107 protein-coding genes and 1 pseudogene are annotated in these 112,872 nt (G+C 60.5%); 52 read left to right on the forward strand and 56 right to left on the reverse strand.

Translation table 11 applies throughout. The features are described 5' to 3' along the window. A partial coding sequence (locus tag HB675_RS13525; protein ID WP_213878834.1) for an aminotransferase class III-fold pyridoxal phosphate-dependent enzyme occupies window positions 1-435 on the reverse strand: 435 nt, incomplete at its 3' end. Window positions 436-794: 359 nt separating this feature from the next. Here HB675_RS13525 and HB675_RS13530 point away from each other — a divergent pair. The 6 genes from HB675_RS13530 (at window position 795) to HB675_RS13555 (ending at window position 5,639) form a co-directional block, all read left to right on the forward strand. Then, the gene (locus HB675_RS13530) at window positions 795-1,637 is read left to right on the forward strand and encodes a phytanoyl-CoA dioxygenase family protein (protein ID WP_213878835.1); all 843 of its coding nucleotides are present in this window, start codon (window positions 795-797) and stop codon (window positions 1,635-1,637) included. Between the two features lie 62 nt (window positions 1,638-1,699). Beyond that, a complete protein-coding gene (gene ehuA, locus HB675_RS13535; RefSeq protein ID WP_275957927.1) occupies window positions 1,700-2,524 on the forward strand; it encodes an ectoine/hydroxyectoine ABC transporter ATP-binding protein EhuA in 825 nt (274 codons plus the stop codon). Between the two features lie 17 nt (window positions 2,525-2,541). Continuing rightward, the gene (ehuB, locus tag HB675_RS13540) at window positions 2,542-3,372 is read left to right on the forward strand and encodes an ectoine/hydroxyectoine ABC transporter substrate-binding protein EhuB (protein ID WP_213878837.1); all 831 of its coding nucleotides are present in this window, start codon (window positions 2,542-2,544) and stop codon (window positions 3,370-3,372) included. Window positions 3,373-3,393: 21 nt separating this feature from the next. Next, window positions 3,394-4,062 carry an ectoine/hydroxyectoine ABC transporter permease subunit EhuC gene (gene ehuC, locus HB675_RS13545; RefSeq protein ID WP_213878838.1) on the forward strand — a complete coding sequence of 223 codons (669 nt, stop codon included), beginning with the start codon at window positions 3,394-3,396 and terminating at the stop codon, window positions 4,060-4,062. Continuing rightward, window positions 4,059-4,823, forward strand: coding sequence for an ectoine/hydroxyectoine ABC transporter permease subunit EhuD (gene ehuD, locus HB675_RS13550; protein ID WP_213878839.1), 765 nt, complete (start codon window positions 4,059-4,061; stop codon window positions 4,821-4,823). Before ehuC ends, ehuD begins: the two co-directional genes overlap by 4 nt. Window positions 4,824-4,844: 21 nt before the next feature. After that, complete coding sequence (locus HB675_RS13555; protein WP_213878840.1) at window positions 4,845-5,639, forward strand: hypothetical protein; 795 nt, start codon at window positions 4,845-4,847, stop codon at window positions 5,637-5,639. Between the two features lie 37 nt (window positions 5,640-5,676). Here HB675_RS13555 and HB675_RS13560 read toward each other — a convergent pair whose 3' ends face one another. Beyond that, window positions 5,677-6,576: a LysR family transcriptional regulator gene (locus HB675_RS13560; protein WP_213878841.1), complete on the reverse strand. Its 900-nt coding sequence runs from the start codon at window positions 6,574-6,576 to the stop codon at window positions 5,677-5,679. Between the two features lie 231 nt (window positions 6,577-6,807). Between HB675_RS13560 and speB the strand changes: the two genes are divergently transcribed. From speB to HB675_RS13585, 5 genes are all read left to right on the forward strand, one after another. Beyond that, window positions 6,808-7,761 (forward strand): agmatinase, encoded by a 954-nt coding sequence (gene speB / locus HB675_RS13565; protein WP_213878842.1) that lies wholly within the window; start codon window positions 6,808-6,810, stop codon window positions 7,759-7,761. Between the two features lie 55 nt (window positions 7,762-7,816). Beyond that, complete coding sequence (locus tag HB675_RS13570) at window positions 7,817-8,515, forward strand: DUF2848 domain-containing protein (RefSeq protein WP_213878843.1); 699 nt, start codon at window positions 7,817-7,819, stop codon at window positions 8,513-8,515. A gap of 25 nt (window positions 8,516-8,540) precedes the next feature. Further along, window positions 8,541-9,494 (forward strand): glyoxylate/hydroxypyruvate reductase A, encoded by a 954-nt coding sequence (locus tag HB675_RS13575; RefSeq protein ID WP_213878844.1) that lies wholly within the window; start codon window positions 8,541-8,543, stop codon window positions 9,492-9,494. Window positions 9,495-9,555: 61 nt separating this feature from the next. Further along, entirely contained in the window at window positions 9,556-10,218 is a 663-nt protein-coding gene (locus HB675_RS13580; protein ID WP_213878845.1) for a glutathione S-transferase family protein, read from the forward strand. Window positions 10,219-10,341: 123 nt separating this feature from the next. Further along, window positions 10,342-10,950: a cysteine hydrolase gene (locus HB675_RS13585; protein ID WP_213878846.1), complete on the forward strand. Its 609-nt coding sequence runs from the start codon at window positions 10,342-10,344 to the stop codon at window positions 10,948-10,950. On the opposite strand, the gene HB675_RS25835 is transcribed toward HB675_RS13585, so the two are convergent. Together HB675_RS25835 and HB675_RS13590 are read right to left on the reverse strand one after the other, a co-directional pair. Then, window positions 10,934-11,056: a hypothetical protein gene (locus HB675_RS25835; RefSeq protein WP_256737536.1), complete on the reverse strand. Its 123-nt coding sequence runs from the start codon at window positions 11,054-11,056 to the stop codon at window positions 10,934-10,936. The two genes, HB675_RS13585 and HB675_RS25835, sit on opposite strands and share 17 nt — an antisense overlap. A 155-nt stretch (window positions 11,057-11,211) precedes the next feature. Next, window positions 11,212-11,736, reverse strand: coding sequence for a DUF2867 domain-containing protein (locus tag HB675_RS13590; RefSeq protein WP_213878847.1), 525 nt, complete (start codon window positions 11,734-11,736; stop codon window positions 11,212-11,214). 332 nt (window positions 11,737-12,068) lie between these two features. Here HB675_RS13590 and HB675_RS13595 point away from each other — a divergent pair, with 332 nt between their 5' ends. Both HB675_RS13595 and HB675_RS13600 read left to right on the forward strand, forming a co-directional pair. Further along, window positions 12,069-13,568: an ATPase domain-containing protein gene (locus HB675_RS13595; protein WP_213878848.1), complete on the forward strand. Its 1,500-nt coding sequence runs from the start codon at window positions 12,069-12,071 to the stop codon at window positions 13,566-13,568. Next, window positions 13,561-15,666: a response regulator gene (locus HB675_RS13600; protein WP_213878849.1), complete on the forward strand. Its 2,106-nt coding sequence runs from the start codon at window positions 13,561-13,563 to the stop codon at window positions 15,664-15,666. The genes HB675_RS13595 and HB675_RS13600 overlap by 8 nt, the downstream gene beginning before the upstream one ends. A 34-nt stretch (window positions 15,667-15,700) precedes the next feature. Here the strand turns inward: HB675_RS13600 and HB675_RS13605 are convergent, their stop codons facing one another. Continuing rightward, window positions 15,701-15,892: a hypothetical protein gene (locus HB675_RS13605; RefSeq protein ID WP_213878850.1), complete on the reverse strand. Its 192-nt coding sequence runs from the start codon at window positions 15,890-15,892 to the stop codon at window positions 15,701-15,703. A 187-nt stretch (window positions 15,893-16,079) separates the two neighbouring features. Further along, window positions 16,080-17,219, reverse strand: coding sequence for an ATP-binding protein (locus tag HB675_RS13610; protein ID WP_213878851.1), 1,140 nt, complete (start codon window positions 17,217-17,219; stop codon window positions 16,080-16,082). A 259-nt stretch (window positions 17,220-17,478) separates the two neighbouring features. On the opposite strand from HB675_RS13610, the gene HB675_RS13615 reads away from it, so the two are divergent. Together HB675_RS13615 and HB675_RS13620 are read left to right on the forward strand one after the other, a co-directional pair. Continuing rightward, window positions 17,479-18,171: a hypothetical protein gene (locus HB675_RS13615; protein ID WP_213878852.1), complete on the forward strand. Its 693-nt coding sequence runs from the start codon at window positions 17,479-17,481 to the stop codon at window positions 18,169-18,171. A gap of 117 nt (window positions 18,172-18,288) precedes the next feature. Beyond that, complete coding sequence (locus tag HB675_RS13620; protein ID WP_213879034.1) at window positions 18,289-19,305, forward strand: TIGR04086 family membrane protein; 1,017 nt, start codon at window positions 18,289-18,291, stop codon at window positions 19,303-19,305. Between the two features lie 139 nt (window positions 19,306-19,444). Here the strand turns inward: HB675_RS13620 and HB675_RS25840 are convergent. Continuing rightward, window positions 19,445-19,597 (reverse strand): annotated as a pseudogene (locus HB675_RS25840) (hypothetical protein); the annotation flags it as partial. Between the two features lie 138 nt (window positions 19,598-19,735). Here HB675_RS25840 and HB675_RS13625 point away from each other — a divergent pair. Next, window positions 19,736-20,545, forward strand: a complete 810-nt coding sequence (locus HB675_RS13625) for a sugar phosphate isomerase/epimerase family protein (protein ID WP_213878853.1) — start codon at window positions 19,736-19,738, stop codon at window positions 20,543-20,545. 57 nt (window positions 20,546-20,602) lie between these two features. Here the strand turns inward: HB675_RS13625 and HB675_RS13630 are convergent, their stop codons facing one another. From HB675_RS13630 to HB675_RS13650, 5 genes are all read right to left on the reverse strand, one after another. Further along, the gene (locus tag HB675_RS13630; protein WP_213878854.1) at window positions 20,603-21,064 is read right to left on the reverse strand and encodes a PA2169 family four-helix-bundle protein; all 462 of its coding nucleotides are present in this window, start codon (window positions 21,062-21,064) and stop codon (window positions 20,603-20,605) included. A gap of 116 nt (window positions 21,065-21,180) precedes the next feature. Further along, window positions 21,181-21,420 carry a hypothetical protein gene (locus tag HB675_RS13635; RefSeq protein ID WP_213878855.1) on the reverse strand — a complete coding sequence of 80 codons (240 nt, stop codon included), beginning with the start codon at window positions 21,418-21,420 and terminating at the stop codon, window positions 21,181-21,183. A gap of 87 nt (window positions 21,421-21,507) precedes the next feature. Beyond that, complete coding sequence (locus tag HB675_RS13640) at window positions 21,508-22,884, reverse strand: alcohol dehydrogenase catalytic domain-containing protein (protein ID WP_256737537.1); 1,377 nt, start codon at window positions 22,882-22,884, stop codon at window positions 21,508-21,510. Window positions 22,885-23,606: 722 nt separating this feature from the next. Then, the gene (locus tag HB675_RS13645) at window positions 23,607-24,113 is read right to left on the reverse strand and encodes a ferritin-like domain-containing protein (protein WP_213878856.1); all 507 of its coding nucleotides are present in this window, start codon (window positions 24,111-24,113) and stop codon (window positions 23,607-23,609) included. Between the two features lie 345 nt (window positions 24,114-24,458). Continuing rightward, the gene (locus tag HB675_RS13650) at window positions 24,459-25,337 is read right to left on the reverse strand and encodes a manganese catalase family protein (protein WP_213878857.1); all 879 of its coding nucleotides are present in this window, start codon (window positions 25,335-25,337) and stop codon (window positions 24,459-24,461) included. A gap of 849 nt (window positions 25,338-26,186) precedes the next feature. On the opposite strand from HB675_RS13650, the gene HB675_RS13655 reads away from it, so the two are divergent. Both HB675_RS13655 and HB675_RS13660 read left to right on the forward strand, forming a co-directional pair. Continuing rightward, window positions 26,187-26,645 (forward strand): Hsp20 family protein, encoded by a 459-nt coding sequence (locus HB675_RS13655; protein ID WP_213878858.1) that lies wholly within the window; start codon window positions 26,187-26,189, stop codon window positions 26,643-26,645. A 193-nt stretch (window positions 26,646-26,838) separates the two neighbouring features. Further along, window positions 26,839-27,549 (forward strand): lipopolysaccharide kinase InaA family protein, encoded by a 711-nt coding sequence (locus HB675_RS13660; RefSeq protein WP_213878859.1) that lies wholly within the window; start codon window positions 26,839-26,841, stop codon window positions 27,547-27,549. A 137-nt stretch (window positions 27,550-27,686) separates the two neighbouring features. On the opposite strand, the gene HB675_RS13665 is transcribed toward HB675_RS13660, so the two are convergent. Then, entirely contained in the window at window positions 27,687-28,298 is a 612-nt protein-coding gene (locus tag HB675_RS13665) for a TetR/AcrR family transcriptional regulator (RefSeq protein ID WP_213878860.1), read from the reverse strand. A gap of 85 nt (window positions 28,299-28,383) precedes the next feature. On the opposite strand from HB675_RS13665, the gene HB675_RS13670 reads away from it, so the two are divergent. Then, window positions 28,384-28,731 carry a darcynin family protein gene (locus HB675_RS13670; protein ID WP_026286721.1) on the forward strand — a complete coding sequence of 116 codons (348 nt, stop codon included), beginning with the start codon at window positions 28,384-28,386 and terminating at the stop codon, window positions 28,729-28,731. A 69-nt stretch (window positions 28,732-28,800) separates the two neighbouring features. Here HB675_RS13670 and HB675_RS26115 read toward each other — a convergent pair whose 3' ends face one another. From HB675_RS26115 to HB675_RS13725, 11 genes are all read right to left on the reverse strand, one after another. Beyond that, the gene (locus HB675_RS26115) at window positions 28,801-29,178 is read right to left on the reverse strand and encodes an SDR family oxidoreductase (protein ID WP_345945767.1); all 378 of its coding nucleotides are present in this window, start codon (window positions 29,176-29,178) and stop codon (window positions 28,801-28,803) included. A gap of 225 nt (window positions 29,179-29,403) precedes the next feature. After that, window positions 29,404-30,336, reverse strand: a complete 933-nt coding sequence (locus HB675_RS13680; protein WP_213878862.1) for a LysR family transcriptional regulator — start codon at window positions 30,334-30,336, stop codon at window positions 29,404-29,406. A gap of 94 nt (window positions 30,337-30,430) precedes the next feature. Then, complete coding sequence (locus HB675_RS13685; RefSeq protein WP_213878863.1) at window positions 30,431-32,353, reverse strand: NAD(P)/FAD-dependent oxidoreductase; 1,923 nt, start codon at window positions 32,351-32,353, stop codon at window positions 30,431-30,433. 53 nt (window positions 32,354-32,406) lie between these two features. Further along, complete coding sequence (locus HB675_RS13690; RefSeq protein ID WP_213878864.1) at window positions 32,407-33,339, reverse strand: alpha/beta hydrolase; 933 nt, start codon at window positions 33,337-33,339, stop codon at window positions 32,407-32,409. Beyond that, a complete protein-coding gene (locus tag HB675_RS13695) occupies window positions 33,336-33,701 on the reverse strand; it encodes a Rieske 2Fe-2S domain-containing protein (RefSeq protein WP_213878865.1) in 366 nt (121 codons plus the stop codon). Before HB675_RS13695 ends, HB675_RS13690 begins: the two co-directional genes overlap by 4 nt. 3 nt (window positions 33,702-33,704) lie before the next feature. Next, on the reverse strand, window positions 33,705-34,016 hold the full coding sequence (locus tag HB675_RS13700) for a YciI family protein (protein WP_213878866.1): 312 nt from the start codon (window positions 34,014-34,016) through the stop codon (window positions 33,705-33,707). After that, window positions 34,013-34,888 (reverse strand): dioxygenase, encoded by an 876-nt coding sequence (locus HB675_RS13705; protein WP_213878867.1) that lies wholly within the window; start codon window positions 34,886-34,888, stop codon window positions 34,013-34,015. The genes HB675_RS13700 and HB675_RS13705 overlap by 4 nt, the downstream gene beginning before the upstream one ends. Window positions 34,889-34,931: 43 nt before the next feature. Then, entirely contained in the window at window positions 34,932-35,999 is a 1,068-nt protein-coding gene (locus tag HB675_RS13710) for a maleylacetate reductase (RefSeq protein ID WP_213878868.1), read from the reverse strand. Window positions 36,000-36,008: 9 nt separating this feature from the next. Then, window positions 36,009-37,472, reverse strand: a complete 1,464-nt coding sequence (locus HB675_RS13715; protein ID WP_213878869.1) for an aldehyde dehydrogenase family protein — start codon at window positions 37,470-37,472, stop codon at window positions 36,009-36,011. A 91-nt stretch (window positions 37,473-37,563) separates the two neighbouring features. After that, window positions 37,564-38,589 (reverse strand): hydroxyquinol 1,2-dioxygenase, encoded by a 1,026-nt coding sequence (locus HB675_RS13720; RefSeq protein ID WP_213878870.1) that lies wholly within the window; start codon window positions 38,587-38,589, stop codon window positions 37,564-37,566. A gap of 47 nt (window positions 38,590-38,636) precedes the next feature. Beyond that, window positions 38,637-39,134 carry a hydroxyquinol 1,2-dioxygenase gene (locus tag HB675_RS13725; RefSeq protein WP_213879036.1) on the reverse strand — a complete coding sequence of 166 codons (498 nt, stop codon included), beginning with the start codon at window positions 39,132-39,134 and terminating at the stop codon, window positions 38,637-38,639. A gap of 362 nt (window positions 39,135-39,496) precedes the next feature. On the opposite strand from HB675_RS13725, the gene HB675_RS13730 reads away from it, so the two are divergent. Then, window positions 39,497-40,756: an outer membrane beta-barrel protein gene (locus tag HB675_RS13730; RefSeq protein WP_345945768.1), complete on the forward strand. Its 1,260-nt coding sequence runs from the start codon at window positions 39,497-39,499 to the stop codon at window positions 40,754-40,756. A gap of 51 nt (window positions 40,757-40,807) precedes the next feature. Here the strand turns inward: HB675_RS13730 and HB675_RS13735 are convergent, their stop codons facing one another. Then, window positions 40,808-41,704 (reverse strand): LysR substrate-binding domain-containing protein, encoded by an 897-nt coding sequence (locus HB675_RS13735; protein WP_213878872.1) that lies wholly within the window; start codon window positions 41,702-41,704, stop codon window positions 40,808-40,810. A gap of 232 nt (window positions 41,705-41,936) precedes the next feature. Between HB675_RS13735 and HB675_RS13740 the strand changes: the two genes are divergently transcribed. Further along, window positions 41,937-42,701 (forward strand): glucose 1-dehydrogenase, encoded by a 765-nt coding sequence (locus HB675_RS13740; RefSeq protein WP_213878873.1) that lies wholly within the window; start codon window positions 41,937-41,939, stop codon window positions 42,699-42,701. A gap of 103 nt (window positions 42,702-42,804) precedes the next feature. Continuing rightward, window positions 42,805-44,106, forward strand: a complete 1,302-nt coding sequence (locus HB675_RS13745; RefSeq protein WP_213878874.1) for an NAD(P)/FAD-dependent oxidoreductase — start codon at window positions 42,805-42,807, stop codon at window positions 44,104-44,106. An 88-nt stretch (window positions 44,107-44,194) separates the two neighbouring features. Here HB675_RS13745 and HB675_RS13750 read toward each other — a convergent pair whose 3' ends face one another. The 6 genes from HB675_RS13750 to HB675_RS13775 form a co-directional block, all read right to left on the reverse strand. Further along, window positions 44,195-45,184, reverse strand: a complete 990-nt coding sequence (locus HB675_RS13750) for a LysR family transcriptional regulator (RefSeq protein ID WP_213878875.1) — start codon at window positions 45,182-45,184, stop codon at window positions 44,195-44,197. A 42-nt stretch (window positions 45,185-45,226) separates the two neighbouring features. Beyond that, on the reverse strand, window positions 45,227-47,242 hold the full coding sequence (locus HB675_RS13755; RefSeq protein ID WP_213878876.1) for an FUSC family protein: 2,016 nt from the start codon (window positions 47,240-47,242) through the stop codon (window positions 45,227-45,229). Window positions 47,243-47,304: 62 nt separating this feature from the next. Beyond that, window positions 47,305-48,228 carry an efflux RND transporter periplasmic adaptor subunit gene (locus HB675_RS13760; protein WP_213878877.1) on the reverse strand — a complete coding sequence of 308 codons (924 nt, stop codon included), beginning with the start codon at window positions 48,226-48,228 and terminating at the stop codon, window positions 47,305-47,307. A gap of 10 nt (window positions 48,229-48,238) precedes the next feature. After that, window positions 48,239-48,439 (reverse strand): hypothetical protein, encoded by a 201-nt coding sequence (locus HB675_RS13765; protein WP_213878878.1) that lies wholly within the window; start codon window positions 48,437-48,439, stop codon window positions 48,239-48,241. A 325-nt stretch (window positions 48,440-48,764) separates the two neighbouring features. Beyond that, window positions 48,765-49,556, reverse strand: coding sequence for an IclR family transcriptional regulator (locus tag HB675_RS13770; RefSeq protein ID WP_213878879.1), 792 nt, complete (start codon window positions 49,554-49,556; stop codon window positions 48,765-48,767). Between the two features lie 34 nt (window positions 49,557-49,590). Next, the gene (locus HB675_RS13775) at window positions 49,591-50,181 is read right to left on the reverse strand and encodes a TetR family transcriptional regulator (protein WP_213878880.1); all 591 of its coding nucleotides are present in this window, start codon (window positions 50,179-50,181) and stop codon (window positions 49,591-49,593) included. 138 nt (window positions 50,182-50,319) lie between these two features. Between HB675_RS13775 and HB675_RS13780 the strand changes: the two genes are divergently transcribed. The 4 genes from HB675_RS13780 (at window position 50,320) to HB675_RS13795 (ending at window position 55,657) form a co-directional block, all read left to right on the forward strand. Beyond that, window positions 50,320-51,783 (forward strand): efflux transporter outer membrane subunit, encoded by a 1,464-nt coding sequence (locus HB675_RS13780; RefSeq protein ID WP_213878881.1) that lies wholly within the window; start codon window positions 50,320-50,322, stop codon window positions 51,781-51,783. 18 nt (window positions 51,784-51,801) lie between these two features. After that, window positions 51,802-52,551, forward strand: coding sequence for an SDR family oxidoreductase (locus HB675_RS13785; protein WP_213878882.1), 750 nt, complete (start codon window positions 51,802-51,804; stop codon window positions 52,549-52,551). 226 nt (window positions 52,552-52,777) lie between these two features. Next, window positions 52,778-53,086: a LysR family transcriptional regulator gene (locus tag HB675_RS13790; protein ID WP_213878883.1), complete on the forward strand. Its 309-nt coding sequence runs from the start codon at window positions 52,778-52,780 to the stop codon at window positions 53,084-53,086. Window positions 53,087-53,248: 162 nt separating this feature from the next. Then, on the forward strand, window positions 53,249-55,657 hold the full coding sequence (locus tag HB675_RS13795; RefSeq protein ID WP_213878884.1) for a glucose/quinate/shikimate family membrane-bound PQQ-dependent dehydrogenase: 2,409 nt from the start codon (window positions 53,249-53,251) through the stop codon (window positions 55,655-55,657). A 141-nt stretch (window positions 55,658-55,798) separates the two neighbouring features. Here HB675_RS13795 and HB675_RS13800 read toward each other — a convergent pair whose 3' ends face one another. Next, window positions 55,799-56,173, reverse strand: a complete 375-nt coding sequence (locus HB675_RS13800; RefSeq protein ID WP_213878885.1) for a cupin domain-containing protein — start codon at window positions 56,171-56,173, stop codon at window positions 55,799-55,801. A gap of 102 nt (window positions 56,174-56,275) precedes the next feature. Here HB675_RS13800 and HB675_RS13805 point away from each other — a divergent pair, with 102 nt between their 5' ends. Further along, on the forward strand, window positions 56,276-57,142 hold the full coding sequence (locus tag HB675_RS13805) for a LysR family transcriptional regulator (RefSeq protein WP_213878886.1): 867 nt from the start codon (window positions 56,276-56,278) through the stop codon (window positions 57,140-57,142). On the opposite strand, the gene HB675_RS13810 is transcribed toward HB675_RS13805, so the two are convergent. Together HB675_RS13810 and HB675_RS13815 are read right to left on the reverse strand one after the other, a co-directional pair. After that, window positions 57,115-58,071, reverse strand: coding sequence for a LysR family transcriptional regulator (locus HB675_RS13810; RefSeq protein ID WP_213878887.1), 957 nt, complete (start codon window positions 58,069-58,071; stop codon window positions 57,115-57,117). The genes HB675_RS13805 and HB675_RS13810 overlap by 28 nt on opposite strands. Window positions 58,072-58,244: 173 nt before the next feature. Beyond that, window positions 58,245-58,715, reverse strand: a complete 471-nt coding sequence (locus HB675_RS13815; protein ID WP_213878888.1) for a heme-binding protein — start codon at window positions 58,713-58,715, stop codon at window positions 58,245-58,247. A 337-nt stretch (window positions 58,716-59,052) separates the two neighbouring features. Here HB675_RS13815 and HB675_RS13820 point away from each other — a divergent pair, with 337 nt between their 5' ends. From HB675_RS13820 to HB675_RS13845, 6 genes are all read left to right on the forward strand, one after another. Further along, on the forward strand, window positions 59,053-59,955 hold the full coding sequence (locus HB675_RS13820; protein WP_213878889.1) for a phytanoyl-CoA dioxygenase family protein: 903 nt from the start codon (window positions 59,053-59,055) through the stop codon (window positions 59,953-59,955). A 36-nt stretch (window positions 59,956-59,991) separates the two neighbouring features. Further along, complete coding sequence (locus HB675_RS13825; protein WP_213878890.1) at window positions 59,992-61,950, forward strand: primary-amine oxidase; 1,959 nt, start codon at window positions 59,992-59,994, stop codon at window positions 61,948-61,950. Beyond that, entirely contained in the window at window positions 61,943-62,353 is a 411-nt protein-coding gene (locus HB675_RS13830; protein ID WP_213878891.1) for a hypothetical protein, read from the forward strand. Before HB675_RS13825 ends, HB675_RS13830 begins: the two co-directional genes overlap by 8 nt. Before the next feature lie 53 nt (window positions 62,354-62,406). Further along, window positions 62,407-63,285, forward strand: a complete 879-nt coding sequence (locus HB675_RS13835) for an NAD(P)-binding domain-containing protein (protein WP_213878892.1) — start codon at window positions 62,407-62,409, stop codon at window positions 63,283-63,285. After that, window positions 63,282-64,349: a hypothetical protein gene (locus HB675_RS13840; protein ID WP_213878893.1), complete on the forward strand. Its 1,068-nt coding sequence runs from the start codon at window positions 63,282-63,284 to the stop codon at window positions 64,347-64,349. Before HB675_RS13835 ends, HB675_RS13840 begins: the two co-directional genes overlap by 4 nt. A gap of 235 nt (window positions 64,350-64,584) precedes the next feature. Continuing rightward, a complete protein-coding gene (locus HB675_RS13845) occupies window positions 64,585-65,166 on the forward strand; it encodes a TetR/AcrR family transcriptional regulator (protein ID WP_213878894.1) in 582 nt (193 codons plus the stop codon). Here the strand turns inward: HB675_RS13845 and HB675_RS26080 are convergent. Continuing rightward, the gene (locus HB675_RS26080) at window positions 65,163-66,140 is read right to left on the reverse strand and encodes a helix-turn-helix domain-containing protein (protein ID WP_213878895.1); all 978 of its coding nucleotides are present in this window, start codon (window positions 66,138-66,140) and stop codon (window positions 65,163-65,165) included. The two genes, HB675_RS13845 and HB675_RS26080, sit on opposite strands and share 4 nt — an antisense overlap. 560 nt (window positions 66,141-66,700) lie before the next feature. On the opposite strand from HB675_RS26080, the gene HB675_RS13855 reads away from it, so the two are divergent. From HB675_RS13855 to HB675_RS13870, 4 genes are read left to right on the forward strand one after another with little or no spacing between them, the layout of a single operon-like run. Beyond that, the gene (locus HB675_RS13855) at window positions 66,701-68,236 is read left to right on the forward strand and encodes an amino acid permease (RefSeq protein WP_213878896.1); all 1,536 of its coding nucleotides are present in this window, start codon (window positions 66,701-66,703) and stop codon (window positions 68,234-68,236) included. A 31-nt stretch (window positions 68,237-68,267) separates the two neighbouring features. Beyond that, on the forward strand, window positions 68,268-70,232 hold the full coding sequence (locus tag HB675_RS13860; RefSeq protein ID WP_213878897.1) for a primary-amine oxidase: 1,965 nt from the start codon (window positions 68,268-68,270) through the stop codon (window positions 70,230-70,232). 15 nt (window positions 70,233-70,247) lie between these two features. Next, window positions 70,248-71,144, forward strand: a complete 897-nt coding sequence (locus HB675_RS13865; RefSeq protein WP_213878898.1) for an NAD(P)-binding domain-containing protein — start codon at window positions 70,248-70,250, stop codon at window positions 71,142-71,144. A 27-nt stretch (window positions 71,145-71,171) separates the two neighbouring features. Next, window positions 71,172-72,074, forward strand: coding sequence for a phytanoyl-CoA dioxygenase family protein (locus HB675_RS13870; protein WP_213878899.1), 903 nt, complete (start codon window positions 71,172-71,174; stop codon window positions 72,072-72,074). Window positions 72,075-72,189: 115 nt separating this feature from the next. Here HB675_RS13870 and HB675_RS13875 read toward each other — a convergent pair whose 3' ends face one another. From HB675_RS13875 to HB675_RS13915, 9 genes are all read right to left on the reverse strand, one after another. Next, window positions 72,190-72,894, reverse strand: a complete 705-nt coding sequence (locus HB675_RS13875; protein ID WP_213878900.1) for a TetR/AcrR family transcriptional regulator — start codon at window positions 72,892-72,894, stop codon at window positions 72,190-72,192. Between the two features lie 105 nt (window positions 72,895-72,999). After that, window positions 73,000-73,407 carry a nuclear transport factor 2 family protein gene (locus tag HB675_RS13880; RefSeq protein WP_213878901.1) on the reverse strand — a complete coding sequence of 136 codons (408 nt, stop codon included), beginning with the start codon at window positions 73,405-73,407 and terminating at the stop codon, window positions 73,000-73,002. A 72-nt stretch (window positions 73,408-73,479) separates the two neighbouring features. Continuing rightward, entirely contained in the window at window positions 73,480-74,952 is a 1,473-nt protein-coding gene (locus HB675_RS13885) for an APC family permease (protein WP_213878902.1), read from the reverse strand. A gap of 206 nt (window positions 74,953-75,158) precedes the next feature. Then, window positions 75,159-75,881 (reverse strand): TetR/AcrR family transcriptional regulator, encoded by a 723-nt coding sequence (locus tag HB675_RS13890; RefSeq protein ID WP_213878903.1) that lies wholly within the window; start codon window positions 75,879-75,881, stop codon window positions 75,159-75,161. A 98-nt stretch (window positions 75,882-75,979) separates the two neighbouring features. Next, window positions 75,980-76,375, reverse strand: coding sequence for a RidA family protein (locus tag HB675_RS13895; RefSeq protein WP_213878904.1), 396 nt, complete (start codon window positions 76,373-76,375; stop codon window positions 75,980-75,982). A gap of 25 nt (window positions 76,376-76,400) precedes the next feature. Continuing rightward, window positions 76,401-77,177, reverse strand: coding sequence for an acetoacetate decarboxylase family protein (locus HB675_RS13900; protein WP_213878905.1), 777 nt, complete (start codon window positions 77,175-77,177; stop codon window positions 76,401-76,403). A gap of 83 nt (window positions 77,178-77,260) precedes the next feature. Beyond that, window positions 77,261-79,069 carry a hydantoinase B/oxoprolinase family protein gene (locus HB675_RS13905; RefSeq protein ID WP_213878906.1) on the reverse strand — a complete coding sequence of 603 codons (1,809 nt, stop codon included), beginning with the start codon at window positions 79,067-79,069 and terminating at the stop codon, window positions 77,261-77,263. Window positions 79,070-79,071: 2 nt separating this feature from the next. Further along, window positions 79,072-81,144 (reverse strand): hydantoinase/oxoprolinase family protein, encoded by a 2,073-nt coding sequence (locus HB675_RS13910; RefSeq protein ID WP_213878907.1) that lies wholly within the window; start codon window positions 81,142-81,144, stop codon window positions 79,072-79,074. A gap of 59 nt (window positions 81,145-81,203) precedes the next feature. Continuing rightward, window positions 81,204-82,130 carry a phytanoyl-CoA dioxygenase family protein gene (locus tag HB675_RS13915; RefSeq protein ID WP_213878908.1) on the reverse strand — a complete coding sequence of 309 codons (927 nt, stop codon included), beginning with the start codon at window positions 82,128-82,130 and terminating at the stop codon, window positions 81,204-81,206. A gap of 220 nt (window positions 82,131-82,350) precedes the next feature. On the opposite strand from HB675_RS13915, the gene HB675_RS13920 reads away from it, so the two are divergent. Together HB675_RS13920 and HB675_RS13925 are read left to right on the forward strand one after the other, a co-directional pair. Then, a complete protein-coding gene (locus HB675_RS13920) occupies window positions 82,351-83,127 on the forward strand; it encodes a glucose 1-dehydrogenase (RefSeq protein ID WP_213878909.1) in 777 nt (258 codons plus the stop codon). Between the two features lie 180 nt (window positions 83,128-83,307). Continuing rightward, window positions 83,308-84,006 (forward strand): GntR family transcriptional regulator, encoded by a 699-nt coding sequence (locus tag HB675_RS13925; protein ID WP_213878910.1) that lies wholly within the window; start codon window positions 83,308-83,310, stop codon window positions 84,004-84,006. 9 nt (window positions 84,007-84,015) lie between these two features. Here the strand turns inward: HB675_RS13925 and HB675_RS13930 are convergent, their stop codons facing one another. Both HB675_RS13930 and HB675_RS13935 read right to left on the reverse strand, forming a co-directional pair. Next, entirely contained in the window at window positions 84,016-85,017 is a 1,002-nt protein-coding gene (locus HB675_RS13930; RefSeq protein WP_213878911.1) for a 4-hydroxyproline epimerase, read from the reverse strand. Between the two features lie 21 nt (window positions 85,018-85,038). Next, window positions 85,039-86,283 (reverse strand): FAD-dependent oxidoreductase, encoded by a 1,245-nt coding sequence (locus HB675_RS13935; protein WP_213878912.1) that lies wholly within the window; start codon window positions 86,281-86,283, stop codon window positions 85,039-85,041. A 374-nt stretch (window positions 86,284-86,657) separates the two neighbouring features. On the opposite strand from HB675_RS13935, the gene HB675_RS13940 reads away from it, so the two are divergent. The 4 genes from HB675_RS13940 to HB675_RS13955 all read left to right on the forward strand — a co-directional run bounded on the left by HB675_RS13940 (window position 86,658) and on the right by HB675_RS13955 (window position 89,595). Continuing rightward, on the forward strand, window positions 86,658-87,488 hold the full coding sequence (locus HB675_RS13940) for a transporter substrate-binding domain-containing protein (protein ID WP_213878913.1): 831 nt from the start codon (window positions 86,658-86,660) through the stop codon (window positions 87,486-87,488). A gap of 61 nt (window positions 87,489-87,549) precedes the next feature. Next, entirely contained in the window at window positions 87,550-88,212 is a 663-nt protein-coding gene (locus HB675_RS13945) for an amino acid ABC transporter permease (protein WP_213878914.1), read from the forward strand. Between the two features lie 5 nt (window positions 88,213-88,217). Beyond that, window positions 88,218-88,877, forward strand: a complete 660-nt coding sequence (locus HB675_RS13950) for an amino acid ABC transporter permease (RefSeq protein ID WP_213878915.1) — start codon at window positions 88,218-88,220, stop codon at window positions 88,875-88,877. Then, the gene (locus tag HB675_RS13955; RefSeq protein ID WP_213878916.1) at window positions 88,870-89,595 is read left to right on the forward strand and encodes an amino acid ABC transporter ATP-binding protein; all 726 of its coding nucleotides are present in this window, start codon (window positions 88,870-88,872) and stop codon (window positions 89,593-89,595) included. The genes HB675_RS13950 and HB675_RS13955 overlap by 8 nt, the downstream gene beginning before the upstream one ends. A gap of 99 nt (window positions 89,596-89,694) precedes the next feature. Here the strand turns inward: HB675_RS13955 and HB675_RS13960 are convergent, their stop codons facing one another. Then, the gene (locus HB675_RS13960; protein WP_256737539.1) at window positions 89,695-90,429 is read right to left on the reverse strand and encodes a GntR family transcriptional regulator; all 735 of its coding nucleotides are present in this window, start codon (window positions 90,427-90,429) and stop codon (window positions 89,695-89,697) included. Between the two features lie 84 nt (window positions 90,430-90,513). Here HB675_RS13960 and HB675_RS13965 point away from each other — a divergent pair, with 84 nt between their 5' ends. The 4 genes from HB675_RS13965 (at window position 90,514) to HB675_RS13980 (ending at window position 95,601) form a co-directional block, all read left to right on the forward strand. Next, window positions 90,514-91,806 (forward strand): MFS transporter, encoded by a 1,293-nt coding sequence (locus tag HB675_RS13965; RefSeq protein WP_213878917.1) that lies wholly within the window; start codon window positions 90,514-90,516, stop codon window positions 91,804-91,806. A 201-nt stretch (window positions 91,807-92,007) separates the two neighbouring features. Continuing rightward, entirely contained in the window at window positions 92,008-92,904 is an 897-nt protein-coding gene (locus tag HB675_RS13970; protein ID WP_213878918.1) for a dihydrodipicolinate synthase family protein, read from the forward strand. A gap of 84 nt (window positions 92,905-92,988) precedes the next feature. After that, window positions 92,989-94,563, forward strand: a complete 1,575-nt coding sequence (locus HB675_RS13975; RefSeq protein WP_213878919.1) for an aldehyde dehydrogenase (NADP(+)) — start codon at window positions 92,989-92,991, stop codon at window positions 94,561-94,563. A gap of 21 nt (window positions 94,564-94,584) precedes the next feature. Next, on the forward strand, window positions 94,585-95,601 hold the full coding sequence (locus tag HB675_RS13980) for an Ldh family oxidoreductase (protein WP_213878920.1): 1,017 nt from the start codon (window positions 94,585-94,587) through the stop codon (window positions 95,599-95,601). Between the two features lie 112 nt (window positions 95,602-95,713). Here the strand turns inward: HB675_RS13980 and HB675_RS13985 are convergent, their stop codons facing one another. Then, the gene (locus HB675_RS13985; protein WP_256737540.1) at window positions 95,714-97,057 is read right to left on the reverse strand and encodes an allantoin permease; all 1,344 of its coding nucleotides are present in this window, start codon (window positions 97,055-97,057) and stop codon (window positions 95,714-95,716) included. Between the two features lie 316 nt (window positions 97,058-97,373). Between HB675_RS13985 and HB675_RS13990 the strand changes: the two genes are divergently transcribed. Next, window positions 97,374-99,017 (forward strand): NAD(P)/FAD-dependent oxidoreductase, encoded by a 1,644-nt coding sequence (locus tag HB675_RS13990; protein WP_213878921.1) that lies wholly within the window; start codon window positions 97,374-97,376, stop codon window positions 99,015-99,017. Window positions 99,018-99,076: 59 nt separating this feature from the next. Continuing rightward, entirely contained in the window at window positions 99,077-100,123 is a 1,047-nt protein-coding gene (locus HB675_RS13995) for an alpha/beta fold hydrolase (protein ID WP_218626556.1), read from the forward strand. Between the two features lie 247 nt (window positions 100,124-100,370). Here HB675_RS13995 and HB675_RS14000 read toward each other — a convergent pair whose 3' ends face one another. From HB675_RS14000 to HB675_RS14020, 5 genes are all read right to left on the reverse strand, one after another. Continuing rightward, entirely contained in the window at window positions 100,371-101,264 is an 894-nt protein-coding gene (locus HB675_RS14000; protein ID WP_213878922.1) for a phytanoyl-CoA dioxygenase family protein, read from the reverse strand. Window positions 101,265-101,426: 162 nt separating this feature from the next. After that, the gene (locus HB675_RS14005) at window positions 101,427-102,731 is read right to left on the reverse strand and encodes an alginate export family protein (protein ID WP_213878923.1); all 1,305 of its coding nucleotides are present in this window, start codon (window positions 102,729-102,731) and stop codon (window positions 101,427-101,429) included. A 143-nt stretch (window positions 102,732-102,874) separates the two neighbouring features. Then, window positions 102,875-103,903: an AraC family transcriptional regulator gene (locus HB675_RS14010; RefSeq protein WP_213878924.1), complete on the reverse strand. Its 1,029-nt coding sequence runs from the start codon at window positions 103,901-103,903 to the stop codon at window positions 102,875-102,877. Between the two features lie 99 nt (window positions 103,904-104,002). Then, window positions 104,003-104,644 carry a TetR/AcrR family transcriptional regulator gene (locus tag HB675_RS14015; RefSeq protein ID WP_213878925.1) on the reverse strand — a complete coding sequence of 214 codons (642 nt, stop codon included), beginning with the start codon at window positions 104,642-104,644 and terminating at the stop codon, window positions 104,003-104,005. A gap of 190 nt (window positions 104,645-104,834) precedes the next feature. Further along, window positions 104,835-106,370: an APC family permease gene (locus HB675_RS14020; protein WP_213878926.1), complete on the reverse strand. Its 1,536-nt coding sequence runs from the start codon at window positions 106,368-106,370 to the stop codon at window positions 104,835-104,837. 393 nt (window positions 106,371-106,763) lie between these two features. Here HB675_RS14020 and HB675_RS14025 point away from each other — a divergent pair, with 393 nt between their 5' ends. Then, window positions 106,764-107,873, forward strand: a complete 1,110-nt coding sequence (locus HB675_RS14025) for an AraC family transcriptional regulator (RefSeq protein WP_213878927.1) — start codon at window positions 106,764-106,766, stop codon at window positions 107,871-107,873. 20 nt (window positions 107,874-107,893) lie between these two features. Here the strand turns inward: HB675_RS14025 and HB675_RS14030 are convergent, their stop codons facing one another. The 3 genes from HB675_RS14030 to HB675_RS14040 form a co-directional block, all read right to left on the reverse strand. Beyond that, complete coding sequence (locus HB675_RS14030; RefSeq protein ID WP_213878928.1) at window positions 107,894-109,369, reverse strand: cytosine permease; 1,476 nt, start codon at window positions 109,367-109,369, stop codon at window positions 107,894-107,896. Between the two features lie 98 nt (window positions 109,370-109,467). Then, window positions 109,468-109,668 carry a hypothetical protein gene (locus HB675_RS14035; protein ID WP_213878929.1) on the reverse strand — a complete coding sequence of 67 codons (201 nt, stop codon included), beginning with the start codon at window positions 109,666-109,668 and terminating at the stop codon, window positions 109,468-109,470. A gap of 133 nt (window positions 109,669-109,801) precedes the next feature. Further along, window positions 109,802-110,710: an NAD(P)-binding domain-containing protein gene (locus tag HB675_RS14040; protein ID WP_345945769.1), complete on the reverse strand. Its 909-nt coding sequence runs from the start codon at window positions 110,708-110,710 to the stop codon at window positions 109,802-109,804. Between the two features lie 229 nt (window positions 110,711-110,939). On the opposite strand from HB675_RS14040, the gene HB675_RS14045 reads away from it, so the two are divergent. Continuing rightward, window positions 110,940-111,926, forward strand: coding sequence for an aminotransferase class IV (locus HB675_RS14045; RefSeq protein ID WP_213878931.1), 987 nt, complete (start codon window positions 110,940-110,942; stop codon window positions 111,924-111,926). Window positions 111,927-111,983: 57 nt separating this feature from the next. Further along, window positions 111,984-112,871: an NAD(P)-binding domain-containing protein gene (locus HB675_RS14050; protein WP_213878932.1), complete on the forward strand. Its 888-nt coding sequence runs from the start codon at window positions 111,984-111,986 to the stop codon at window positions 112,869-112,871. Window position 112,872 lies beyond the last annotated feature (1 nt).

Below are 112,872 nucleotides of genomic sequence, written 5' to 3' on the forward strand. Positions count from 1 at the left end.
CAGGGTGCGGCCATGAAACCCGCCGCGAAATGCAATGACGCCGGACCTGCCCGTATATCCCCGAGCGACTTTGATCGCGTTTTCTACCGCTTCCGCACCCGTGGTCAGTAACACCGACTTGTAGTGCTTATCGCCGCCTACCAGTTTGCTCAGCCGTTGGGCCAGTGCAACGTAAGGCTCATACGTCGCCACCTGAAAGCAGATATGCGAAAAATAATCCAGCTGCTGGCGAATCGCGTTGGTTACATCCGGATGGTTGTGCCCCACGTTCAGCACGCCGATGCCGCCAACAAAATCCAGGTATTCGTTGCCGGCGTCATCCCATACATAGGCACCGGCTGCCCGGGCCACTATTAATGGATGGGCAGTGGCGATGCCGTTGGAAACGTATGCTTCGCGGGCTGCAAGAACGGGGTTGGAGTGAGGCGTTGGCATGACCAGGTTCCTTGGGTAAGAGAGGGCCGGATGCTATTGCCCGTCACCCTTCCCTGCTACCTATTTAAAGCAGCAGTGTTATCCACTTTTTTGGTATCAAAAGTAGAATTTGGTCGATCAGGAGTCGTCGTCGGCACGCTCGATATGCCGGCAAAGCCTTGCAGGTCCTGGATTACAGCGCTGACAGGGCAAAACGGTGAGGTCATGCCGGCTTACATTCAAAACGTCTCATGTAAGCATGAGGCCATAGAAATGCCATCTCTGCGGAGACTTACTTATAGTGGGGTTGCTCGCCGGTGTCCTCCTGTAGGCAGACCCAGTGGGCAGGCCGTCATCATTACGTAGGCAGCGGAGTCGTCATGAATCATGTTCTTACACCCCAGCAAGTCGAGGCATTCAACAGAGAGGGCTTTGTGGGGCAAATACGGGTGTTGGATGCCGATAAGCTCGCGGTTCTCAACCAACGCATTGCCGACTTCGAATCACAACGCCCCGCCGACGTGGCATGGGCATTCGATATCAAAGCGAATCTGCTTTTCGATTGGGTCTACGAACTGGGATGCCTGCCGACCATCGTCGGCGCTGTTCAGGACTTGATCGGAAACGATGTGTATATGACCAATGCAGTGTTCCGCATCAAAAAACCTGGCTCAAGTATCGATTATGGCTGGCACCAGGATTCAGCCCGCATCGAGATGACGCCTTCGTTCGTGATCGTATATATCTCGTTGTCCGATTCCACAGCCGAGAACGGCGGGCTGCGCGTCATTCCCGGCACGCACGACCGGGTCTATCCGTTCACCCTCCACGCCACCGCCGGCCAGCAAAAACGCAAGGTGGCCAGAACGACCGGGGTTGACGAGACCCTGGCAGTCGATTGCCTCCTGAAGGCAGGGGAAATGGTGATCTTCCACAGCAATGTCGTGCACGGTTCCGCGCCCAATTACAGCGACGGGCGGCGTGTAGCGATCCTCTATGACTTTGCCCCAGGCGCAGCTATCCAAAGCGCGGGCATGAGTTCGGGGCAGTTGGTGGCGGGGCAGGCCTCGGAAAATTTTGGCCTTGAGCCGGTCCCTGAAACCGGATTGACCGATGCCAATGTTCTGATGCGCCGTCATTATCTGACGACCTACCCGGAAAACCCCTTGATGGGGCCGTTGGATCCTGGCGAACGCCCTACGTTTCCTGACCGGCCCTATTGACGCTACGTCAGGCATGACGTGATGCACTGTTTGATTTTCGCCATTTAGACGAGAGCTGTCCCATGTGCGCCTCAGATCCGCTCCCGATGATTGAGTACAAGAACGTCATCAAGTCGTATGGACACCTTCAAGTCCTTAAAGATTTCTCGATGACCATCAACAAGGGCGAGCGCATCGCCTTGATCGGCCCTAGCGGGTCGGGCAAAACAACCGTACTGCGAACGCTCATGACCCTGGAGACGATTCAAGGCGGGGCGATATTCATGGAGGGTGAGCCACTCTGGCATGTCGAGAAACAGGGTCACCTCGTGCCGGCGCCGGAAGCGCATCTGCGTAAAATGCGTCGGAACGTGGGTATGGTGTTTCAGCACTTCAATCTTTTCCCTCATAAAACAGCCTTGGAGAATGTGGCAGAACCGCCGCATGTTGTTTTGGCCGTCAACAAGGAGGCCGCCGCCCTGCGCGCCCATGAATTGCTGCGTATGGTGGGCTTGGAAAGCAAGGTCAACCATCGTCCGGCGCAACTCTCTGGCGGCCAGCAGCAACGCGTTGCCATCGCGCGGGCATTGGCCATGCAACCGCAAATACTGCTGTTCGACGAGCCCACGTCTGCGCTGGATCCGGAGTTGGTGGAAGAAGTACTCACCGTACTGCGCGAGGTGGGAAAGAGCACGGACACCACCATGTTATTGGTGACTCATGAAATGGAGTTTGCCAGTGAGTTTGCCGACCGTGTTGTTTTCATGGACGCCGGACGCATTGTTGAACAGGCGCCGCCAGATCAATTATTTACCGCTCCACAAGAAGAGCGGACTCGATCGTTCCTGAAGAAAATCCTGGCTTCAGGACGAACCCTTAAAGCTCCCAACGCAACTGCCCATACCTGAATCCAAAGGATTTTAATATGTTCAATATAAAAGCGGCCGTTGCGCTCGTCGTGATGCTGTCTGGCGTTCTGCTGTCTCTCGATGGGTGGGCTGATGTTTCGGACTACCAAAAAAATGGAGTAAAGATGGGCATGGCCCAAGAAGCGCCATACGCATTGCTCTCACCCGATGGCCAGCTCACGGGGGCATCCGCTGACATCACGACGGCTGTGTTCAAGGAGATGGGCGTCAACAAGGTCATTCCTGTGGTCTCGGACTGGGGGGCGATCGTTCCGGCGCTGCAAGCCAAGCGCCTTGACCTGATTTCGACCGGGTTGCTGATCAATCCTCAACGCTGCAAGGCATTGGCATTCGCCGAGCCCGACCTCTGCACCTCCGAAGCATTTGCGGTGTTAAAAGGCAATCCTCACGCAGTCAACAGCTATCAAGACTTGAAGAAGGAGAAACTCAAGATTGGCGTCTGCGGTGGTTGCGCTGAAGAGAAGCGGGCCCTGGAAGTAGGTGTTTCTCGCGATGATCTGGTGACTGTCAGCGACGTCTTCAATGGTCTGGAAATGCTCAAGGCCAAACGCATCGATGTGCTGGCCTGGCCGGACTCGACGCTCAACGCTTCAATCACCTCCGCCAAAGAGACGACCGTGGAGGTGGTTGCCGCAGCAGGTGAGGAAACCAAGTGCTCGGCGGTGGCTTTCAATTCCGGCAATGCGGCGTTGCGCGACGCTTACGATGTGGCGTTTCTCAAGGTCAAGGCCAGCGGTGAGTTCGAAACAATTGCCAGGAAATACGGTTTCAATCCCGCTCTTAACTCGTCTGCCTCCCGCGAGTCGCTGTGTGCCACCACCCACTGATCCCGTATTCCCGAGGCCTGTATGGAACAGCTAAAGCTCTATGCCCCCTATCTGCTGGAGGGCTTGTGGACAACGGTGCAACTGACGGTGATGGCTTCCGTGCTTGCGTGCATCATTGCCCTCACGACCGGCATCGCCCGGTGCTCACCTCGCTGGTGGATCCGGGCAGTGCCTAGCTGTTTCGTGGAGGTATTCAGAGGAACACCCTGCTATGCGCAGCTTTTCTGGGTCTTTTTCGTACTCCCCATGTTCGGTCCATCCATCAGCCCTATGGTCGCGGCGACTGGGGTCATGGGTGCCTCTATTGGCAGTTACGGATCGGAACTCGTACGAGGAGCCATCAAAAATGTCGCCCTTGGGCAGTACGAGGCCTGTACCGCCTTGAACTACACGCGCTACCAAATGCTGGTCCGGATCATCATCCCGCAGGCCATGATTGCGATCATTCCTCCGGCCACCAACCTGTTGATCGATCTGTTGAAACTGACGCCGCTGGCGTCTTTGATCACGGTCGCGGAATTGACCCAGACCGCACTGACCATGAGGCAGCAAACAGGCAACACGGCTGCCGCATTGTTTATCATTTTGCTCGGATATTTCGTGTTGGCTTCTATGATCGCATGGGTATTCAAACGCATCGAATTCAAAACCGGTCGCTGGGCGACGGACAGCCCAGGAGGTGTTTCATGAATTGGGACTGGGCTTACACCTTGGAGATTTTACCGTCACTGCTGCAAGGCTTGAAATTGACGCTACTGGCGACCATGAGCGGATCCGCGTTGGCGGTAGTGCTGGGTTTCATTTTTTTTCTGGGACAACGATCGCCGTATCGGCTCATCCGGTTACCCACTTATTGGGTAAGCGAATTCCTGAGAAGAACGCCACTGCTGGTTCAAATCTACTTTCTGTACTACCTGTTGCCCGACGTCGACATTCTGTTGCCTGCCCTGGCTGCCGGGATCATCAGTCTGGGTCTGCAAGCCGGGGCCTATATGGCCGATGTTTATCGAGCGGGTATTCAGACGGTCCCCAAAGGCCAGTGGGAAGCGGCGAAAGCGCTTAACTACTCCGTCGTTGACACATGGCTCAGGCTCATCCTTCCACAGGCGATTCCCGCCATGATCCCAGCCATGGTCAATTACATGATCTTGATGCTAAAGGATTCGTCGTTGCTCGCCACGATTTCCGTGTCAGAGATGATGGCGGTGGGCAAGAACCTGGGGAACGATTCCTATCGATACCTTGAGCCCATTACCAGTTGTGCAGTCATTTACTTCGCGCTCAGTTGGATCGCCGCCTGGTCAGGCCGACGCGTTGAGCTTTACCTCGCGACCCGACACGCAGGCCAGAAAAAAAAGCAGGCACGTCGGCTTGCCGAGTATCAGGTAAGTGGGTACTCAAGGCTTCTCCCCTTTGGGGCTTTTGAAAAAGCTCGATCTGACAGGAAATAATCGGTTTCAGGAGTTAGCGATTTGACTCGTCAGCCATGTGCGACCGAACTGGTCGTACCGGATACCCTCGATTCGCCGACCCAGGTGCACAGCACTGTCGGACTGCTGAGCATGTCGATGGATCGTGTGGGATGTCAGGAGTTTATAGGATTTATCGGCAGTGCTCCGGGGCTCTCGTTGCTCCCCACGCGGCTTCCTATGTCTGACCGCGTGACGGTGGCCCATCTTGAACGGGTTCAGGCCTATCTCGCGGATGCAATCCGTCTTTTGGCGCCTGGGTCTGCGCTTGATGTTGTTTGCCTTGGCTGCAGCGCTGCGTCTGTGGCGATCGGTATCGGTAAAGTTCACGAAGCGATATGGTCAGTTCGTCCAGGCGTGCGGATTGTAACGCCCGTCGATGCGGCAATCACTGGGTTAAAAAGCCTGGGTACCCGTTCCATTGCTTTGATCATGCCCTATAAACCTCCCGTCGTGGAACGTGTGAGGGCACATATCGAGGAGCACGGTATCGCGGTGAAGTTTGCTGTCTCGTTCAATCTCGACGGCGATACCGAAGCCAATCGTGTGTCAGAAGTTTACCTGGAACGAAAGATTATCGAGGTGTTGAGCCGGCGTCCGCGAGTCGATGCCATCCTGATCGGCGCAGCTTCGCTACGAAGCTTTTCATTCCTGAGCCGGTTGGAACGGCAAATGGGAACGCTGATAATCAGCGATAACCAGGCCTTGGCCTGGAGGTGTTCAGGGTTGATAAACCCAGGCAGAGCCATCCAGGATCACGGACGTCTCTGCGAACAGCCACATCCGAATGGCCTATGATGGGTTTGCCGACCGCCTGAATTCAGTCGCCGCACCGTCATGAATAGACTGTTTTAAGGTCCGTCAAAAAGGCCTTGGCAATCTCGCTCAGCGTCGAGATGCGCTTATGGACCAGATGAAAGGTGACATCGTGCTTGAGCAGGTCAGGCGCGGCCGGGCGAAGAAATCCGTTTCTTACATAGGGCTCCGCGAAATGCTCTGGCAGGTAGCCCACGTAATGTCCCGACATGATCAGCAGCGCGGCCGCCTCCATGTTGTCCGCGATGGCGCCTTGCTGGTTCTCGTTTCGCCCATAGGTGGCTTCTGGCACGGGGTAGTGCCGGGTAACCCAGCGAAGCTGTGAAATGGCACTCTTGTCGGGGGACTGGGCGTCAGCTGAATAGAGTTCATGGCGCTTGCCACAGTAGGCATATTGCCGCTCAGTGAACAGCGAGGTGTAGTCGAGCCCAGGGGCCCGATGCCAAAAGTAGCCAATGGCTGCGTCCAGACGCCCACTCATGATGGACTCTTCGATTTCTCCCGGGGGTTTGACCTGGATGTCGAAGTTGACGGCCTGATCGCGTCTCATGAATAAATCGATGGCTTCACTGATCTTCACGTTCTGCGCAAACATCGTGTTGCCGATCATGCACAGTTTCAACGTGCCTACCAACTGCTTGTCCATATTGCGCGCCTCGATGCTGAAGGCATCGACGGCCTCAAGCATGCGCCTGGCCGAATCGACGAAGCGATCCCCCTTGCCCGTCAGTCGAAATCCGCCACGACCTCTTTCGCACAATCGAAAACCCAGTCGAGTCTCCAGCGTTGACAACTGAAGGCTGATGGCGGACTGGCTGACGTTCAACTTCGACTGAGCGGCGGTCAGGCCCTGTGCATCCACCACGGCCAGGAAAGTCCTCACCAGACGCAGGTCCAGATCCGAGAAATTGCCGAGCATTCACTTCTCCATAAACATATGTTTTTGCATATGTAAGCTTTAACTAATGAAGGTTTTTTCAAGCAATCTCTAGCGATATCTTGTTTTCCACAGGCCAGTAGCAAGCGTCTCGGCATCGTCTGATTATACGTTGAAGGCGGCGTTTTGAAAGGCTATCGGGTTTTTAAAAATCAATGAGCAATGACGTTATCGGCCTTCACTGTGCCCGTTATCAAGAGGATATGGAAACATATGAAAGACGCATTTTTTCAGCCTATGAGTGGCAACGAAATGCCTCGTTTTGGGGGCATTGCCACCATGATGCGTTTACCCGCGGCCACCTCCGCAGCCCATCTGGATGCCTGTTTCGTAGGCGTGCCACTGGATATCGGTACCGGGAATCGTTCTGGCACCCGATTCGGCCCACGGCAGATCCGTAGCGAAAGCGTATTGCTTCGGCCCTACAACATGGCGACTCGCGCGGCGCCGTTCGACTCGTTGCAGGTGGCGGATATCGGCGATGTCGCCACCAACCCCTATAACCTGTTGGATTCGATCAACCGAATCGAGCGGGCTTACGACGACATCGTGAAAGACGGTTGCAGGCCTGTCAGCCTGGGCGGCGATCACACAATAGTGTTGCCGATACTGCGAGCGATGAAACGGAAATACGGAAAAGTGGGCCTGGTGCATGTCGATGCACACGCAGACGTCAACGACACGATGTTCGGCGAGAAAATCGCTCACGGCACACCCATCCGCCGGGCGGTAGAAGAGGGGTTGCTGGACTGCAACCGAGTCGTCCAAATCGGTCTACGGGGTACCGGCTATGCCGCAGAAGACTTTGATTGGTGCCGTGATCAAGGGTTTCGGGTGGTTCAAGCCGAGGCGTGCTGGAATACCTCCCTGGTGCCGCTGATGGCGCAAGTTCGCGAGCTGATAGGCGATTACCCGGTTTATCTGACTTTCGATATCGACGGCCTAGATCCCTCTTACGCACCGGGCACCGGTACGCCTGAAATCGGCGGGCTGACGGTGCATCAAGGCCTGGAAATTATCCGTGGCATGCGCGGCTTGAATGTCGTCGGCGCGGATCTGGTGGAGGTTTCCCCCCCCTACGATCCTCAAGGTAATACCGCCTTGGTGGGCGCCAATCTAGCCTTCGAAATGCTCTGCATCCTGCCTGGTGTCGCCTATCGGGACTGATCCCCCGCCCTTGGCTCACCCGATGCCCGCTCGCCTGAGCTCCCGAGGATTCAACATGACCAGCAAAACGCTAAGCTTTGAAGTTGTTCGCAAAGAGACACAACCGACACCGACGACGATCACTTTCAAAAGGCTCATTATTGCCGGATGGACGGGTCGAGACAAACTGCTGCTGCAGCACCATATCGATGAAATGCGCGTGATGGGCGTCCAGGCGCCGGCGACAACGCCACTGTATTTTCGTGTGACAGCCCCCCGGCTGACTCACCAGCAAGCCATTGAATCTCCCGGCACTCAGTCCTCGGGAGAGGTAGAGTTTGTATTGGTCAAGCACGCCGGAGAGATTTTCGTGGGTGTGGGGTCGGACCATACGGACAACCTGTTTGAGTCGTCAGGCTCTACGATAGCCAAGCAGATGTGCGAAAAGCCCATGGCCCGGCAACTGTGGGCTTTGAGTGATGTGGAGGCGCATTGGGATGAGATCGAACTTCGCGCCTGGATCGAGGAAGCGGGCGTTCGCACGTTGTATCAGGAAGGCAAAGTCGTCGAGATGCTCCATCCTAGAGACCTCATCGACGGCCTGTTCGATGTCGACGAAACATTCGAAGATGGCACGGCTTTATATGGTGGAACCTTCAGCGCTATCGGTGGAATCCGTTTTGCCACCGCCTTCGAATTCGAGATAAACGATCCCGTGCTCAATCGGCGCATTGGCCATCGTTACACGATTGATCCCTTGCCCATCCGGGGCTGACAGAGTAAGAGCCAGGTACGCCAAAATGAATGCAGCCAGCCATGCCCGTCCGATTCATATCTATTTCAATAGCGACATCGACTCTGCCGAAGAATGGCGTGAGGCGCTGACGGTGCAACTTCCCAATCTGCGGTTCACCGTGGGCCCGGAATGTGAAGCGCCTGAAAGTGTGGATGTCGCGTTGGTCTGGAAGCTACCCGCCCGTGGCATGAGTGAGTTCACCCATCTCAAGGCAATTCTCTCGCTGGGGGCTGGAATCAATCAATTGAGTCCCGAACGGCTTCCTGAAGGGGTGCCCATTGCCCGTTTGGTGGATGATTCGCTGACCGCGACGATGATCGAATATGCCAAGGCCGCCACCTTCAGGTTTCATCGCCGATTCCATGAATACGAAAATCTTTCCCGCCTTGGGATATGGCAATTCACGCCTCCGGTGACCGCCCAGGAAACCACCGTGGGCGTATTGGGTCTTGGTGCTCTGGGGATGGCGATTGCCCAGTCGTTGGCGGATGAAGGATTTAACGTCTACGGCTGGAGTTCGTCGGCAAAGAGCTCTGCGGATATTCAGTGCCTCTCCGGCACTGAAGGTTTGTCGCAGCTGGCGGCGGTCTCCAACATCATCATCAACGTACTGCCGCTGACGCCTGACACCGCCGGGCTGCTCAATGCTTCATTCTTCGAAATGTGCAAGCAGATACCCTGCATCGTCAACATGGGCCGGGGTGATCATCTTGTGGAGGCGGACTTGCTAGAGGCGCTCAAGCGCAATCGGGTGGGCGCGGCGACGTTGGATGTCGCATCCGTCGAACCTCTTCCACAAGACAGCCTGCTATGGAACAACCATCAGATACTCCTGACGCCCCACGTTGCCGGTATCTCGACCCCGAAAACTGCAGTGATCAATGTTGCCGCTAATGTCTTGAGGGCGATGGCCGGTAATAAATTACTCAACGAGGTCGATCGGGCGAAAGGGTATTGAGGATTGACGCCCTGGCGAGCCGTTCAGCAGCGATCATAGTTGTCAAAAGGGGAAGGACCAGATGAAGTACATTTTGTATTACTCTCCCGGCGCGGCGAGCTTCGCGGTTCACTGGATGCTCGTCCATATCAACGAATCGATCGATGCAGTGCGGGTCGATCTTGATTCCGGTGCTCAGCACCGCGGTGAGTATCGGCACCTGAACCCAATGGGGCGGGTCCCTACTCTAATCATCGATGGAGCTCCGCGAGGCGAGTCAACAGCACTGTTGATGCTTCTGGCCGAGCGACATCCCGAAGCCGATCTGGCTCCGTCGCCGGGTTCAGCTGATCGAGCACAGTGGATGGAGCTCATGATCTACTTGGCCAATACGCTATTGCCTGCCATGCGTGACTGGTTTTACGCCGATGTAGACGGTGCAGGTATCGATGCTGATCACGTGAGGTCTTTGGCCCGCAAGCGGATAGAGGAAGTGTGGGTCCGGCTAGATAACAATCTGGCAAACGCCAATGGCTATCTGGTGGGAGAAAAGCTCAGTACAGTCGATTTCCTGGCTATCATGCTGATGCGTTGGTCGCGGGACATGCCCCGGCCAGCGACTGATTGGCCGCATGTTCTGGCCTACGTGACAAAGCTTCGTGCTTTATCTTCGTTTATTGAAGTCAATGAAAAAGAGGGCCTCAGGGGATGGAATAACTCAGTTGGAGTAGCCATCGATTGCTAAAGAAACCTAGTAGCATGATGGGGCGCCTTCGCGAGCAAGTCGAATCGTCGCAGCGCCGCCCCCACAGGTCCGGCGTAACACTCAAAGTTGTGTAGATACCTACCCACTGATCGGAGGTCCACGATGAACCCACACAGCACCGCCCTTGTCTTGATCGAGTTCCAGAACGACTTCACCACACCCGGCGGGGTGTTTCATGATGCGGTCAAAGACGTCATGGGTATTGGCGACATACTGGCCAACACTGCAACCACGGTGCAGCAGGCGCGCAAGCTGGGCGTGAAGATCATCCATTTGCCGATCCAGTTCGCCGAGGGTTACCCGGAGCTGACCACGCGCGACTATGGAATATTGAAGGGTGTGGCTGATGGCAGTGCTTTTCGCACCGGCAGTTGGGGGGCCGAGATCACCGAGGCTGTGGGCCGCGAGGCCGGCGATATCCTGGTGGAGGGCAAGCGTGGGCTGGATGGTTTTGCGACGACGGGGCTGGACCTGGTGCTGCGCAACAACGGCATCCAGAACCTGGTGGTGGCCGGTTTTCTGACCAATTGCTGCGTCGAAGGCACGGTGCGTTCAGGCTACGAGAAAGGCTACAACGTGGTCACCCTGTCTGACTGCACGGCAACCTTCACCAGCGAACAGCAGCAGGCCGCCGAGCAATTCACGCTGCCGATGTTTTCCCAGGTGCTGCAGCACACACAGTTTCTGGAAACCCTCAGCCGTCAAGGGTGATTCCCGAATAGACCGGCGCAGGCACCTTGTGCCGGCGCGGTTGCTGTTGCACCCAGGCGACGGCTACCAGGACTTTGTGCGCCCATTGCTCATCCTCGAGGCGCATGCTGGCTTACCCGTTGTACATGCTCACGGGTCAGACCGCGCCGAGCTCTTTGCAGAACGATCGTTACCCAAACGTCAAGCTGCAGGGTTTCGAAAGCTTTCTGCGAGCACGCATGGCTCGACACACCCCATGACGCTGTCGAGTCAAACGCGCACTCAGGCCTTCGACCAACGCGCGGCGCGTGCCAGATGCGAGCGGACCACCAATATGTGAAACGGACGGATCAGACCTATATAGGCCCGGCCCAAACCGTTATGGCAACGTACCGCCGTCGTGGCCATGAGTACATCCGGCCCGGAGGCGTTGCGTTGCAGTTTCAGCGACAAGCGAAAATTCAGATGCCGATCATCCTCGCCAAGGATCAACTCGTCCGTCGCCGAGTCGAGCAACGGAAAGAAATCCAGCCTGTGCTCATTGTCATGGGCAGCGCGCACCTGCGCGGTGGTCTTGACGCCAAAGGCGCCCATGATCACGTCGCGCAGGCCCAGCAGCAGCCGGAACCACCAGGGCGGTCGCTCCAGCATCCTGCGCGCCAACTCGCGTAGATCGGCATGTTTGAACTCCAGCGGTACCGCATAGGTATCCAGCAAGAAAGCCATCGGATACCAATCGGCGATCAGACTGTCGACGGGTGCGCCGACACGGCGTGGCAACAGTAGCGAGCCAAGAGCGATGGCCATGCAATCCTCGCAAAACTGGCTATGGATGTAAGCGAGCGACGCCCGCTGCGTTGGCTGCGCGGCCCGGAGGTAATCCGGCTTCAACCATGATTACTCAGCGGTCAACCGCTTGGCGGATATTACACATAAGGCAGCATTCCATGATCCAGTGGCCCTTGAGCGTGGGCCGCCAGGTCGTCCTCGGACAGGACATCAGTGCAGACGTTTCGGGAGTGATACGCTGGCCTTGAACGTGCTTACGATTCCAGAGTCGAATGGTGTGAACCATTCCATTGGATCACCTCACCGTCAAGGTCTGTAGCGATCCTAGCAGTCTATTTCGGAGCTATCGCTTGCCCACGTCTCTCAACGCCAACGTCTCTACAGGAAACCAGGGACTGGATCTCATAGTGAAGGGTGGACTGCCTTCGAACCGCTTGTATCTGATTGAAGGCACACCCGGGGCAGGCAAGACCACCCTGGCCCTGCAATTTCTGCTGGAGGCTGTGAAACGGGGCGAGCGTGCGCTGTACGTCACCCTCTCCGAGACGGCCGAGGAGCTGGAGTTCGTGGCCCAATCCCATGGATGGGACTTGACGGGGCTTGACCTGTTCGAGTTGTCCGCTGCCGATGCGTTACTGGGTGAAAACCGACAGCAATCGATTTTGCACCCGTGGGAAGCCGAACTCGGCGATACCATAGGTTTGATTCAAAAGCGCGTTGAGGCGTTGAAACCCTCCCGAATCGTGTTCGACAGTCTTTCGGAAATGCGACTGCTCGCTCAGGACTCGCTACGCTACCGCCGCCAGGTCTTGGCGCTGAAGCAGTATTTCGCCGGCCGTAATATCACCGTGCTTTTGGTGGACGACATGACCACCGTTGACGGCATGCGCGACAACCACCTGCACAGCCTTTGTCATGGTGTCGTGACGCTTGAGCGCATGACCATGGAATTCGGCGCTGCGCGCAGACGCCTGCAGGTGCAGAAATTGCGTGGCGTCAATTTCATCGCAGGGTTCCATGACTTCGTGATCGAGGAAGGTGGGCTTCGAGTCTATCCGCGATTGATTTCGGCCAATCACCGCCTGGAATTCGAAGATCATCAGGTTTCCAGCAACGTCCCAGGTCTCGACCAGCTGCTTCATGGCGGTCCAGTACGGGGGACCACTACCCTCATAACAGGGCCTGCGGGTACAGGTAAGACCACGATTGCTCTGCAATTCATGGCAGCGGCGTGCGAGCGTGGTGAAAAATGCACGATCTACCAGTTCGATGAGCGCGTGGGCACCTTGTTGCAGCGTGCCGAGAACATGGGCCTCAACCTGCGCAAGCATATTGACTCGGGATATCTCGTCATCCAGCAAGTCTCCCCCGCCGAGCTTTCACCAGGAGAATTCGCCTGGCGCGTGCGTAGCGAGGTAGAGGAGCGCGGCGCACGAATGATCGTGGTCGACAGCTTGACGGGCTACCTCGCCGCAATGCCGCAAGAACAGCAATTGATCCTGCAAATGCATGAGTTGCTGTCCTACTTGAGCCAGCTGGGTGTAGTCACCTTCCTGATCAACCCGCAGCAGGGTCTGGTGGGTACCATGACCACCAATCTCAATATTTCCTATATTGCCGATACGGTTCTGCTGATTCGCTTTTTCGAAGCGCAAGGGCGACTTCGCAAGGCCATTTCGGTACTCAAGCACCGAACCGGGGCGCACGAAGACGCTATCCGCGAGCTTCGAATTGACACACACGGTGTTCAAGTAGGGGACCCGCTGGTTGATTTCAGAGGCGTGCTGACCGGTACCCCCGAATATTTTGGTGCTGACTCCCCTTTGCTTGACGACAGAACTCGTGAGTAACGTAGCTTCCCAGGAAGGGAGACGGATCCTGATCAATGCACCTTATGGCTCGGACAATCTTGTCCTGGTCGAGCTGCTTGAGCGGGAGGGTTACCACGCCGTGGCGTGTGCCAACATGGCCGAACTCGCCATCGAGCTCGATACCGACACGGCGGCCGTGATTTTGACTGACGAATCTCTTGAGGACGATATGTCCCTGTTTTCGTCGGTCCTGGAGCAGCAGGCACCCTGGTCCGACATTCCCCTGCTGCTGCTTGCCAGCCGGCACTCGCACGGGAACCAGTCCCAACCTACGCGCTTGCGTCTACCTGTCTCAGCGACCAACACCGTAGTGCTCGAGAGGCCCTTGGGTTCGGCTTCGTTGCTCAGTGCAGTGAAATCAGCCACCAGATCCAGGCTCAAACAGTTTGAAATGCGCGATCGCCTCAATGATCTGGCTGAGGAGCGAGCCAAGCTCAAAGCATTGGTGGACAACCTGCCCGTGGGTGTCAGCTTTATGGACCTGGAAGGCCGCACCGTGGTCAGCAACCCGATCTATGATCAATTCGTCCCTGAGGGTGTTATCTCCTCCAAACTGCCGCCCCACGAGCGGCGCTGGAGTTCGAGCAATGAGGACGGCACCCCCCTTGATGTATCGCAATACCCGGCTTCCAGAGCCCTCAGGGGCGAGCCCGTGGTGGGGGGTGAATTCCGATTTACCCCGCAGACCGGCCCTCCTCGATGGGCCCGAGTCAGCGCAACGCCGCTGTATGACTCCCAAGGCGAAATCATGGGCGCCGCAGCGGCCATCATCGACATTGATGCAGAAAAGCGCAACGAGATGCTGCTGCGCCAATTCAACCAGGATCTGGAGGATCAGGTCAGGGCGCGTACGCAGGCATTGGAGGACGCACTCAAGCATCTAAAGGTTGAAAGCGAAGAGCGAGCTCGGGCGGAAGATCAATTGCGCCAGTCGTTGAAGATGGAGGCAGTAGGACAGCTGACCGGGGGCATCGCTCACGACTTCAACAATATGCTCACCGGTGTTCTTGGTTCCCTGGATCTCATGCGCTCGCGTATCGAAAAAGGGCGGTACCTGGAGTTGGGCCGATTCATGGACGCGGCACAGACCTCCGCTAAACGCGCGGCTTCACTGACGCAGCGGCTGCTCGCTTTTTCCCGACGTCAGTCGCTTGAGACAATCAACGTCGAAATCAACCCCCTGATCGAGGCCCTGCGCGACCTGCTGGAGCGCAGTATCACGGAGCAAATCGAGCTTGCGCTTGAGTTGCAAAACCCGCTTGCCTTGGCGCGCGTCGACGTCAATCAGCTCGAAAGCGCATTGTTGAACCTGGCAATCAACGCCAGGGATGCCATGCCCCACGGCGGTCGTCTTACTATTGCCACGCGTATGGCAGAAATAGATGCAGCTTCTGCTCGGCATGTCGGCTGCGTCGAAGGTCCTTATATTTCCATCGTGGTCAGTGATACGGGCGTCGGTATCGCTCCCGAGCAATTGCCCAAGGTCTTCGAGCCTTTTTACACTACAAAGCCTATTGGCCAAGGCACGGGCCTTGGCCTGTCAATGGTGTATGGATTTGCACAACAGAGCCAAGGCTTCGTGCAGCTGGCCAGCACGGTCGGTGAAGGCACTGCAGTCACCCTCTATCTACCCAGAGCCACAGAACCCGCCACAGAGAATCCCGAGTCAGGCCAACCACCCGTCGAAACCGGTAGTGGGCGAACCGTGTTGGTTGTAGAGGACGACGAGTCTGTACGTCTGTTGCTCGAGGTCGCGCTGGAGGAGCTAGGGTACAGGGTGCTCCTGGCTGACCAGGCGGATCAAGCCTTCGACGTCGTGAAGCAGACAGAGCATCTGGATCTGTTGGTAACGGATGTCGGCCTGCCCGGCATGAATGGGCGACAGCTGGCCGAAATCATGCGGCAGCATTTTCCAGATTTGCCGGTGGTGTTCGTGACCGGCTACACCAAAGCCGCTGCGGCCCGCGAAGAGTTTCTGGGGCCGCGTATGACGATGATTGACAAGCCATTTACGCTGGATCAGCTGGTGACTGCAGTTTCTCAGATGCTCCGACATTCCGAAGCCAAAGACCATTAGGCCCCCTCTGTTTTTCCCTCGACAAGCCGTTGAATCATTTCTTCGGCAATCGTTCCAAATCCGCCGGCCCAAGGTCCACTCGCCCCCCTTTTTCCTCCTTTTGATCTTCCCTTTGCGTGCGTTCGTCATCAGTCAGCCCTTCTCCGATGTCCTTATCCAATATTGATTTATCCACGCCTTTAACGTTGGAATCGTCATGGGGTGAGGTGGCGTTTGTGTTTTTCATTCAAGTATCCTTTGGAAAAATAATTGAAATAATTAGAGTTTATTGGCCCTGTTCTCAATCAAGTGCTTAACCTCTAAAAAATTAGAGACCAGTAAATAGGGTGAGTTCAACCGGTCATCTGATGCAGCAAAGAGATGGATAATCATCAATCATCATCGGATTTTTAATTAGCGCGGAGGTACTTTGCCTAATGGTTTTCTCCGTCAATTGTCAGAGGAATCTCCATCCTGAAACAGGTTCCCGTCTCAAGATTGGACGTGACGCCCAGGGTCCCGTCATGAGCCGCAACAATCTCCGAAGCGATAAACAACCCCAGTCCGAGGCTGGCATAGGGCCCATGCTCGTCTGACGCTTTGGTTGAGTAACGGCCCATTGGGTTGAAAATCTGAGGTATCAGGCGTTCAGGTATTGGCGAACCAGCGTTGTGCACCTGGAATAATAGTTTGCCGCCCGCACTGTCTAGTTCTACGGTAACGGGGCTGCTCCGCGATCCGTGCTGTACGGCGTTACCAATCAAATTGGCAAAGACCTGTTCGAGACGTGCGGTATCGAATTGACCCTGTATTTGGCTTGGCGAACTGAAGGTTATTTCAGCCTCAGGATAGACAGTCCGGGCTTCTTCCACGACTCGCAGGCACGCGGGCACAATGTCTACGTACGTACGTTTGGCCGGAATACCTGGCCCGATCTGGGAACGGGTGAAATCGAGTAGATCCCCCACAATCTTCGATGCGCGCTTCACACTGGAATAGATATGAGTGGCTACTTTCAACGTCCTGGCGTCTAACCCTTTCGTTCTAAGCAGTACATCGGCACCGAGCAAAATGGCATTCAGCGGGGTTCGTAAATCATGACCTAATATTCCGAGGAAGATATTTCGCGATTCTTGAACCGCTTTAGTATAACTGGCGATCGATTCCGCCAAGGCCTGATCAATCGCCTCGTTAAACCTAATCATGTCATCATATTTCACAAAATCAGCGACTACCACATCCTGCATCCATAAACGAATGACACTGGAGCGTAACGCGCGAAATTCAGCCGCGACCTGATCAATGGTAAATCCATCCACCAATCGGGCCAACGCATGGGAATGAGCGGCTGAAATATCTTCAGACTCACCATGTCCTTGAGATTTGTCTATCTGCTGCTGGACTGTCTGATCTGTCTCAAGGTCCACCGATATGGCGCACAACATCGCTTCGGCATGGTTTCGTAATCCTTCAGCATCCCGCTCCAGCCCGCCTGTGGCCATCGTTCCTGCAAAAATTTCCCACTCCTTGAGGATGGGCTCGAGATTGTCGACTATGAATGTTGACAGGCGCACGGCGTTCTCTCTTTGGTAGTAACCCCCCCGACGATGATCCCGCCATGGATGGAGTAAAGCATAGGTGGCTGTGGGGCATGCTCGACACTTTAATGGTAGCCAGCCTACCGCTGAGTAAATGAGTTGAACCGATCTTCGAAGCCGGCACTCAGCTAATCAGAAGGTCAGGGATCAGGCTGTCTGGTTTCATATGAACTATCCGGAATCACCGACCTTGCCGACGCCATAAAAAAACGACGCTTAAAGAGAGAAAATAATCATGACGCATACCTTAGTCGCTGCCTTTGATACCTTGGCTGACGCGCAAGCCGCGAAATCCGAGCTGCTTATTCAGCAAGTGCTTGAAAGCAACATTCACCTTTCTTTGTCAGCGGAACCCTCTGCTGAACACGCTGCGGCGGCGGGCGACGCCAGTGATGCGCCCGATGACTCCATCGGACGCAAGATCAGTCATTTTTTCAGCTCGCTCTTTGGCAACGACGAGGAGAACAAGCCCCACCGCTACGCCGTGGCGTATCCAGAAGCCTACCGTCGCGGTGCCACGGTACTGACTGTGACTGCCATCACGGATGAGCAGGCCGATCAGGTCGAGGACATTCTCGAGCGCAATGGCGCGATCGATATTGATGAGCGATTCGCTGCCTGGAGTGCCGAAGGTTCCGATGCCTCTGCCACCACCCACATAGCCGGCACCCATCTGGGTATTGATAGGTCAGCGCCGGTTGATCGCAACCTGGATACGCCCGCTGGCCAGGCTGCTTTCCCGGTCAGCGGGGAGGATTTGCTGGTGAGCAAGCCTGAACCTGAAGCAGGGCGTGGCCGGGTCGTCTCTCGGGTGCCCGAACGTTCGGTCGAGCGCCCTGCTGATCTGGACATCGAAGCTGACCCCTCCTCGACCGTCCACCAGGAAACCTTTGATCAGCCGCCCGTTGACCCTCCCAAAGATCGTTGAGCACCCGCTCCGATTGGCTCTGCTGCTGCGCTTTTTAACCGGCAGGGCCGCGTACTTGCTGCTCGGTATATCGGTCTTCTGCACTCAATGGCTATTCGGCCGCTTAAAGGAACATCCATGATAAAAGATGATCGGACGGGCTCGGTGGTTTATCCCGATGCACCCGTCACCACGGCACCACTGCTCGATCGTATCTCCTGGAGCGCCGTCTTCGCGGGGGTTGCGCTTGCGCTAGTGGTTTCTTTGATCCTCAATCTGATCGGCACGGCCATCGGCTCGGCGTCCATCGATCCGCTTCATGAAAGCAACCCTGTCGATGGCCTGGGCAAAGGCACAGCCATCTGGCTGGTCATCAGTGGGACCATCTCGTTATTCATAGGGGGATGGATCGCCGGGCGTCTGGCGCAGCGTGAAGGTGCCTTGCACGGTCTGCTTGTGTGGGCAACGACGTCGTTGGTCACGTTGTACCTGGTATCGAGCGCCGTCACCGGCCTCATTGGCAGCGGCCTCAATCTTGCGGGGAGTGGCTTATCGGCGGTTGGCAGCGGGATCGCCCAGGTGGCGCCCAAAGTTGGAGGCGCGGTGCAAGACCAGCTTCGTCAGCAGGGCATCGATTTCAACCTCAACGACGTTCAGGGGGAGCTGGAAACGGCCATGCGCCAGACCGGCAAACCGGAGCTCGACCCTGACAACATCAAGCAGGAGGCTCAGGCAACCGGTGATGATGCGAAAAATACCGCTCAGAACAGTGCCCAGAGCCCGCAGTCGGCGGATCAGCAACTGGGTGGTCTGCTCGACCGGATCAAAGCCAAGGGCGACAAGGCCTGGGATGCCGCCGATCGGCAGGCCATGGTCAATCTGATCAAGGCCCGCACCGGCAAAAACGATCAAGAGGCCAATCAGATAGTCGACCAGGCGCAGCAGGCCTATCAGCAAGCCTATGCCAAGTATCAGCAACTCAAGGCCGATGCCGAGCAGAAAGCCCGCCAGGCCGCTGATGTCGCGGCCAAACGGGTTTCTCAGGCGAGTTGGCTGTTGGTGATCACCCTGATCATTTCCGGGATTGTAGCGGCTGTAGCAGGGATGATGGGGCGTCGAACTCAGCCCCCCGCCAAGGTCGTCGCCACGGTGTAAACCGCCAGTCAAAAAAACGCCCGGTCCTGGGCGTTTTTTTTGCCTCGATTCAACAGCAGTCCTGCCGGGAGGCGGTGGCTTCAGCGTATGCGGGTCATAGCGGGTCTGTTTTGAGAACCTCGGCTTGCCGGTGCAGGCACCTTCTACGAGCGGCATAGGCACTGACCGTCGTGGCACCGTGGTTATTTCGCAGAAAGTCGATGAAGATCTTGCCCACCCGATTCTTGGGGCCCCGTACGGCCGAACATCGATCGGGAATGAGCTTGGCGATAGGCTGTGAGGTCGGCCTCGCCACAGATTTTCCAGGCCCGGAACGTGAGTATCAGACTGATAAAATAATTCGGATGGAACCGTCAGCCCCTGCCCCCCTCGAAAATAGACGCTCTATTCCGGGCGTCTTAGATGACTTGATTCGAAATAAGGAGGTTCAATGGGTATCAGTGTGGTCACGTGGACATTGGGCATGACTGACGCAGATCAGGTGACTGCAAAGGCAGTCGAGCTGGGTTTGGAGGGTATCCAATACGCTGGCGACCATCGCGACGTGGACCCGCGCGTGCTTCGAGAACGTGCGCAACGTGCAGGCCTGAAGATCATCGCCATCGACCCTATCAACGCTGCACCGGCAAACCCGTCCGATGCCAGTGAAGAAGGCGCCATTGATTACTACAAGAAGGTCGTGGACTTTGCGCTCGCCGCCGGATCGGTACCGGTGACGTTGCATGGCTTATCGTTATGGACCCGCAACTGTCCTGATCGAGCCTCAGCCCGAAAAAGATTGGTGGAGTGCTGCAGAACGGTCGATGAGTATGCCAGAGCCCATGGGGTGAAAACCTTGTATGAGGTCTGCAATCACTACGAGGTCCCGTTGATCCATACCGCTGCAGAGTGCAGGCAGCTGATGCGGGAAGTCGGTAGCGACAACCTCGGCATGATCCTGGACAGTTTCCACATGAACATTGATGAGCCAGACCCCCTTCAGGCCTTGCGGGAAAACATCGACTGCCTGGCCGTCTACCACATCTCGGACTCGGGACGAGGGGGCATAGGCACCGGCCATATCGACTTCAGAGCTCAGTATGACGTCTTGGCCGCCTCAGGTTTTGCAGGCGAGATCGCCGTTGAGCCCGTACTTGCTCATCTGACTCCAGGCACTGCGCCGAGCAGCGAAGCTGACTGTGTGTCGTTGGACCGGCAGATCATGAAAAGCTCGCAAACGTGGCGTGCGTTTCAGGTGTGAGGGGGATACGCCAGTTGGCAGGTTGCCCAGGCGAAAGCACACGCCTGGGCAAATCGATCATTTCTGTGCGCGAGCCTGATCGCGCAGTGCTTTGATCTGGTCGTGATTGCGGATCACGCCGTCATATTGCTTCTGGATCACTGCACGGATGTCAGGGGTCAGATCCTGATTTTCCAGTGCTTTGGTGTAGCTCTTTTTGGCTACGTCTTCACCACGTTCGGCTTCGTTGAGCAGGGCGGCATCGTCTTTCCCGGTGATCGCGGATTTCAAATCGACCCAACGGCGATGCAGGTCTGCACTCACGCTGGTCGTGGTTTCTGGGTCGCCACCCAGGCGGCGTACCAGTCCCTGGAGCTCTGCAGCTGCACCAGCCGTGTCGGCGGCACGGCTCGAAAATACCGAACGCAGCTCCGGATTTTTTGAATGCTCAGCCAAATCCTTGAAGCCGGCTTCACCGTCTTTCGACGTCTCAATGAGGTCGTTGAGTACCTTGATGGTTTCTTTGTGAATATCGGTCATTTCAAAATCTCCTTTGGTCGGCCTGGCTTGGGCCCGAGAGGCAGCCATGACGTGGCGCTCAATGCGCCGCCAATCTTAGGTAGCTTCAAACCGGGCAAGGTTCAGACTTTCTGGGGTCATGATTTCGGGATCTCGCCAGTCGCCTCGGCGATCGTTGCCAGCGTTTCTTCCATGCTTTCAATCTGGTCCTGCAATTTGGCAAACGAAAGATGAATGGCTTCCTGGGTGTCCGGCGTCTGATGACCTTTCAGCGTCCTGACCTGGTTTTCTTCACTGGCCGCGAGAGCACTCACCTTTTCACGGAGTAAACGTAGATGCTCGAAAACGGCCGCGATGGAAACTTCACCCATGCTCATGAGGCCCACCCCAGGGTGTTGATGATCTCCCGCCGGTAGAGTGTGTCGATTTGCGCAGTGACCTGTTGAATAACCATCACAACCCCTTCATGGCTTGAAGACTGCCCGCAGACAATGGTCGGACTTTTCCTTGAACCTGGCGTAGCCTTGGACGGCATCTTCCAGGTTCATGGGGTGGGTCAACAGGTAGGCGGTGTCCAGCTCGCCCTTCTCGATGTGCTCGAACAGGCGCTTGGCATAGCGCTGGCCTGGCTGCTGCCCGGAGCGCAGCGTGAGCGACTTGTTCACGATCGCGCCCATGGGGAATTTGTCCAGCAAGCCGCCGTACACCCCTACGATTGAAACCGTACCGCCCTTGCGGCAGGCACGAATGGCCTGGCGCAGCACGGTGCCCCGCTCCGTGTGCAACTTGAGCAATTGCCTGGTTTTGTCATACAGGTAATCGACTTCGGTGCCGTGCGCTTCCATGCCCACGCAGTCAATGCAGCGATCCGGGCCTCGGCCGCCGGTCATTTCCAACAGCGCTTCATGGACATTGGTGGTTTCGTAGTTGATCACCTCTGCCCGCCCCTTCTGGCGGGCCAGGCGCAGCCGTTCGGGGATTCGATCAATGGCGATGACCCGGCCGGCGCCGAGCAGCCAGGCGCTGCTGATGGCCATCAGGCCCACGGCGCCGCAGCCCCACACCGCCACGGTGTCTCCAGGCAGGATATCGGCCTGGTCGGCCGCGAAGTATCCTGTCGGGGCCGCATCCGACACGAATACTGCCTGCTCGTCAGTCACACTTTCCGGGACTTTGAACACGTTGACGTCGGCAAAGGGCACGCGGATGTAGGTGGCGTGACTGCCGGCGTAGCCGCCGAAGGCATGGCTGTAGCCGATAATGCCGCAGCAGGGTTGCCCATACGCCAGATCGGTGGCCGACGGATTGGGATTGGAATTGTCGCAGCAGGAGAAATCGCTGCGCTTGCAGTGCTCGCATTCGCCGCAGCCGATGATCGAGATCGTGATGACCCGATCGCCTTTGCTGAAGCCGGTGACGGCCGAGCCGGTCTCCACAACCTCCCCGAGAAACTCGTGCCCGATGATGTCGCCCGCTTGCATGCTCGGCACGTAGCTGCCCAGCAGATGCAGATCGGAGCCGCAGACCGAGGACAGGGTCACGCGGATGATCACGTCGCGGGGGTTCAGGATCGAGGGGTCATCAACGGTGTCACATTGCAGCGCCTGGTCCTGCTGGATCACGTTCTGCTTGATGGTCCAGCTCAGCTGCTTGTTCAGCGGGCCGGTGGCAGTCCAGCGGGAGCTGTGTTCATCAATGGCCTGAGCGCTCTGGACCCACGGCATCAGCGGAGCCAGATTTTCCGGGGAGAGAAAAAACGCAAAAACCTCCCCACGCGGACGATTGATGGTGACTGATCGGGAGACGGCCTTGCTGCTGCTCCAACCTGCATCTTTTTGCATGAAATGCTCGTACGCCGTCTGGTCAAGCTGATGGGTCAACTTGCAGACGCCGGTATAACCTCGCCAGGCAGCGCCCAGACCCACGGCCGCTTGCGCGATCCCGATGGGACCCTTGTGCCTCAATCCCTTGATGACCAAAGCCACACCAGCGGCAATCGAAAAGAGTCGTTGAGCAGGCCCCAGGTTGGGGTGATCGCGCGAGGGGGCAGCAGATCTGACGGCCGTCAAAGGCGGTTGGGTAGGCATGGTTTGCTCTGCGTTATCAGGGATGACTTAAAAGTGATTCATCCCCCCCGGATGGCGTTCATTCTGCCTTTGAGCCGCCACGAGGAAACCGCTCAACGGTGGCAGCAGGTGCTGCTTGATAGACTGGCACCGGTAAATGCAGGCCACGCTCAATTGGCTCCTGAAGAATCTGGTTCATGCCCGGGTCAGGTAGAACGCGCCATGGACGTTCACATCGATGGCGTTGCCGCAGAGCGATGAGACGCTAAGGGAGCTGACCAGCCTCATTGATCAGAATGGCAGCTGCGTTTGTGCTGCGGGCTGCGGGCTAGCCTTCGTCGCTTTCACAAGACGCTCGAATGGGCACAGGGCGCTTCGAGCTTCTCCGGTCAGCAAGGCAACCCGTCCTACTCACCGCATCGCAAGAGCTCCCGGTTGTCAGTCGGTCCGCAAAAAAGCGCTCACGGAGGAGCGCTCGTTGATCGGTAAAGGCCGGATTACTTTTTCTTCTTTTCCAAGGTCGCTGCTTGATTTCCACCCTGCTCGGCAATTGCCGAGAGTTTTTCATCAGCGCCTTTCTCTTCTGCCAAGGTCGCGGCCAGCAGTTCGGCCGCTTCGGTCAAGCCCAGGCTCTTGGCCATGGACACCAGGCTGCCGTAGCTTGCGATCTCATAGTGCTCGATCTTCTGGCAGGCTGCGATCAGACCCGCGTCAAGCACTTCGCCTTTCTCGATCTCCTCCAGGAGCTCCTTACCCTCCTCCACCAGGCCCTCAGTCGCAACACATTTCATGCGCTTGAGCTTCAGCCCGGTCAGTTCGACGATCTGGTCGATGCGCTCAATCTGGCCTTGGGTTTCTTCCAGGTGGGATTTGAACGCTTCGGCCAGCAAAGGATTGGTCGAGGCGCGGGCCATTCTGGGGAGCGCCTTGGTGATTTGCTTTTCAGCGCTGTAAATGTCCGAAAGCTCATGAATGAACAGGTCTTCCACGGTAGTACGGGCCATGCTGACACCTATAGGTTTTGGTTAGAGTGTCACCGCAGCACGTGCGGTGCAGATCCATTTGCCGCTTTCAGTAAATTGAGCCGGATACGCCGGGACGCACTGATCCGCGCTCCGCCAAGTGGTTGGGGAGCAGCGTACCCACGCCAAAGACGTTCACGGCCATTGCCACCTGGAACCCCCTGCAAGCTCTGATCGCATCGATCTCGAAGCCCTGCAGAGTGGATGAAAACAGACGAGCCAGCTGAGCAGGTTGGCGGGCAGCTGAGGTTTTCGAGGTGTTCACCTTGTTGATCTCCATGAATGCAAAGAGCGATGAACCGCGCAGCTTGCACTGCGCGGCAGGGTTTAAACGTCGTTGCCCAGGACATAGCCGGAGCCCAGGTCAGCGCCGGTCACCGGATTGGCGGTAGGGTCCGATGCTGTACGCAGCTTCATGGCCTCCAGCACATCGAAATCTGCACTGCTCAGCTCCACCGAGGCAGAGCCGTCGCCGCCGTCGACCGCCGGGGTCGGGGACTCAACGTATTCCCATTCACCCCCTTCATTCCAAGGGCCGCGCAGGCTCGGCTCCGACATCGAGAAGTACTTGTTGGTGAATTCCGGCATGCCCGGCAGCTTGCCTTGCGGGAAGTTCGGCTGAATCGAGTGCAGCGCTTTTTCAAACGACAGCTGGTGCGCGATCTCGCGGGTCATCAAGAAGCCCAGTGCTTCTTTGACCCCGGGGTCGTCGGTGACGTTCATCAAGCGCTCGTAAACGATCTTGGCGCGTGCTTCAGCAGCAATATTGGAGCGGAAATCGGCCGTGGGTTCACCGATGGTGTCGATGTACGCCGCCGTCCACGGCACACCGGCCGAGTTCACTAGCGGTGCGCCGGCGCCGTACAGCAGGCTGGTGATGTGGGAGTCGTTGCCCGCGCCATTGATCGCGCGATACAACTCGCCCTCTTCCTCTACACCCTCGGCCAGCTGACCTTTGGCGCCCTTGTTGAGCATGACGATAATGGAACCGACGATCTCAAGGTGGCTGAGTTCCTCGGTCGCGATATCCATCAACAGGTCCTTGCGACCTGGATCGTCTTCAGCCAGGGCTTGGGTAAAGTATCGTCCGGCAGCCGCCAACTCGCCCTGAGCGCCGCCAAACTGCTCAAGCAGCAAGTTGGCCAGGCCGGGATTGGGTGCAGCTACGCGGACGGTGTATTGGAGACGCTTGTTGTGGGTGAACATGTCGATTCCTCAGGCTTTTCTCTCTTTGGAAGCGTTTACCCATTTGGAGGGGCTCAATGCAACGCAGTCCTAAGATGAGAGAGAGCTGGAATGAAATGTTCTTCATCTATTTTGGGGTTGCTAGACGAGCGGCTAGCAGTCGTAAGTTCCATTAGATGTAGCGATCCCATAGATAAATACTGTGAATGGTCGCTAAACGGCCGTTTAAAGGCCTGAAGCACTTTTTCGGAGTTGATAGCGGAACGTATCCGCATCCCACACCGGCTTCACGCAGACACGAGGAAGGCAAGACACCAGGAAATCCATTCAAGCGGATGGGCGGGCAGTGTGGGCATCTGTTTCAACCGGACGGGGTACGAGCGCCCCCCGAAGGGCTCGTCCCAAGCCCCGCAGGCTTCTCGCCCGCGAGGTCGTTGGACAGCAGCGTTCCGCCGGCAGTGGCATTTACTGCCATCGCCACCTGAAGGCGCCGGCGAGCTTTGATCGCTTCGATTTCACAGCCCTGCAAGCTTATGGAAAACAGACAACTCAACGTGGGATGCCGAGCCGGTCGTGGCTGGGTGTGTATACCTTTCATCAATGAGGTCCTGGCACGCTTGTCTGCATGCTTTATCGAGATCACAAGGCACTCACAGCACGGGTGCTGCGCCGTTTTATGCTGGATGGATGTAAGGTAAATCGTGAGTATTTTCAAGAGGCTATGTTTCTGAAAAGCCGCCTGTACCGTTCGTCGGGATCAGAAAAAAACCGGCTTGAATTATTTTTCGAGCGAAATTATTTTTTTGTCACGCGATGCCGAAAGCGGGTCGCGGACCTGAATCACTTGGAGAAACCTCAGGAGATTTTAAAATGGCTACTTCCCTTTCGCTGGCCCCACTGTTTCGTCAATCCGTGGGCTTCGACCGCTTCAACGACCTGTTCGAGTCGTCGCTCCGTAGCGAGGCTCCTAACACTTATCCACCTCACAACATCGAAAAGCATGGCGACGACCAGTACCGTATTGTCGTTGCAGCTGCCGGGTTGGCTCAGGAGGATTTGGACATCCAGGTCGAAAGAGGTGTGCTGACCGTTTCCGGCGGTAAACGCGAAAACGAGAAGGAGGTTACGTACCTGCACCAAGGTATTGCTCAACGTGCGTTCCGGTTGTCCTTCCGGCTGGCCGACCACATTGAAATCCAAGGTGCATCGCTGACCAATGGGTTGCTGAGCATTGATCTCCTTCGGGTCATCCCTGAAGAAGCCAAGCCAAAACGCATTACCATCGGCGGGGGCAGCAAACCTGACCTGCGTCAGGTCAGCCTGCAGTAATCGGGCTGTAAAAAAAGGTGCTCTTCGGAGCGCCTTTTTTATTTGTGCCACCCGTGCCGCTGCGATGGACCAATGAATGCCCCTCGCTTCCGAAATTTACCACCCTGCTGCAATCTTTACCGCGAACAGGAGGTCTACAGGCCGGCAATCCCAAGCATGCGGATACGGACTTACGAACTCAGGATCGTTTTTTATGGCTGTGAATGGTGCGGTTGAAGGTGGACCATCGACAGATAAACGCTTTGATTATTTCTGGAACCAACGGGGTGAGTGGGTCGAAGAACCCAATCGGCGCCGGGGCGGCGAAAGTGGTGTGCAACGGATTCACGCCACCCATGGCGAGTTGTTGTATGCCAAACGCCAAACAGGTCATATCTACCGCAGCTGGATGCACCCTTTCGGGCGGCCGACTGTGTTGCGCGAGCGTGATGCACTAAACGGCTTACACGCCCTGAAGGTGCGTGTTCCACGCATGATCTTTTGCGGCGCTCAGCGCGATGCCCAGAATCAATGGCGCGCGTTGCTGGTCACCAAAGCGCTTGATGGATTCGACGAAATCGAAAACTGGTACGCGTCAGGTGGTCGAGCGCGCCATGGGGAACCGGTCCATGACCAGATTCTCGAAGACCTGGCCGAGAACCTGGCGCGCATGCATGCGGGTCGCTGGCAACACAGCTGCTTGTACATCAAGCATGTGTTTGTGCGGGTAACCGGCGAAGGCGAGCATGCTCGAGGCGAAGTCGCATTGCTGGACCTGGAGAAGTGCCGTCGGCGACTGACTGCGGACCAGGCCTCTCAGCACGACATCAAACAGCTGAGGCGTCACTCCTCATTCAGCGATGCTGACTGGGAGCGGTTCACAGGTTTGTACAAGGCCGCATTTGAAAAAGCCACAAAGGGCTGATTGCAGAAGCAGGAGATCATCTGCGATTGGATGTGTGACTGAGACCGATTTAACCGGGGAATCTTCCTGAGGTTGATCGCCAAGCTGTGGCCATCCGGTCTCGTCTTCGGCCGACAAGAGCCGGCACAGACAGCACATTACCCGCACAAAAATCCCACCAACGCTCGCATCACCCGTCTTTCCAAACTCACCGCATCCGTCTCTCCCCGCTCCCCCGCGGCATCGATCATGCCGTGGGCCATTGCCAGCAAGTCTTGCGCGGTCTCCAGTACATCGGCGCAGACCCACGGTGCTGACGGAAGGGTCAGCGCCGCTATCAGTTCGGTATGAATGACGTTGGCCACGCGTTCATGGCGCTCTTGCAGCGGTAAGCGGCGCTCTTCGAAGTCGATGACTCTGGCCAGTTCCGGGCGCCGCAGCTGGTGGGCGACGGAGGCCCGGACCAGTGCGCGGATTCGTCCGAGGGCGTCGTCGTGTTGATGGACGAGCTGGACGTCATTGAGCAACTGAGTCGTTTCGCGTTCGATCAAGGCGACGGTCAGGGCGTCGCGATTGGGGAAGTACTGGTACAACGAGCCGATGCTTACGCCGGCGCGCTGCGCCACGGCATTGGTAGAGCAGGCGGCGAGGCCGGCGGTTTCCAGAATGCGAGCCGCGGCTTCGAGAATGGCGTCAACGGTATTGGCCGAACGGCGCTGGGCCGGGAGTTTGCGGGGGTTCAAGGGCGGTATGTCGCGGTGTCTGGTCATGATCGGGATGCGAGTTTCAAATATGAGTGATGACTCGTATTGTGGATTGGCTTTTCCCACTCTTCAACTATCAGGAATCATAATCATGGCAACGACATCACTGAGTGTGTTCATGTTGGTCAAGACCACCCAGGAATGGCTGGGGTTTTCAGTCGAGCATCGCTTTGAGCTGATGCGCACGCAGATGGAGCCGATTTTGCAAAAGCATGCGGCGCAAGTCTCGATGCGGTTTTTCGACATCGAGTTCTATTCGGCGCGGGTCACCGATCTGTGGTTGTGGGAAACCGACAGTCATCATGCCTATGAACTGCTGGTGGAAGATCTGCGCGAGACGCCGTTCTGGGATCGGTATTTCACCATCGTCGAGATTTTGCCGGGGGTGGAGAATGCCTATGCCAAGAATTATGATCAGGCACCGTTGTTGAGTGCATAACGGGGTTTCGTGTAGCTGCCGGCAGGCGGTGTCCGGGTGCACTCTGCTCTAGGGGACAATGACCCAGGGTTAGAACGCCCTGCCTCCGTCTACCGGTAGACAGATCCCGGTTACATGCCTGGCGGCAGGCGATAACAGGAAAGCCACCGCCTGAGCAACATCCTCGGGTACTCCGGGGCCGCCCAGCGCTGACCGTCCGTTGGCCACACCTTGTTTCATCTGCTCCAGGCGTGGCGAGGCAATAGGTCCAGGGGCGACGGTGTTGATCCGCACACCATGGGTGCCGTAAGCGGTGGCCAGCCCACTCGCCAGCAGATTCAAGGCGGCGTTGGTGCAGGCACCGGGTAGATGTCGCGGGAGCGGTACGCTGCCTCCACGCCCACTTATCATGACGATACTGCCCCTATGGATTGCCTGCGGGCTGCAATTGGCAGGGATGGTTGCCATCTGGCGAATACGGTGCAGGGAACGCGTGATAGTGGCGACCCACCGGAGTCAGCGGTAGACGCGCACCGTCGAAGACACCCTCTTGCGAAAGAAAGATGCCCGTGCTCAGCGTATCGACCTTGCTCTTGGTGCCTGCCGGTGCGGGTGGCACGACCCTACCAAGGGGGCGCGATAGCCGCTTCATAGCACCGGCGACAGAGCATTCGAGCGGCCAGGTCAGGAAAGTCAATGAATGATGATCCCGCGATTGTGCAACGACTGGTCCCACTGTGGCATCTCGCCGATATGCTCGACCAGAAAGTCGATGAGTGTTCGCACCCGCAAGGCTCGACGTTGGGTTTCGGGGTAGACGGCCGCGAAGTCGAAAGAGGACAAGCGATAGCCGGTCAGAATCGGCACCAGCCGTCCGCTGATCAAGTCATCGCTGGCCACCAGGGTGGGCAGACAGGTAATACCGGCGCCACTCACCGCATAGTCCCGCAACAAGTGGATGGAACTTGAGCGCACATGGCCGTGCAATGTCAGCTCGATGCACTCCTCGCCCCGAACGAATTGCCAGCGATTGCGCGACGGATAACCACCGAACAAGGCCATGTGGTGATCCTTGAGATGCTGAGGATGCTCGGGTATACCGCGCGCCTCCAGATACTGGGGCGACGCGCAGAACACCCGGTGCACGCTGAACAGCTTGCGCACCACCAGACGCTCTGCCAGTGGTGGGAACATCTGGAAGGCAATGTCGAAGCCATCCTCGATCGGATCGACCACCCGATCGTTGACGACGACGTCGAATTCGATCTCGGGATACAAGCGGGTGAACTGCGCCAAAATCGGCCCCAGATGGTCGATGGCGAAGCCTTGCAACACCTGAACGCGAAGTTGACCGGTGAGATTGGAGCGCTGATGGCGCATCTTTTCGGTCAGGCCATGGAAGCCTGCGACCATGTCGGCGCACTCCTGGAAATACGCCTCTCCGATATCCGACAGACGCACATGACGAGTGCTGCGATGAAACAACGGAGAGTTGATGAAAGTCTCCAACTGCTGCACACGATGGGTAATGACTGAACGGGTGACGCCCAACTGCTCCGCCGCCTTGGCGAAGCTGCCAGTTTGCGCCACGCGCACGAATGCTTCGGTAATGAGCAGACGATCCATGATCCCTTCTCTTCTTGTCATTATTGGCCGGACATAACAGGCACCGCCTGAACAGGCATGATATGGCTGTGCCCATCATCCCGCCAGCGATCGATCAGCCAAGATGGTAGTCGGTCGACTCGACAGCCTGTGTGCGCTGCCAGAACTCCACGGCGGTGAAGGGGAAGTTCTGAGTGACCCGGCCCTTGCTGTTCTTGTACCAGCTGTTGACCTTGGAGAAGCCCCAGGCGCGCAAGGCGTTACCCTGATCGACGCGCTGGTTGTAGTTCTCGAATACCGGTTCCTTGATCTCCATGCTCTGGTGCCCCCCCTCCAGCAACAGGCGCACGGCATCGACGATGTAGCTCGCCGTCATCTCGGAAAACTGAATGATGGTGCTGTAAACCACCAGCCCGGTGTTGGGCCCGTACATGCAGAACATATTGGGGAACCGCGGCACGGTCATGCCCAGATACGCCCGCGCGTCATCGCCCTTCCAGACCTCATGCAAGGCCACGCCGTCACGGCCGGTAATGTTGATCGGCATAAGGAACTTGGACGCATGGAAACCCGTGCCATAGACGATCACATCGAACTCATGCTCGCTCCCGTCGACACAGCAGATGCCGTTGGGGGTAATGGCCTCGATCGGCTGACGGATCATGCTGACGTTGTCGCGCTTGAGCGTCGAAATCCACGTGCCGTTATCGCGCACTATACGTTTGCCCCCCACCGGCGAGTCAGGGATCAGGACATCCCGCAGGTCCGGACGGTCGGCGAACTGGGGCTCCATCCAGGCACTGATGGCCTGACGCAGTTGCTCGTTGCGCGCCGACACCGCCACTTCGGTCGGCGGGTAGTCCGGATCGACCATCACATCCTCAAGGAAACCGACACTCTGCGGCATCGCCATGGCTGCCCGGTACCACAAGCTGTAATGGGGCACATGAGCAAGCAGCCATTTGCAGCTGTCGGAGATTTTCTCGTGCAGATCGGGGGTTGGCAGCAGCCAGTTGGTAGTACGGGCGAAGACCTTCAGATCGGCCGCCGTTTGAGCCAACTGCGGGATGAACTGGGTGGCACTCGCGCCGGTCCCGATCACGCCCACGCGCTGGCCGCTCCAGTCGACACTATGGTCCCACTGCGCCGAGTGGAACGCTGGGCCTTTGAATGTATCGATACCCGGGATCGCCGGAATCATCGGCCGATTCAACTGGCCGACGGCAAATACCACGACATTGCTGTCGAGACGGGTCTGGCCGTCGCTGTCGCGGCACAGCAGCTGCCAACGCTGGTTCGCTTCATCCCAATGGGCGTCGGTCACCTCAGTGTTGAAGCGAATATGCTCGTACAGACCCTTCTCCCGGGCCACCGCCTGCATGTAGGCGAACACCTGCGGGGCGGGGGCGAAACAGTCGTCCCAGATGCCGCGGGCAAACGAGAAGCTGTACCAGAAGCTGTTGATATCGACTCGGCAGCCGGGGTAGGTATTCTCGCGCCAGGTGCCACCGACATCAGTACCTTTTTCATAGATCACGAAGGGCACGCCGGCCTGCTTGAAGCGCAAGGCCGCGATCATGCCGCTCTCACCCGCACCGATGATCACTACCTTGAAGTCGCGGCCACCGGCGACATGGTCCTTATGCCAGCGCGGGGTGCGCAAGTCTTCGTCGGCGGTGATAGCCTCCTCGGCGATCAAGGGCAGATACGGTTCGATCACCGGTCCCATCAGCCAGGTGCCAAGAGCGTGGAGCTGATCGCGGGTAGGGCGCCCCGGCACCGAGCGGCCGCCGTCGCGAAAAGCCAGTAACCGCTGCAGGCAAAACTCGCGTACCTGGGCCTCGGTTTCAGGGGCCATGCCACTGACCGCCACACCCATGGCAATCACGGGTTTCCAGGCAGGCTTGAGGACTTCGAGGTCGCCCGTCAGGTGCGCCACGGTCATCAGCAAGGTCGGAATATCGGCACCGAGCAGATGGCTGCGCAGGGTTTCATCGTCACAATCAAGGGAGGGCACGGTGGTATTGAAGGCGCTCATGATAAACCTCTTGTTGTTTTTGTAAGGGGGGCCCTGGATCGGTATTGCCAGGGTTAAACGGGTTGCAACCAGGGTTCGATCTGCTCGCCCAGCCACTCCAGTGCCTGGTCACTGGCGCGCAGCATTGGCAGGGTCACGAAGCCGTGCATCTGCCCGCTGAAACAGCGCTCGATCACCGTGATACCGGCTTGCGCCAGGCGGTCGGCGTAGGCCTGGCCTTCGTCACGTAGCACATCGAACTCGGCTGTCAGCACCACTGCCGGCGGAACTCCCTGCAGGTCCCTGGCGGCCAGCGGTGAAGCGTCGATCTGTTGGCGCTGGCCGGCATCGGCCAGGTAGTGCCCCCAGAACCAGCGCATGTCTTCGCGGCTCAGCAGTAACTGGCGTTGCGGGTCGAGGTAAGCCGGGCCATCGAGATCAGCCTGGGTGACGGGATAGATCAACACCTGCAAGGCCCAGTGCTGCTCGGCGTGCCGGGCCGCGCGCTGGGCGAACACCGCCGCCAGGTTGCCGCCGGCACTATCGCCAGCAATGAGCAGTGTGCCGTGGGCGCCGGCCAACTTGGCACGGCGCTCCACCAGCCACTGCGCAGCCCGCTCGACATCATCGAGCGCCGCCGGAAACGGAAACTCCGGGGCCAGGCGATAGTCGACCAACACCACAGTGCACTGGGTACGCTGCGCCAACCGGCGGGCGAAACAGTCGAAATCATCCAGCCCACCGACTACCCAGCCACCGCCATGCAGATACAGAATGGCGCCGCGCACCGAGGCATCGGGCTTCAGTACACGTAAGCGCGTCGGACCCAATTGCAGCTCTTCGACGTGCTGCATGGCCGGCCCTCCGGGCTCGGGGCGCAGGCCTGCGAGGAGTTCGCGCGCTTGCACGGGGTCCAGCAAGTGAAACGGCTTCGCACCGCTCTCGGCCAATTGTGCAAGTAACTGGGCAGACTCGACATCAAGCGCCATGGTTGCTTCTCCGCTCATGAATGCACCCGCTCGGGCGCGTTGTGAATCTCGGCCAACCATAGTTGGCCGTCCTGCTGATACACCGCGACGCTGTCCAGATGGGCGCCTTGGCAGGGACCATCGATGCAGTGGCCATCATCGAACCTGAATATCGCCGAATGGTGCGCACACATCAGCAGTTGCCCCTGATAGGTACTGAACGTGCCGGGCTGATAGTCCAGCGGGATGGAAAAATGCGGGCAGCGATTGCCATAGACCCACACTTGCGCACCTCGCCGCACGGCCACCAAGGCAGTAGGCTGCCCCTTCAACGTTGCCTGCAGCCCAAGCGCACCGCCATCGGGGACCTGATCGACAGCGCACAGCGCAATGGCAGTCATCGCTCAGGCTTCCATCTGTGGATTGCCCAGGCCCCAGCGCCAGGGGCGGATCTCGACGCGCTCGAACAACCCGGCTCGAACGTACGGATCATCGGCAAAAAAAGCCTCCGTCTCGCTCAGACTGCCAGCCTCGACCACCAGCAACGTGCCGTTCATCAAGCCTGCGCCGCTGGTCAGCGTCGGCCCGCCCAAGCGCACCACCACACGATGCGGATGAGGCTCACGCAGATACTGACGATGCTGCGGACGAATCTGGAGGCGAAGTGACTCCAGATCAGGCTTGTCGGTCGCGAAAATAGCGAAGAACTGACTCATGCCCGGCCCTCCAGAACGAAGTCGAAATGCGCGTGATGAAAGTCCATACCGATGTCGAACTGCCCCGCCAAGGGATGGGCACTGCTGCAGGGTTGATACGCCACCCGCAGCGAGTCCTTGACGCCGAACACCGCATCGGAATCGATATAGGGATCGTCATCATTGAACACATGCGTCACCAGGCGCCGATGGCCTGGCGCGTCGAGCATGAAATGCAAGTGCGCAGGCCGCCACGGATGCCGATCCGATGCCTGCAGCAGCGTACCCACGGGGCCGTCCGTGGGGATTGGATAGCTGACCGGCACCACGCTGCGAATCGCATAGCGGCCGTGTTGGTCGGCGCGATAGCGGCCTCGCAGGTTGCCGTGCGGCTGGGTAACATCCTGGCCCGAGTACTGGCCGTTTTCGGCGGTCTGCCAGACGTCCAGGGTGGCGCCTGGTAGCGGGTTGCCGTCAGGATCGCGAACAGAGCCGGTAATCAATGAAGCGCTGCCAGGAATCAGTGCCATGTTTTCGCCGTATTCACGATCGGGCATGCCGGCGATGTAGAACGGCCCGAAGACCGTGCTTTCGGTGGCCTGAACACCATTACGGTGCTCAATGGCGTCCACCAGCATCGACAGCCCCAGCACATCGGAAAGCAGGATAAATTCCTGACGAACCACGTCGTCACACTTTTGCCCGGTGGCGGTCAGGAACTGGATCGCCTTGGACCACTCAGCTTCACTCAGCTCGACCTCGGCGGCGAATTGGTGCAGATGTCCGACCAGCTTCTGCAGCAAGAAGCGCAAGCGCGCGTCGGGCGTATGGGCAAAGCTGTTGACGGCGCGGGCAGTAATTTCACGTTCGGAGGCAAGGTCTGGAGGGCTCATTTTTATAGTCTCATCTGGCATTCGTAGATCGGCGCAAGCCCGCTCAGGCCGGCGCTTGCCCTTGCAATGCATGGGTCAGCAAGGCCTCGATGGCATGCTGTTCGAACGGCCGCGGGTTGTAATAAGGGCTGGCGCAGGCAACGCGCGCAGCTTCAGCCGGGCCGTGTTCGGGAAAGCCGATCTCGGCCAGGGCCAAGGGAATGCCCAGCCGACGGTTCAAGGCGTACAGCAACGGCCCGACTTCATCGGCGTGCTCGCCGCCCAGGGCCCGCGCGGCGCGGCGCAACGGCTCGGCCGCAGCTTCGCGGTTGTAGTGCGCGGCGTGGGGCAAAACGATGGCGTGCGCCTGAGCATGAGGAAGGTTGAAGGTGCCGCCCAAGGTGTGGCAGAGCTTGTGATGGATGGCCATGCCCACCGAGCCCAGGCAGATACCGGCCAGCCACGCACCTTGCAACGCTTGTCCGCGTGCCTCGATGTTTTGCGGATCGTCGACGATTTTCGGTAGTGACTGCGCCAGCGCGCGAATCGACTCCTCAGCCATCAACGAGATCACCGGGTTGGCATCTTCGGCGTACAGCGCTTCGATTGCGTGGGCCATGGCGTTCATGCCAGAGCAGGCCGACATTCCCGCCGGCAGGGTCAGGGTCAACTGCGGATCGTAGATCACGGTCCTGGGCAATACGCGGGGGTCGCGCCCGGTTTTTTTCAGACGATTTTCAGTCAAGCCATAGATCGGCGTCATCTCCGAGCCGGCATAGGTGGTCGGCACTGCCAGGATCGGCAAACCGCTGTCCATCGCAATCGCCTTGCCTAGGCCAATGGTCGAGCCGCCACCCACCGCGACGCAGCAATCCGCTTCGCGGCGCACGGCCTCTTCACGGGCGGCCTGGGCGGTTTCCAGCGGCACGTGCATCACCGCCTCGGGATAGACGCCGGCGCTGCGCTCCCCCAACAAGCGGGCCACCTGCTCGCCCAGCTCTTGTTGCTCCGGGGTCGTCAATATCAACGCACGGCGAGCACCCAGGCGCTGAATTTCGTCGCTGAGACTGGCCAGCTTGCCGGGGCCAAAAATCACGCGCGTTGCCGTGCCCTGATAGATGAATGAATTCATGGGATCACCTCAGCGTGGGTAGTGGGGAAGGATCTTGGCGTCGACGTTGACCCACACCGAGCGCGCCTCGGTGTAATCGTGAATGGCGTCAAAGCCCATCTCGCGGCCGTAGCCCGATTGCCCCAGACCACCGAACGGGCTGCCGGGGCTGACGCGCTTGTAGCAGTTGATCCAGCACATGCCGACGTTGATCTGCTCCGCCACACGGTGGGCGCGCTGCAGGTCACGGGTCCATAGACCGCTGCCCAGCCCGTAATCGGTCCCGTTGGCGATTGCCAGGGCCTCCTCTTCGGTCTTGAAGCGCAATACCGTTACGAATGGACCGAAGACCTCCTCCTGAGCCACCCGATCACCCGGGCTCGCCTCGACCACGGTCGGTTCGACATAAAAGCCCGAAGCCAGTGCCGGGTCGCTTGGCGCCTTGCCGCCGGTGAGAATGCGGCCACCCTGCTGGCGAGCGATGTCGACGAACGACAACACACGATCGCGGTGCAGCGCCGACGTCAGTGGCCCCATTTCGGTCTTGGCATCCAGCGGATCGCCGAGGCGAATGGAGCGCGCCAGGGTAATGAAGCGCTCAAGGAACTCGTCGGCGATGCTTTCCTGCAACAGCAGGCGCGAGCCGGCGATACAGGCCTGGCCCTGGTTATGAAAGATCGCCCAAGCGGCGCCATTGACAGCCGCCTCGAGGTTGGCATCTTCGAAAACGATATTGGCGCCTTTGCCACCCAGCTCCAACTGCACGCGCTTGAGATTGCCTTGGGAGGCTTCGACGATGCGGCGCCCCGTGGCCGTGGAGCCTGTGAAGGCGATCTTGCCGACATCGGGGTGTTCGGCCAGACGTTGTCCGGCGGTATGCCCGTAACCGGGAACGATATTGACCACGCCGTCCGGGAAACCGACTTCTTTCATCAACTCGGCGATTCGCAGCGTGGACAAAGGCGTCAGCTCCGACGGTTTGAGCACAACGGTGTTACCGGCGGCCAGCGCCGGGCCCATCTTCCAGCTGGTGAACATCAACGGGAAATTCCATGGCACGATCTGCCCTACCACGCCGATAGGCTTGCGCTGCACGTAGTTGAGAAAGCCCGCGTCAACCGGGATCACCTTGCCCTCGATCTTGTCGGCGATACCGCCGAAATAACGGAAGCAAGCCGCGGTGCGCGGTACGTCGAGAACGCGCGAATCGCGCAATGGGTGTCCGGTGTCCAGCGACTCCAGGCGCGCCAGCTCGTCGCTACAGGCTTCGATCCGATCGGCGAGCTTGAGCAACAAGCGGCCGCGCTCTGCGCCTGGGGTCGCCGCCCAGGCCGGGAACGCGCGCTTCGCTGCAGCGACAGCGAGATCGACATCCTCGGCCTGCGCAGCGGCAATACGGGTGATCACCTCGCCATTGGCCGGGTTGAAGACGTCGATTTCGCCGCCTTCCAGGGCGCGGACGAACTGGCCATCGATGAACAATTGGTTTTGCATGAGCAAAGGCTCCCTGCAGCGCCAGTGACGGCGCTGTTGAATAGACGAATGTGGGGCGAACGGCCCAGCCTGGATTGCCGGGGCGTGCGAATCAGAACTCGACGGGGTACGGCTTCAACTCGCCGCTCTCATAGCGCTGGGGCAGGTTGGGCGTGGCGTTCTCCCAGACCAGCAGCATCGAGCGCTTGGTCGAGTAGCCTTGGTGACGAATATCGGCGGGCATCGCGCAGATGTCCCCGGCGCGCATGGTGATCCGCGCGCGGGGATTGCCATCGTCCTTGTCGCCGATATCCCAGACGATCTCGTCACTGAGCTGCAAAAACCACTCGATGCGGTCGTTGCCATGCACGATGGGCAGCACAAACTCTTCGGTGGTCGGGCAAAACAGGCTGGTGCGGCACACCGACGTCACCGACGGGTTCCAGCTGACGTCGGAGCGCGACAGGTATTTGTACAGACTGAACGCATGCAACTGGCCCTCGAAGCCCTCGGCGGCGTGCACTTCAGGCTCGTCCTGGGCAACATCGGCAAATTGACGGTTGACCGGAAGGTCGTCGCGCAAGGGCGAATCACCTTCGAGGCCCGGCATACGCCGAGTGGCCACACGGAAGCGCTCGATGGCTTCGATGTTATTGCCGTTTTTACGGCCAAACGCTGTCCCGGTTTCCGAGGGCGCGGCGAAGGGGTCGAACCCGGCGTTGGTCCAGTCGCGCAGGATCGCCTTGAAGGTCGCCATGATCAATGGCGTCTCGAATTGCTCGGTGTAATCGACACCCGCCGCCTTGAGCACGCCGTTGAAGGTGCCGGCGTACATATCGACCTTGCCATAGTGATTGCGGGTGCCGAACACGTGGTCGAAATTGACCCAACCGTAGAAAAAGCCCCAGGCCACATCACGCATGACCGAGCGCAGAAAGGCGTCCGCCGGGATCAAGTGCGAGCGCTGCTCGCCCTTGGCCGGCCATTCGATACGGGCGAAGTATTCGTCGCGGGAAAGCTTGAAGGCACCCAGCTCAAAGGCCTTGTAGCCCGTGACAGGGTGAGCGGCGCTGGCAGCCACTGAATCTTCGGCAAAGGACAGCGCATTTTCGGTTTCAACCGCTTCGAGCATAGCCATGGTTGGCTCCTTTTATTTTTGGAGTGATGTCGAGGTCAGAACACGGATCATTTCAAGCAGATGTCAGCCCACTTCTCGATGCTGAGCGGGCCCTGCACCGTCTGCTGCAACAGCACGCAAGCGTTGCTGGCTTCAAAGCGATAGGCGCAGCCCGCGGGCAGCAGCGCTTGATGTCCGCGCTTGAGCAGCACGTAGCCCATGGGGCGGCCTTTGGGGAGTTCACCGGCCAACTGGGTGCCGTCGCCGCTGGCTGGCGGCAGGTCCAGTTTGAGAAAATCGATGCGCAGGCTGCCATCGACCGAGATCACAAACTCGTCGTGGGAACAGGCGAACCAAGCGGAAGTACCTTCTGCGCGAATAGCTTCGATGACATAGCCGAGGTTGAGGCCCACGACGACTTTCTCGTAGGGCGCCGATTGTGCAGCGACTTCGAAGATATTGGAAAAGGCATAGTGGCTTTTCTTGCCGGTGACCAGTTCGATCGACCCTTTGGTGTAGTGCTCCAATGAACCGAAAACTGTCTTGAATGCAGGTTGAGTACTCATCGTCGTTGCCCTGTTATTTTTGTGTTTGAGTGGCTCCACGTTAAGGCGGGTCCCCTGAGCTAACAAGGCCAGTCTGGGCGAAATGACTGTTCGCGAAACGCGAACAACGCGGTTCAAGCCCCGCGCATCGGTTGACCCACGACACGGTTGTTCGCGTTTCATGAAAACTCTATTCGGCCATATTGGCCTTGTCGGACAGCCACGGTGAATTTACCGTCTGGGCACACAAGGGGCGCCCTGCCCAGTGGTCCATACAATAAAAACAAGGTCGACACTCCATGCGTAAGCCCCTCGCCTCCTTATGCGCGATGTTATCGTGCACGCTGTGTGCTGCCTCTCCCTCGCCACCCGGAGAAGGCGACTTGGCCGCAGGGTTGATTCCCGGACTGGAACGCGATACCGGTATAAAAATCCATGGCATCATTGACGCCGGATACTCGCGCAACACCACCTCCACCCGCACTGAACGCCGCGGCGGCCTGACCAACTTGCCGGTGGCAGGATATGCCGATGAGAAGTTTGAACTGGCGTTTTTCAATCTGTTTATCGAAAAGCCTCTCGACAGTCGTTACTTGCCCCGGGCCACACCGCTTCCAGGCCCGCAAGACCAGGATTATTCGTTCGGCTTTACCGTGGGCATGTTGTACGGTCGTGACGGCCAGTTCGCCCGAACCACAGGCTGGGATGAGCATTGGGGCATCAACGAGCCCGGTGCATCGGCGACCGCCAAGGCTCAGCGGCGCCGGCAGAACTTCTATGCCGTCCCGGACCTGTTTGCCACGGCCTATCTGCCGTATGGCACCGGCGTGAGTATCATGGCGGGGATTTTCGGGCCGGGGATTGGTTATGAAATTCCGCCCAATATCCGTCTGGCACGCAATGCCTTCGCGACCAAGACTTATGCCTTCGTGACCGAGCCCGGCACGGTGAGCGGCATTGTGCTCGGCACCCGCATGCTCGACAGCGGAACGAGCCTGTTGGGTGGCGAACTGGGCATTGTCCAGGGGCTGAACAATCTGCGCGATAACAACAACAGCAAATCGGTACTGGGTGCTTTACGCTGGCGCACCGCCGACATGCGGGGGTGGATCGATTATGAGTTCATCGTTGGTAACGCCCAGAACAATTCGTCGGACGATATACAGGCGCCGACTTACCGCCTGGTTTCATCCAGTGCACAATTCAGACAACAGCACTCGTTGAATGGCTGGTTTGCGTTGGATAACCATTGGTCCATCGGCGCCGAGGCCGTGGCTGGACGTCAAGATGGCGACGGCAAACCTGGCACTGTCGATATCGTCACCGGGCCGGGTTTTTCCGGCGCTCATTGGTGGGGCGTGAACAGCTCGCTGACGTATCAGTATCGCCAGGATTTAGCGTTTTCCGCCAGGGCAGAGCATTTCAGCGACCCTCAGGGTTTTGCACTGTTCCCGGTATCCGTAGCGCGGGGATCGTTCAACGGTATCACCCTGGGCCTGCGCTATGAGGCTACCCGTAACCTGTCGCTACGACCCGAGATCAGATACGACTGGTTTACCGGGAATGCCGATGACCGGCCCTTTGGCAATGACAGAAATCGCCAGCAAACGACCGCAACCGTGCAGGCGCTGTACTACTTTTGAACCCTTTGTTGAGGGTCGCCCTTTCGCCTTGGGTAAGGCGGTGGATAAACCTCAATCGTCCGCCGCCATCGCGCTTTGGACATTGAAGCTCGCCAGTATGGCCGCCAACGGCGCCGAGTCGTTGTCCGGCCGCCACACGAGCGCCTGCGCCACCGTCGGAATATCGCCTTGCAACGGCACGCCGACCACGTTTTTCGGGAAGGTACGGGTGGTGTATTCCGGCAAGAGACAAATCCCTTTGAGCGAGCTGACCAAGGAGTAGGCCATCATCATGCTTTCCGGCTCATAAGCGCCCCGCAGGTGCACACCGTTGCGCTGCCCATACGCCAGAGTCGCTTGATACAGCACGGGCGCCAGCTTGCTGCTGGCAAAGATCAGCGGTTCGTGGGCGAGGTCCGACACTGCAATCACGGACTTCTTCGCCAAGGGGTGCTCAACGGAAATGGCCGCGATGATGGGGTCGCGCTGCAGCACATGACAGGCCAGACCGCGTATGCCGTCACTGAGCAGCACAAATGCCGCGTCCAGTTGCCCTGAGCGGACCTGGCTGATCGATTGCGGCGAGGGCTGACTGCGCATGACCAGATCCATGCCCTGATGCGGCCCGCGCAGGGCCTCCATCAAGTGCGCCGTATGGCCGGCTTCAAGACCGTAATCGAACCCTACCAGCAAGCGCCCCCCCTGTTGCCGAGCGGCATCACGAGCGCGCGCCACGGCGCGCTCGGCAAGCGCCAGCACCAGCCGCGCCTCCTCCAGGAATACTTCACCGGCCGGTGTCAGCGCGTAGCGCCGACGATCGCGCAGGAACAGATCGGCGCCAATGTGCAGCTCAAGGTCACGTAATTGGCGTCCCAGCGAGGGCTGCGAGGTATGCAGCGCGGTGCTCGCGGCGGTGACCCCGCCGCACTCGACCACGGCGACGAAGTACTTCAGGTGGCGCAGTTCCATCAGGTCTACTCATGCTTTTAAAGCATTTTATCAGCCTTCGAATGTATTGGGTAATCTCTCCCCCCAGCGTTAGTATAAATCTCGTCAAACACAGCTTATCAAAGCTTTCGCGCGGTGGAGCAGCGATCTGATCCACCGATTTTTCATGCCTGCAATGCATTTTCAGGGCGCGTGGATCTCGCCTGTTTTACGCCCCTGCTGCCGGCCCCTTCAGACCACCCAAGGACATTTCATGGTTCTCAATCCTTTTGACTATGCCGGTAAAACGGTCGTGATCACCGGCGCCGCCACCGGCATTGGCCGCGCCACCGCTCTGGCGTTCGCCAACAACGGTGCGAACGTGGTAATCGGTGATGTAGACATCCGAGCCAACGACACGGTCAAAGCCATCGAAGACCAGGGCGGCAGCGCAATCTTCGTCCAGACCGATGTCAGTAACGCCGAGTCTGTCGAAGCCTTGGTGGCCACGGCGTTAGAGCGCTTCGGCAAGATCGACGCGGCGTTCAACAACGCCGGCATCCTGCCCCCCACAGCGCCTTTGGCCCAGCAAACCGAGGCCGATTTCGACAAGATCATCAGCGTCGATCTTAAAGGCGTCTTTTTGTGCATGAAGTTCCAGATCCAGGCGATGTTGAAGTCCGGTGGTGGCGCGATTGTCAACACCGCTTCGGTCGCCGGCGTGGTTGCCGACCCGAGCATGGCGCCCTACGTGGCGGCCAAACACGGGGTGGTAGGCCTCACCCGTGCCGCGGCGCTGGATTACGCCCGCGAGGGGATTCGCGTCAACGCCCTGGCTCCGGGCCTGGTGGCGTCGGCCATGACCGAGCGCTGGCTGAACGACCCAGCTACCCGGGAGGCTTTGATGAACAACAGCCCCATCGGCCGCCCGGCCGAGCCCGAGGAAATGAGCGGTATGGTGTTGTTCCTGTGCTCCCCCGCTGCCAGCTTCGTCACCGGCCAGGTGTACCTGGTGGACGGTGGCCAAACGGCACACTGACGGTTTCACCCACCCGCCAGGCTGGCAAACCGTCAGCGGCGCAGCCATCGGAACAGCCCAGTGGCTGGCGCCGCTTTTTTTATTCAGGCAGGAGACTCAACACATGCCAATCAACATCGTTGTCGTAGGAGGAGGCGCCGGCGGCCTCGAACTCGCTACAGGATTGGGGCAGCGCCTGGGGCGCAAAGGCAAGGCGCGCATCACACTGGTCGATGCCAACGCCACGCACATCTGGAAGCCGTTGTTGCATGAGGTGGCTGCGGGCTCCATGAGCACCTCGGACAACGAGGTCAACTACGTCGCCCAGGCGAAGTGGAACCATTTCGAATTTCAGGTGGGTCGGCTCAGTGCAATCGACCGAGAACAGCGGCTGATCCACCTGACGCCGCTGCTCGACGAGAATGGCCAAGTGGTCATTGCCGAACGCAGCCTGGCCTACGATCAACTGATCATCGCGGTGGGTAGCAAAACCAACGATTTTGGTACCCAGGGCGCCGCCGAGCATTGCCTGTTTCTCGACACCACCGAGCAGGCGGAGCGCTTCCACCGGCAATTGCTCAACCACTACTTGGGTGCGCACGCGAATGCCTACACCGGAGAACGTCAGAAGATCACCATCGGCATCGTCGGGGCGGGCGCGACCGGTGTGGAGCTGGCAGCCGAATTGAGGAATTCGGCACAGGAACTGTCGGCGTACGGATTGCACGGCATCAAACCCGAAGACATGCACATCACCGTGCTGGAGGCTGGCCCGAAGGTGCTCCCGGCCCTCCCTGACCGGATCGGCAACGCGGTCCACCGGGAGTTGATCAAACTCAAGGTGGATGTCTTGACCTCCTCGGCCGTTCAGGAAGTGACAGCGGAGGGTTTCAAGACCCGGGACGGCACGCTGATTCCGGCCACACTGAAAGTCTGGGCGGCGGGAATCTGCGCACCGGCGTTTCTGAAAGACCTCGCCGAGCTGGAAACCAATCGGATCAATCAGCTGGTGGTCCGACCGACGCTGCAAACCACTCGCGACGAGCGCATCTACGCCATCGGCGACTGTGCAGCATGCTCGCTGGGCGATGGCTTGGGCAATGTCCCACCCCGCGCCCAGTCGGCGCATCAGCAAGCATCACTGCTGGTCAATAGCTTCGCCGCGCAACTCAAGGGGCGCTCCCCTCTCACTTACCGCTACAAAGACTATGGGTCGTTGGTGTCACTTTCCCATTTCACCGCCGTCGGCAATTTGATGGGAACGGTCATGGGCAGCGTGAAGGTCGAAGGCTGGCTGGCCAAGTGTTTCTACGTCTCACTGTATCGCATGCATCAGGTGGCGCTTTTCGGCCTCATTCGAACCGGCTTGAGGGTGCTGGGAGACCGAATCGGTCGTAGCACCAAGACGCGACTGAAACTGCACTGATCCTTTTGCCGCGTCGACATCCCGTCAACCTGGAGTGACCGTGCCGATGTCGATTGCGGTGGCCGTCATTGTTTGCTTTTAAGCCGTTTCATGAATTGTAACCCGGTGACGAGGCTGTTTCATGAGCGGTTCCTGAGGAGTAGTGGACCAAGGGGCGGTCTGATCCATGGAAGGAGGCCTTATTGGCCGTACCCTCGGGCGCCGAGGGCGCAAATAACGCTTGCACCCAGTCAGTAAAGACCCGGACGGTCAAGGACGAGCGATTACCGTTGGGATAGACGACGGAAACGGGATCGCCGGCGCTCGCAAACTGCGGCAGCACGGCGACCAGACGGCCGCTGTCAAGATCACTCTGCACAAGGCAGGCGGGTATCCGCAGCAATCCCAGGCCGTCCAGGCCACAGCCGATATAAGCCGAGGTCTCATTGACCGCGATCGCGTAGCTCATCTCCACGCTCACCGGCTCATCGTTGCAGACAAAGCTCCATTCCTGATACTTGCCCGACTGTGGATGGCAGTAACCCACCGCCTGGTGCCGCGTAAGGTCGCGCAGTTGCACCGGCGTGCCGTGCTTTTGCAGGTATCTGGGGCTGGCACAGGTGATCCATTCGACCGATGCCAAGCGCCGGGCAATCAAGAAGTTCGAATCCTGGGGAATGCCGATGCGTATCGCACAATCAATATTTTCCTGGATCAGGCTGGCGATACGATCGTCCAGCCCGATGGTCAACTGAATCTGCGGGTACCGCTCAATGAACCCACTGACTGCCGGAAGGATCACCTGGCGGGCCAGGGCATGGGATATATCAACCCGCAGCTTGCCCCGCAGCGATTGAGTGGCACCCGGCAGCGTCTTCTCCGCGCGCTGCACGTCCGCCAGGATTCGCTTGCAGTAATCGTAGTAATGCAGCCCGTCCGGGGTCAGGCTCAAGCGCCGCGTGGTCCGATTGAGCAATACCACGCCCAGGTAGTTTTCCAGCTGCTGGATGTGCCGGGTGATTGTGGGGGTCCCCACCCCCATGGTGGCGGAAGCCTTGCTGAAGCTGACTTGCTCCACCACATGGGCGAACGCTTGCATGGCTTGAAACTTGTCCATATGACGACCTCGTCGTAAGCCTGATCAAGGGCTCGGAATAAACACACCGCGTGTCAACTGGTCCATGGCCTGCAAATAACCTTGGCCTGCAACATCAACCGAATCCCGTGCAGGCTGCCCATGGGCACGGGTAGCACTGGCGACCTCGCTCGCCAAGGCATGATCATCGCGGTCGGTGCCGTCCCTGTAGTTGGCCAGCAATTCGCCGCGCCAGTCGCCGAGCATCTTCTCCGTCGAGGGTGCGAGTGTGCTGGCTTCGATATAGGCACTGACCCTGCGCACCTGGCTCATCAGGAAGATCACCCGGGAGGCCTGCTCGATCAGTTCGGGCTTCTTCTCGGGCGCCTCGTAAATCGAGATGTAGACCATCTTGTCGATGACCAGGCCTACACCGTCGGCCAGTGCTGTGGACGAGGTGCGTTGCACCGAACTGTCGGTCAGAAACCGCTGGAGATCCGGCTCGAAGACCTCACTGACCCGAGCCGGGTTGCGCAATACCCGCTTCCTGGGAATCCACACATAAAGAAACGCCAGCAACGCCGTGACAAGGCCCACGCAAAATGTGCGCTCGATATCGAAGCCAATGTTGATTTCGTGGACGTTCTGCGGAAGCAGAAAGACCATGAAAGAGATATTGAAACCCAGGCTATAGGCGAAGCTCATCAAACTGGACAGGCCCATCAAACCGAAGAAAAGGCAGGGCGCGCCGACGATGAACAGCATCTCGAACGCACTGGGTGCTTCAGCCAGCAAGCTGTTGACGACCAACCCGAACGGAATCGCGAAAAAGTAACCGATGACGATGTTCTTCAAGATCATTTCCGGGTGAGGCAACTTGCCCAGCATGATGCTGAAGACAACCGGGACGACGCAGCCGAGGAAGCCGTATGTCCAACCGGATGCATACCAGAACGTGTAGGCCAGCAGAAACAAGGTGGCCGACCGCCCCCCAGTAATGAAGCAATTGGCCAACTGCTGGTGGCGACGGACGCTGACGCCCTTGACGCTAACCCGCTCCGCCCGCATCAAGCTCGCATAGAGCTGGGCGAAGGCCTTGAACTGCGTCGCCAGGTCCGCAACTTTGAGCAACAGCATGTTGAGTTCACCGTCCTCATGGACAAAGCGTGCGGCACGCTCGCGAACATCTTCGGCAAAACTTTCCAGGCGAAACAGATCGGCATCGGCAGGGATGGGTTGACTGGCGACCCCCTTGACCAACAGGTCCAGTTCATCGAGTTCGCACGCCAACTGCTGATACGGCACAGGACCTAACTGTTGGAGTACATAGGCCTGAGTACTGACCTCGATGGCCACCTTGTTCATTTCCCGGGCAATCTGCGCGCCCCTTCTGCCCCACGCCCCTTCAAAGTCGCAATGGTCGGCCAGATCGGCATATTCGATAATGCCGCCGTAAACGGCTGCAAGGCGCTTATGCAACGCTTCAGGTCCCGCAGGGAAACCGGAACTCAGTGCACACAGCGCCTTGAACAACCGACCGGAGGAAAGGCGCAGCAAGTCCGAACTGAATACCGGCCATAGGCAGGCGCTGATGAACGACGCCCAGACAATGCCAACGATGATCGTGCCGATGCGGTCCACAAAAATCTGATAGATCTCGTCACTGGTAGGCCCTAGCGTCACCGGCACCATCACCATGATGCATACCGTGACGGCAAAGATCGCGCACATGAACGTGAGGTTGGCATCGCGAGTATGGTAAGACAGCGATGAAGCCATGAAGATAATGGCAGCGACGGACAGCCCGGCCAACATCGGACTTTGCCCGACGACCGCCATGACGGCGACACCCAGGGTGCCGCCTACTACCGTACTGAAACACTGGAACAGGCACTTCTTCACCACCTGGGCATGATCCGGTGCAAAGAATGAAATCATCCCCGTGATCATCGCCCAGACCGGGTGTTCGAAATTGAACATCAAGGCAAAGAACAGTGCACCCCAGACTGAGATACTCATTTTGATGCCGGTCTTGACCGCCACCTTGTTGCCCAACAAATAGGAATCCAGCGCTGACGCCATGATTTTTGCCTCGACTTTACCAGCAGGTGCAGGGCATGGGCTGCAACTGTATTAATTGGGCCTTACAACACCGAACGCACGTCTTCCGCCAGCGCATGCGAAACCGAACGCTGGTCGCGCGCGTCCCCGACCGGAATATCGACCTTGAGGGTTGCCGACATCCCCGAGCTCAGTTGCAGGCCGTCAGGTACCTGGTCGATCTTGATGTTGACCGGTATACGCTGCGCCAGGCGCACCCAGGCGAATGTTGCCTCGACACTTGGCAGCATCTGGTTGCCCGGCGTGCTGTTGGTGTTGGAGATACCGCTGTCGACAGACTCGACATGACCTTCGAGCTTCTGCGTCCCGGCCATCAGCCAGATCTCGACCTTGTCGCCGATCTTGATCGCCGGAATCTTGGTCTCCTCGAAGTAGCCGGTGACGTAGTAGCTGTTGTCCCTGACCAGGGCCAGACGGTTCACACCCCGATTGACGAAGTCACCTTTTTCAAGTTCCAGGTTGATGATCTTGCCATCCACCGGTGACACGTACGTGGTCCGCGTCAAATCCAGCCTGGCCCCATTCAGGTTCGCCACAGACTGGTTGTAAGCCGCTTGCTTTTCCAGCATGTCCAGGCGCGAAGTATCCAGCTCCTCGCGGCTGACTGCGTCCGTGCTCATGGCCGCGCGGCGCTTGTAGACATTGCCAGCGCGGTCCCAGGCGACCTTGGCGCTGTCTGTCTGCGCCTGAGCCAGGTCGGCGGCTACTTGATAGCGCGCCCGGTCCACCGTGAACAAAACATCCCCGGCTTTTACCTGGCGGGCGTTCTCGGCATGCAACTCATCAATCCAGCCAGACACGTCCGGGGCGATATTGACCACGTCAGCCCTGACCCGACCATCGCGGGTCCAAGGCGTATACATGTAGCTGTCCCAGACATAAACCAGACATAAGCCTATGGCGCCAATCAGCACCAGCGTCATGGCAACGTTTGCTGCTTTTTTCATTTTTCGTCTCTCAAAAAGTAATTCGTACCAGCCCGGCAAGGATCAACATGAAGAGCAACATGCACAGCAGACTTTCGTTGCGCTGCATGGAGTACGGAATGATTCGATCAACCACCCGGGCGGTGACACTGGTCAGGGCAACGGCGATCAGCACCATCAGGAATAACGGGCTGAGCAGTAACCCCTGAAAACTCACTTCGTGCACGGACATGACACGTGGTCCTCTGGTTCAGGGCTGCGTACGCAGAACTCGGTTGCTTTTGCGACGGCTGCGATGACCGCGAAGACGGCCACCGGCGAGCCGATGAGAGGGCCTGGAAAGCCAATCACTCAACGTCCACATTACGATACAGGTTTCCGCCATGCGAGACAACGGACGTCTTTAGAAATAGGTTGCCTGCGGCAATCTGCCACCCCTCGAGCACACGAAAACCCCTCGAAAGGCTTCAGGAGGCCCAGAGGATCGACGGAGAAGACAGAGTGCGAGCGCCGGCACAAGCAGTGCCGGCCAAGCCAGGAAGACGCGAAGGGTATAATCAGCGAGCGGCAGCCATCGCTTTGGACATGCGACCGATTTTCTTCTCGATGTCGTACTTGCAGTCCATCAGCGCTTCTTTATAGGCGTCGCCATTGCGCGACGCGCGGATGCTGGGGGCGATGATGCTGATGGAGTAATTGCCCAGGTAAGTCTCCAATGCCACGGCAAAGGTGCAAACACCCTCCAGATGCTCCTGCTCATCCACTGCCACCGCCGAACTGCGCACTTCCTTCAATTGGGTCACCAACTGGGCGCGGCTCAATGTGTTTTCAGTGAGCACCGGCAATTTTTTAGGCAAGATCGCCTGCAATGCCTCATCGGAAAATGCCGACAACATGATCTTGCCTGCCGCCGTCGCGTACGCCGGCGCCTCGATGCCCACCGAAAACACCACCCGCAACTCGCGCTCGAAAATGATGCAGTCGACGACGTTGACCTTATCACCTGCCAGTGTCGCCAGGCACACCGACTCACGGACCTGAGTCGAGAGGTTATTCAAGTATTCGCGCACGCTGGAGATGATGTCGGCCTGGGTCTGATGAATCAGCTGACCGAAAGCGTGGCCCAGACGAAACCCGCCGGAGGGGCCGATGGACTCGACCAGGTGCTCTTCCTCCAATGCCACAATGATTCGATGCACGGTGGAACGCGGCAGTGTGACGATTTGGGCGATCGCCGAGAGGCTCAGACCGCCAGCGTTACTGCCCAGTGCGCGCAAGATAGCCGCGGCACGAGCGATAACCTGGATACCGGACTGCTTGTTCTCCGTCGGATCACTTGAGTCAGACATGAGTTCACTCCAGATAAAGGGATGTATTACAGCGTTAATACTGCGGGGCGGCAACTGTGGTCCGTTCCAGCAGGGTACAAACCAATCCGTGCGCCAGGGACTCAGCGCTCTGCTGACTGAACAACGACTCAAACAGCAGACCCGTGACCGCCAGCCGCATCACCTGGGCTTGGGCGTTGGTCTGCTTGCCTGATTGACTGTCAACCACTAGCAGCCGCTTGAACTGCTCTTGCAGGTTGTCCTGGACCAATTGCCAGCGCGCCACCACGGGGCACTGCCCGGACTCGGTATCCCCCTCTTTCAATAAAATGGTGAACAGATCGCGGTAACGGCCAACGCTCAAGGTTTCAACCAGTGCACGGCCCAGCTGTTCAAAGCCTTGGGCCAGCGCCGTGCCCGGCGCGATGAAATCCTCCAGAGGCAGCGACGATGCACCCAGGATCAGCTGCAACAACTCGCCTTTTCCTTTGAAATGCCAATACACCGCACCTCGGCTCAGCCCCGCGCATTGTGCGATGTCATCCAGGGTCGAGTAGGCGTACCCGTATCTGGCAAACATGCGCGCGCCGGACTCTATCAATTTGAGCCGCGTCTGTTCTGTTTCTTCTGCGGTCTTTCTGGCCATGCAAGGGTCCCTCGATACTTTGAGCAATGGCTGCACAGGCGTTAAATCCTGATGTTGCAGCTGGGCCACATCATGGTACACTTTCTCGCATTACGGTACACTCCGCATTTCCCGTTTTCATGTGATCAGGTAACAATCATGAAGTGGACAGCCCTTACATTCGCCACCTTGCTCGGCGTCAGCCTGCAAGGTTGCAGCTTGATTCCCGCCTACCATCGGCCTGAAGCGCCCGTGGATCAGGCCTGGCCACAAGGCCCCTCGTACAAGACCTCGTCCGTCGGTGCGGCCAACAGCGCCAAGTCGATTGCTGACCTGCACTGGCAGCAGTTCTTTCGTGACCCCGCCATGCGCCAGTTGATCGGGCTTTCCCTGACCAATAACCGCGACCTGCGCCAGGCGGCCCTGAACGTCAATGCGTACCGCGCGCTGTTCCGTATCCAGCGTTCGGAACTGCTGCCGACCGTGGGCGTCGATGGCGAGGGAGCCAAGCAACGCTTGGCCGGTGACCTTTCGATTCCGGGCAAGACCGGGACCTTTGGCAACTACGAGCTCAACGTCGGTATCACCTCATATGAACTGGACGTGTTCGGCCGTATTCGAAGCCTGAACGAGAGCGCGCTGCAGACCTACCTGGCCACCGAGGAAGCCCAGCACAGCGTTCAGGTCGGCCTGGTGGCCAGTGTGGCCAGCGCCTACCTGACCTGGCGCACCGACCAAGACTTGCTGAAGATCGCGCAGTCGACCTATGACACTTATGTTCATGGGCTGAACGTCATGGAATCGGCCCACAGTGCCGGCACCACGTCTGATTTGAGCGTGCGTCAGGCCCGCACCCTGGTTGACAGCGCCCGAGCGCAGACACTGGTCTACACCCATCAAGTGGCCCACGACGTGAATGCGCTGACGCTGCTGATCGGTACACGGATGCCAGCCAACCTGCCCGACTCGGGCGATTGGACCCAACGCATGCTGGCCTCCATCCCGGCAGGCCTGCCGGCCGACATCTTGCGCCAGCGGCCGGATGTGCGCGCCGCCGAGCGTGACTTGATCGCCGCCAACGCCAATATCGGCGCGGCGAGGGCTGCCTTTTATCCCTCGATCACACTGACCGCAAACGCGGGGGCAGCCAGCGAAAAACTCTCCCACCTGTTCGAGGGCGGCCAAGGCCAGTGGACGTTCATTCCACAAATCAACATCCCGATTTTCAACGGCGGGCGCCTGAAAGCGAACCTCAATTACGCTGAAATCCAGAAAGACATTCGCGTGGCGGCCTATGAGAAGAGCATCCAGACAGCCTTCAGCGAAGTCGCTGATGGCCTGGCCGCCGTCGGGGTCTTCGACGAACAGGTCCAGGCCCACGAGGACTTGGTGCATGACAACGAGGCTTACCTGGAACTGGCGCAGAACCGCTTCCAGCACGGTGTGGAAAACTTCCTGCCGGTCCTGGATGCCCAGCGCAACCTGTTCTCGGCCCGTGAGCAACTGGCAACCAACCGCCTGCAACAGCTGGAAAGTCAGGTCCAGCTGTATCGTGCCCTTGGCGGGGGTTGGGACGACACGCAACTGGCCAGCGCACACCCTGCCGATAGCCACCTGGAATAGCCGACCAAGGACCTTGCCATGAGTACGGGATACCTGATTTTTGAAGAAACCGTAGCGTTGATCACGGGGAGTGGCACGGCCCTGGGCCGTGCCACGGCCTTGGCATTCGCCAAGCGAGGCGTCTCGGTGGTGGTGGCGGATGTCTCCGAGCACGGTGCCGAAACAGTGGAAATGATCAACAGCTACGGTGGTCAGGGCCTGTTCATTGAAACCGATGTATCGGTTGCCGAAAACGTCGAGCGACTGATCGCCACCGTGGTGGACACCTATGGCGGGCTGCACCACGCGTTCAACAACGCGGCGAACGTACTGCCCATGCTGCCCTTGTCCAAAGCCGACGAATTCATTCACGGGCGCGTCATGACCGCGGCGGTGCGTGGTGCCACCCTGTGCCTGCAGCAACAGCTTCATTACATGGCCAAGGCCGGTGGCGGCAACATCGTCAATGCCGCGTCCCTGCCACAGGAGTTTGCCGAGGCCGACATGACGCCCTACCTGGCCGCCCGCCAGGCGGTGATCAGCATGACCAAGGCGGCGGCCACCGAAAATGCCCGGTTCGGCATTCGGGTCAATGCCCTTGCCCGTGGCCGTGTCGACCCCGGCAAACTTCACCGCGGCTCGGCGGATCAGCAAATACGGCAGATGGTGCTGGGTGGCCCACTGATCGATCATCCGCGCCATTCAAATGAGCTCGCGGCCACCGTCATTTACCTGTGTTCACCGATCTCCTCGTTTGCCAACGGGCAGGTTTTCACCATCAGCCATTGAGCCCCCGCTGCGCAGGCCGTGGTTGACCTGCCAGAGCGAGAAAAAAGTCATGACACGTGAATCAGCCGAAAAAAGCAGCAGTCAAGTCGTATCCGGAGCAGCCCGGATCCTGCGGTGCCTGGAATCTGAACCCAATGGTTGAGCCTCGGCACTATTGCTGCGCGTAGCCAGCTGCCCCGCTCCAACGGCCCGGCCGATTGACCCTCAGAGTTGAGCAGATAGCCCAATGCCCCAGACACTGCATACCCTCCCGCCGAGCAAAATCGACCTGCAGATATTTGCCGAGATCGACCTGAACTTGATGGTGGTTTTCATGGTGATCTACGAAGAGCGAAACGTCTCACGTGCGGCCCTTAAACTCGGTGTAGGTCAGCCTGCTGTCAGCGGATCGCTCGCGCGGTTGCGTAAACGCTTTGATGACCGGTTGTTCGAGCGTGTGGGCAACCGTATGCAGCCGACGGCCAAAGCTGACGAAATGGCAGTCGAACTTGCACCCGCCATCAGGGCGATCGAGTCAGTCCTGTCCAGGTGCTGACCGCAGCGCCTGCGGCCTGAAAAAGGGGGTAAATCTTAAATATCACCGTGTATAGGAGGAGCGAGCAATCAAGCCGAGAGTTCCATCTGATCCCCGCGTTCGAGGGTTGAACACCCTTCTACCGCGCACATTCCATGCTCTACCTCTCAAGGTGTAACATCGATGCACGATTTATCAAAAGCTTCAGGTCTGAGGCGCTTTACCTCAATCATCGCAGGCATTCTTGCCTTGCTTTTGCTGGCAGGCGGTATCTGGCTGGCCGCGCTGGGCGGTTCTTTATACTATGTGTTGACAGGCGTTGCGCTGCTGGTATTCGCCGTCCTGTTGTGGCGACGCTCCGCCGCATCGCTGTGGCTGTACGGCGCGTTGATGTTGATCACAGTGGTCTGGGGACTGTGGGAAGCCAGCTCGGACTTCTGGGCCCTGGTGCCACGTTTCGACATCATCGGGGTGCTGGGTCTGTGGTTGCTGATCCCGGCGGTCACGCGTGATATTGCGCAGCCCTTGAAGCCTGGCAAAACCTTCTTGTCCGCGACACTGGCATTGGCGATTGTGGTGATGGTCTATTCCATCTTCAACGACCCGCAGGAAATCAACGGCTCCATCGCGACGGCACAACCTGCGCAGCACCAGCCGGTGGAGGGCATCGCCAACGGCGACTGGCCTGCGTACGGCCGCACGCAGTCGGGCACGCGCTATTCGCCGCTGAGCCAGATCAACGAAAGCAATGTCAAAGACCTTCAGGTGGCCTGGACTTACCACAGCGGCGAATCGAAAACCGCCAATGACTCGGGCGAAACCACCAACGAGCTGACCCCGATCAAGGTCGGCGACAACATGTACATCTGCACCACGCACCAGAAACTGGTGGCGCTCGACCCGGCCACCGGTAAAGAGAAGTGGAGCTTCGATCCCAAGCTCAAATCCGACCCGTCGTATCAGCACTTGACCTGCCGCGGCGTCGCGTACTTCGATCAGGCTGACACCGCGCAGTTCGCGAAAAGTCTGGAAGGCACCCAGCCGGTCGCCACCAGCTGCCCGCGCAAGGTCTTCCTGCCGGTCAACGACGGTCGCCTGTTCGCCATCAACGCCGACAACGGCAAGCCTTGCGACGACTTCGCCAAAAACGGTGAGCTCGATCTTCTGCACTTGCAGCCCTATGCCTACCCGGGCGGTCTTGAACCGACCTCCCCGCCTATCGTGACCGGTACCACGGTGATCATCGGCGGTGCGGTGACGGACAACCAGTCGGTGCATGAGCCTTCCGGTGCGATCCGTGGCTACGACGTCAACACCGGCGCTCTGAAGTGGATCTTCGACACCGGCGCCGAGAACCCGAACGCGGTCCCGAGCGATGGCCATACCCTGGTCAACAACTCGCCGAACGCCTGGGCCCCGCTCGCCTACGACGCCAAGACCGATGTGGTCTACGTACCAACGGGCGTAGAGACACCCGACATCTGGGGCGGCAACCGTACGCCGCTGATGGAGCGTTACGCCAGCTCGATCGTCGCGATGAATGCCTCCACCGGCAAGCTGGTGTGGAGCTTCCAGACCACCCACCACGACTTGTGGGACATGGACGTACCTTCGCAGCCAACGCTGGCAGATGTGAAGACCAATACGGGTGACGCAGTCCCTGCCATCTATGTGCCGACCAAGGCCGGTAACCTGTTCGTACTGGACCGTCGAGACGGCAAACCGATCGTACCTCTTTACGAGATGCCAGTGCCGAGCGGTGATGCCGCGCCAGGCGATCATGTGAGCCCGACCCAGCCTCACTCGGACCTCAACCTGACGTCGATTCAAACGTTGTCGGACAAGGAAATGTGGGGCGCGACCATGTTGGACCAGATGGTCTGCCGGGTGATGTTCAAGCGCCTGTCCTATCGTGGCCAATACACTCCGCCGTCCGAGCAAGGAACACTGGTGTTCCCGGGTAACCTGGGGGTCTTTGAATGGGGCGGCATTTCGGTAAACGCCGACCGTCAGGTCGCGGTGATGAACCCGATGGCGCTGCCGTTCGTGTCCAAGCTGATACCCCGGGGCCCGAACAACCCTATGTGGCCTAAAGACGGTGCCGCAGCAGGTACCGGGACCGAAGCGGGCATTCAACCGCAGTACGGCGTGCCTTATGGCGTGGAAATCAACGCCTTCCTGTCGCCGCTGGGTTTTCCGTGCAAAGAGCCGGCCTGGGGCTATGTGGCGGGCGTCGACATGAAGACCCACAACGTGGTCTGGCGCAAACGCATCGGCACTATCCGCGACAGCCTGAAAGGCATCCAGCTGCCGCCGATGAAAATTGGTATTCCGATGCTGGGTGGGCCGATGTCCACGGCGGGTAACCTGATGTTCATCGCCGGCACACAGGACGACTACCTGCGCGCCTTCAACGTCACCAACGGCGACATGGTCTGGGAAGTACGCTTGCCAGCAGGCGGTCAGGCCACACCGATGACCTATGAAAGCAATGGCAAGCAGTACATTGTGATCATGGCGGGCGGGCATAGCTCGTTTGGCACGAAGATGGGTGACTCGCTGATTGCCTACGCCCTGCCGTCGAAGCAATAAGCGACTGAGCAGTAAAATAGAGTCTGATTGATCGGGCCAAGGCTGATGACAACCCCCGCTTTCGAGCGGGGGTTTGTCGTTTACAAGAATGCGAACGTTATATGAAAACCCGTTACCGACGTTTCCTTCCGGTCTGGTTTTTCACGCCAGCTGCCTCTCGACAGGTACTGTCCGAGCAGTGACTTCGTCCCCGGTATGCAGGGTTGTCACGGTTTCGATCAGCACGATGCCGCATTCCTCAGAGGCGACAGGGTTATGTCGGACACCCTTGGGAATCACGCAGAATTCACCGGGGTGCACGATGACGCCTCTGTCTTCCAGCTGAATGTCAAGGGTGCCATACACCACCATGAACATTTCATCTTCATCGGCATGGGCGTGCCAGATGAGCTCGCCTTTGAGCTTCGCCACTTTGATGTACTGGTTGTTGACCTGGCCAATGACCTGGGGCGACCAATGCTGGGTGACCTTGTCCAGGGCTGCTTGAATGTTTGTACTGTTCGCACTGAGGATCATGAAGACGGCTCCACCAAAAAGGAAACTACCTTACGTGGACAGCGTGACGCTCCGTATCGAATGTTTATAATAGGGCCATTAGTAACCCTGATGGCCACTGGCATGACCCACCCAAGAACCGTCGATCTTGTCCTCCTCCGTAGCTTCGTCGCCATTGCCCGATCAGGTAGCATAAGCGCCGCCGCGCGCCATCTGCATCTCACGCAAGGAGGCATCAGCCAGCAAGTGAAGCGGCTTGAGGCCTTTTTTGGATGTCAGCTTCTTGATCGAGACCCCGCAGGGACAAGGCTGACTGACCGTGGGAGAGATTTTCTGCCCAAGGCACGGCGGCTCCTTGATCTCAACGACAGCCTGTGTGGGGAAATGATCGGCCCGGCCCTCCCGGAAACGGTGAGGGTTGGCGTGCCTCATGATATGGGCGGATCACATTTTGCTCCTGTTCTGAAAGTCTTTGCCCAACAACATCCGGACGTAGAGGTCATCGTTGTATCCGGGTCGTCGGTCGACCTGATGAATGATTTCTCCAAGGGCCTGATCGACCTGACGATCAGTCAGTGCCCTGAGGACGAAGGGGTGGGAGAGCGCCTGTCTCTGGAACCGCTGGTCTGGATCGGTCACTCGCAACAGCTGTGTATCCAGAGGCCGTTGCCACTCTGTTTTATTACGCCAACCTGCACATTTCGCCGTACCGTGTTTTCACGACTCGGGGAGGTGGATATCAGCTGGCGCGTGATATTTGAAAATGCCTCGGTTGACACCACTCTTGCCACTGTAAAAAGCGGTCTTGCGCTCACGCCATGGCTTCGCTCGCTGGTGCCGGATGATTTTCAGATGCTGGGGACAGATTCTGGACTGCCACTTTTACCGGATTTCGCCATCGAGCTTCATGTCTCACCAACGGCTGCCCAAGGCGCCTTGGCAATGGCTGAGATCATCCGCAGTCACGGGTTGCCAAACACCAGCTCGTAGTCAACCTTTTCATTTCCACCAGGGGGCAACTTTGCCGCGAGCTGTCCACAGCGCTCCTGTAGAAAGCTGCGCAGTTGAGTGATCACCGGCGTCAATCTGGAGCGATGCGCACAGATAAGATGTAAAGGTGAAGGTTCACAATGACTGCTCGGGAATACCTCGACGAGATGCCCGGCCAGCAGATCGGGCATCAGATCCAGGCGAGATTTATAGATGAGCCCTTGCCCGGCAACCGCCCACCGGCGGACAGCGTCGGCATCGTCGCTGACGCGATCCCCGGTCACGCCCACGGTTCGCTCGCCCTCGGGCAGAGTGAAACGCCATCGTTCATGTATCTGTTCACTCCATACGAATCTGAGGCAGTTGTGCTGACTTAAATCGTCAACGCTCTGCGGCACACCCTTTCGCTCCAGATAGGCCGGCGAAGCACACAACGCGCGTCGGTTGTTCTCGATCAATGGTAAAGCGACCAGTGACGAATCCGCCAAGGCGCCATAGCGCAAAGCAGCGTCCAAGGGGTGGCGCAGCAGATCGGCGGCGCGGTCACTCATGCGCAGATGCAGTACAAGCTTGGGGTGCCTGCCTTGAAATTCATCCATCCAGCCGAGCAGAAGATTGCGCCCGAAATCGGAAGGCACCGAAAGTCTTAGAGGGCCTGACAGCTCGCACGAATCATGTGCCAGTGCAGCACGACCTTGTCGTTGCGCCTCTAATAACGCAATGGCATGGGGTAAATAACGCTCTCCATCCTCAGAGAGTTGCAAGCTACGCGTCGATCGAATGAAGAGCCGCACCTTCAATGCCTTCTCCAGCCGCTGTACAGCAGCGCTGGCAAGCCCTGGGGAGATATTCAGGTGACGGGCCGCTTCAGAAAAGCTGACCGCCTCGACTGAGCGAATGAATATTTCAACGTCATTGAGTCGGATCATTTTCTGAACACGACGGAAGGGTTATTAGAAAAGGCCATTTTTTCTCCGACTCAGGAAACACACACTATCCAGGCCGCCCCATTCCGCTGGCCCTGCACACACGGGACGAGAGCGCCCGGGTGGACGGGGCCATTGCCGGGTGGGTGGCGTTGCTCAAGGCGTGATGCAACTCCCTACGACGCAGGACCGCCGATTCCCGCCGCCGCCTGTTCGGAGATCTTGGTCTCGATGGCACCTGTCGCACCGCTGACGCCGACAGCGCCCACCACCTTGCCGGCTATTTGCACCGGCGTGCCGCCGCCCAGCGGGACCATGCCTGGCAACGTGGCGATGGCCGGTTCCTGGGCATTGGCGCGGTCCATGAAGCGCGCGGTCGAGGTTCGGTACAGCGCCGCAGCGCGGGCTTTGAGGATCGAGGCATCGACACAGCCAGGGGCCGCATCGTCCATCCGGCCGAAGGCCAGCAGCAGGCCGGACTGATCCACCACGGCAATGCAGACGTGGGCCTGCTGGGCCTGAGCGGCGGCTTTGCCAGCAGCGATCAGCCGGTCGCTGTCGGTCTGGGTCATCACGGTTTGCTGGGCCGAGGCCTGAGCCAGGACCGGCAACAACGAAAGGCTCAAGAGAGCAAGAAGAGCGCGCATGAATGTCACAACCTCAGGTGGCTGGAAGAGCCTGCAAGCATAACCTGCAAAGACAGCCGCCAAGCCGTCGAGTGGCCGCTGAACGAACGCATTTCATCTTGCGCACAGCGCCTTCATCGCGCGCCGAAATCGATCACTGCCCTCGTCGCGTGCGCTGCGATCAGGCGCGCCCGTACCGCCTCGATCTGACCGTCGAAAACCCTCGACTGAAGATAAATCGCGCGGGATCAATAGGATAAAAGCATTTCTGTTCATATGAACAAGACTGGCACACATGCTGCTCTATGACCATTGTTCACATGAACAACCGTCATTCGTAGAGGAAGCAAAGCATCCCATGAAGGCTCAACTGACGACCTTGCCCGTTACCGCGACGCCCGAAGCAGTCGCCGAAATCCTCCGGCGCGACGGCGGTGTGATCATCCGCGATATCGTTGACAGCGCCACCCTCGAAGGCCTGCGCGCCGACCTCGACCCGATCCTCGAAGTCACCCCACCGGGCATCGACCCTGATTTTGCCGGCACCGCCACCCGCCGCGCCGGGCGCCTGTTCGCCCGCTCGCCGCACATCCAGACCCTGGCCCTGAGCCCGCTGTACCTGGGGGTTTCGCAACTGATCCTGCAAAAGCCTGCGACTTACTGGCTCGGCGAAAAACGCCTGGACGTGGTCCCGGACCTGCGCATCGGCGTGACCATGGCGATCCGCATCTACCCAGGCCAGGGTGCCCAACCGTTGCACCGAGACGACTTCGTGTTTCTCTGGGAACACCCCACCTACGGCCGCGAAGCGCGGGTGCAGATCATGCTCGCGGTGAGCGACTTCACCCAAGCCAACGGCGCCACCCTGGTGATCCCCGGCAGCCACCGCTGGGACGACCAGCGTGCGCCGCGCCGCGAAGAAGCGGTGAGCGCAGAAATGAAAGCCGGCAGCGCGCTGATCTGGGTGGGGTCGATCTACCACGCCGGTGGCCAGAACACCTGCGACGCGCCGCGCACCGGCATCACCCTGTCCTATGACCTGGCCAACCTGCGCCAGGAAGAAAACCAGCTGCTCTCGGTGCCGCTGGAGACCGTGCGCGAAATGCCCGAACAGATGCAGCGCCTGCTTGGCTGGACCATGGGCGACAACTTCATGGGCTATGTGGAGCGTGATGGCCGCGCCATGGACCCGCGCCAGTTGCTGGACCTGCCGGAATACCGCATGGGCGAAGGCATCCTGGATTCACGCAACACCCAATAAGACCCCGACCGTGCCGATGATTTCGAGGAACCCCGCATGACCATTCAACAGATCGACACCAGCCAATCCCCGACGCCCCTGCTGGCCACGCTCCACGCCAGTGAAATCGACACCCTGCGCGACGTGCTTGCCAGCGCCGGCCAAGTCACTGCCACCGCACGGTTCGCCTACGTGGGCCTGCAAGAGCCGCACAAGCGCGACGTCCTCGCGTGGCAGGCCGGCAACGGCCCGCGCCCGCCGCGGGTGGCGCGCATCATCATGCTGGACATCGCCACGGGGCTGGGCACCGACTACCGCGTGGACGTGGAATCGGCCGTGCTGCTGTCCAGCACCGCCATCGACCCGGACAAGGGCCAGGCACCGATCATCGTCGAAGAATACGAGATCCCCGGCCAAGTGCTGGCCACCGAGCCGCAGTGGATCGAAGCGCTGGCCAAGCGCGGCCTGACCCCGGGGCAAGTGGTCGCCGTGCCGCTGTCCGCCGGCACCTACAACCTGCCCGGCGAAGAAGGCCGGCGCATGATCCGCGTGTTCGCCTTTCATCAGGAGCACCCGCTGGACCAGCCCCTCGCCCACCCGGTGGACGGGCTCTGCGCCTACGTGGACCTGACCACCCGCGAGATGACCGAGTTGATCGACCACCGCGTGTACCCGGTGCCGCAGGAGTCGGCCAACTACGACGACCCGCACCACAAGCGTCCCCCGCTCGAAGGCCTCAAACCCATCGAAATCATCCAGCCCGAAGGGCCAAGTTTCACTGTGCGTGGCGAACATGTGGAGTGGGCCAACTGGAGCCTGGACGTCGGCTACGACCTGCGCGAAGGGCTGCTGTTGCGTCAGTTGAGCTACAACGACCAGGGGGTCAAGCGTCCGGTCATGTACCGCGCCTCGGTAGCCGAAATGGTCGTGCCCTACGCCGACCCGCAGCCCACTCGCTACTGGCAGAACTACTTCGATGCCGGCGAGTACATTTTCGGTCGCTTTGCCAATCAACTGGCGCTGGGTTGCGACTGCCTGGGCGAGATCCACTACTTCGACGCCACCGTCGCTGACTCCTTCGGCCAGCCGCAAACCCTGAAGAACGTCATCTGCATGCACGAGGAAGACTTCGGCATCCTGTGGAAACACACTGACATGTGGACCGGCAGCCAGGAGACTCGGCGCCAGCGCCGCCTGGTGATCAGCTTTTTCACCACCGTGGGCAACTACGATTACGGTTTCTACTGGTACCTGTACCTGGATGGCACCATCGAGTGTGAAGCCAAGCTCACCGGCATCCCCTTCCCCACCTCGTTCCCGCCCGAGGGCTCGGCGTTCCAGAACGAACTGATCCCGGGCCTGGGCGCCCCCTACCATCAGCACCTGTTCAATGTGCGCCTGGACATGACTGTCGACGGTGTCAGCAACGCCGTGGAAGAGGTTCAGGCCAAGCGCTTGCCGATCTCCGGCCTCAACCCCCACGGCAACGCCTTCTCCTGCGAAACCACGCGCCTGCGCAGCGAGAAGGAAGGCAACCGTGACTATAACGCGGCCCTGGGCCGGGTCTGGCACATCATCAACACCGAAAAGACCAACCGCGTCGGCAAGCCCACCGGCTATGTCCTGCAATCGGCCGAAAGCCCGATGCTGCTGGCCGACCCCAGTTCTTCGATCGCTCAGCGCGCGGCCTTTACCACCAAACCACTGTGGGTCACCCAATACGCGCCGCACGAGCAGTACCCGTCGGGCGACATGGTCAACCAGAGCGCCTTCGGCTCGGGCCTGCCCGAATATTCGGCCGGCGACCGCTCCCTGGACGGCGAAGACCTGGTGCTCTGGCACACCTTCGGCGTGACCCATTTTCCGCGCTCCGAAGAGTGGCCGATCATGCCGGTGGACTACGCCAGGTTCACTCTCAAACCGTACAACTTCTTCGACACCTGCCCGGTGATGAACGTCCCTCGGCCCACCCCCAGGCATTGCGCCGGCGGGGCCAAGGGCGGCTGCCATGACTGAGCCTTTGGTCACAGCGCCTTCGTCGCTTCTGCTCGCTTGCGCCCGTTTGGGCGCGGGCCTTGCCGTGCTGTCCGCCGGCTTGCACGCCGTGGCCGCCGGCAGTGATGCCCACGGCCTGGCCATGGCCGCCATGGCTGGATTTTCGCTGTGGTGCGCGGTCAAGCTCTGGCGTCCCTCGGGGCCTGGGGCCTGGCGCATGCTCGGCCTGTGCGCCGGGGCCATGGTGCTGCTGCACGGCGTCATGCAATGGCGCATGCAGGCTGCCATGGCCGCCATGCCCGGCATGGTGATGCAAAGCACGTCGCCGGAACGGGCGATGTCCGCCGCCGTGGTGGTCGCCTGCAGCGAAATGGTCCTGGCGCTGTTCGCCCTGTGGTACCTGCGCAGGCGCCCGTCTTGCTGAAAATCTGCCGTTGCCTGTGAAACCTTCGATCAAAGCCACTTCGGGAGTTGTTCATGTCAGACGTAACAGTAATCGGGCTGGGGAATATGGGCAGCGCGCTGGTCCGCGCGTTTGCCCGGGGCAGACGTTCCATCAGCGTCTGGAACCGCTCGCCGGGGCGTACCGTGGACGCGCCGGTGGACTACGCGGCGAGCCTGGGCGAGGCAATCGCCGCCAGCCCCTTGACCGTGGTCTGCGTGGCCGACAACGGCGTGCTCGCGGCACTCCTGCAGGACCCCGCCGCCCAGGCCAGCCTGACCGGACGCACGCTGGTCAACCTCAACACCGGCACCCCCCGGGAAGCCGCGCAGATTCGCGAACAGGTCCTGGCCAGCGGCGCCGACTACCTGGACGGCGTGATCCCGCTATACCCTACGTACGTTGGTCAGCGCGATGTCGGCCTGTTCTATTCAGGCAGCAGCGAGGTCTGGGCCCGGCACCAGGCAGTGCTCGACGACCTCGGCGGGATCTCCTGGCACACCGGCGAGGCCATTGAGGGCGCGGCGGCCCTGGACATGGGCCTGTGCATCGGCATGTACCACAACATGATGGCGGCTTTCCTCGAGTCCGCGGTCTTCGTCCAGCGCAGCGGCGTTTCCCTGGACAAGACCCTGCGAGTCGCCCGTGAGTGCGTGGATGTGCTGCACGACCAGATGCAGAAGGCCATCGACGAACTGGCCGGCGGCGCCTTCGCTCCCACCGACCAGTCCAGCATCGACGTGCACTTGCATACCTGCAAGATGGCGGCCCGGGCCATGAGCCCGTTGTCACACGGCCGAGAACTGCACCTGGTGTCGACATTGACCGACTTGCAAAAGGCCAGGGACGCCGGCTACGGCGCCATGTCGATGCCGGCCATCACCGCCACCTTCAGCCAGGAGCGCGGCCAATGAGCGGTGCCGAACCGCGGCTGCGCGCCGTTCTCTACGGCGTCGGCGCCATGAACCTGATGGCCGCGCGCATGGCCCGCGACCACGGCGTGGAGATTGTCGGCGCTATCGCCCGCAGCCCGGACAAGGTCGGGCGCGACCTCGACCTGCTGGCCGGTCTGGCGCAACCCTGCGGTGTGCAGGTGGACAGCAACGCCGAGCGCGTGCTCGCCAGCACCCGCCCGGACATCGTCCTGCATGCCACGCAAAGCTACCTGCCGGATGTCTTCGAGCAGTTGGCACTGTGCGTGCGCCATGGCGCCAACGTGCTGACCATCGCCGAAGAGTGCCTGTATCCGTGGCACACCTCGCCGCAGCTCAGCCAGCAGCTCGACGCGCTGGCCCGCGAAAACGGGGTGACCGTCACTGGCGGCGGCCATCAGGACGGCTTCTGGGTCAACATGATCTGCCAACTGATGGGCACCGCCCACCGGGTCGAGGCCGTGCACGGCCGCTCGCAGTGGAACGTCGACGAGTTCGGCCTGGAAGTGCTGCGCAGCCGTCATGTAGGCAAGACCCTGGCCGCGTTTCGCCAGGACACCGAAGGCCAGACGCTGCCGCCCTCGTTCGGCCAGAACGTGCTCGGCGCCCTCGCCCACGCCAACGACTTCGACATCGCCGAACACCGCTATAGCTTGGAGCCGGTGCTGGCCGAACAGGACACCTGGTCCAACACCCTGCAACGCCACATTGCCCCAGGCTCGGTGATCGGCCTGTCGGAAGTGGACGTCCTGAACACCCGCCAAGGCGTCGAACTGCGCTTTGAAATGAGCGGCTTTGTCTATCGCCCAGGCCAGGCCGACTGCAACGTCTGGGACGTGCGCGGCGAGCCCGACCTGCACCTGCAGACCACCGCCACCCCCACCGATTTGACGACGTGCACACAATTCGTCAATCGCATCCCGGATGTCATCAATGCACCTGCGGGATTTATTCCTGTGACCCGACTGCCATCCTTGCGCTACCGCCACATGCCTTTTGCGCGCTGCGTCGACCCGCAGCGCTTGAGATGCCTGGAAGGTGTGTGATTCAAAGCCGATTCATTCCTTCATTCAGGATGTGCAGCATGGCCACACTCGAGCAACCCAAGCGCAACACCGATGCAGCCTCGGGGCTTTCGGACTTCGGCTGTACCTGCAGTGGGGTGGCGTGCTGACCCTGGCGTTGGCGACTGCAGTAGGCGCGCTGTACTATACCGTGGCGCAACGTGGTAGGCGTGCAGGCGCTGCCATCGACACCCTCCACAGCACAGGAATGCAACCCATGGCCGGCAGTCCCCCCATTGATCGACGCCAGCAGATCCTCGACGCCACGGTGGAAATCATTGCCACCGAGGGCATGCTCAAGGCCACCAACCGGCGCATCGCCGAGCAGGCCGGCATCCCGCTGGGCCACATCACCTATTACTTCAAGAGCAAGAACGAACTGCTGCTCAGCACCACCGAGCGCATCAACGACGTGCTCGACCGCTCCATTGTCGACATCGACCAGAGCGCCGGCCTGGGTCGTTGCCTGGGTTCGATGGTCTGGGCCACCTGGCGCTGGATGCAGCGCGACCCGGATTTCCAGATCGCGGTGATCGAAATGTCCATCTGGTACGGCCGCCACGGTGTGGCGCCGGCCCCCGACGTGTATCGCCGCACCCTCGAATACTTGACCGAACTGGCCTTGACCTGCGTGGCAGAGCGCGAACGAGAAGGCTCTCGCCCGCAACTGATGCAGGTGGTCGGCCTGTTCATCGCCAGCCTCGATGGCCTGTTCATCCAGCAACAAACCAACCCGGACGGTGACTACGAAGCCGCCATCGCCCAGGTCGCGCGTACCGCCGAAGCCGCCGTCGGTTAATGCCGCAGGCCTTCCTGGGAACGCGCCACAGTCTGGGACGGCAACTCCCCGTAAAATTCACGGTAGTAGCGAGAAAACCGGCCCAAGTGGTTGAAGCCTGAATCCAGGGCCACGTTCTGGATCGGTTGTGGCGAGGCTACGCACAAGCGCTGGTGGGCGGCATTGAGACGCACAGCGCGCATGTAGTTGAGCGGTGAGACGCCCAGTACGCTGTCGAAGCTGTATTGCAGCATGCGCCGGCTGACCTGAAGCGACTCGCACAGGTCCAGCACGCCAAAGGCCTCGTCGGCAAAGTGCCGGTTGAACAGTTCACAGCCCTGGCTCACCACCATGGCTCGGTTGCTGCGGCCGCATGCATGGGTGCTGACTTCCCCCAGTTGCACCACCTGCTGGATGTCGGCAAACAGTCGACGCAGCAAGGACTCCAGTCCGTCCGCTGAATGAACATTGGCTTGCAGCGCGCTGAGCAACGACTTCACCGTGCGATTGAGCATGTCCACACAACTGTTCTGCTGGCCGAGAAACACCTCGAACGGCACCGATTGCTTGACCTGCGCCGAACGAATGCGAAAGCGCTCGAAGAACAATTCGCGATCAATGAAGATCAGCGCCACCCGCACCGGTTGAGGAATCACCGCATGCAGCGGGACCTGTGACGACAGGTAACTGCCCCCCGGCTCCAGCGCCTGGCCATTGAGGATCATCTGAGTGCCGGCCAGCAAGGTGCAGAGCATGATTTTGTCCGGCGACAACTGGCCGATTTGTTCGAGCATGTTGCCTTCCAGGGTTTCGAACACCACTTGCAGCTGGCTGGAAAAGGTCGCGGACGCCACCACCCCGTAGAAGTCACTGCGCCGGGCCAGTTGTCGATAACTGTTGGCCGTCCAGTCAGCAAAATGACCGGCGTGTTCACCCACATCGAGGGCCTGGCTCAAACGAAAGGTTTTATGGTCCACGAGATCACGAATGTTCATGTTCTGCGTACTCTAAGTTAATAAGTTTTTGCGCTGTTGTATCCGTTGCAAGCAAAACGTACGCCACGAAGACTTGCCCTGAATCAGACACTTCTCATGGACTTTTTCACGCGCATTGCTTTCCCGCAGTGCACGCCTCGAGGCCGTGCACCGAGACAGCGCAAATACGCCATTTGGCTAAATAACGGTGCTATCCGATTTCGGCAAAGCGTCCATCCTCCACGACATCCCATCGCGCCATTGAATAGGCATCGACCGCGTCGACGCAAACTTATAAAACGCTAGAAACCTCTGATTTAAAAGGGCTTGGTTAAAAAGCGCCGTCGGGCTTCATCGAACTTCAGCGCTGTTCAGGCCGCCTGCCGATTCTGGCTACTCGCCCTTCCCGTTTCACCGCAGACTGACCGGGTCCTGTGTCACCACCGTGAAGTTACTCAGCGGCCACCCTATTAACGCGATGGATCAGCCTGAGCCGGTCCGTCCGATCAAAACTGTGTTGTGACTTGCAACGTCTGCCGCTAACCGACCTGTTCCGCTCTCTTTAATCAGGATCCGCAGCCATGAGCACATTCAATCAAACGCCGAGCGAAGCGGATAAAGCTTCCGGCTTGGCCGACTTTGGATACACCCAGCAACTGGACCGGGTACTCAGCAAGTACGCCGTGTTTGCCCTGGCGTTCGCTTATATGTCCATTTTGACCGGCGTGACGGCCTTGTTTGGCTCCGGCTGGTACTTCGCCGGCCCCGCCATGTGGTGGGGCTGGGTGATTGTCTCGGTCGGCCAGTTCTTCGTCTGCCTGTTGTTCGCCGAACTGGCCGCGCAGTGGCCGGTGGCCGGCTCGCTGTACAACTGGTCGAAGAAACTGGCCGCGCCATTCCTGTCGTGGCTGTCCGGCTGGTTCGTGGCGCTGACCGTGCTGCTGACCATCGGCAGCATCACCAGTGCGCTGGCCATCCTGCTGCCACAGATCTCCCCGGTATTCCAGCTGGTGGGCGACGGCACCGGGCCCTATGACGTGGTGCAGAACGCCGTGATCGTAGGCTCGATCTGCCTGGTACTGGTGACCGTCCTCAACCTGGCCAACGTCAAGCTGGTGGGCCGGCTGAACAACTGGGCGGTGATCATCGAGTTCGTGCTGTGCGCCTGCCTGATCGTCGGCTTCCTGCTGCATGCCCACCGTGGCCCGAGCGTGGTCATGGAGACCAACGGCACCGGTGCCGGCCACTCGTTCGGCTGGCTGGGCGCGCTGGTACCGGCGATGCTCATCGGTCTGTGGACATTGTATGGCTTCGACACGGCCGCAAGCATGGCCGAAGAAACCAAGAACCCGCGCCGTGAAGGGCCTCGGGCCATTATCTATGCCGTGGTTGCCAGCGCCATCCTCGGCGCGATCATCATCATGGCCACGGAAATGGCGGTGAAAGACCTCGCCGATCCCAACATCGCCACGGGTGGTCTTTCGTACATGGTCACCAGCACCTTCGGCAGCTTCTTCGGCACCTTGATTCTGCTCGGTGCCGTCATCGCCCTGTTTGCCTGCGTGACCACCGCACAGTCCTATGGCGCGCGGATGATCTTCGCCATGGCCCGGGACAACCGTCTGCCCTTCAGCCGTCAGCTGTCCAAGGTCAACGGCGCCAAGGAGCCCATTGTCGCGATCATCCTGGTGTGCGTGAGCAACATCGCCGTGCTGCTGCTCAATGTTCAGCAGACGCAGATCGTCGCGGTGCTGGCCAGCGTCGGCACCGCCCTGATCTACCTGGCCTACCTGCTGGTCACCATCCCGCTGCTGATCAAGCGCCTGCGCGGCACCTGGCCGATCAAGCACTCGGCGGGGCAGAAAGAATTCTCCCTGGGTAAATGGGGCCTGCCCGCCAATATCGTTGCGGTGATCTGGGGCGTGGCCATGGTCCTCAACCTGATCTGGCCACGGGCCGAGGTCTACAACGCCACTGCGCCCTACCACTGGTACCTGCAATGGGGCGGCGTATTGACCGTGCTCATCGTCACCGCAGCCGGCGCGCTGTACTACGCCGTGGCCCAGCGTGGCGAGCGCAGCGCGACCCTGATGAACAGCCTGGCCCAGGACCACTGATTGCGCCTGTACCTTCAAAAAGGAATACCCCATGACCGTGTATGAAAAAGTGCAGTCCCGCGTGGACTCCCGCTACGCCGTGCTCGACGCCCTGAGCGCCGCCGAGATCGAGCATGTCAAAGCGCTGGTACAGACCACCGACGGCATCGACGAGCACACCCGTTATGTCTACGTCGGCCTGATCGAGCCGGCCAAACAGGACGTGCTGGCTTACCAGGCCGGGACCGGCCCACGGCCCCATCGGGTGGCGCGCTGCATGCTGCTCAACCTGGGCAACGGCGAGTCCCGCGACCTGCGCCTGAACCTGGACACAGTCAGGATCATCCAGGACGATCTGGTGGACGGCTCCCGGGGGCAGTTTCCGATCCTCGACGAAGAGTTCGAGACCGTTGGCCCGATCTGCCTGGCCAGCGCCGAATGGCGCGCCGCAATCGAGGCGCGTGGCTTGATTCCGGAAAACGTGGTCACCGCGCCGCTGTCCCCTGGGCACTACGACATCGAAGGTGAAGCGGGCCATCGCATCCTGCGGGTATTCGGTTTCTACCGGGAAAACCCCGAGGACCTGATCTGGTCCAAGCCCATCGACGGCCTCTGCGCCTACCTCGATCCGATCCAGCGCAAAGTGCTGCAGGTGGTGGACTACAAGCAGTTCGAGCTTTCCCCGGAACGGGCCAACTTCAACGAGCCGGCCTATCGCGGGCCGGAGCTGACCACCCTCAAACCCATCGCTATCACCCAGCCGGAAGGGCCATCGTTCAAGGTGCAAGGGTCGCGGATCGAGTGGGCCAACTGGAAACTCGGTGTGTCCTACGACACCCGCGAGGGCCTGGTGCTGCATCAGATCAGCTACACCGACGACGGCGTCGACCGGCCGATCATCCATCGCGCCTCGGTGGCCGAGATGGTGGTGCCCTACGGCGATCCCTCGCCGACTCGCTATTGGCAGAACTACTTCGACACTGGCGAATACCTCTACGGCCGCTACGGCAACGAACTGCTGTTGGGCTGCGACTGCCTGGGCGAGATCCACTACTTCGACGCCATCCTGGCCGATGAACGCGGCAACCCGCGCACCATCAAGAATGCCATCTGCATGCACGAGGAAGACTTCGGCACGCTGTGGAAGCACAAGGATGTGTTCAACAACTTTTCGGAAATACGCCGTCAGCGCCGCTTAGTGATCAGTTTTTTCACCACCGTGGGCAACTATGACTACGGCTTCTACTGGTACCTCTACCTGGACGGCACCATCCAGTGCGAAAGCAAGCTGACCGGGGTGCTGTTTCCAGCCGCCTACCCCGGGGTCGGCTACCCCTGGGCCTCGGAGGTCGCGCCGGGCGTCGGTGCGCCCTACCACCAGCACCTGTTCAACATCCGCCTGGACATGATGGTGGACGGGGTCGAGAACTCGGTCCATGAAGTGGATGCTGTGCGCGTACCCATGGGCCCGGAGAATCCCTATGGCAACGGCTTCACCAACAAGAGCACGCCGATCCGCACGGAAGCCGAGGGGGTGCGCGACGCCAATGCCGACCTGTGCCGCACCTGGCACATCGTCAACCCGAACAAGACCAACCGCGTCGGCCGCCACCCGGGCTACGTGCTGTACCCGACCCAGTCACCGACCTTGCTCGCCGACCCGGCCTCGGGTATTGCCGCTCGCGCGGCCTTCACCACTCACCAGTTGTGGGTCAGTGCCTATGACCCCGAAGAACGCTACCCGGCCGGCGACCTGGTCAACCAGAACCCCGGCGGCGATGGTTTACCCCGCTACATGGCGGCGGACCGCAACCTGGAGAACACCGACCTGGTGATCTGGCACACCTTCGGCGTCACTCATTTTCCGCGCCCCGAAGACTGGCCGATCATGCCGGTGGACTACGCCAGCTTTACCCTCAAACCCCACGGTTTTTTCGACCGCAACCCGACCTTGAACGTACCGGCCAGCCCCAAAGGCCCGTGCCACGGCACTCCTGCCTGCCACATGAAACCCTGAATCGAGGAAGCCTCCATGACCGTAGATCACCTGAACGACACTTCGGCCCGCACCGTCTCGGTTCTGGGCACCGGCCTGATGGGCGCCGCTGTCGCCCGGACCTTGCTCAAGCATGACTACAGCGTGACCGTGTGGAACCGCTCCAGCAACAAGTGCCGGCCGCTGCTGGAACTGGGCGCGTTGCTCGCCGCCAGCGCCCCGGACGCCGTGGCCGCCAGCGATACGGTGCTGCTGTGCCTGCTGGATTACCCCGCCGCACGGGCCGTAATCGGCACCGACCTGGCAGGCAAGGACATCATCAACCTGATCACCGGCGCACCCGCCGAGGCACTGGAATTTGGCCAATGGGTCGAGTTATGCGGCGGCCGCTATCTGGACGGGGCCATCGAGGCCTACCCCGACGACATCGGCCTGGTCAGCGCTCAGTTCAACATCAGCGGCGCCACGGCGGCGTGGCTCCAGCATAAGGCGATGATCCTGTGCCTGGCCGGCGAATCGCGCTTTGTCGGCACCGACCCGGCGGGCGCCAACGTCTGGGATGCGGCCATGCTCGGCGCGTTCTACAACGTTTCAGTGGGGGCCTTCCATGAGGCGCTGGCGTTTTCCACCGCCAGCGGCGTACAGGTAGCCGACGTGCGCGAGGCCCTCGATTACTGGCTGGCGTTGCTCAAGCACAAGCTGCTGGAGTCCCTCGATGCAATCCAGGCGCAGAACTACTTCACCGATCAGGCGGCGCTGGACACCTACGTAGCAGCCGTGCGCTCGTGGCGCCAATCGATGCTGGACAAAGGCCAGCGCGCCTCGCTGATGACCGCCAATCTGCACAATCTGGAATTGGCCCAGGCCGCCGGCTTTGGCCATGAAGCGGTGTTTTCCCAGTACAAGACCGCCCGCGCCTCGGCCGGTCTGTAACCGTTCTGAATCCACTGGAGACGTTGCATGAGCAAGCCTACCTTGACCACCCTCCCTAACACCACGTCTGCCGGGGAGGCTATTGACATTATCTTTCGCGATGGCGGCGTGATCATCGAAAACCTGATCGATGAGCAGACCCTGGCCGGGCTGCAGGCGGACCTTGAGGTCGCCTTCGCCGAAACCCCCTACGGCGAAGACGACGACTTCGTCGGCAGCCGCACGCGGCGCACCGGTGCGCTTTTTGCCCGCTCCCGGCACATGCTGGGGCTGGCGCTCAACCCGCTGTACCTGGAAATCGCCCGGGGCATCCTGCAAGCCCCGGTGGACATCTGGATCGGCCAGACCCGCCATACCATCATCCCGGATATCCAGGTAGGCGTGACCCAGGGTATCCAGATCTACCCCGGCCAAGGCAGCCAGCCGCTGCACCGCGACGACATGGTTTTCCTCTGGCGCCACCCGGAGTACAAGCGCGAAGGCCGGGTCCAGGTCATGCTCGCGGTAAGCGACTTCACCGAGGAGAACGGCGGCACCCTGGTGATTCCGGGCAGCCACCGCTGGGATGACGAACGCATGCCCAGGGATGAAGAAGCCGTGGCCACAGCCATGACGGCGGGCTCGGTGATGATCTTCATCGGCTCGACCTACCACGGCGGCGGCATGAACCACTCGGACGGCCCGCGCACCGGGCTGACCATGGCCTATGACCTGGCCAATCTGCGCCAGGAAGAGAACCAGTACCTGTCCGTGCCCCTGGACACCTTGCGCGAAATGCCCGAGGAGATGCAGCGCCTGCTGGGCTGGGATTCGGGCAAGAACTACATGGGCTACATCCAGCGCGACGGCAAGATGATCAACCCCCAGGTGCTGCTGCAGCCAGGAGAGCAGCCGACGGCGGCGGTAGGCCTGGCGATGCGCACAGCGTAATCGCGGCCAAGGCAGGCTCCCACGGAGTAAACCTTCAATGTCGAGTGCATCCCCTGGGCGCCAGGCGGGCTATACCCCACAATGGGTCTGACAGCGGGGGGCGGGTCGGGGTTGCTCAGGCTTTTGGTTTGCGCGGTCTGGGGACGGTCAGCAGGCGCTTGACCGCGGCCAGGCATTGCTCGGCCAGGGCCTCGGGCTCCATGGCGCTGTCGGGTTCGTACCACTCTCCGGCACGGTCGACGAGCTCGTGCACCAGAAACGCTTGCAGGTCCAGGTCCAGCCCGCTGTCCTCGCCGACGATGGCCTCGATCAACTCGCGCAGAATCACCCGGTACACCTTCATCGCCGCGAAATAGCGGTGCTTGTGGGTCTCGGGCAGTTCGCGCAGCATCAGTTCGGGGTTGAGCAAGGCATCCGCGGCACGGGCAAAGGTGCGGTGGGCGATGCCAAACAGCACGTGCCGGCGCAGGATGCAGTAAAGCGCGGCCTCGGGCTTGGCCGGGATGGGGTTCTGGAAGATATCGCTATAGAAGGTGCACAGCACCGAATCCAGCGCCGCGATCAGAATGTCGGTCTTGGACGCGTAATAGTTGTAGATGGCCGGGGCGCCGATGTTCACCGCCTTGGCAATCTCGCGCATGGAGCAGGCGTTGAAGCCGTGGGAGGCAAACAAGGTGATCGCCGATTCCAGCAGGCGGGTGCGGGTGCCATGATCAGCATTGACCGGTTCACCGCTGTGCAGGCCGTCGAGGTCAAAACGATTGAGGTAGGGGTGGCGGTCGATGTGCATACCTTCGATTGCTGTTTCGACCGGTTCCATGCTTTGCTTCTTGCCCACTGTCGTCCCTCACCCGTTTGCCTGGTAGCGCCGCTCGACCGCGAGCTGGCAGGGCGCAAGCTTACAGTGCCGGCGCCCGGCAGGGAATCAGGACCAGAAATCGTCGATGGCGCCCTGGTCGCCGTCGTACATGCGGCAGCTGGTGATTTTGTCGTCGCGCAGGGTGTAGACCACCAGTTTTTGCGTGTCGATTTTGCCCTTGCCTTCGCGCTCCATGGTTTCGTGAATGATCACCACCACACCGTCGTCGCCGGACAGCAGCACTTCAGGCGCACTGCGCACGGTCCAGCGGTTGTCGGTCATGGCCAGCAGCGGCTTGACCCAGCGTTCGTGCAGGTCCTTGCCGCCGTGGAAGATCCCGGCGAAGGCGCTGTGTCCGGCCTGGTAGGCGACAAAATCAGGCGCCCAGAAACTCTCGCCCAAGGCCACATCGCCGCGCTCCCAGGCGCTGAGGTAGTCGTTGATCAGTTGACGGTTCTTTGCAGCTGCGCTCATGTCGAGGCTCCCGAAAAATAAAAAGATAAACGCCACACCCGCCGGACAATCACGGGCGTGGTCGTGCCAGTGTTACAGCTCACCACCGCCGATGCGTTGGTAGGTGGCGTGACGGGTACGCTTGTAGTACATCGCCAACAGCATGCCGGCGGCAAAAATGCCCCAGGTCACGATCTGCAGCACCAGTGCATCGGCCTTGGTACCACCGATCAGCAGGTCGAAGTTGGATATAGCCAGGTAAACGATCACCGCCAGACCGACCGTGGCCAGCACCGGAGCGATCAAGGTGTGCCACTTGCTGGCGGCCACCGGGCCCTGGCGCTTGAAGAACATCACCACCGAGGCGCTGGTGAACAGCATCAGCAACAACACCGCGAAGCCCCCCACGCCGGCGACACGGCCATACAACAGAGATGCATCGGTCTTGAGGTAGATGAACACCAGCATCAGCACAAACCAGAAGGCACTGACCAGCATCGCGGCGACGAAGGGCGACTTGTGCTGTGGGTGGATTTTAGCCAGCGCCTTGGGCAGGACGCCGTCGCTGCCCAGGGTGAACAGATAGCGCGAGACAATGTTCTGGCCGGACAACGCCGAGGCGAAGATCGAGGTCACCAGCAACACGCGGACGATGTCTACGCCGGTCTTGCCGACATACTGCAGTACGGCCGCCGAGAACAACCCGGCAGGGTCCTTGTTGGCCAGGGCAGAAGCAGCGCCAGCCCCTACCGCAGTGATCACCAGGTAGGCGGTCACGCAATAGAACACGCCGATGAACAGCACCGCCAGGTAGGCGGCCAGGGGCACGTTGCGCTCGGGGTTTTTCACTTCGTCGCGAAACACCGCCGTGGCTTCAAAACCGATAAAGCAGGTCACCGCAAACAGCACCGAGACACCGACCGAACCGGAGGTGAATGCGCCCCAGGTGAAAGGCGTCGCGGAGAAGCCTTCGGGCCCGCCGTGGGTCACCACTGACACGTTGAAGATGGCCACGATGATGACTTCCAGTGCCATGGCAATGGTCAGCACCTTGGCCGACAGGTCGATGCGCAGGTACGACAGCAGCCCACAGATGGCCCAACTGAGGAAACCGTAGACATACCAGGGCAGCTCGGGGCCGCCGAAGGTGTTGGTCACCAGCGCATTGAAGTTGACGCCGATGAAGGGGAAGGTGCAGAAAGCCAGCAGCAGGTAGCCAAAAATCGCCAGGAACGCCGCCCCCAGGCCCGGGACCTTGCCGGCCCCGGCCGAGATGTAGGCATAGAACGCACCGGGGTTAGGCACATAGCGGGTCATGGTGGTGAAGCCCACCGCGAACAGCAGCATCATCAGCATGGCGACCAGAAACACCATGGGCGCGCCGATACCGTCGAAGATGATGACAAAAGGAATGAAACCGGACACCACGGCCACCGGGGCCGAATAGGCCAACACGGTCGACAACAGCTCGAGCAGGCTGATGCGCCCGCTCATGCGCGGGCCGGCGCCCGTGTCCGGAACGCTGGCGGTACTGGCGCCGCGTGAAGGTGAACTTGCCTCGATCATGGTGTGCTCCGCAGGGATACGTATAGGAAGACGGATCGGCAGTTCCGGGGGCATCGCCCCCAAAGGGTACAAACAGCTGACCTCACGGGCCTGATTTTTGTGTCGTTTCACTCAGCGGGCATCTTGTGAATGAACGATCGTTCGTTTTGCAAAGGTTATCTGATTCGTCGGTAATGTCAAAGCAAAACCGGGGGTGTTCGCAGGCACTAATATTTAGACGGCAACCCCAACATCCGTGCTACCGCCTCACAACACTGATCGGCCACATCGGCCGGGTTCAGCGGGCTGGCCGGCTCGTACCACTCCCCTGCCCGATCGACGATCTCGTGCACGAGGAAGGCCTGCAGGGCAAAGTCGATCACCGCTTCCTCGCCGATCACCGCGCGGATCAACTCCTCGAGGATCTTGCGGTATTCGTCCATGGCGGCGGTGTAACGATAGCGGTGGCTGTCCGGCAGTTCGCGCTGCATCAATTCCTTGTTGAGCAAGGCATCGGCCGCGCGGGCAAAGGTGCGGTTCATGATGCCGAACAGCACATGGCGACGCAGGATGCCGAACAATGCGGCCTCGGGGTGGCGCGGTATCGGGTTTTTCAACACCGCGCCGTAGAAGGTCGACAGCACGAAATCCAGGCTGGCCATCAAAATTTCGGTCTTGGACGCGAAATAGTTGTAGATGGCCGGGGCACCGATGTTCACCGCCTTGGCGATTTCGCGCATCGAGCACGCGTTGTAGCCACGGGAAGCAAACAGGTCGATGGCCGCATCGAGCAGTTTGTCACGGGTGCCCTTGCCGCCCTGGGCATGCGGATCGATGCCGCGCAGGCCATCGAGTTCGAAGCGTGACAGGTAGGAAATACGCTCGACCACCGGGGGTAGCGTGGCGACCGTCTCCATCGAATTGAGCTTGCTCGCCATCTTGTCGTTCACCTTCGCGCCACCCTTGGCTCATGCCACAAATGTTACCGTAGCCGACCGAAAAAATGAAAGAACGTTAATTCACCTTATGATTCCAGCCTTCATCGCACCTATTGCGCCAGCCGCGCCACCGCTTCTATTTCCACCAACATGCCGGCAAAGGCGAACGCCGGCACACAGATCACTACCGAGGTCGGAAATGGCTCGACCGGAATAAACTCGCGGCGCACGCGCTTGAGGATCGGATAATCCTCGCCATTGAGCAGGTAGCAGCGCAGCGACACCAGGTCGGCCAGGCTGGCGCCGGAGGCCGCCAGCACGGTTTGCAGGTTCTCGAAGGTGGCGCGGATCTGTGTCTCGGCTCCGCCCGGCACCACCTCGCCACTGGCATCGGCGCCGAACTGGCCCGAGATGAACAACAAGCCGTTGGCTGCCACCGATTGTGAATATTCCATGTCCTGCGCCCAGGCGAAGGGCCCGCGCAGGTGGGTGTTGGCCGCTGTCATAACAGTACTTCCCGTGTCAGTCGGCTCATTTGGCCAGTTTGTAGTCGTGGATCAGCTCGCCGGCGGGCAGGTCGTTGTCGTAGTTGGACATCCACGCCTGGAGGAACTTCTTGGGTTTGAACACGTGCACCGGGTGCGTCACCGAGCCTTCGCCCAAGGTCACTTGCGCCTGACCGAGCCAGCGGCGCTCGTTGCCATCACTGTCCACGCGAATGTACTTCGGATTGGACGTGGCGATCAGCTGAGCAATGTCCGGCTCACCCACGCCCAGACGGTTGGGGATCAGGCGACAGGTCAGGCTCGGGTAGGAGATCTCGCCGATCATCGAGGGCACGCCGCTGATTTTTTCCGGGACAAAAGACACATCGATCAGCTTCTCGCCGTTCTTGTGGCCGCTGAAGATCATCCGCTCGCCTTCCTGACGCATGGCCAGGGTCGCCATCTTCTTGGGGAAACCCCACATTTCGCGGCCACAGGCCATGGAGCTGTCGCTGTCGACGTAGATGAGCGGGTTGAACATGAACGTCGTGCCCTGGTACTTGACCCGCACGTAGAACCAGACTTCGTTGTAGGTGCCGAACGGCGTCTCCGGATAGGCACTGACCACCGCCGAGATCACCGGATCGGCATCCGCCAGTTCGAGGCCGGGCGGCAGCATTTCCGCCAGGCCCGTGCCCTCTACGGTGTAGAGCAGGTTGATGCTCAGGGCGTTGCGGTATTTGTACAACGGCGCGTGATAGAGCTGCGCCGCGCCGTAGGGTTGAGAAAAAGTAACGTCTGAAATTTCCGATTGACTGGACATCGACAGAATTCCTTAAGCGCCTGGATAGGTTGAAAATCGAAAAACTCGAGGGCGTGCCCCACAGGGCACGACCGGTCATGTCGTTACAGGCTGGCGGTCTGGCTGTACAACGCCGCACGCCGGGCCTGGGTTTTCGCCACATCCACCCTCAGGGACTCGTCGGCCACTTCACCGTCAAACACCACCCCGTAAAGGTCCTGGGCGCAGGCCAAAGACACATAGCCTTCCAGCACATCGAGGCGAACCCGTTCGACTTCGCGCGCCAGCGGCGAGCCGTAGCCACCACCGCCGGCATCGATACCCACCAGGCGTTGCTGAGGAGACATTTCAAACTGCCCAAAGGACGGGATGACGTGCTCGACACCGGTATGGAGGTCTTTCAAGCCGATGTAATGCGCACGGCCAGCCAGGCCACCCTGGGTGCCCTTGGCCGGGTTGACGCCCGAGTCGGCGAACACCGCCACGGTCATGCCGGAAAAACGTGGGCCGTATTCGATCAAGGTCGCCGCACCGCCACGGTTCTTGCCCGCGCCGCCGGAGTCGGCCACCAGTTGCAGACGGTCGAAGTGCACCGGGTATTTCTGTTCATCGATCTCCACCGAGTCGCGCAGCAGCAGGCCGCCGGTCACCGGCACGCCCATGGTCAGCCAGCCGTCGCAGACTGCCGATGCCGCACCGCCCATGGCAGTGACCACCAGCTGGTTGACGTAGGGGGTGTCGCCGCGACGCTCGTCCTTGCCGGCGATCACCGAGGTGCCCGCCCCCAGGGACGCGCCGCCTTCGGCCAGGCCGAATTCGCCCGCCGCCGACAAAGCGGTCTGGGTGGCATTGATCACTCGGTCGGCCAGGTTGCTGGTGGCCATGGAGCAGGACGTGGGGTGGCGCGGGAAACCAACGATGCAGTTCTCGCGGATCAACACCTCGACCCGTTGCAGGGTGCCGTGGTTGTGCGGCATGTCAGCGTCAAGCACGTTGAACAGGCCGGTCACGGCGCTGTTGGTGGACGTGGCGCGGGACATGTTGATACCGGCCGGCAGGCAATCCATGTTGTCGCGCAGGTCGATAACGATGCGACCGGCGTCAGCGTCCACGGTGGCAGTCACTTTCACCGGAATGCTTTCATCGATGATCCCCGGCAGCGGATCATGGTGGGTCAAGGCGGTGTAGGTACCGGACTTGAGCTTCTTGATCGCATGTTCGATGCGCCGCTCGGAGTAGGCAAACCACTCCTCGACGAACGACTCGATGACATCGCTGCCGTACTTTTCTGCCAGCTCGGTGAGGCGACGCTCGCCGATGCGTGCCGAACCCAGGCACGCCAGGTAGTCGCCGTACCACTGGTCCGGCACGCGGATACGCAGGCGGCACATACGGATGATGTCTTTGACGTCTTCGTTGTTGCGCTGGATGCGCGTGGCCGGGAAGAACAACGCGCCCTCTTCGTAGAGGTCGTTGGCCATGGGCATGTAGGTGGTCGGGAAGCTGTTGCCGATGTCCGCCTGGTGGGCCTTGGCCACCGCGGTGAAAAGGTGCCGGCCCTGAATGAACACGGGGACCAGAATCGTGTGGTCAGCCGCGTGGGTATTGCCGCTGTACGGGTCGTTGTGCAGATAAGCATCGCCCTGCTGGATATCGTCGTGCAGCTCGGACATGGTCGCGGTCTGCAGGTGCGATCCGAAGATGTGCACCGGCAGGCCTTCGGCCGTGGCCAGCAGGCGGTTGTCGGCAGTGACGATGGAGCACGAGAAGTCCCGCGCCGTGGTCAGGATCGCCGAGCGACCGCTGCGCAGCAGGGTGTTGGTCATCTCGCGCAGGATCGCGGTGATGCGGTTGGAGATCACTGCCAGGGTGGCCGGGTCGATCTCGACTTTGTGTTCGATGGCGTGCGTCATGATCAGGCCCCCAGATCAATCAGGTAATTCTTGAAGGAAGTGACGGTGGCCGTCATTCCCGGGTACACCACCACGGTGGTGGTCGGCTCTTCGATCACGGCGGGCCCTTTGATCTGCGTCCCGGCCGGCAAGCCGGGGCCGTCGTAGCAAGGGGTCATTACGGTGCCGACGCCATGGAAGTGCGCAGGGCGTTCGCTCTGGGGCTCGGCCTGGTCGCCAGTGGTGATAGCCACCAGTTGCGGCTTGGTCACGATGGCGGTCATGCGGGCTTTCCACGACACCGCCTCGACGTTGGAACCGCGGTCGATCACGGCAAACACGCGGTTATGCACGGCGTGGAAGTCCTCGACAAATTGCGTGAGGTCTTCAGGCGTCTGCAAGCGGCTGCCGTGCAGCGGCACTTCCAGCTCCCAGGCCTGGCCCTCGTAGCGTACTTCGGCGAAGTAGGTCCGCTCGATCCGGGTGATGCCGCGCTTGGCCAGGTCGCTGGCCAGCGCGTCGATCTGCGCGTCAAAGGACGCCAGCAAGGCGTTGACTTGAGTGAAATCAGGGGCGCGGGTGCTGAACAGCGAGGTGCCGGTGAACTCGGAGATGATGTCCGAGAACTGCGCGCCGCAGGCACTCAGGCCGCCAGCCGTACGCGGAATCAATACCTGTTTGGCGCCGGTTTCTTTGACCACCATGGCGATGTTCAAGCCGGCTGCGCCGCCACCCGCCACCATCAGGCAGTCACGGGGATCGACGCCTTCGTTGACCGTGATTTCCTGCACGGCCTGAACCATGTGTTCGCTGGCGATACGCATGATGCCGACGGCGGCTTCTTCCACCGACAGGCCCAGCGGTTCGGCCAGCTTGCCAACCACCGCGCGAGATGCGGCGACGTCCAGGGTCAGGCGACCGCCGAGGAAGTTGTCCGGGTTCAGGTAGCCCAGTACCGTGGCCGCGTCTGTCACCGTAGGGTGCTGCCCGCCACGGCCATAGGCAGCCGGGCCAGGCTCGCTGCCGGCGCTTTGCGGGCCGACCCGCAACAGACCGCCCTCGTCCACCCAGGCGATCGAACCGCCGCCCGCGCCGATGCTGCGCGCATCCACCGAGGACAAACCGGTCAGGTGGCCGATGTAACGGCCGCCCAGCCAGGTCTCGCCGGTGAACACCACATTGCCGTCACGCACCATGCTGACGTCGAAGCTGGTGCCACCGGTGTCGCAGATGATCACATCCTTGGCACCCAGTTCGGCGGCGCCGTAGACCTTGCCGGAAATCGGCGCCATGGACGGGCCGCTGCGGGTCGAGTAGATCGGCCGCTGGATCAGTTGCTCGACGCTCATCACGCCGCCGAACGAGGTGGCGGTGAACAGTTCGCCGACGAAGTTGGCGCTCTTGAGGTCGATTTCCAGGTTGCGCAGGTGCTCCTGCATCAGCGGCTTGAGCGAGGCATCGATCACGGCAGCGGAGGCGCGGCGGTATTCGCGGATCACCGGGTTGATCTGGTGGGACAAGGTGAATGGCACACCCGGCATTTCTTCGGCAATCAGTTCGCCCAGGCGCACTTCGTGATCAGGATTGGCAATCGACCACAGCAGCGACACGCCTACGGCTTCGACCTTGGCCGCCTTGAGTTGACGCAGCACCTCACGGGCTGCCTGCTCGTCCATGGCCTTGACCACTTCGCCTTCGGCATTGATGCGTTCTTCGGTCTCGAAGCTCAAGCGCCGCGGCACATAAGGATCCGGGTAGGCCTGACTGAAATCATAGGCATTGGGCCGGCCGCCTTCGCGCAGCAGCAGGGTGTCCTTGAAGCCCGCAGTGGTCAGGAAAGCGGTGCGGGCGCACTTGTTTTCCAGGATGGCGTTGGTAGCCCGGGTGGTCGCGTAGATGAAGATGCTGGTGTTGGCCAGCAGATGGTCAACGGTCACCCCCAGGGTCCCGGCCGTGACGCCCAGGGCCTCCTTGATACCGTTGAACACCCGGGAGTGGTCAGTCAGCGCCTTGTTGACGATCAGGTTGTGCTTGTCGTCGGCCACCACCACGTCGGTGAAGGTGCCGCCGGTGTCGATTGCGATCCGGTAAGTCATGGATTCTGTACTCCAGCATCGGCGCGCCGGGCGCGCCTCATCAAAAAGGGGGTAACGGCTTACTGGCCTTCTTTGGTCAGCTCGACAATCTCGTTGAGAAACTGCGCCTTGTAGTCGCTGGCCGAGGCATCCAGAGTTTTCTTCACGGCCTGGGAGTAGATGTACTGCTCGTACGGCATCGAACGGATCGCCGCCAGCGGATCTTCGGAGTCACGGAAGATGCCGATGCCTGGCGCCCCCTGCTGGTAGCCCATCAAACGCAGCAGGTCGTCCGGCAGGGTCTGGGCGATCTCGCGCGGCACGCTGAGGAACTGGTTTTCCTCCTGCTTCACCCAACCCACCGAATAGGTGATGTTGATGCCCTGGCGCACCTGGTCTTTCGTGGTATTGGGACCGGCACCGTGATAGAGCTTGCCGGAGTAGATCACCACGTCGCCGCGCTTCATCAGCACCGGCACGGTGTCTTCCAGCTTGTACTTCAACCCCAACGGGTGCTTGTGGCTGCCCGGGACGATGCGCGTGGCACCATTTTCTTCGGTGAAGTCGGTCAGCGCCCAGATGGTGTTGCACTGGATATGGTAGTCGCCGGGGAACTGATAGAAGTCCCAGGCCACTTCATCGACGTGCACCGGCTGGGCCTTGGCGCCGGGGCCGACCGAGAGGATCTGCGCCTGGTTGAGCTGGAAGCTGTAGGCGTGGGCCAGCCAGGTGCCGACCGAGTCGAGCACCAGCGGGTCCATGATCAGCTTGCGGGCATAGGTGGATCGGGCAATCAGCGCGCCAGTGCGGCGAGTAAAGAAACCGTTGAGCTGGTCGCGACCGTAGCAGGTCTGCTCGATCCAGGGGTCCATTTCGGCGGCAATCTTGTCCATCAGGGTATTGCCTGCCAGGTCCTCGATGATGCAGTAGCCATCCTTTTCCAGCTTGGCCATGACCTGCTCGAAGCTGGCGGTTTTCGGAAGGCGATTCAGTTCGTAGGCTGCCATTACTCGGGCTCCGCAAGAGATTGATTACGTCGATTCGGTGAGAACGTGGAACGAATTTATATGAATGAACGGTCGTTCACAAGCGTCAATTTCGGATTTTTTTGCGCCACGCATTTTTTTCCCGCAACCCTTTGACAGAGGCGCTCACAGCGCCTTACATTGGCCCACGTCGTATTAACGATCGTTCATTCACTATCATGCTTTGCAACAGGAGTCATCCATGTCGGTTCTTTCAGGCAAAGGTCGTTTAACCGGTAAGGTCGCTATCGTGACCGGCGCCGCCAGTGGCATCGGTCGCGCCATCGCGGTCGCGTTCGCCAACGAAGGGGCCAAGGTGGTGATCACCACTGACCGCAATCTGGAAGGCTTGAAGCAGACCCAGGCGCTAGCGCCCGAGGGTTCGATCGAGTACCGCCTGGCCGACTCGGCCAGCGCCAAGGATGTGGAAGGCGTGGTGGCCTTCGCCGAGGAGCGCTTCGGCCGCCTCGATGTGCTGTGCAACAACGCCGGCATCGTCACCGACGCCATGCTGGTGGACACCACCGAGGAAGACTGGGACCGCACCATCAACGTCAACCTCAAGGGCACCTTCCTGGGGTGCAAGTACGCGATCCCGGCCATGAAGCGCGTGGGTGGCGGCTCGATCATCAACATCGGCTCGATCAACAGCTTCATCGGCGAGCCGCTGCACGTGGCCTACTGCGCCTCAAAGGGCGGCGTGCTGATGCTGACCAAGACTGCGGCGCTGGAACACGCCAAGGACAAGATCCGCGTCAACGTGGTGTGCCCGGGCTGGGTCGACACCCCGATGAACACCGAGTACATCGAGAACATCGGTGGCCGCGACAAGGTCGAGCAGATGCTCGAGACCGTCCAGCCGCTGGGCACCGGCCAGCCTGAACAGATCGCCTCGACCGTGGTGTTCTTTGCCTGTGACGAATCGAGCCTGGTCACCGGGACATCGTTGCTGGTGGACGGTGGGTTTACGGCGCAGTAACAGCCCAAGCCACGCGTAGGAGCGCGCGAAGCCCGCTATCAGCACCACCCGGATAATCGGTGGGATGCTAATCGCGGGCTTCGCGCGCTCCTACGGTGTCCACTTGGTTTTCTTCTCATGTATCATCGCGCCATCGGGATCTGGAATACTGGATCCGCCCATCGCCAAGCAGCCGTGAACATGCCCAAAAAAGAACTCTCCGCCAATCACCGCATCAAACGCCAGAGTCTGCCCGAGGCCTTGGCCGAGTCGCTGCGCGAACGAATCCTCAATGGTGAATTCAAGGAAGGCGAAGCGCTGATCCAGGAAGCCATCGCCGCCGAATACGATGTCAGCCGCATGCCCGTGCGCGAAGCCTTCAAGGAGCTGGAAGCCGCCGGCCTGATCTCGTCGAAGATCCACAAGGGCTCGGTGGTCACCTCCATTCCGGTGGAGCAGATCAAGGAGCTGTTCGATCTGCGGGCGCTGCTCGAAGGTGAGTTGCTGGAACACGCGCTGCCGAAGATGACCGCAGAACACCTGGCCATCACCAAGGAGCTGCTGCCGCGGCTCGAGGCCGCGTATCTGGAAAACGACGTGTCCAACTGGGGCAAGCTCAACTGGGAGTTCCACCAGAGCCTGTATACCGCCGCCGAGCGCGTGCAGACGCTGTCCATCGTCCAGGGCATCAACGTCCAGACCGACCGCTACATTCGCCTGCAGCTGCTGCTCACCGATGGCAAGAAGGAAGCCGAGGTCGAGCACCGGGAGCTGCTGCGCCTGTGCGAGAAAGGTGACGTGAAGACCGCCGTGGAGTACCTGCGCAAGCACATTGACGAGGCCGGTGCCAACCTCCTCGCCGTGCTGGGCAAACGCCGAGCCAAGGACCCGGCGGCCTGAGTTCGAGCCTCAGCTCAGTTGAAAGCCATGGGCCAGTGGATCGCGGTCATCGACAAAGATCGTGTTGTGACCGGTGACCTGTGCCCAGCCGGCGACGCTGGGCATGATCGCGGCGAACTCGCCCACCTGCGTCGCCGATTCCACCCGGCAGTCGAACAAGGTGCCGATGATGCTCTCATGGACGAACTCATCACCCACCCGCAGCCGCTTCTTCGCCACCAACTGCGCCATGCGCGCTGACGAACCGGTGCCACAGGGTGAGCGATCAATGGCCTTCTCGCCATAGAACACCGCGTTGCGGGCATGGGCCCGGGCATTGCGTGGGGCGTCGCACCACATCACATGGCTGACCCCGCCGATGCGACTGTCCAGTGGATGCACCGGGGCCAGTGCTTCCTGGGCGGCCTGACGCACCAGCGGGCTCAGGCGCACGATGTCACGCACCGACATTGAATCCAGCCCGGCCCAGCCCTCCTGGGGTTCGATGATCACGTAGTAATTGCCCCCGTAGGACAGGTCGATCTTCAGTCTGCCCAGGCCCGGTACTTCAATCATCACGTCGGCGGCATGCAGGTAGCTGGCGACGTTGAACAGGCGCACCTGTTCGACGAACTGACCATTCTTAACGTATTCGATCGCCACGCGCCCGGCCGGCGCTTCGATGGCCAGCCTGCCCTCCTCGCGGGGCACCACCAGGCCGGCTTCCAGCGCCGCGGTGACGGTACCGATGGTGCCATGGCCGCACATCGGCAGGCAGCCACTGACCTCGATGAACAGCACGCCGATATCGCAGTCATCCCGGGACGACGGATAAAGAATGCTGCCGGACATCACGTCATGACCGCGGGGTTCGAACATCAGCGCCTGGCGTACCCAGTCATGGTCGCGCTGGAAGATTTCACGCTTCTCGGCCATGGACACATTGGGCAGCAACGGGCCACCGCCGGCGACGACCCGGACCGGATTGCCACAGGTGTGGGCATCGACGCAGAAAAAGGTATGACGAGACATGGCAAAGGCTCTTCTGACGGTTTAGTTGAAACGAGTGATCGCAAAGGGGGCGATGTCGATCGGCAAAGGTTTGCCGTGCACCAGGTCATTGACCAGGCGGCCAGTGGTGGCGCCTTGGGTCAGGCCGAGATGGCCATGACCAAAGGCATAGATCACATTGGGGTTGCGGGCTGAGGGGCCGATGACCGGCAAGCTGTCGGGCGTTGCCGGTCGGTGACCCGCCCAGAATCGGCCGCCCTCGGTGTGCAGCTTCGGCAGGTAGCGGGCGGCCAGCCGGGCCAGGGCTTCGGAACGCTTGAAGTTGGCCTTGGCTTCGAGGCCACCGAACTCGGCCGCGCCGCCGATGCGCAGGCCACAGCTGAGCGGCGTCGCGACAAAATGGCGCTCGGCGAAGATCACTTCCCGGGTGAGCTTGACGCCGGGTTGGGCCAACGTGGTGTTGTAGCCCCGCTCGCTTTCCAGCAAGACCTTGTCGCCGACACGCGCGGCCAGAATGGCTGACCAGGCGCCGCAGGCAATCACGGCCTGGTCGGCGCTCAACGAACGGGCGCCCTCCAACTGCACCGATACCGCCGTAGCACCGACCGTGGGCAGTACGTCGTGCACCTGGCCGGTCACGATGTTCAACCCGCGTGCCTGCAACGCCTGGCGCAGCTTGTCCACCAGCACCTTGGGATCATTGATGTGCGACCACTGCGGGGTGAACACGCCACGGCTGATAGTCGCCGCCAGCGCCGGTTCCATGTCGCGCACCTCCGCGCCGCTCAGCGGCACGACCTCGACACCGTGGGCGCGCTTGAGCTGCCACTGGCTGGCGTCTTTGGCGTAGGCCGCTTCGCTCTCGTAGACGGTCAGCGCGCCTTGCTGGTGCAACTCCGCGCTCAGACCGTTTTCAGCCAGCAGGGGCAGCAGGTCTTCGTAGACGCGACGGTTGATCGAAGCCAGTGCCGTGGCGATACGGGCCACCTCGGCGGGGCGTCCGGCCTGGGAAAAACGCCAGAACCAGGGGATCAGGCGAGGCGCATAGGCCGGGCGCAATGCCAGCGGACCGAGTGGGTCGAGCAGCCAGCCCGGCACCTTCAACAGCAGGCCAGGCACGGAGGCCGGGATCACTTCCGTGACGGCAATACCGCCCGCGTTGCCGAAGGAGGTCTTGTCACCCTCGGGGTCACGATCGACCAGGGTGACCCTGGCCCCCTCCTTGAGGAGGAAGTGCGCAACAGAGAGGCCCACGATACCGGCTCCGACGACAACAACGTGCTTCATGAAGTGACCCTTCTGATTGGCCAGACCCGCCGCAAGCGCGCGGGCCGCCGACTCGACATACAAGTGAATGGTTGTAGATTGGATACAGGTAACGGATTTGTCAATTGATCTTCGAACAGTCTCGGCCCTCAAATTTGGCGAACCCGACAACAAAATTATTTTTTAAAATTCGCAACTGGCTGATTCTAAAAATCTTTTAAAAGTATTTGGCTATATCTACCCTTCATCCAGGCATTAAAAATCCGTATGAGGCCTTCTTCTCAATGGAAAACCTTGCTAGATTTCGGCCATCCGACGATTGTAGATTGGATACAGTAACAATTGAATGTCACTCGGACAACGCTTTCCTCAGCCAACACACACAGGGTTCTTCCATGAGCATTGCACGGTTCACCAGCGCGTCACTCCTGATCGCCATGGCGTTAGCTGCCCCCTTCACCAGCGCCTACGCCGAGTCGACGCTGGACAAGGTCATTTCGTCCAAGACCCTGCGCTGCGGCGTGCAACTGGACTACCCGCCAGCAGGCTTTCGCAACCAGAACAACGAAGCCGACGGCTACGACGTCCAGTACTGCAAGGACATGGCCAAGGCGCTGGGGGTGAAGGCAGAAATTGTCGAAACGCCCTCCTCCGAACGCATCCCGGCGCTGGTCTCCAACCGTATCGACGTGCTGATCGCCTCGGCGTCCATCTCGCCGCAACGAGCCATGACGGTGAATTTCTCGCAGCCCTACGTGAACTACACCAACGTCGTGCTGACCCGCAAAGACGCGAAGATCGACAGTTTCCAGGACCTCAAGGGCCGTAACATCGGTGGCGTCACTGGCACCACCACCGAGCAGGAACTGCAGGCGCTGCGCAAAGGCTGGAATGATACGACCGGCAGCTACACCGGTTTTGGCAGCGAGGCCGAAAGCTACCTGGCGCTGTCCCAGGGCAAGATCGACGGCGTCATTCTCGGTAATGCCTCGGCGGCGGCCCTGGTGCAGAGCGGGCAATTCCCGACTCTGGTGGTCAAGGGCGTGGCGCCCACCCCACCGGACCTGTGCGGGATTGCCGTGCGCAAGACCGACCCCGAACTGCTGAGCTGGGTGCGGACCTTCGTCTGGACCCAGGTCAAGGACGGTCGCTACAAGGAGCTGTACAGCCAGTACTTCGGCAACGGCGAGGCCCCCTCGCTGGCGGTGTCGGGCGTCGATTACTGATCACGCCGGTTCGGGCCGTCGCCACGACGACCCGAACGACCGCACCTGGGAGACCTGCGTCATGTTCGGATATACGTTTTATTGGTCGATCGTCTGGGACAAGCTCCCGGATTTGCTGGAAGGCGCCAAGGCCACGCTGGCATTGACGGTGCTGTCGATGGTCATCGGCACGCTGCTTGCGTTGGGCCTGACCTTGTTGCGCCGCCAGGAGAAAGGCCTGGGTTATCGCCTCGCGACGGGCTGGGTTGAGGTGGCGCGCAACACCCCGGCCTTGTTCCAGATCTACATGATTTACTTCGGGCTGGGCGCCCTGGGCCTGCACTTTTCCAGCTACGTGGCGATGTTGCTGGCCCTGTCGTTCAACAACGCCGGCTACCTGGCAGAGATCTTCCGGGGCGGCCTGCAGATCATTCCCAAGCAACAGCTGACCGCGGCCCGCTCGCTGGGCATTTCATCGTTCGGCGCCTACACCCACGTGGTGTTCCCGCAACTGTTCCGGATCGTCTACTTCCCCTACGTCAACCAGCTCAACTGGGCCCTGCTCAACAGCTCGCTGGGGATGATCATCGGCCTGCGCGAGCTGACCGGCGCGACCCAGGCGGCGCAGTCCGAATCGTTCCGTACGTTCGAATTCTTCATCGTCGCCGCCGTGATGTACTTCGTCATGTCGAAACTCATCGAGGGCGGCGCTCGACTGACCTTCTGGCGCGTCTTCAAAGGGTGACCTCCATGCACTTTCAACTTCCTTATTCAGGCTTGCAATGGAGCGACGTGCCCTTTGTCCTGCTGGGTATCTGGCACACCTTGCTGTTGACCGTGCTGGCCGTGGCGTTCGGCACCGTACTCGGCATTCTGGTCGGCTGGCTGCGCGAAAGTTCTGTGCTGGCACGGGTGGGCCTCGCCCCCTTGGTCAACGTCGCACGCAGCATCCCATTGATCATCCAGTTCATCCTGGTCAACAGCTTCTTTGCCTTGGCCGGCTTTGCCATCAGCCCGCTGCTGGTGGGGGTGATCGTGCTCAGCCTGTACATGGGCATGCTGACCTCGGAGCTGGTGCGCTCCGGGCTGCAATCGGTGCGCCCACAGCTGAAAAAAGCCAGTCGCTCGCTGGGGCTTGGCTATTGGCAGGAGCTGTTTCACATCTCCGGCCCGCTGGCGTTTCGCGCAGTGTTCCCGGGCTGGATAGGCACCGTCATCGGCCTGACCAAGGACACCGCGCTGGTCAGCGTGGTCGGTTACGTCGAGCTGCTGCGCGCCTCTCAGATCCTGATCAACCGCTCCAACGAAGCCCTCTTGGTGCTGGCTGGCACCGGGCTGTTCTACTTCGTGATCTGCTACCCCATTTCCCGCTACAGCCGGCGCCTCGAGAAGGTATTGCAACATGATTGAGATCAAGAACGTCCGTAAAAGCTACGGCCCCCTGGAAGTGATCAAGGGTATTGACCTGACCATCCAGAAAGGCGAAGTCCTGTGCCTGATTGGCGGCAGCGGCTCGGGCAAGTCCACCCTGCTGCAGTGCATCAACGGCCTGGAGCCGATCCAGAGTGGCCAGATAATCGTCGACGGCACTGATGTGCACGCGCACGGCACCGACTTGAACAAACTGCGGCAGAAGCTGGGCATCGTGTTCCAGCAGTACAACGCCTTCCCCCACCTGACAGCGTTGGAAAACGTGGCGCTGGCGCCGCGCCTGGTAAAGAAAATTGCCAAGACCCAGGCCCTGGAGCTGGCCCGCGAGCACCTGGAGTACGTCGGCCTGGGCAACCGCGCCGAGATGCGCCCGGCCAGCTTGTCCGGGGGCCAGCAGCAACGCCTGGCGATTGCCCGGGCATTGGCCATGCAGCCCGACTATATGCTGTTCGACGAGGTGACGTCGGCCCTGGACCCGGAATTGGTGGGCGAGGTGCTGGACACCATGCGCAAGCTGAAAACCGCGGGCATGACCATGATCATGGTGACCCACGACATTGCCTTTGCCCGAGAGTCAGGGGACCGCGTGGCGTTTTTCGACAGTGGGGTGATCTGCGAGGTCGGCGATGCCCGCCAGGTCATCAATGCCCCCAGGGAAGAACGCACGCGGCAGTTCCTGCAGCGCGTGCTGCACTGACCGATGGAGCAGCCCGCGTTTCTGACGCCACCGATAAGGCGGGCCGATGATCGCGGGCTTCGCGCGCTCCTACGGCCGACTTGGCGATTGATCGAGCGGTTAACCGCGATGCTCACTGAGGGCCAGCAACAGCTGCCGGCGGGCGTGCAGGATGTGGCTGCGCATGATGTCCACGACCTTGGCGACCTCACCGGCCTCGCACAATTGGAGCATCTCGTGGTGCTCCTTCTCGGCGTCTTCCAGGTCATGGGTCAGCAACAGCTGCAGACGAATGTAGCGGTCGGTCTGAATGTTGATGCCCTGCACCACTGCCATCGTCTGCGGGCGGGCGGCGGGCAGGTACAGACTCTTGTGAAACGCCCAGTTCAACCCGCCCCAGCGGCCCACGTCCCGCTGGTGGTAGGCCTGGTCCAGCTCGACCAGCAGGACCCTTGAGGCGTGCAGGTGCGCCTCGGTCATCAATGGCACGGCCACTTTGAGCAACTCGCACTCCAGCAGCGCACGCAAGTCGAACAGCTCGCCGATTTGCTCCAGAGGCAGTGTGGTCACCACCGCCCCCTTGTGCACTTTCAAATTGATCAGCCCACAGGCCTCAAGCTCACGGAACGCTTCGCGCACCGGCATCCGGCTGACATCGTACTCGGCGGCGATCGCCTCCTGGACCAGGGCATCGCCTTCCTTGAACTCGCCGTTGAGGATGCGTTCGCGCAGAGATCGCGCCAGCGCGATGGGCAGGCTCGTGCGTTTGATTCGGTGGTTCGCTGACAACGACAGGCTCTTTGGCATGGGCAGTACTTCAAGAAGGTGGACGTTGTACCAGGATGAAGCTGGCATCAATCATGCTATTGGATACAGTATACATTCGATCATATCATATCGACTGTCCATCACAGACCCTTTGCAGAGGTGAAGCTCAACATGACTCCCATCCATCCCAGGCAAGACGCCATGCACCGGCGCGTACTGATCGCCAGCCTGACCGGCAGCGCCATCGAGTGGTTCGACTATTTCCTGTATGGCACCGTGGCCGCGCTGGTCTTCAGCAAGCTGTTCTTCCCTACCTTCGATCCGGTCGTGGGCCTGCTGCTGTCCTACCTGTCCTTCTCCCTGACCTTTTTCGTGCGGCCATTCGGCGGCGTGCTGCTGTCCCATATCGGCGACCGCATCGGCCGCAAGAAAACCCTGGTACTGACGTTGTCCCTGATGGGCGGTGCGACCGTGCTGATTGGCTGCCTGCCCACCTACGCCATGATTGGCGTGTGGGCCCCGATCCTGCTGGTACTGCTGCGGGTGATTCAGGGGCTGGGCATTTCCGGCGAGTGGGGTGGCGCGCTGCTGCTGGCCTATGAATATGCCCCCGCCCACCGCAAGGCCCTGTACGCCTGCGTGCCGCAGATGGGCGTGCCGCTGGGCATGTTGCTGGCCACCCTGGCAATGACGGTGATGGGTACCCTGCCCGATGACGCATTCCTCGCCTGGGGTTGGCGCGTGCCGTTCCTGGCCAGCGCAGCGCTGGTGTTCATCGGCTTGTGGATCCGCCGGGGCATCGATGAGACCCCCGAGTTTGCCAACGCCAAACGCCAGGGCCGGGTGGAGAAAGCGCCCATCGTCGAAACCCTCAAGCACCACTGGCGGGCGGTGCTGGTGGCCACCGGCGCCAAGGTCGTCGAGACAGCCCCCTTCTACGTCTTCACCACCTTCATCGTCAGCTATGCCACCGGGACCTTGTCGTTCAGCCGCATCACCGTGCTGAACTCGATCACCCTCGCCGCCGTCGTGACCTGCGCGGCCATTCCGCTCATGGGTCTGCTCGCCGATCGCGTTGGTGCAAAGCGCGTGTACCTGACGGGCAGCCTGTTGATGGCGTTGTTCGCGGCGCCTTATTTCATGCTGCTCGACACCGGCACCACCTGGGGCATCATCGCCGCCACGGTGATCGCGGTCGGACTGATCTGGGCGCCGATCGTGGCCACCATCGGCTCGATCATGGCTCATCTGTTCAGCACCGAGGTGCGCTACACCGGCGTCACCCTGGGCTCGCAGATCGGAGCGGCCGTGGCCGGCGGCACGGCGCCGCTGATCGCGACCTGGTTGCTGCGCGAATCTGGCGGCCTGTGGAGTTCGATTGCGGTGTACATCGTGATCTGCGCCCTGCTGTCGATCCTCGCGGTGTCCCGCAGCCAGACGGTTGCGCAGCTGAGTCCTGCGTAATAACCGACCCTTTATTTTCGCGTACAAGGATCATGAATCTGAGATCCATGATCCATAAAAGGTCATTCCTTAGTTTCCCGCCCCGTTTTCGTGCCTAGGATGCAGATTTTTTCTGAATCCAGGACTAGACAGCTTCAATGTTCAATTGTAGATTGGATACAGTAGACACTAACCGATCAACCCCCCTCCGAGGCACCCAACATGGCAATCTGGAAAGGCGTTTTCCCTGCAGTCACCACCAAACTGACCCTGGACGGTAAAGTCGATCTCAAGGCTACGCAGGCCAGCATCGACCGCTTGATCACCAACGGCGTTTCGGGCGTCATCGTCCTGCCCATGCTAGGCGAGAACGCCTCGCTGTCCCTGCAGGAGCGCGAAGCCGTGATCCGTGCCGCAGTGGAAGTCGCGGCCGGCCGTGTACCCGTGCTGTCGGGCCTGGCCGAAATCACCCTGGAAAGCGCCAAGAAACACGCCGCGCTTTATCAGAGCTTCGGCGCACAGGGCCTGATGGTGTTCCCGAGCCTGGGCTACAAGACCGACGATCGCGAAACCGTCGAGTGGTACAAAGGCATCGCCAGCGCCAGCGACCTGCCGATCATGATCTACAACAACCCGATCGCTTACGGCGTGGATTGCACCCCGGCGATTCTCAAGGAGCTGGTCGATACGCCGCAGATCGTCTGCATCAAGGAAGAAACCGGCGATGTGCGCCGCGTGACCGATCTGTACATTGCCTTCGGCGATCGCTTCAGCGTGTTCTGTGGCGTCGATGACCTGATCGTCGAAAGCCGAGCCCTGGGTGTGACCGGCTGGGTGTCGGGCATGACCAACGTCTGGCCGGCCCAATGCGTCGAGCTCTTCAACCTGACCGGCGACGAGCAATACGCCCAGGCCCGTGAGCTGTACCAGATCCTCACGCCGTCCTTTCACCTGGACGTGCACGTCAAGCTCGTCCAGTACATCAAGCTGGCGGAAAACCTGGTGTACGGCGCACCTGAATGGACTCGCGCACCGCGCCTGGCCCTGGTGGGCGAAGAGCGTGAATACGTGATCAGCACCGTACGCAAAGCCATCGACGCACTCGCGGCCCGTCAATAACCCGCCCCCCCTCGAAGCCCTCGCCAGTGCCACGCCGATCGCCTGGCCTGCCGGGGGCTTTACCTTTCCTGCACGAGGTTGCGCATGTCTATTACCGGTCAGCTTCAGATTGGCCAGTCGCAAGTCCCTGGAAAAAATGGCGAGATTCTGGCTCTCGACGCCGCCACGGGTGCAGCGCTGCCACCGGCCTTCGGCGGCGCGACGCTGGGCGATCTTGACGTCGCCTGCGCGCTGGCCGACAGCGCTTTTGACTTGTACCGTGTGACCCGCCCGCAAGACCGGGCGCACTTTCTTGAGACCATCGCCCTCAACATCCTGGCATTGGGTGACCCGCTTATCGAGCGCTGCATGCGCGAAACCGGACTGCCCCGTAGCCGCCTGGAGGGCGAGCGCGGGCGCACGGTCGGTCAATTACGATTGTTCGCCGCCGTGCTGCGCGACGGCACTTTTCTCGATGCGCGTATTGATCCTGCGCAACCTGAGCGGACCCCACTGCCTCGCGTCGACCTGCGCTTGCAGCGGATCGCAATCGGTCCGGTGGCGGTGTTCGGCGCGTCCAATTTCCCCTTGGCATTTTCCGTGGCCGGTGGCGATACCGCCTCGGCCCTGGCCGCCGGCTGCCCGGTGATCGTCAAGGCGCATTCGGCCCATCCCGGCACTTCAGAACTGGTGGGGCAGGCCATTGCCCAGGGGGTGCGTGACTGCAAGCTCCCCGAAGGGGTGTTTTCCCTGTTGTTCGACTCGGGGCGCACCGTGGGCCAGACCTTGGTAGCTGACCGGCGGATCAAAGCCGTGGGCTTCACCGGTTCGCGTAGCGGTGGCGTGGCCTTGATGAACATCGCTGCTGCTCGGGAAGAGCCCATCCCGGTGTATGCCGAAATGAGCTCGATCAACCCGGTGGTGCTGCTGCCCCATGCGCTGAGCACGCGGGCTGAAGCCATTGCTGCGGATTTTGTCGCCGCCCTGACCCTGGGCGCCGGGCAGTTCTGTACCAACCCGGGCCTGGTATTGGCCGTGGACGGTGCGCCGCTACGTGAGTTCGAGCGCGCCGCAGCGCAAGCACTGGCCGACGTCCCCGCCGCCACGATGCTGACCCCCGGGATCAACCAGAGCTATCGTTCCGGCATCGCCAGGTTGAAGGCACAATCGACAGTAGAGACCCTGGGCACGGGCCAGGCCGGCGAGCCGCTGCAAGCCCAGGCCGCCTTGTTCGCGACCTCGGCAGCGGATTTTCTGGGCCAGCCGGTCCTGCGCGAAGAAGTCTTCGGCGCTGCCTCGCTGATCGTTCGCTGCCCGGACGAAACGGCCCTGCTCAAGGTGCTCGAAACCCTCGAAGGCCAACTCACGATCGCGGTGCACGCTGCGGCCCAGGACCGCTTCACACTGGGAGCGCTGTTGCCGACGCTGGAAAAAAAAGCCGGGCGCCTCTTGCTCGACGGTTTCGGCACCGGCGTGGAGGTGGGCCATGCCATGCTCCATGGCGGGCCCTTCCCCGCCACCTCCGACACGCGCACCACCTCGGTCGGTAGCCTAGCCATTGAGCGGTTCCTGCGCCCGGTGGCGTACCAGAACTTCCTACCCGAGCTGCTGCCACCCGCCCTCGCCGACCATAACCCCTGGGCGGTCCCGCAACGGATCGACGGGACCCTCGCCCGCTGACCTCGCCACAAGGAGCCCAGCATGACCGACGCTTATGTCACCCTTTCCCTGGCGCAGGTGCATGAACTCGCCTGCGAGGTACTGACCCATCACGGCATGGCCCTGCCTCACGCCGAAGCCATCGCCAGGGTCATCACTCAAGGCCAGCGCGATGAATGCCAGTCCCATGGCGTCTACCGGCTGTTGGTCTGCGTGCGCACCTTGCGAAGTGGCAAGGTCAACCCGACGGTCCTGCCCACGGTAGGAGAGCTGGCTTCGGGCATCGTCAGCGTGGATGCCCATTACGGCTATTCATTGCTAGGTTTCGAAAGCGGTCTGCCGAGACTGCTGGAGAAAGCCCGGGCCAATGGCCTGGCGGCGATGGTTATCCACAACTGCTTTCATTTTTCGGCGCTGTGGCCGGAAGTCGAGGCCATCGCCGCCGAAGGACTGGTAGGGTTGGCCATGACGCCCAGCCACAGCTGGGTCGCGCCCGCGGGCGGCCACAAGCCGGTGTTCGGCACCAACCCGCTGGCATTTGCCTGGCCCCGGCCAACCGGCAATCCCTTTGTGTTCGATTTCGCCACCAGCGCCATTGCCCGTGGCGATATCGAATTGCACGCGCGACAGGGCAAGCCGATTCCGGCGCATTGGGCCATTGATGAGCACGGAACGCCCACCGAAAATGCCCAGGCAGCCCTCAAGGGTGCCATGCAGACCTTCGGTGGCTACAAGGGCTCGGCCCTGTCGGCCATGATCGAACTGCTGGCGGGTTCACTGATCGGCGACCTGACCAGCGCACAATCCCAGGCATTCGATGGCGGCGCTGGAGCGACGCCGTGCCACGGCGAACTGATCATTGCCTTTGACCCCAAGGCGTTTCTTGGTGACGCACTGGAAACGGGCCAACAGAGCGCCGAGGCGATGTTCGAGGCGATCACAAATCAAGGGGCCCGGCTGCCGTCCCAACGGCGTTTCGAGGCCCGTGAGCGCAGCATGCGCGACGGTGTACGGATCCCGGCCGACGTGTTCGCGGATGTGCAAAAGCTGCTGGATTGAGGCTTGGGTGTCATCCCCCGCAGGAGCCCGCGATCAGCATCACCCGAATGACCGGTGTGACATTGATCGCGGGCTTCGCGCTCCTACAAGGGTATGAGGCGCACTCATCAGGTTACGCGGTCGCGCTGACCGGCATGTGTCGCCCTACCCCCACCAGCCGATACGCCACGAAGGCCACGGCAAAACTCACCGGAGCCGAAAACGCGGTCAGGCTGGGAACATAGAGACAGACCACCCCCGCCGCCGCTCCCACCACCCAGGCTGCCAGGCCCGGACGATCCCAGGCTGGAATACTCAGAGCCTGCACCGACACTTGTGTCGCCACCCGCCCCTGGGCCGAGGTAATGTGCGCCACCGCCACGCCCACCCACGCCACAATGAATACACCCTGCCAGGCCAGCGCCTGAAGAATCTTCGAAGTAACGTCTGCCATCATCAAGGCATACACCGCCACGCCCACCAGAATGGCAAAGACGTACCGCGGCGCGTTGAATTTAAGGGCCTGGCGACTGAACGCCTGCATGTTGACCATGGCCAGGTAATAGTTGGCGGTGTTGATCCGCGTCTGGGTGACCCAGACGAACAACAGCCCCCACACCCCCATCAGTTTGAGCAGCGCCTTGACCACCGACATCTCGGTCAAGGAGCCCAGGTCGGCGGTGGTGCTGACGATGTAGATGCCGGCCGCGCCGTTGAGCAGGAAGGTCACCAGATAGAACGGCGCACCAAAGGTGAAATGCCCGTGGAAGCCTGCATCGGCCTTGCGCCCGTAACAGGCGAAGTCGAAGGTCGACATCATCAGGCCCCAGATGCCCATGTAGAACACAAAGCACGACCACCAACCGTAGGCCGGCACCGCGCCCTTGGGACCGAAATCCAGCCAGGCGCTGTTGAACCCGTACTCACGGGTGGTCAGCAGCACCGCCACCAGCAGCCCCACCAGGTAGAACGGCAGAAGCACCCCGTTGAACTTGTCCAGCCACTTCTGCACGCCACCGAACACCAGCGGCACGCTGTACAGCACCACGATCAATGCCGCCCAGCCGAAGGAAATCTGCGGGTAGAGATCACCCAGGGCCGCTGCGATCACCGATCCTTCGAACATCGCGTAGTAGATCGCCGTGACGAACAGAATCAAGGTGGCCAGCGCCGCGCCAGCGCTGCCGAACAACAGGCGGGAAAAGGTCGCCACCGACAGGCCGGTCCTGATCGCGTACCGGCTGACGATGCCGTTGACCAGAGCGTAGGACACCACCGACAGCGCCATGCCGATCAGCGCATTGCGTGCGCCGTAGGTCAAAGCCAGGGTGGCGCCGATGACGATATAGAACATGCCACTGCAAATGGCCCACCAGGCCATGGTCAGGGCCAGCGGGCGCATGCGGGCGACATCGGGCACGCCGCCGGCGTCGGGGAGGTTGCCGGGATCGCTACTTGAGGACGACAGGTGGGCCATGAGGGTTGCTCCAGTGCGGTGAATGACGGTCAGTGCACAGCTTATATTAATGAACGGTCATTCATCTAATTTACTGTGAGACTGCCTGCCGTCAACCGGCCTCGGCGTTGCGCTGGAGGCTGGGCGCGACCCCGTACTCGTTGCCAAAGCTGCGGCTGATTCATCGAGCATCTAAACACCAGGGTGTTGGCCGTGGCGCACCTGTTTATGCCCGCAGCGGCTCGATAGCGTAGTACCCGTCGGCCCGCCATTTGCCTCGCCGGCCCCGGCCATGAACAACGATTCGCCGACTATAAAAACAATACCTGGAGGACGTATGAACAACCCAGAAACCCCCGCTGGCACGCCCGGCGTGTCCGCACCCCAGCGCTATGACGCAGTCATCATCGGCGCCGGCATCGGCGGCCTTTACCAGCTCTACCGTCTGCGCGGAGCCGGGCTCAAGGTCATCGCCATCGATGCCGGCAGCAGTGTCGGCGGAACCTGGTATTGGAACCGCTACCCCGGCGCCAGAGTCGATTCGCCCAGCCATGTCTACCAGTACTGGTTTAGCGAAGCCTTGAACGATGCCTGGGACTGGAGCGAACGTTTCCCCGCTCAACCCGAGACCGAGCGCTACCTGAACTTCGTCGCCGACCGCTTTGAACTGCGCAAGGACATCCGCTTTTCCACCCGGGTGCTGTCCTGCGACTTCGACGAGACTTGCCAGCGCTGGCAGATCCAGACCGACACCGGTAGCCGCCTTGACGCCAAGTACCTGATCTCCTGCGCCGGCACCCTGTCCACGCCGCTGAAGAACCTGTTCGAAGGGGAAGACAACTTTGCCGGCGAGGTTTACCACACAGCCCGCTGGCCCCGACAACCGGTGGACTTCACTGGCAAGCGGGTCGGCGTGGTCGGCACCGGTGCCACCGGCATTCAGGTCATCCAGACCATTGCCCCGCAGGTGCAATCGCTGACGGTGTTCCAGCGCACGGCGCCCTACACCATCCCGATGCGCAACCGGGTGTACAGCAACGCGCAGCGCGCCGACTTCAAGGCCAGGTTTCAGGACATCAAGACAGCGGTGCGCAACAGTTTCGTCGGCTTTGACTTCGACTTCAGGTACGGCAGCTACCACGACGCCAGCCCGCAGGCACGCCGCGAAGTCCTCGAAACGCTCTGGGATGACGGTTCACTGGCGCTCTGGGCGGGGTCCTACGGCGAGATATTCAACGATCAGGCGGTGAACGACGAGGTCTCCGCCTTCGTCCGGGAGAAGATGAGCGAGCGCATCAAGGACCCCGCATTGATCCAGCAGCTGGTACCTACCGGCTACGGCTTCGGCACGCGCCGCGTGCCATTGGACACGGGCTACCTGGAGACCTTCCTGCGGCCCAACGTGCAGATCGTCGACATCAAGGCCGCGCCCATCGAACGCATTGTCGCCCAGGGCGTGCAGACCGCCGACGGCCAGGTGCATGAACTGGATGTGCTGATCCTCGCCACCGGTTTCGACGCCTCCACCGGGGCCCTGACCCAGATCGATATCCGCGGCAGAGACCGGCAATTGCTGCGTGACGAGTGGTCCAGGGACCTGCGCACCACACTGGGCATGATGGTGCATAAATTCCCCAACTTGTTCCTCACCGCTGCCCCGCTCTCTCCCGGCGCAGCGCTATGCAATGCGCCAACCTGTCTGCAGCATCAGGTGGAATGGATCACCGACTGCATCCTGTTCCTGGAGAAAAACCACCGCGTCACTGTCGAGCCGACTCAGGAGCAGCAGGACCGCTGGGTCGCCCACCACGACGAGATGGCCGCCACCTCGCTGCTGGCCAAGACCCGCTCCTGGTACACCGGCGCCAACGTCGACGGCAAGCCCAAGCGCCTCTTGGCCTATGCCGGTGGCGTCAACGTCTACCGCGAACACTGTGACGCGGTGGCCGCCCAAGGCTACGCGGATTTTCGCATCCTCTGACCCGAACGCCGGCCCAGGCGCCGGCGTGACTGCCACCTTTGTGCCCAGAGGGCTCTTCCATGCCGGTGCATGCCTATTACAACCCGCAGAATCACGGCCCCTACGAGCATTATGCGCTCGGTGACCTGCTTCTGATCTCGGGACAGACCCTGCGCGACTGTGAACTGGCCGTGGCCACCTACGGTCAGCTCAATGCCGCGAAAGACAACGCCATTCTGATCCCGACCTGGTATTCGGGCACCAGCCGGATCATTCATGATGTGTTCGTCGGCAGCGGCCGCCCGATCGACCCGGAAAAATATTTCATCATCATCGTCAACCAGTTGGGCAGCGGCCTCTCCAGCTCCCCCCATAACACCGCCGAACCTCAGGCCCGCGGACGCTTTCCGGCGATTGCGGTAGCCGATGATGTCAGCGCGCAAGAGCGGCTGGTCACCGAGGTGTTTGGTGTGAACCAACTGGCCCTGGTCATGGGCGGCTCCATGGGGGCGCAGCAAGCCTATGAGTGGGCGGTGCGTTTTCCCGCCAGGGTCCGTCGGCTGGCCGCCATTGCCGGTACGGCGCGTACCAGCGAGGTCAACCAGCTCATCGCCGAGGCGATCCTGCACAGCTTGCGCAGTGATCCGGCATTCTGCGCCGGGGACTATAGGAGCGCCTCGGACCTGAGTGCCGGCCTTGTGCAACACGCCCGCCTGATGACCCTGCACGGCCTGAGCCCGGCGTTCTTCGAGCAGCAGCATTACCGGGCACTGGGCTTCAACAGCGTGGCCGCCTTCGTCGAGGGTTTCATGACCCCGTACTTTGCCCCCATGGACCCCAATGCGCTGATCACGCAACTGGAGAAATGGCGCACGGCCGATGCCGGACACCTGTGCAACGGCGACCTGCCGGCGGCCCTGGCGCGGATCACGGCCAGGACCCTGGTGCTGCCGATCCAGCAGGACCTGTATTTCCCGCCTGCGGCCTGCGAGGCCGATGCGCGCTTGATCAAAGGCGCCCATTACCAGGCCCTGAGCTGTCCTTATGGTCATCTGGGGCTGTTTGCAATGGATGCCCAGTGGCTGGCGCAGGTCGATGAGGCGCTGCGGGCATTGTTGGACGAATGAAGGATTGGCCGCGCGACCCCGGGACAATGGCCAGCGTGCACCTGTCCCGGCACTTGCAGGGCAGTAGAATGACCCTGCTCGATTGCGGTCGAGGCCGTGCCGGCGTTGCGCCTTACCACCGCTCCACCCGCCAGCACGGTACACCTGGCTTGCCCTTGGTTCGGGTGTTTTCTTCAAGGCGCCTTCGGGCGCCTTTTTTTGTGCATGTCAGGTAGCTCGCATGACGGCCATCGCCCGACTGTGACGATCAGGCGCCGATCAACCCCAACGAACGCAACACATCATCGGACTGCAAATGGGTATGCGGGCTGACCATCTTGCCGCCCTGTTCGACCCAGCCCATGAAGTTTTCGCCCGCGTCCCAACCCAGCAAACGTTGGACTTGTTCCGGCAAGCCCTTGAGGGTGTCGAACGGCACCGACAGGTACTGGTTCTCTTCCTGGCGCACGCAGCCCAGGTCAATGGCCATGGTCAGGCCGGTGCGCGGCTGGTCACTGGTGTTGGTACCGCCGCCGTGGTAGGTGGAACCGATGAACAGCATGGCCGAACCGGGGGCCATCAAGGCATCCGCGGCCTCCTCAGGTTGCGGGCAACGTTCGTCATCCCACTTGTGGCTGCCGGGGATGACTTTGGTTGCGCCCGTGGCTTCGCTGAACTCGGTCACCGCCAGCATGATCTGCAGCCGCGCTTCGCGGCCGTATTGGGGGTGGCGCCAGAGGAAGCTGGTGTCGTCACGGTGCAACGGTTGCTTGCCCTGGCCTGGGTGGATCTGGATGGCCTGGGTCATGCCGATCTGGATCTGCGGCGTTACGGTGGTGCGTTCCTGGCCAAACCAGACCGACACCGGCTTTTGCAGGATTTTCCCGGCCGCGCCCAGGTACAGCGGGTGCAGGACCACATCGACCATGCGGCTGCAGCGCGCAAACAGGCGGCTGGCGCGGCGGGTCGAGGTGCCGACGAAAAAGTTCTCATGCCCGAAGCTGGACGTGTCCAGCGCCGCGTCAATCTGCTGCTTGAGCTCTTCGAACGCCGTCCCTGTCATGAAGTCGGCAATGATCACGCCGCCGTCGCGTTCGATGACTTCAACCACTTGCTCGACGGACGCCGTGTTCGGCAGGGTGACAAGAGAAGGCTTGGACATATTGGGTACCTCGCGGATCGATGGGCAAAAGCGGTGCATCACGACGCACCGGGGAGCGAATGTGCGAGGGGAATATAAGACGGGAACTGGAGGCGGCACAGGTTGGCGCCAGACACTAACAGGTGAATTTCGGCCACCGCAGGACGCGGCGGCCGAAGCGGATCAAAAGGTCCAGGTCACCAGGGTTTCCCACAGGTTGGAGTTGGTGTTGTCACCGTACATCTGCTTGGCACCGGCGCCCGGCAGCGCCACACCGTAGACCGTGCTCAGGGTCAGCGCTGGCGTGATGGCCCAGTTCACGTACAGGTCGGCTTCCTTGGCGAAGTCACGGCTGGTCACGCCCTCAGGGGCCTTGGCCAGTTCGAAGCGGTAGCCCATCAGGCCCACCTGCAGCTCTTTGACCGGAGTGACAGCCAGACGCAGCATGTCGATGTTTTCGTTGGTGTTGAACAGCATGTACTCGCCGACGATTTCACCCTGGTACCAGGTGCCGTATTCGCCGCCGTAGCCGTAGGCCATCGGGTCGTAGTTGGGCGAATACTCGGTGCGCCGGTAGGTCAGGGTCGGCGTCCAGCTTACGTCCGTGAACGCATAGTTGGCCTGGGCATACCAGCCGCGCCCGTGTTTATGGGTGTCACCGCCTTCTTGCCAGGCGTACTCACCGGCCAGGCTGACCTGGGGCAAAGCCGCGATCGGTGTGCCTTTGGCACGCACGTCGTAGACGTTGAGCCCATCGCGGGCCGGGTTGTCGGCATCGATCGCGTGGTAGTAGGTGGCGCCCAGGGTGCCCAGGGTGTCGCGCCACTCAACGTTGGCACCGCGCATGCGCAGGTGCTCGTGGTAATCCAGGTAGTCGACATCTTCGTTGGCGCGCAGGTCGAACAAGTCGGCGTGCAGCTTGCCGGTGTTCAAGGTGGCGATCAACGTATTGCTGAACGCCGTACGTGGCCCGATCCAGGCAGCGCCGTCCTTGCCCTGGTCGGCGTGGCCGTCGCCCAGCAGGAAGCCGGTGTCGATGATGAAGTTCTGCTTGCCGGCGCTCAGGGTGATGGCGTCCTTGCCCAGGCTTGGGAACAGGTCGCCACTTTTCCAGCCGACGAAGGCGGTTTCCAGGCTGACGCGGGACGGGTTGTCACGGGTCAGGCCGGCTGCATCGCTGCCGCCACGCGTTACCGCCCCCACCGCCGAAATCCCGCCGAAGAAGCTGCCGTACGCAGTCTGCGGGCCGGTGAGTTTCAGGCCAGGCAGCACGAAGCCTTCGAAACGGCTGGACGTGCGGTTGGTTTTCAAGCCCAGACCGCTGGTCTTGGCACCGAAGTCCTGATTGGCGTTGTAGAGATAGGCGCTGCCAATGGTGACGCTGGGGTCAACCAGGATGTCGCCGATCTGGAAGCTGTCCAGTGCAAAACTGGAACCTGCGTATAACGCTCCGATACTTGCCGCCAATAAACGGACCTTGCCTTTCATGCCTGCGTCTCCCCATCTTCAATGATCAACTGCTGTGGCCGATGCTGGCCGCTTGCTGCCGATTGTCGGAGGTCAAGGGGGGACGCCCAAGGCGCAAACCGGTCAAAAAAGGGGATCGTAGGCGACACCTGAAAAAAGCTGAATCAATGTCGCACCTGCGATCGGTATTGCGACGGCGTGCACCCGCTCCAGCGCTGAAAAGCCCGGCGAAAAGCCGCCGCTTCGCTGAAGCCAAGTGTCTGGGCAATACGCGCCACCGGCACCTGACGCAGCAGCAACTCCTGGGCCCGCTGGTAGCGGGTTTCGCTGAGCAGCTCGTTGAAGCTGGTGCCGGCGGCGCGCAGATGGCGCTGCAAGGTCTTGCTGGAGCAGGCCATCGACAGCGCTACATCGTTGAGCGACAGCGAGGTGTCGAAACCCGCGCAGATGGCCGAACGCACGTTGGCGAGAAAGTCCCGCGGGCTCTCCAGATGCGACTTCAACACCGAACAGTGCGCCTTCATCTCGTTGTGTGCGGTGAGGTTGGCGCACGGCAGCGGCTGCTGCAACCATTTGGCATCGAACGAAAGGCTGGTCGCACGCGTGGCCTCGAAACTCAAAGGGCAGTTGAAATACGAGCGATAGCGCAAGGTGTTCGGGTCCACCGTAAAGCCGATGTTCAGGGCCGTCAGCGGCAGCGGCTGATACAACAGGTCGGCCATGACGCACTGCAAGGCGGTCAGGCAAAAATCCACGGCCAGGGCGCGCAACTCGTCATCGATGTCAAAATGGGCGGTGACCTGGATCGATGCCACGCCCTGCTCTTGCACCAGCGCCAGCTCAAAGCCGGTGCCCAGCGGGAGGGGGTATTCGAAAAACAGCTCGATGGCTGAGCGCAGGTCGCGGCTCGACAGCAAGGTAAAGCCAAAGATGCCGTAGGCCGCCAGCCGGCAGCGATGCCCCAGCTCCAGCCCCAGGTGGTCAGCACCGGTCAGGCGCAGGGCGTTGCGCAGGATCATGCACTCCTGCTCCACCGAGATCAGCTTTTCACCGGCGTGCAAGTCTTCGGCCGTGAGGTCGGTGCCCAGCAGCAGGCTGTGGGTGCAGTGACCGGACTCGGCGACAAAACCATTGACCAGCGCAATGAAATGCAAGGTTGCCAGACGGTCGATGTGTTGGCGAGAAGTGGCCATGGTGTTCACCCAGAGGAAGGCATCGACGCACAGGATAATCCGGTGCGTGGGGTCTTCAACAGGTGAGCAATGACCTGAAAACGGGGGATATGGGCCGTATCAGCCGGCGCGAATCATCATCAGCCACATGGCCAGGGTGGTATCCAGGGTTTCCTGCCAGTGCCGCTCAAGCAACCCGGTCTGCTTGTTGTAGAACAGCAGGCCTTCGATCTGCGAGGCAATCAGCACCGAAAACACTTCGGAACGGGCAATGGTCAGCTGGGGGTTCACCTCGAGGATCAGCTTGGCGATGACTCGGCAGAAGGTCTCGTAGATGATTTTGACGTGTGCGCCGATGGCTTCATCGTGCTCGGCCAGGGCCCAGCTCTGAAAGGAGAAGGAAGCGATCCAGGGGTCGCGAGCGGCTTCCAGGTCTTCACCGATGACCTTGAGCAGACGCTCTTCGGGGCTCAACGAACGATCCTCGGCAATGGCCACGAATTGGGTGACGAAAATCTCGATCTTGGCGCGGATCATCGAAAGCAGCAAATTCTCGGTGGTTCCGCAGTAGTGCTGGAGGTTGCTCAGGCTGATGCCCATTTCACCGGCAACCCGGCGGGCGGAGAACTGCGCATGGCCGTCGCGAACAAAGATTCGTGCCGCCGTGTCGATGATCTCCTCGATTCGCTGCACGCGCTTCTTCTCGCGAGGACTGGCGGTACGCTCGAACAGAGACTCGGCCTGTGAGGCTTCACTTAACATGCACTTGCTCCAAAACAGATGACCCTGACACAGAATGCCTGCCAGAAGGTCAACGGCGCAACCGCAGCGCCGCAGGCCAGACACTCGGGGGCGGCAATCAGAGGGTTTGGATTGTAATCATTTGGTTAAAACAAGGTCAACCGACCTTATTTATCAGTGTCGGTCGACCTTTTCCTCTGCAGCGCGGGTGTCAGAGCTCCTGACGGCCGATCCGGCGGTACGATTCGGGCTTCTTCACCCGCAGGTACAGGGCTAGCAACATGCCGAAGATCGGCACGGCCCAGACCGCCATTTGCATCAGTTGGGCCGGCTCACCAGTGACGCCCACCAGGGTCTCGAAGTTGGTCACGGCAAGGTAGAACACCACGGCCAGGCCGAAGGCGGCCACCACCGGGGCGACGAAGGTGCGCCACACCGAGACTTTCACCGGGGCCGGGTTGCGAACGAAGTAGAACGCCACGGCCACGCTGGTGAGCAGCATCAGCAGCAGGTAACCGTAGGCACCTACACCGGATTGACGAGCGTACAGGGTGTTGGGATCGGCGCCGTCGAAAATGAACGGGATTTCCAGCAGGGCCACGCAGATGGTCGCTACCAGCGAACCCATGTAGGGCGATTTGTTGCGCGGGTGAACCCGGGACAGGAATTTGGGCAAGGCACCGTCCACACCCAGCGAGTACAGGTAGCGCGACATGATGTTCTGCATGCACAGGAGGCCGGCGAAGATCGAGGTGATCACCAGTACGGCAGCCAGATTGACGCCGAAGTGCCCGACATATTTGCCCATGGCGTCCGGGAACATGCCCACGGTGTTGTTGGTGGCTACGCTGACCGCGTTGCTGGTGCCGTACGCGGTGATCATCACCCAGGCAGACCCGGCATAGAACAGGCCGATGAAGCCCACCACCAGGCCCGTGGCCCAGGGAATGGTGCGTTCGGGGTTCTTGGTTTCTTCACGAAACACGGCGGTGGCTTCGAAACCGTTAAAGCACAACACCGCGAACAGCATAGCCAGGCCAAACTGGCCGCCGGTCATGGCATGCCAGGTGAACGGCATGGCCGAACGCGCTTCGGGGCCACCGTTGATCAGTACCGCGAGGTCGAAGACCGTGATCACCACCAGCTCCACCACCATGGCGATCAGCAGCAGGTGCGAGGAGACTTCGAGCTTGAGGTAACCGCAGTAGGCGACGATGGCCCAAATGCCGATGGCGTACCAGTACCACTCGATCACCGGGCCGCCCAGGGTCTGGGCCACCAGGGTCGAGGCCGAGATACCAAAGAAAGTGTAGGTACAGGCCGACATCACCAGGTACGTCAACACCGCCAGCAGCGCCGAACCCAGGCCCACCACCCGGCCCAGGCCGGCGGTAATGAACGAGTAGTAGGCACCCGGATTGGGCAGGAAGCGGCTCATGGCCGTGAAGCCGGCGGCGAAGATCGCCACCAACACCAGCGCAGCCAGGTAAATGGCCGGTGCACCGACGCCGCCGAACAGCACCACGATTGAGATATAGCCGGCCACGGTCACCAGCGGCGCGGCAAAGGCCATCACCGCGCCCATCAACCGGAACAGGCCCATGTCGCCTTCAAGCCCGGGAGCGTTTTCGACCGGCGGCAATGCCCCGCCATCGAGCCGCGCACCGGCGACTGGAGAAAAGGCCTGACTGACGTGATCCGCCGTCAGCCCCGCCTTGAGTTTGGAGAGGTCGTTTGTAGTACTCACCCGGTAGCCCTTCTGTTGATCGCTCTGTGGGTCCGAACCTGACGAGAACCTCCCGTCCATTCGGCGATGCCTGAGTGCAGGCGCAAACCTGCATGGCGCCAAAGTTAGAGTTTGGGTGATTTATGAAACAGGTTAGGAAGGGTCATTTTGGGGGATCGGCATGGCGGCTGACGAGAAACCTCGACGGCGGCATAGAAATCTTGACTTAGGTCATCCGACCGTGTCTTATAGGTCGCACGACCTCACTAAAACATTCGAGGCACCTCGCATCCTGTCGATGCACCGTTACCAAGACCCCGGCCTGCCATAACCGAGTTAACCGTCACGTTCCAGCCAGAGACGCAACTGCTCTCTGTACTGGTGCTCAAGGGCTAGCCGATGAGGGCCGTCATCATGGTATCTGTGCACGCTTCACCCATTACCGCGGAAGACCCGATCTTTTCCACCGCCGAGTTGCAGGCGCTGATCGCAGCCCAGGGCAGTGAGGCGTGGCTGGATGACCCGGTGGCCCAGGACGCGCTCTGGCGAGCCGCTCAGGATGGCACCTCGCGGCTGTCCCTGACCCAATGGCTGGGTGCCCTCACCGGCTGCTGCCAAGGGCGCCAGGACCCGCTGCTGGCCCTGCGCATTGGCCAGCAAATGCACCTGACCGCCTATGGCATGCTTGGCTTCACCCTGTTGAGCAGCCCGACCCTGCGCGAGGCCCTGGCCACGGCCAATCACTTCTCGCTGCTGGTCAACCTCAAGCATCGTCTGCACCTGGAAGTGGATGGCGCCACTGCTGCCGTGCACCTGCAGGAAAACTTCGCCCTGGTCGGCGCCGACAAGTATTTCTGCACCCTGCTGGAAACCGCGAAGATCCTCACCCTGCTGGGCGACATGCTCGGCCATGGATTCAAGGCCCGGGAAGTGCGCCTGAACATCAACGCCGACCCGGCCGACGCGCGCCGGATGAGCGAGGTGCTGGGCGTGCCCACCCAGGTCAACTGCCTGTACACCTGCATCGTCATCGACGGCCAATGTGCCGATGCGCCACTGCCACAGTCTCACGCCATGACCCACCAGTCCTGCCGCACCCAATGCGTGACGCAGTTGCAGGAACTCAGCCAGCGCTATGACCTGTGCTACCAGATCCAGAAAATGCTATTGGCCTCGCCCGACCGTATCCCGGCCCTGCCGGAAGTCGCCTCGCGCCTGCACCTGTCGCCCCGCACCCTGCGACGCAAGCTGGAAGTCACCGGCAACTCCTACAACCAGATCCTGGAAGACGTGCGCAAGAAGCTGGCGATTCGGTACTTGCTCGACACCCCGCTGACCACCGAAGCGATTTCCGAAAAGCTCAGCTACAGCGATGCGGCCAACTTTCGCCACGCCTTCAAACGCTGGACCGGTACCGCGCCGCGGGCTTTTCGCTCACAGAACCGTGACACCGACTGGAGCCTGCCAGCGGCCTTCACGTTGCCCCAGGCCAGCCGCGCCGCGCGCCTCTCAGCCCACGCCTGAAGCGCGGGCCGGCAAACGGCTCACAGCCCGACCCTGACCTTCTTGCGCGCCCACTGCTCGACGTTGCGGTAGCCGCCGTGCTCGCTGCGGGCGATCACCAGGCGCATGGCCAGATAGTAGGCGAGGATGCACAGGGCCAAGGTCGGCAGGGTGGCACCGACGTAGCGAAAGCTGGGCCCGACCTGCAGGGTCAGCGGGTCGAACAGCATCAGGTAGACCACCAGGCCCAGCACAATGACCGCCATGGCCACCCAATTGACCCCGCCCCAGAACCAGTAAGCGCCCTGCCCGTCCTTGACGAACAAATGGGCCGGGAGCACACGCTGGCGGCGCAGCAACAGGTAGTCGGTGAGCATCACCGCGGCGATGCCGATGAACATCGCGCTGTTGTAGGCCAGCCAGTTCATGACATGGGCGATCAACCACTGGGTGTTCATCGCCACGATCAACCCGGGCGACAACAGGATCAGCACAATCATCTCCCAGCGCATGCGCGCGAAGACCCGCACCTGCTGCACTGCCACCCCGGCGAAGTAGAAGAAACTCGTCAGCGTGCCCAGGTTCGCCAGCAACAGCACCACCACGATCACCGAGCCAAAACCGTTACCGGCGGTCTTGACCACCCATTCAGCCGGTTCCGTGGAGCCAGTGGCAATGGCCGCCAGCGCGCCGACGGTGGAGGTGAAGCCGGCGCCAATCAATCCGGAACCCAGCAGCGAAGGGCTGATCAGGTGCCGGCGCTTGTGGATCAGGCGCGCGATGCCACCGAAGAACGGCACGCCGGTCATGGCATTGGACGCACCGAACTCGACGCCATAGGCCAGTTGCAGCAAGGGGTCGCTGGCATAGGCTTGCTTGGGATCGACGTTAGTGGCCAGCAGGCTGGAGAGGCTGGTGTCACGGGTGATCAAGTACAGCAGGATGCAGGCGATGATCAGAATCGCCGGGGAAGTGAAGCGCGTCAGCCGCGCAATCATCGCTGGCCCCTTGCGCAACAGGGCCCAGACCAGTGCCAGCATCAGCACCGAGACCAGGGTCACGAAGCCGTTGCCGATCTGGCCACCGGGGTTGAACAGCACCTGCTGCAGACGGCCTGCCGCCTGGCCGGTCATGGCGATCAGCACGAATGACCAGCCCAGGGTGGTCACCAGCAACAGACACAGCAGCAACGCCGAGCCCCGTGTGCCCATGGAGCTTTTGGCGGCATCGACCGGGTCGACGCCATGCCGAAAACAGACCATCCCGGCGGCCATGTACACCGGCGCCAGGCCGACGATCAGGCCGATGACATAGCCTAGGATACCGATCCGGGTGTTGCCGATGTAGGCAATGGACGCGCCGAAAAGATAATTGAAACTGGCCGCGCCGATGGCCATGCAGGCGGCCAGCAGGCTGCCGAAATTGCTGTACAAGCGATCACTGCCGCGGATCGGCAGACGCCCGGCCAACGCTTCACGTGAAGTGACCGCGCTGGGCTCCTCTTGCGCTTGACTCATGAACTTCCCCACTTTCTACAGTCGAAAAAACAGCCGGGAAGTATGAACCAGCTCACGACCGCCAACAGGTGCGCGGCGGTCAATTTTTTGCCGATGCCTCAGAGGTACAAGGCAGCGGCCACCCAGAGCAGCATGCCGACGATGAACCAAGCGGCGCCGGTGAACACAATCGAGCCGCCGGGCAGGCGGGTTTCATCGGCCTGGTTTTCGGCTGACTCCAGGGCAATCAGGCTGTTGACCAGGTCGCGGTCGAGATCGCCGAGGTTTTCGTCGAAGAGCAGTGAGTGATCGGCGGGCATGGGGCCTCCTGGAAAAAAATGAACCTCAGTGATCATGCAGGACCGAGCTTGCTCGGGAAAACGGCGACACCCTGTGACAGACACACTGCGGGGGCCTTTTTCCCAAGCAAGCTCGGTCCTGCATGATGACCTATCAGGGCTTGAACAAGGTATACACCGACGTCAGCTCATCGGCCTCGCGGCCATTGGCGGCCGTTTTTTCCACGAAGTCGGTGAACAGTTGCAGCAAGCGGCTTTCCACGCCCGCCCCTTTGGCCCGGCCCAGCAGGGACTGTACGCCCAGCTTGTGCACCTGGATCGAAGCTTCGTTACCGCTGAAATCATTGCGATCAATGGCGCTTATGGTGCGCGCGCAGGTACTGTCGATGACCGGTTTGAAGGCGCCCAAGGCCGTGCCCAGGTCCTTGATGTCGAGCTTCTCGGCCTGCAGCATCGCGGCGGCCTGCATCAGGGCGAAGGTGTTGCCGTAGTACATCGTCAGCAGGCAGCCATCCAGCACGTTGGCCGAGCCGGCCTTGGCACCGACGTAGGTCATGCGCCCACCCAGCAGCTTCATTTCCTCGCTGCAGCTGTTCCAGACCGCTTCGGGCCCGGAGAGCAGCAGCATGCATTCGGGCAGGCCGACCTGGGTCGGGTAATCCATGATCGCGCCGTCCAGGTACTGTACGCCGATTTCTGCCGCCCACTGGGCACTCGCCTGCGCCTGCCGGGCGTCGCCTGTGGTGAACTGCACCACGGTCTTGCCCTTGAGCAGCAGGGTGATCTCGTCCTGTTGAAACAACGCATTGCTGGTGTCGTAATCGGCCAGGCAGACGATGATCAGGTCTGACGCCTTGATCGCTTCGACAAAGCTGGTCGCCGCCACGGCCCCCTGCGCCACCAGGGGTTCGGCCTTGGCTGGCGAGCGGTTCCACACGGTGGCCTTCACACCGGCACTAATGAATGGCGGTACCAGTGCCGCGCCCATCTGCCCCAGACCAATGAACGTCACGTTCGAATGTTTCATGCCGGTTCCTATTTCGGTGGTGTGCATCGGCGTCATCGCGCCGGGTTGCCGAAACTCTAGGCATCGCGGCCCTGGGACAAAAGGTGATTAGAGGCCAACTAAGTGACCCTGGCGGGACAACCACCGGCACTGCGCACACTGGCCGCATCCCCTTGGTAAGTTGGCCCCAGCTCACCTGTTGGCCCAGGCGCCCGCCCTTCTAAGATGAGCGCCATGGCACCTGCAAGTGCCCTCCACCTTCACTTCACTGTTGAGAGAGCGACCGATGAGCATCATCAAGGCTGACCACATCATGTTGAACGACCCGGCGCACGTTCGGGTTGCCCACGACCCCAAGTACGGCCACGGCTCGGCGTTCATCCATGGCACCTACGTAGACCTGGACAACGCGGCGATCCCGATGGCCGACCTGGGCTTCACCCAGGCCGACGCCTGCTACGACGTGGTCAGTGTCAGCAAGGGCTATTTCTTCCGCCTCGAAGATCACCTGGAGCGCTTCGAAAGCGCGTGCCAGAAATTCCAGCTGACCAATCCCTACACCAAGGCCCAGACCGTCGAAATCCTCGAAAACCTGGTCAAGCAGGCCGGTACCAAGGAAGCCTACGTGTGGTGGGCCGTGACCCGTGGCTTCATGCCTGACGGCAACGACCGCATCAACCCCCACGCTTACGAAAACCGCTTCTACGCCTTCGTCGTGCCTTATGTGTTCATCTCCGACGACGAACAGCGCACACGCGGCATTGATGTCATGGTCAGCAAACTGTTCATCCGCATCCCGCCAAAAGCCGTGGACCCGACCGCCAAGAACTTTCACTGGATGGACCTCAAGCTGTCGCTGTTCGAAGCCCAGGCCGCGCAGAAAGAATGGTCGGTGCTGTGCGACGCCGACGGCTACCTCACCGAAGCCCCTGGCTCGAACATCTTCCTGATCAAGGACGGCGTGCTGTTCACCCCGGACTCCGGTTGCCTGGAAGGCATCACCCGCAAGACCACCCTGGAACTGGCCGCAGAAGTCGGCCTGCCGGTGCGCGTCGAGCGTGTCCACGTCGAGCAACTGCTCAACGCCGACGAAGCGTTCCTGACCTCCACCGCGGGTGGCGTGATGCCGATCAACAGCGTCGACGACCGAGTCCTCGGCGGCCAGGCCGGCCCGGGCAGCAAGACCAGTGAACTGCATGACCTGTACTGGACCAAGCGTTGGGACGGCTGGCTGGGCACCGCGGTCGACTACAGCAAACCGGCGACTGTCTGAGTCTCGTGTGCGGCGGCCGTAATGGGCCGCCGCGTCATTTTTCCTGGAGGACACCCCATGCCTGATCTCGACAAGCTGCCTGTGACCGTGACCGTAATGGGGCTGGGTGCCATGGGCGGTGTGTTGGCCCGTACCCTGTTGCAAGCAGGTTGCCAACTGACTGTCTGGAACCGCAATCCGGATCGGGCCGCTGCACTGGTGGCAGACGGCGCGCAACTGGCCGGCGACGTGCGCACTGCCTTGCTGGCCAGCGACCTGACCATCATCTGCATGATCGACAAGACCGCCAGCCGCGAAGTCCTGCACGGCCTCGGCCCGGAAATCGACCTGGGTGGCCGCACCCTGGTCAACATGAGCACCGGCACCGTGGATGACGTCAGGCGCCTGGACCGCTGGGCCCGGGAACACAATGCGCAATACCTCGATGCCGGGATCATGTGCTACCCCAAGGACATCGGTGCCGCCCACACGGCCATCCTGTACTCCGGGGCGCCAGAAGCCTGGCAGGCCCATGAGCAGACCCTGAAGATGCTCGCCGGCAGCCCGCGCTACCTGGGCGCGGACCCCCTGTCCTGCACCCCCACCTATCTGGCCCTTTACGCGTTCTACTTCGGAGCCTTCGCCGCGTGGATGGAAGGTGCGGTACTGGCTGCCACCGCCGGCGTCTCGGTGCAAGCCTTCCAGGCACTGTCGCCGATCATGACTGACATGCTGGTGGACGGCATCAACACCGCCGCCAGGCGCATCGCCTCGCAACAACTGGGCGGCGAACAAGCCTCGGTGGATGTGCACGTGTCGGGTCAGGAAGTGGTGCTCGATGCGCTGAAAAATGCGCAAGTGCCCTACGCCACCACCCAGGCGTTTTTGTCCTACTGCCACATGGCCCAGGCCGCCGGCATGGGCGACAAGGACATCGCATCGCTCTACCACGCCCTGCAACCCTGAC

This window comes from Pseudomonas sp. dw_358, assembly GCF_018449655.1.
Classification (GTDB): domain Bacteria; phylum Pseudomonadota; class Gammaproteobacteria; order Pseudomonadales; family Pseudomonadaceae; genus Aquipseudomonas.

What these genes read in the sequence shown, in the direction of transcription:
- HB675_RS13785 (WP_213878882.1), top strand. Translation starts at nt 51,802, where the DNA reads ATGAGTACGGGATACCTGATTTTTGAAGAAACCGTAGCGTTGATCACG.
- HB675_RS13585 (WP_213878846.1), top strand. Translation starts at nt 10,342, where the DNA reads ATGAACCCACACAGCACCGCCCTTGTCTTGATCGAGTTCCAGAACGAC.
- HB675_RS13770 (WP_213878879.1), bottom strand. Translation starts at nt 49,556, where the DNA reads ATGTCTGACTCAAGTGATCCGACGGAGAACAAGCAGTCCGGTATCCAG.
- HB675_RS26115 (WP_345945767.1), bottom strand. Translation starts at nt 29,178, where the DNA reads ATGGCAACCATCCCTGCCAATTGCAGCCCGCAGGCAATCCATAGGGGC.
- speB (WP_213878842.1), top strand. Translation starts at nt 6,808, where the DNA reads ATGAAAGACGCATTTTTTCAGCCTATGAGTGGCAACGAAATGCCTCGT.
- HB675_RS13930 (WP_213878911.1), bottom strand. Translation starts at nt 85,017, where the DNA reads ATGTCTCGTCATACCTTTTTCTGCGTCGATGCCCACACCTGTGGCAAT.
- HB675_RS13680 (WP_213878862.1), bottom strand. Translation starts at nt 30,336, where the DNA reads ATGGATCGTCTGCTCATTACCGAAGCATTCGTGCGCGTGGCGCAAACT.
- HB675_RS13985 (WP_256737540.1), bottom strand. Translation starts at nt 97,057, where the DNA reads ATGGCCCACCTGTCGTCCTCAAGTAGCGATCCCGGCAACCTCCCCGAC.
- HB675_RS13945 (WP_213878914.1), top strand. Translation starts at nt 87,550, where the DNA reads ATGTTCGGATATACGTTTTATTGGTCGATCGTCTGGGACAAGCTCCCG.
- HB675_RS13975 (WP_213878919.1), top strand. Translation starts at nt 92,989, where the DNA reads ATGTCTATTACCGGTCAGCTTCAGATTGGCCAGTCGCAAGTCCCTGGA.
- HB675_RS13705 (WP_213878867.1), bottom strand. Translation starts at nt 34,888, where the DNA reads ATGAGCCCTCCAGACCTTGCCTCCGAACGTGAAATTACTGCCCGCGCC.
- HB675_RS13645 (WP_213878856.1), bottom strand. Translation starts at nt 24,113, where the DNA reads ATGGCCCGTACTACCGTGGAAGACCTGTTCATTCATGAGCTTTCGGAC.
- HB675_RS13845 (WP_213878894.1), top strand. Translation starts at nt 64,585, where the DNA reads ATGGCCGGCAGTCCCCCCATTGATCGACGCCAGCAGATCCTCGACGCC.
- HB675_RS13810 (WP_213878887.1), bottom strand. Translation starts at nt 58,071, where the DNA reads ATGATCCGACTCAATGACGTTGAAATATTCATTCGCTCAGTCGAGGCG.
- HB675_RS13830 (WP_213878891.1), top strand. Translation starts at nt 61,943, where the DNA reads ATGACTGAGCCTTTGGTCACAGCGCCTTCGTCGCTTCTGCTCGCTTGC.
- HB675_RS13925 (WP_213878910.1), top strand. Translation starts at nt 83,308, where the DNA reads ATGCCCAAAAAAGAACTCTCCGCCAATCACCGCATCAAACGCCAGAGT.
- HB675_RS13860 (WP_213878897.1), top strand. Translation starts at nt 68,268, where the DNA reads ATGACCGTGTATGAAAAAGTGCAGTCCCGCGTGGACTCCCGCTACGCC.
- HB675_RS13750 (WP_213878875.1), bottom strand. Translation starts at nt 45,184, where the DNA reads ATGCAAGCGTTCGCCCATGTGGTGGAGCAAGTCAGCTTCAGCAAGGCT.
- HB675_RS13720 (WP_213878870.1), bottom strand. Translation starts at nt 38,589, where the DNA reads ATGGCTATGCTCGAAGCGGTTGAAACCGAAAATGCGCTGTCCTTTGCC.
- HB675_RS13920 (WP_213878909.1), top strand. Translation starts at nt 82,351, where the DNA reads ATGTCGGTTCTTTCAGGCAAAGGTCGTTTAACCGGTAAGGTCGCTATC.
- HB675_RS14040 (WP_345945769.1), bottom strand. Translation starts at nt 110,710, where the DNA reads ATGACGCCGATGCACACCACCGAAATAGGAACCGGCATGAAACATTCG.
- HB675_RS26080 (WP_213878895.1), bottom strand. Translation starts at nt 66,140, where the DNA reads ATGAACATTCGTGATCTCGTGGACCATAAAACCTTTCGTTTGAGCCAG.
- HB675_RS13580 (WP_213878845.1), top strand. Translation starts at nt 9,556, where the DNA reads ATGAAGTACATTTTGTATTACTCTCCCGGCGCGGCGAGCTTCGCGGTT.
- HB675_RS13910 (WP_213878907.1), bottom strand. Translation starts at nt 81,144, where the DNA reads ATGACTTACCGGATCGCAATCGACACCGGCGGCACCTTCACCGACGTG.
- HB675_RS13665 (WP_213878860.1), bottom strand. Translation starts at nt 28,298, where the DNA reads ATGACCAGACACCGCGACATACCGCCCTTGAACCCCCGCAAACTCCCG.
- HB675_RS14010 (WP_213878924.1), bottom strand. Translation starts at nt 103,903, where the DNA reads ATGGCCACTTCTCGCCAACACATCGACCGTCTGGCAACCTTGCATTTC.
- HB675_RS13775 (WP_213878880.1), bottom strand. Translation starts at nt 50,181, where the DNA reads ATGGCCAGAAAGACCGCAGAAGAAACAGAACAGACGCGGCTCAAATTG.
- HB675_RS13650 (WP_213878857.1), bottom strand. Translation starts at nt 25,337, where the DNA reads ATGTTCACCCACAACAAGCGTCTCCAATACACCGTCCGCGTAGCTGCA.
- ehuC (WP_213878838.1), top strand. Translation starts at nt 3,394, where the DNA reads ATGGAACAGCTAAAGCTCTATGCCCCCTATCTGCTGGAGGGCTTGTGG.
- HB675_RS13760 (WP_213878877.1), bottom strand. Translation starts at nt 48,228, where the DNA reads ATGAAAAAAGCAGCAAACGTTGCCATGACGCTGGTGCTGATTGGCGCC.
- HB675_RS13970 (WP_213878918.1), top strand. Translation starts at nt 92,008, where the DNA reads ATGGCAATCTGGAAAGGCGTTTTCCCTGCAGTCACCACCAAACTGACC.
- HB675_RS13635 (WP_213878855.1), bottom strand. Translation starts at nt 21,420, where the DNA reads ATGAGCATGGGTGAAGTTTCCATCGCGGCCGTTTTCGAGCATCTACGT.
- HB675_RS14030 (WP_213878928.1), bottom strand. Translation starts at nt 109,369, where the DNA reads ATGAGTCAAGCGCAAGAGGAGCCCAGCGCGGTCACTTCACGTGAAGCG.
- HB675_RS13855 (WP_213878896.1), top strand. Translation starts at nt 66,701, where the DNA reads ATGAGCACATTCAATCAAACGCCGAGCGAAGCGGATAAAGCTTCCGGC.
- ehuB (WP_213878837.1), top strand. Translation starts at nt 2,542, where the DNA reads ATGTTCAATATAAAAGCGGCCGTTGCGCTCGTCGTGATGCTGTCTGGC.
- HB675_RS13935 (WP_213878912.1), bottom strand. Translation starts at nt 86,283, where the DNA reads ATGAAGCACGTTGTTGTCGTCGGAGCCGGTATCGTGGGCCTCTCTGTT.
- HB675_RS13880 (WP_213878901.1), bottom strand. Translation starts at nt 73,407, where the DNA reads ATGAGCGCAGCTGCAAAGAACCGTCAACTGATCAACGACTACCTCAGC.
- HB675_RS13950 (WP_213878915.1), top strand. Translation starts at nt 88,218, where the DNA reads ATGCACTTTCAACTTCCTTATTCAGGCTTGCAATGGAGCGACGTGCCC.
- HB675_RS13795 (WP_213878884.1), top strand. Translation starts at nt 53,249, where the DNA reads ATGCACGATTTATCAAAAGCTTCAGGTCTGAGGCGCTTTACCTCAATC.
- HB675_RS25835 (WP_256737536.1), bottom strand. Translation starts at nt 11,056, where the DNA reads ATGCGCCTCGAGGATGAGCAATGGGCGCACAAAGTCCTGGTAGCCGTC.
- HB675_RS13605 (WP_213878850.1), bottom strand. Translation starts at nt 15,892, where the DNA reads ATGAAAAACACAAACGCCACCTCACCCCATGACGATTCCAACGTTAAA.
- HB675_RS13865 (WP_213878898.1), top strand. Translation starts at nt 70,248, where the DNA reads ATGACCGTAGATCACCTGAACGACACTTCGGCCCGCACCGTCTCGGTT.
- HB675_RS13700 (WP_213878866.1), bottom strand. Translation starts at nt 34,016, where the DNA reads ATGAGTCAGTTCTTCGCTATTTTCGCGACCGACAAGCCTGATCTGGAG.
- HB675_RS13895 (WP_213878904.1), bottom strand. Translation starts at nt 76,375, where the DNA reads ATGACAGCGGCCAACACCCACCTGCGCGGGCCCTTCGCCTGGGCGCAG.
- HB675_RS13875 (WP_213878900.1), bottom strand. Translation starts at nt 72,894, where the DNA reads ATGGAACCGGTCGAAACAGCAATCGAAGGTATGCACATCGACCGCCAC.
- HB675_RS13790 (WP_213878883.1), top strand. Translation starts at nt 52,778, where the DNA reads ATGCCCCAGACACTGCATACCCTCCCGCCGAGCAAAATCGACCTGCAG.
- HB675_RS14005 (WP_213878923.1), bottom strand. Translation starts at nt 102,731, where the DNA reads ATGAAAGGCAAGGTCCGTTTATTGGCGGCAAGTATCGGAGCGTTATAC.
- HB675_RS13800 (WP_213878885.1), bottom strand. Translation starts at nt 56,173, where the DNA reads ATGATCCTCAGTGCGAACAGTACAAACATTCAAGCAGCCCTGGACAAG.
- HB675_RS13965 (WP_213878917.1), top strand. Translation starts at nt 90,514, where the DNA reads ATGACTCCCATCCATCCCAGGCAAGACGCCATGCACCGGCGCGTACTG.
- HB675_RS13710 (WP_213878868.1), bottom strand. Translation starts at nt 35,999, where the DNA reads ATGAATTCATTCATCTATCAGGGCACGGCAACGCGCGTGATTTTTGGC.
- HB675_RS13725 (WP_213879036.1), bottom strand. Translation starts at nt 39,134, where the DNA reads ATGAGTACTCAACCTGCATTCAAGACAGTTTTCGGTTCATTGGAGCAC.
- HB675_RS13630 (WP_213878854.1), bottom strand. Translation starts at nt 21,064, where the DNA reads ATGACCGATATTCACAAAGAAACCATCAAGGTACTCAACGACCTCATT.
- HB675_RS14015 (WP_213878925.1), bottom strand. Translation starts at nt 104,644, where the DNA reads ATGTTAAGTGAAGCCTCACAGGCCGAGTCTCTGTTCGAGCGTACCGCC.
- HB675_RS13960 (WP_256737539.1), bottom strand. Translation starts at nt 90,429, where the DNA reads ATGCCAGCTTCATCCTGGTACAACGTCCACCTTCTTGAAGTACTGCCC.
- HB675_RS13995 (WP_218626556.1), top strand. Translation starts at nt 99,077, where the DNA reads ATGCCGGTGCATGCCTATTACAACCCGCAGAATCACGGCCCCTACGAG.
- HB675_RS13670 (WP_026286721.1), top strand. Translation starts at nt 28,384, where the DNA reads ATGGCAACGACATCACTGAGTGTGTTCATGTTGGTCAAGACCACCCAG.
- HB675_RS13905 (WP_213878906.1), bottom strand. Translation starts at nt 79,069, where the DNA reads ATGACGCACGCCATCGAACACAAAGTCGAGATCGACCCGGCCACCCTG.
- HB675_RS14045 (WP_213878931.1), top strand. Translation starts at nt 110,940, where the DNA reads ATGAGCATCATCAAGGCTGACCACATCATGTTGAACGACCCGGCGCAC.
- HB675_RS14000 (WP_213878922.1), bottom strand. Translation starts at nt 101,264, where the DNA reads ATGTCCAAGCCTTCTCTTGTCACCCTGCCGAACACGGCGTCCGTCGAG.
- HB675_RS13590 (WP_213878847.1), bottom strand. Translation starts at nt 11,736, where the DNA reads ATGGCCATCGCTCTTGGCTCGCTACTGTTGCCACGCCGTGTCGGCGCA.
- HB675_RS13840 (WP_213878893.1), top strand. Translation starts at nt 63,282, where the DNA reads ATGAGCGGTGCCGAACCGCGGCTGCGCGCCGTTCTCTACGGCGTCGGC.
- HB675_RS13940 (WP_213878913.1), top strand. Translation starts at nt 86,658, where the DNA reads ATGAGCATTGCACGGTTCACCAGCGCGTCACTCCTGATCGCCATGGCG.
- HB675_RS14035 (WP_213878929.1), bottom strand. Translation starts at nt 109,668, where the DNA reads ATGCCCGCCGATCACTCACTGCTCTTCGACGAAAACCTCGGCGATCTC.
- ehuA (WP_275957927.1), top strand. Translation starts at nt 1,700, where the DNA reads ATGTGCGCCTCAGATCCGCTCCCGATGATTGAGTACAAGAACGTCATC.
- HB675_RS13560 (WP_213878841.1), bottom strand. Translation starts at nt 6,576, where the DNA reads ATGCTCGGCAATTTCTCGGATCTGGACCTGCGTCTGGTGAGGACTTTC.
- HB675_RS13740 (WP_213878873.1), top strand. Translation starts at nt 41,937, where the DNA reads ATGGTTCTCAATCCTTTTGACTATGCCGGTAAAACGGTCGTGATCACC.
- HB675_RS13780 (WP_213878881.1), top strand. Translation starts at nt 50,320, where the DNA reads ATGAAGTGGACAGCCCTTACATTCGCCACCTTGCTCGGCGTCAGCCTG.
- HB675_RS13805 (WP_213878886.1), top strand. Translation starts at nt 56,276, where the DNA reads ATGACCCACCCAAGAACCGTCGATCTTGTCCTCCTCCGTAGCTTCGTC.
- HB675_RS13745 (WP_213878874.1), top strand. Translation starts at nt 42,805, where the DNA reads ATGCCAATCAACATCGTTGTCGTAGGAGGAGGCGCCGGCGGCCTCGAA.
- HB675_RS13980 (WP_213878920.1), top strand. Translation starts at nt 94,585, where the DNA reads ATGACCGACGCTTATGTCACCCTTTCCCTGGCGCAGGTGCATGAACTC.
- HB675_RS13815 (WP_213878888.1), bottom strand. Translation starts at nt 58,715, where the DNA reads ATGCGCGCTCTTCTTGCTCTCTTGAGCCTTTCGTTGTTGCCGGTCCTG.
- HB675_RS13820 (WP_213878889.1), top strand. Translation starts at nt 59,053, where the DNA reads ATGAAGGCTCAACTGACGACCTTGCCCGTTACCGCGACGCCCGAAGCA.
- HB675_RS13900 (WP_213878905.1), bottom strand. Translation starts at nt 77,177, where the DNA reads ATGTCCAGTCAATCGGAAATTTCAGACGTTACTTTTTCTCAACCCTAC.
- HB675_RS13625 (WP_213878853.1), top strand. Translation starts at nt 19,736, where the DNA reads ATGGGTATCAGTGTGGTCACGTGGACATTGGGCATGACTGACGCAGAT.
- HB675_RS13685 (WP_213878863.1), bottom strand. Translation starts at nt 32,353, where the DNA reads ATGAGCGCCTTCAATACCACCGTGCCCTCCCTTGATTGTGACGATGAA.
- HB675_RS13765 (WP_213878878.1), bottom strand. Translation starts at nt 48,439, where the DNA reads ATGTCCGTGCACGAAGTGAGTTTTCAGGGGTTACTGCTCAGCCCGTTA.
- HB675_RS13955 (WP_213878916.1), top strand. Translation starts at nt 88,870, where the DNA reads ATGATTGAGATCAAGAACGTCCGTAAAAGCTACGGCCCCCTGGAAGTG.
- HB675_RS13690 (WP_213878864.1), bottom strand. Translation starts at nt 33,339, where the DNA reads ATGAGCGGAGAAGCAACCATGGCGCTTGATGTCGAGTCTGCCCAGTTA.
- HB675_RS13885 (WP_213878902.1), bottom strand. Translation starts at nt 74,952, where the DNA reads ATGATCGAGGCAAGTTCACCTTCACGCGGCGCCAGTACCGCCAGCGTT.
- HB675_RS13835 (WP_213878892.1), top strand. Translation starts at nt 62,407, where the DNA reads ATGTCAGACGTAACAGTAATCGGGCTGGGGAATATGGGCAGCGCGCTG.
- HB675_RS13915 (WP_213878908.1), bottom strand. Translation starts at nt 82,130, where the DNA reads ATGGCAGCCTACGAACTGAATCGCCTTCCGAAAACCGCCAGCTTCGAG.
- HB675_RS13530 (WP_213878835.1), top strand. Translation starts at nt 795, where the DNA reads ATGAATCATGTTCTTACACCCCAGCAAGTCGAGGCATTCAACAGAGAG.
- HB675_RS13870 (WP_213878899.1), top strand. Translation starts at nt 71,172, where the DNA reads ATGAGCAAGCCTACCTTGACCACCCTCCCTAACACCACGTCTGCCGGG.
- HB675_RS13640 (WP_256737537.1), bottom strand. Translation starts at nt 22,884, where the DNA reads ATGCAAAAAGATGCAGGTTGGAGCAGCAGCAAGGCCGTCTCCCGATCA.
- HB675_RS13575 (WP_213878844.1), top strand. Translation starts at nt 8,541, where the DNA reads ATGAATGCAGCCAGCCATGCCCGTCCGATTCATATCTATTTCAATAGC.
- HB675_RS13990 (WP_213878921.1), top strand. Translation starts at nt 97,374, where the DNA reads ATGAACAACCCAGAAACCCCCGCTGGCACGCCCGGCGTGTCCGCACCC.
- HB675_RS13570 (WP_213878843.1), top strand. Translation starts at nt 7,817, where the DNA reads ATGACCAGCAAAACGCTAAGCTTTGAAGTTGTTCGCAAAGAGACACAA.
- HB675_RS13715 (WP_213878869.1), bottom strand. Translation starts at nt 37,472, where the DNA reads ATGCAAAACCAATTGTTCATCGATGGCCAGTTCGTCCGCGCCCTGGAA.
- HB675_RS13695 (WP_213878865.1), bottom strand. Translation starts at nt 33,701, where the DNA reads ATGACTGCCATTGCGCTGTGCGCTGTCGATCAGGTCCCCGATGGCGGT.
- HB675_RS13735 (WP_213878872.1), bottom strand. Translation starts at nt 41,704, where the DNA reads ATGGAACTGCGCCACCTGAAGTACTTCGTCGCCGTGGTCGAGTGCGGC.
- ehuD (WP_213878839.1), top strand. Translation starts at nt 4,059, where the DNA reads ATGAATTGGGACTGGGCTTACACCTTGGAGATTTTACCGTCACTGCTG.
- HB675_RS14025 (WP_213878927.1), top strand. Translation starts at nt 106,764, where the DNA reads ATGGTATCTGTGCACGCTTCACCCATTACCGCGGAAGACCCGATCTTT.
- HB675_RS13755 (WP_213878876.1), bottom strand. Translation starts at nt 47,242, where the DNA reads ATGGCGTCAGCGCTGGATTCCTATTTGTTGGGCAACAAGGTGGCGGTC.
- HB675_RS13615 (WP_213878852.1), top strand. Translation starts at nt 17,479, where the DNA reads ATGACGCATACCTTAGTCGCTGCCTTTGATACCTTGGCTGACGCGCAA.
- HB675_RS14050 (WP_213878932.1), top strand. Translation starts at nt 111,984, where the DNA reads ATGCCTGATCTCGACAAGCTGCCTGTGACCGTGACCGTAATGGGGCTG.
- HB675_RS13655 (WP_213878858.1), top strand. Translation starts at nt 26,187, where the DNA reads ATGGCTACTTCCCTTTCGCTGGCCCCACTGTTTCGTCAATCCGTGGGC.
- HB675_RS13825 (WP_213878890.1), top strand. Translation starts at nt 59,992, where the DNA reads ATGACCATTCAACAGATCGACACCAGCCAATCCCCGACGCCCCTGCTG.
- HB675_RS13660 (WP_213878859.1), top strand. Translation starts at nt 26,839, where the DNA reads ATGGCTGTGAATGGTGCGGTTGAAGGTGGACCATCGACAGATAAACGC.
- HB675_RS13620 (WP_213879034.1), top strand. Translation starts at nt 18,289, where the DNA reads ATGATAAAAGATGATCGGACGGGCTCGGTGGTTTATCCCGATGCACCC.